At 70.9% G+C, this 111,823-nt stretch carries 108 protein-coding genes and 3 pseudogenes (2 of these 111 cut by a window edge); 46 read left to right on the top strand and 65 right to left on the bottom strand.

The features are described 5' to 3' along the window. Positions 1-1,681, bottom strand: the 5' portion of a protein-coding gene (locus HJD23_RS07705) for a ribonuclease J (RefSeq protein WP_171110302.1). The gene continues 5 nt to the left of window position 1, outside the view; only the first 1,681 of its 1,686 coding nucleotides appear in the window; the start codon lies at positions 1,679-1,681; its stop codon lies off the left edge, out of view. A 176-nt stretch (positions 1,682-1,857) separates the two neighbouring features. Between HJD23_RS07705 and HJD23_RS07700 the strand changes: the two genes are divergently transcribed. After that, the gene (locus HJD23_RS07700) at positions 1,858-2,322 is read left to right on the top strand and encodes a sigma-70 family RNA polymerase sigma factor (RefSeq protein WP_240980658.1); all 465 of its coding nucleotides are present in this window, start codon (positions 1,858-1,860) and stop codon (positions 2,320-2,322) included. Positions 2,323-2,540: 218 nt separating this feature from the next. On the opposite strand, the gene HJD23_RS07695 is transcribed toward HJD23_RS07700, so the two are convergent. From HJD23_RS07695 to HJD23_RS07675, 6 genes and pseudogenes are all read right to left on the bottom strand, one after another. Beyond that, positions 2,541-3,239 (bottom strand): haloacid dehalogenase type II, encoded by a 699-nt coding sequence (locus tag HJD23_RS07695; RefSeq protein ID WP_171110300.1) that lies wholly within the window; start codon positions 3,237-3,239, stop codon positions 2,541-2,543. A gap of 294 nt (positions 3,240-3,533) precedes the next feature. Next, positions 3,534-4,604 (bottom strand): methyltransferase domain-containing protein, encoded by a 1,071-nt coding sequence (locus tag HJD23_RS07690; protein WP_171110299.1) that lies wholly within the window; start codon positions 4,602-4,604, stop codon positions 3,534-3,536. Positions 4,605-4,705: 101 nt separating this feature from the next. After that, positions 4,706-4,925 (bottom strand): annotated as a pseudogene (locus HJD23_RS43595) (hypothetical protein); the annotation flags it as partial. A gap of 88 nt (positions 4,926-5,013) precedes the next feature. Continuing rightward, positions 5,014-5,277 carry a hypothetical protein gene (locus HJD23_RS07685; RefSeq protein WP_171110298.1) on the bottom strand — a complete coding sequence of 88 codons (264 nt, stop codon included), beginning with the start codon at positions 5,275-5,277 and terminating at the stop codon, positions 5,014-5,016. Positions 5,278-5,376: 99 nt separating this feature from the next. Next, positions 5,377-6,099, bottom strand: coding sequence for a Crp/Fnr family transcriptional regulator (locus tag HJD23_RS07680; protein WP_232107583.1), 723 nt, complete (start codon positions 6,097-6,099; stop codon positions 5,377-5,379). Between the two features lie 188 nt (positions 6,100-6,287). Continuing rightward, positions 6,288-6,773, bottom strand: coding sequence for a hypothetical protein (locus HJD23_RS07675; protein WP_171110296.1), 486 nt, complete (start codon positions 6,771-6,773; stop codon positions 6,288-6,290). Between the two features lie 63 nt (positions 6,774-6,836). Here HJD23_RS07675 and HJD23_RS07670 point away from each other — a divergent pair, with 63 nt between their 5' ends. The 8 genes from HJD23_RS07670 to HJD23_RS07635 all read left to right on the top strand — a co-directional run bounded on the left by HJD23_RS07670 (position 6,837) and on the right by HJD23_RS07635 (position 15,980). Continuing rightward, a complete protein-coding gene (locus tag HJD23_RS07670; protein WP_171110295.1) occupies positions 6,837-7,787 on the top strand; it encodes a DUF3179 domain-containing protein in 951 nt (316 codons plus the stop codon). Then, positions 7,784-9,199 (top strand): FAD-dependent oxidoreductase, encoded by a 1,416-nt coding sequence (locus HJD23_RS07665; RefSeq protein ID WP_171110294.1) that lies wholly within the window; start codon positions 7,784-7,786, stop codon positions 9,197-9,199. The genes HJD23_RS07670 and HJD23_RS07665 overlap by 4 nt, the downstream gene beginning before the upstream one ends. Before the next feature lie 110 nt (positions 9,200-9,309). Then, positions 9,310-10,731 carry a radical SAM domain-containing protein gene (locus HJD23_RS07660; protein ID WP_171110293.1) on the top strand — a complete coding sequence of 474 codons (1,422 nt, stop codon included), beginning with the start codon at positions 9,310-9,312 and terminating at the stop codon, positions 10,729-10,731. 48 nt (positions 10,732-10,779) lie between these two features. Further along, complete coding sequence (locus HJD23_RS07655; protein ID WP_171110292.1) at positions 10,780-11,568, top strand: MTAP family purine nucleoside phosphorylase; 789 nt, start codon at positions 10,780-10,782, stop codon at positions 11,566-11,568. Between the two features lie 86 nt (positions 11,569-11,654). Continuing rightward, positions 11,655-12,287, top strand: a complete 633-nt coding sequence (locus HJD23_RS07650) for a TIGR04282 family arsenosugar biosynthesis glycosyltransferase (RefSeq protein WP_171110291.1) — start codon at positions 11,655-11,657, stop codon at positions 12,285-12,287. Further along, positions 12,284-13,033 (top strand): TIGR04283 family arsenosugar biosynthesis glycosyltransferase, encoded by a 750-nt coding sequence (locus HJD23_RS07645; protein ID WP_171110290.1) that lies wholly within the window; start codon positions 12,284-12,286, stop codon positions 13,031-13,033. The genes HJD23_RS07650 and HJD23_RS07645 overlap by 4 nt, the downstream gene beginning before the upstream one ends. A 37-nt stretch (positions 13,034-13,070) precedes the next feature. Continuing rightward, the gene (locus tag HJD23_RS07640) at positions 13,071-14,747 is read left to right on the top strand and encodes a radical SAM protein (protein WP_171110289.1); all 1,677 of its coding nucleotides are present in this window, start codon (positions 13,071-13,073) and stop codon (positions 14,745-14,747) included. A gap of 24 nt (positions 14,748-14,771) precedes the next feature. Then, positions 14,772-15,980: an NAD(P)-binding domain-containing protein gene (locus HJD23_RS07635; RefSeq protein WP_171110288.1), complete on the top strand. Its 1,209-nt coding sequence runs from the start codon at positions 14,772-14,774 to the stop codon at positions 15,978-15,980. Positions 15,981-16,135: 155 nt separating this feature from the next. Here the strand turns inward: HJD23_RS07635 and HJD23_RS07630 are convergent, their stop codons facing one another. Continuing rightward, entirely contained in the window at positions 16,136-16,708 is a 573-nt protein-coding gene (locus HJD23_RS07630; protein WP_197972355.1) for a vitamin K epoxide reductase family protein, read from the bottom strand. Positions 16,709-17,012: 304 nt separating this feature from the next. On the opposite strand from HJD23_RS07630, the gene HJD23_RS07625 reads away from it, so the two are divergent. Next, complete coding sequence (locus HJD23_RS07625; protein WP_180685466.1) at positions 17,013-17,708, top strand: hypothetical protein; 696 nt, start codon at positions 17,013-17,015, stop codon at positions 17,706-17,708. A gap of 105 nt (positions 17,709-17,813) precedes the next feature. Here the strand turns inward: HJD23_RS07625 and HJD23_RS07620 are convergent, their stop codons facing one another. Continuing rightward, positions 17,814-18,134 (bottom strand): alkylmercury lyase, encoded by a 321-nt coding sequence (locus tag HJD23_RS07620; RefSeq protein WP_171110286.1) that lies wholly within the window; start codon positions 18,132-18,134, stop codon positions 17,814-17,816. 416 nt (positions 18,135-18,550) lie between these two features. On the opposite strand from HJD23_RS07620, the gene HJD23_RS07615 reads away from it, so the two are divergent. Further along, on the top strand, positions 18,551-19,246 hold the full coding sequence (locus tag HJD23_RS07615) for a DUF899 family protein (RefSeq protein ID WP_171110285.1): 696 nt from the start codon (positions 18,551-18,553) through the stop codon (positions 19,244-19,246). 71 nt (positions 19,247-19,317) lie between these two features. Here the strand turns inward: HJD23_RS07615 and HJD23_RS07610 are convergent, their stop codons facing one another. Beyond that, positions 19,318-19,467 (bottom strand): hypothetical protein, encoded by a 150-nt coding sequence (locus tag HJD23_RS07610; RefSeq protein WP_171110284.1) that lies wholly within the window; start codon positions 19,465-19,467, stop codon positions 19,318-19,320. Between the two features lie 100 nt (positions 19,468-19,567). On the opposite strand from HJD23_RS07610, the gene HJD23_RS07605 reads away from it, so the two are divergent. From HJD23_RS07605 to HJD23_RS07595, 3 genes and pseudogenes are all read left to right on the top strand, one after another. Further along, positions 19,568-19,975, top strand: a complete 408-nt coding sequence (locus HJD23_RS07605) for a MerR family DNA-binding protein (RefSeq protein ID WP_171110283.1) — start codon at positions 19,568-19,570, stop codon at positions 19,973-19,975. 51 nt (positions 19,976-20,026) lie between these two features. After that, positions 20,027-20,239, top strand: coding sequence for a hypothetical protein (locus HJD23_RS07600; protein WP_171110282.1), 213 nt, complete (start codon positions 20,027-20,029; stop codon positions 20,237-20,239). Positions 20,240-20,257: 18 nt separating this feature from the next. Then, positions 20,258-20,572 (top strand): annotated as a pseudogene (locus tag HJD23_RS07595) (sigma factor); the annotation flags it as partial. Between the two features lie 267 nt (positions 20,573-20,839). On the opposite strand, the gene HJD23_RS07590 reads toward HJD23_RS07595, so the two are convergent. The 5 genes from HJD23_RS07590 to HJD23_RS07570 all read right to left on the bottom strand — a co-directional run bounded on the left by HJD23_RS07590 (position 20,840) and on the right by HJD23_RS07570 (position 24,725). Continuing rightward, on the bottom strand, positions 20,840-21,181 hold the full coding sequence (locus HJD23_RS07590) for a hypothetical protein (RefSeq protein WP_171110281.1): 342 nt from the start codon (positions 21,179-21,181) through the stop codon (positions 20,840-20,842). Further along, the gene (gene ctaD, locus HJD23_RS07585; protein ID WP_171133999.1) at positions 21,178-22,899 is read right to left on the bottom strand and encodes a cytochrome c oxidase subunit I; all 1,722 of its coding nucleotides are present in this window, start codon (positions 22,897-22,899) and stop codon (positions 21,178-21,180) included. Before ctaD ends, HJD23_RS07590 begins: the two co-directional genes overlap by 4 nt. Positions 22,900-23,084: 185 nt before the next feature. Next, a complete protein-coding gene (locus HJD23_RS07580; RefSeq protein ID WP_171112833.1) occupies positions 23,085-23,969 on the bottom strand; it encodes a universal stress protein in 885 nt (294 codons plus the stop codon). A 32-nt stretch (positions 23,970-24,001) separates the two neighbouring features. Further along, positions 24,002-24,211: a hypothetical protein gene (locus tag HJD23_RS07575; protein WP_171112831.1), complete on the bottom strand. Its 210-nt coding sequence runs from the start codon at positions 24,209-24,211 to the stop codon at positions 24,002-24,004. An 82-nt stretch (positions 24,212-24,293) separates the two neighbouring features. After that, positions 24,294-24,725 (bottom strand): DUF2267 domain-containing protein, encoded by a 432-nt coding sequence (locus tag HJD23_RS07570; RefSeq protein ID WP_171112830.1) that lies wholly within the window; start codon positions 24,723-24,725, stop codon positions 24,294-24,296. Positions 24,726-25,084: 359 nt separating this feature from the next. On the opposite strand from HJD23_RS07570, the gene HJD23_RS07565 reads away from it, so the two are divergent. After that, a complete protein-coding gene (locus tag HJD23_RS07565) occupies positions 25,085-26,476 on the top strand; it encodes a nicotinate phosphoribosyltransferase (RefSeq protein WP_171112828.1) in 1,392 nt (463 codons plus the stop codon). A 74-nt stretch (positions 26,477-26,550) separates the two neighbouring features. Here HJD23_RS07565 and HJD23_RS07560 read toward each other — a convergent pair whose 3' ends face one another. The 6 genes from HJD23_RS07560 to HJD23_RS07535 form a co-directional block, all read right to left on the bottom strand. After that, positions 26,551-27,420 (bottom strand): universal stress protein, encoded by an 870-nt coding sequence (locus HJD23_RS07560; protein WP_171112826.1) that lies wholly within the window; start codon positions 27,418-27,420, stop codon positions 26,551-26,553. A gap of 145 nt (positions 27,421-27,565) precedes the next feature. Beyond that, positions 27,566-28,750, bottom strand: coding sequence for a NosD domain-containing protein (locus HJD23_RS07555; RefSeq protein ID WP_171112824.1), 1,185 nt, complete (start codon positions 28,748-28,750; stop codon positions 27,566-27,568). Between the two features lie 28 nt (positions 28,751-28,778). Beyond that, complete coding sequence (locus tag HJD23_RS07550; RefSeq protein ID WP_171112822.1) at positions 28,779-28,964, bottom strand: hypothetical protein; 186 nt, start codon at positions 28,962-28,964, stop codon at positions 28,779-28,781. A gap of 24 nt (positions 28,965-28,988) precedes the next feature. Then, on the bottom strand, positions 28,989-29,894 hold the full coding sequence (locus HJD23_RS07545) for a carbohydrate ABC transporter permease (protein ID WP_171112821.1): 906 nt from the start codon (positions 29,892-29,894) through the stop codon (positions 28,989-28,991). Further along, positions 29,891-30,766, bottom strand: a complete 876-nt coding sequence (locus tag HJD23_RS07540; protein ID WP_171112819.1) for a sugar ABC transporter permease — start codon at positions 30,764-30,766, stop codon at positions 29,891-29,893. Before HJD23_RS07540 ends, HJD23_RS07545 begins: the two co-directional genes overlap by 4 nt. A gap of 8 nt (positions 30,767-30,774) precedes the next feature. Continuing rightward, a complete protein-coding gene (locus tag HJD23_RS07535) occupies positions 30,775-32,115 on the bottom strand; it encodes an extracellular solute-binding protein (RefSeq protein ID WP_171112817.1) in 1,341 nt (446 codons plus the stop codon). Positions 32,116-32,555: 440 nt separating this feature from the next. Between HJD23_RS07535 and HJD23_RS07530 the strand changes: the two genes are divergently transcribed. From HJD23_RS07530 to HJD23_RS07520, 3 genes are all read left to right on the top strand, one after another. Next, positions 32,556-33,560 carry a LacI family DNA-binding transcriptional regulator gene (locus HJD23_RS07530; protein ID WP_171112815.1) on the top strand — a complete coding sequence of 335 codons (1,005 nt, stop codon included), beginning with the start codon at positions 32,556-32,558 and terminating at the stop codon, positions 33,558-33,560. A 91-nt stretch (positions 33,561-33,651) separates the two neighbouring features. Continuing rightward, positions 33,652-35,031 carry a glycoside hydrolase family 172 protein gene (locus HJD23_RS07525; protein WP_171112813.1) on the top strand — a complete coding sequence of 460 codons (1,380 nt, stop codon included), beginning with the start codon at positions 33,652-33,654 and terminating at the stop codon, positions 35,029-35,031. Beyond that, the gene (locus HJD23_RS07520; protein WP_171112811.1) at positions 35,024-36,496 is read left to right on the top strand and encodes a glycoside hydrolase family 32 protein; all 1,473 of its coding nucleotides are present in this window, start codon (positions 35,024-35,026) and stop codon (positions 36,494-36,496) included. The genes HJD23_RS07525 and HJD23_RS07520 overlap by 8 nt, the downstream gene beginning before the upstream one ends. Before the next feature lie 512 nt (positions 36,497-37,008). Here HJD23_RS07520 and HJD23_RS07515 read toward each other — a convergent pair. Beyond that, positions 37,009-37,482: a MarR family transcriptional regulator gene (locus HJD23_RS07515; protein WP_240980657.1), complete on the bottom strand. Its 474-nt coding sequence runs from the start codon at positions 37,480-37,482 to the stop codon at positions 37,009-37,011. Between the two features lie 69 nt (positions 37,483-37,551). Here HJD23_RS07515 and HJD23_RS07510 point away from each other — a divergent pair, with 69 nt between their 5' ends. Then, on the top strand, positions 37,552-38,406 hold the full coding sequence (locus HJD23_RS07510) for an alpha/beta hydrolase (protein WP_171112809.1): 855 nt from the start codon (positions 37,552-37,554) through the stop codon (positions 38,404-38,406). 73 nt (positions 38,407-38,479) lie between these two features. On the opposite strand, the pseudogene HJD23_RS07505 reads toward HJD23_RS07510, so the two are convergent. Then, a pseudogene (locus HJD23_RS07505) lies at positions 38,480-38,638 on the bottom strand (transposase); the annotation flags it as partial. Positions 38,639-38,929: 291 nt separating this feature from the next. Here HJD23_RS07505 and HJD23_RS07500 point away from each other — a divergent pair. Further along, positions 38,930-40,021, top strand: a complete 1,092-nt coding sequence (locus HJD23_RS07500; RefSeq protein WP_171112807.1) for a winged helix DNA-binding domain-containing protein — start codon at positions 38,930-38,932, stop codon at positions 40,019-40,021. A 109-nt stretch (positions 40,022-40,130) separates the two neighbouring features. Here HJD23_RS07500 and HJD23_RS07495 read toward each other — a convergent pair whose 3' ends face one another. Beyond that, on the bottom strand, positions 40,131-40,922 hold the full coding sequence (locus tag HJD23_RS07495; RefSeq protein ID WP_171112805.1) for a serine protease: 792 nt from the start codon (positions 40,920-40,922) through the stop codon (positions 40,131-40,133). A gap of 194 nt (positions 40,923-41,116) precedes the next feature. Further along, positions 41,117-43,933 (bottom strand): LuxR family transcriptional regulator, encoded by a 2,817-nt coding sequence (locus HJD23_RS07490; RefSeq protein WP_171112804.1) that lies wholly within the window; start codon positions 43,931-43,933, stop codon positions 41,117-41,119. A 219-nt stretch (positions 43,934-44,152) separates the two neighbouring features. On the opposite strand from HJD23_RS07490, the gene HJD23_RS07485 reads away from it, so the two are divergent. Beyond that, positions 44,153-45,823, top strand: coding sequence for an AMP-binding protein (locus HJD23_RS07485; protein ID WP_171133998.1), 1,671 nt, complete (start codon positions 44,153-44,155; stop codon positions 45,821-45,823). 32 nt (positions 45,824-45,855) lie between these two features. Here HJD23_RS07485 and HJD23_RS07480 read toward each other — a convergent pair whose 3' ends face one another. Further along, on the bottom strand, positions 45,856-46,503 hold the full coding sequence (locus tag HJD23_RS07480) for a hypothetical protein (protein ID WP_171116957.1): 648 nt from the start codon (positions 46,501-46,503) through the stop codon (positions 45,856-45,858). Positions 46,504-46,669: 166 nt separating this feature from the next. Here HJD23_RS07480 and gcl point away from each other — a divergent pair, with 166 nt between their 5' ends. After that, entirely contained in the window at positions 46,670-48,454 is a 1,785-nt protein-coding gene (gcl, locus tag HJD23_RS07475; protein WP_171116955.1) for a glyoxylate carboligase, read from the top strand. A gap of 101 nt (positions 48,455-48,555) precedes the next feature. On the opposite strand, the gene HJD23_RS07470 is transcribed toward gcl, so the two are convergent. The 19 genes from HJD23_RS07470 to HJD23_RS07380 all read right to left on the bottom strand — a co-directional run bounded on the left by HJD23_RS07470 (position 48,556) and on the right by HJD23_RS07380 (position 67,639). After that, a complete protein-coding gene (locus HJD23_RS07470; protein ID WP_171116953.1) occupies positions 48,556-49,242 on the bottom strand; it encodes a TIGR04222 domain-containing membrane protein in 687 nt (228 codons plus the stop codon). Positions 49,243-49,405: 163 nt separating this feature from the next. Next, entirely contained in the window at positions 49,406-49,654 is a 249-nt protein-coding gene (locus HJD23_RS07465) for a hypothetical protein (protein ID WP_171116951.1), read from the bottom strand. Between the two features lie 386 nt (positions 49,655-50,040). Further along, positions 50,041-51,498, bottom strand: a complete 1,458-nt coding sequence (locus tag HJD23_RS07460; RefSeq protein ID WP_171116948.1) for a catalase — start codon at positions 51,496-51,498, stop codon at positions 50,041-50,043. A gap of 200 nt (positions 51,499-51,698) precedes the next feature. Next, positions 51,699-52,589: a 2-hydroxy-3-oxopropionate reductase gene (locus HJD23_RS07455; protein WP_171116946.1), complete on the bottom strand. Its 891-nt coding sequence runs from the start codon at positions 52,587-52,589 to the stop codon at positions 51,699-51,701. A gap of 25 nt (positions 52,590-52,614) precedes the next feature. Beyond that, complete coding sequence (locus tag HJD23_RS07450) at positions 52,615-53,436, bottom strand: TIM barrel protein (RefSeq protein WP_171116944.1); 822 nt, start codon at positions 53,434-53,436, stop codon at positions 52,615-52,617. Between the two features lie 166 nt (positions 53,437-53,602). Beyond that, positions 53,603-54,370 carry a hypothetical protein gene (locus HJD23_RS07445; RefSeq protein WP_171116942.1) on the bottom strand — a complete coding sequence of 256 codons (768 nt, stop codon included), beginning with the start codon at positions 54,368-54,370 and terminating at the stop codon, positions 53,603-53,605. Positions 54,371-54,394: 24 nt separating this feature from the next. Next, a complete protein-coding gene (locus HJD23_RS07440) occupies positions 54,395-54,946 on the bottom strand; it encodes a hypothetical protein (RefSeq protein ID WP_171116940.1) in 552 nt (183 codons plus the stop codon). Next, positions 54,919-56,199, bottom strand: a complete 1,281-nt coding sequence (locus HJD23_RS07435; RefSeq protein ID WP_171116938.1) for an MlaD family protein — start codon at positions 56,197-56,199, stop codon at positions 54,919-54,921. The genes HJD23_RS07440 and HJD23_RS07435 overlap by 28 nt, the downstream gene beginning before the upstream one ends. Further along, positions 56,196-57,464, bottom strand: coding sequence for an MCE family protein (locus HJD23_RS07430; RefSeq protein ID WP_171116936.1), 1,269 nt, complete (start codon positions 57,462-57,464; stop codon positions 56,196-56,198). Before HJD23_RS07430 ends, HJD23_RS07435 begins: the two co-directional genes overlap by 4 nt. Beyond that, positions 57,461-58,570, bottom strand: coding sequence for an MCE family protein (locus HJD23_RS07425; RefSeq protein WP_171116934.1), 1,110 nt, complete (start codon positions 58,568-58,570; stop codon positions 57,461-57,463). The genes HJD23_RS07430 and HJD23_RS07425 overlap by 4 nt, the downstream gene beginning before the upstream one ends. Beyond that, positions 58,567-59,547, bottom strand: a complete 981-nt coding sequence (locus HJD23_RS07420) for an MCE family protein (protein ID WP_232107776.1) — start codon at positions 59,545-59,547, stop codon at positions 58,567-58,569. The genes HJD23_RS07425 and HJD23_RS07420 overlap by 4 nt, the downstream gene beginning before the upstream one ends. A gap of 128 nt (positions 59,548-59,675) precedes the next feature. Next, positions 59,676-60,713, bottom strand: a complete 1,038-nt coding sequence (locus tag HJD23_RS07415; RefSeq protein ID WP_171116930.1) for an MlaD family protein — start codon at positions 60,711-60,713, stop codon at positions 59,676-59,678. Next, entirely contained in the window at positions 60,710-61,921 is a 1,212-nt protein-coding gene (locus HJD23_RS07410; protein WP_171119061.1) for an MCE family protein, read from the bottom strand. Before HJD23_RS07410 ends, HJD23_RS07415 begins: the two co-directional genes overlap by 4 nt. A gap of 5 nt (positions 61,922-61,926) precedes the next feature. Further along, positions 61,927-62,742, bottom strand: coding sequence for an ABC transporter permease (locus HJD23_RS07405; protein WP_171116928.1), 816 nt, complete (start codon positions 62,740-62,742; stop codon positions 61,927-61,929). Between the two features lie 3 nt (positions 62,743-62,745). Continuing rightward, positions 62,746-63,516, bottom strand: coding sequence for an ABC transporter permease (locus HJD23_RS07400; RefSeq protein WP_171116926.1), 771 nt, complete (start codon positions 63,514-63,516; stop codon positions 62,746-62,748). Further along, positions 63,513-64,427 carry an ABC transporter ATP-binding protein gene (locus HJD23_RS07395; protein ID WP_171116924.1) on the bottom strand — a complete coding sequence of 305 codons (915 nt, stop codon included), beginning with the start codon at positions 64,425-64,427 and terminating at the stop codon, positions 63,513-63,515. The genes HJD23_RS07400 and HJD23_RS07395 overlap by 4 nt, the downstream gene beginning before the upstream one ends. A 151-nt stretch (positions 64,428-64,578) precedes the next feature. Then, positions 64,579-65,637 (bottom strand): sigma-70 family RNA polymerase sigma factor, encoded by a 1,059-nt coding sequence (locus tag HJD23_RS07390; protein WP_171116922.1) that lies wholly within the window; start codon positions 65,635-65,637, stop codon positions 64,579-64,581. Positions 65,638-65,690: 53 nt separating this feature from the next. Continuing rightward, complete coding sequence (locus HJD23_RS07385) at positions 65,691-66,698, bottom strand: lytic transglycosylase domain-containing protein (protein ID WP_171119059.1); 1,008 nt, start codon at positions 66,696-66,698, stop codon at positions 65,691-65,693. 221 nt (positions 66,699-66,919) lie between these two features. Continuing rightward, the gene (locus HJD23_RS07380; RefSeq protein WP_171116920.1) at positions 66,920-67,639 is read right to left on the bottom strand and encodes a hypothetical protein; all 720 of its coding nucleotides are present in this window, start codon (positions 67,637-67,639) and stop codon (positions 66,920-66,922) included. A 280-nt stretch (positions 67,640-67,919) separates the two neighbouring features. On the opposite strand from HJD23_RS07380, the gene HJD23_RS07370 reads away from it, so the two are divergent. Next, complete coding sequence (locus tag HJD23_RS07370) at positions 67,920-68,297, top strand: TetR family transcriptional regulator C-terminal domain-containing protein (RefSeq protein ID WP_197972642.1); 378 nt, start codon at positions 67,920-67,922, stop codon at positions 68,295-68,297. Between the two features lie 132 nt (positions 68,298-68,429). On the opposite strand, the gene HJD23_RS07365 is transcribed toward HJD23_RS07370, so the two are convergent. Beyond that, complete coding sequence (locus HJD23_RS07365) at positions 68,430-69,824, bottom strand: MFS transporter (protein ID WP_171116915.1); 1,395 nt, start codon at positions 69,822-69,824, stop codon at positions 68,430-68,432. Positions 69,825-69,966: 142 nt separating this feature from the next. Here HJD23_RS07365 and HJD23_RS07360 point away from each other — a divergent pair, with 142 nt between their 5' ends. From HJD23_RS07360 to HJD23_RS07325, 8 genes are all read left to right on the top strand, one after another. Next, positions 69,967-70,494, top strand: a complete 528-nt coding sequence (locus HJD23_RS07360; protein WP_171116913.1) for a helix-turn-helix domain-containing protein — start codon at positions 69,967-69,969, stop codon at positions 70,492-70,494. 268 nt (positions 70,495-70,762) lie between these two features. Further along, positions 70,763-71,014 (top strand): thiamine-binding protein, encoded by a 252-nt coding sequence (locus HJD23_RS07355; RefSeq protein ID WP_171116911.1) that lies wholly within the window; start codon positions 70,763-70,765, stop codon positions 71,012-71,014. After that, positions 71,011-71,373 (top strand): helix-turn-helix domain-containing protein, encoded by a 363-nt coding sequence (locus HJD23_RS07350; RefSeq protein ID WP_171116909.1) that lies wholly within the window; start codon positions 71,011-71,013, stop codon positions 71,371-71,373. The genes HJD23_RS07355 and HJD23_RS07350 overlap by 4 nt, the downstream gene beginning before the upstream one ends. 124 nt (positions 71,374-71,497) lie before the next feature. After that, on the top strand, positions 71,498-72,013 hold the full coding sequence (uraD, locus tag HJD23_RS07345; protein WP_171116907.1) for a 2-oxo-4-hydroxy-4-carboxy-5-ureidoimidazoline decarboxylase: 516 nt from the start codon (positions 71,498-71,500) through the stop codon (positions 72,011-72,013). Further along, positions 72,010-72,414 (top strand): hydroxyisourate hydrolase, encoded by a 405-nt coding sequence (gene uraH / locus HJD23_RS07340; protein ID WP_171116904.1) that lies wholly within the window; start codon positions 72,010-72,012, stop codon positions 72,412-72,414. Before uraD ends, uraH begins: the two co-directional genes overlap by 4 nt. A 7-nt stretch (positions 72,415-72,421) precedes the next feature. Then, positions 72,422-73,345, top strand: coding sequence for a factor-independent urate hydroxylase (gene pucL, locus HJD23_RS07335; protein ID WP_171116902.1), 924 nt, complete (start codon positions 72,422-72,424; stop codon positions 73,343-73,345). Positions 73,346-73,476: 131 nt separating this feature from the next. Then, positions 73,477-74,856 (top strand): 8-oxoguanine deaminase, encoded by a 1,380-nt coding sequence (locus HJD23_RS07330; RefSeq protein ID WP_171116900.1) that lies wholly within the window; start codon positions 73,477-73,479, stop codon positions 74,854-74,856. 212 nt (positions 74,857-75,068) lie between these two features. Then, entirely contained in the window at positions 75,069-76,469 is a 1,401-nt protein-coding gene (locus tag HJD23_RS07325; RefSeq protein ID WP_277347771.1) for a nucleobase:cation symporter-2 family protein, read from the top strand. 486 nt (positions 76,470-76,955) lie between these two features. Here the strand turns inward: HJD23_RS07325 and HJD23_RS07320 are convergent, their stop codons facing one another. Then, positions 76,956-78,401, bottom strand: a complete 1,446-nt coding sequence (locus tag HJD23_RS07320) for an MFS transporter (protein WP_171116898.1) — start codon at positions 78,399-78,401, stop codon at positions 76,956-76,958. A gap of 92 nt (positions 78,402-78,493) precedes the next feature. Here HJD23_RS07320 and HJD23_RS07315 point away from each other — a divergent pair, with 92 nt between their 5' ends. After that, positions 78,494-78,895 (top strand): helix-turn-helix domain-containing protein, encoded by a 402-nt coding sequence (locus HJD23_RS07315; RefSeq protein ID WP_171116896.1) that lies wholly within the window; start codon positions 78,494-78,496, stop codon positions 78,893-78,895. Between the two features lie 15 nt (positions 78,896-78,910). On the opposite strand, the gene HJD23_RS07310 is transcribed toward HJD23_RS07315, so the two are convergent. The 4 genes from HJD23_RS07310 to HJD23_RS07295 form a co-directional block, all read right to left on the bottom strand. Then, positions 78,911-79,333 (bottom strand): acyl-CoA thioesterase, encoded by a 423-nt coding sequence (locus HJD23_RS07310; protein WP_171116894.1) that lies wholly within the window; start codon positions 79,331-79,333, stop codon positions 78,911-78,913. A 52-nt stretch (positions 79,334-79,385) separates the two neighbouring features. Then, a complete protein-coding gene (locus tag HJD23_RS07305) occupies positions 79,386-80,003 on the bottom strand; it encodes a hypothetical protein (RefSeq protein WP_171116892.1) in 618 nt (205 codons plus the stop codon). A 233-nt stretch (positions 80,004-80,236) separates the two neighbouring features. After that, on the bottom strand, positions 80,237-80,839 hold the full coding sequence (locus HJD23_RS07300; protein ID WP_171116890.1) for a histidine phosphatase family protein: 603 nt from the start codon (positions 80,837-80,839) through the stop codon (positions 80,237-80,239). Between the two features lie 21 nt (positions 80,840-80,860). After that, positions 80,861-82,069, bottom strand: a complete 1,209-nt coding sequence (locus HJD23_RS07295; RefSeq protein WP_171116888.1) for a pyridoxal phosphate-dependent aminotransferase — start codon at positions 82,067-82,069, stop codon at positions 80,861-80,863. Between the two features lie 81 nt (positions 82,070-82,150). Between HJD23_RS07295 and HJD23_RS07290 the strand changes: the two genes are divergently transcribed. Further along, positions 82,151-82,777, top strand: a complete 627-nt coding sequence (locus HJD23_RS07290) for a helix-turn-helix domain-containing protein (protein ID WP_171116886.1) — start codon at positions 82,151-82,153, stop codon at positions 82,775-82,777. Positions 82,778-82,822: 45 nt separating this feature from the next. Here the strand turns inward: HJD23_RS07290 and HJD23_RS07285 are convergent, their stop codons facing one another. From HJD23_RS07285 to HJD23_RS07275, 3 genes are all read right to left on the bottom strand, one after another. Next, positions 82,823-83,602, bottom strand: coding sequence for a hypothetical protein (locus tag HJD23_RS07285; protein ID WP_171116884.1), 780 nt, complete (start codon positions 83,600-83,602; stop codon positions 82,823-82,825). Then, positions 83,602-84,873 carry a VWA domain-containing protein gene (locus HJD23_RS07280; protein ID WP_171116882.1) on the bottom strand — a complete coding sequence of 424 codons (1,272 nt, stop codon included), beginning with the start codon at positions 84,871-84,873 and terminating at the stop codon, positions 83,602-83,604. Before HJD23_RS07280 ends, HJD23_RS07285 begins: the two co-directional genes overlap by 1 nt. 68 nt (positions 84,874-84,941) lie before the next feature. Continuing rightward, complete coding sequence (locus HJD23_RS07275; protein WP_171116880.1) at positions 84,942-86,435, bottom strand: IucA/IucC family siderophore biosynthesis protein; 1,494 nt, start codon at positions 86,433-86,435, stop codon at positions 84,942-84,944. Between the two features lie 93 nt (positions 86,436-86,528). Here HJD23_RS07275 and HJD23_RS07270 point away from each other — a divergent pair, with 93 nt between their 5' ends. Next, positions 86,529-88,055 carry an IucA/IucC family protein gene (locus HJD23_RS07270; protein ID WP_171116878.1) on the top strand — a complete coding sequence of 509 codons (1,527 nt, stop codon included), beginning with the start codon at positions 86,529-86,531 and terminating at the stop codon, positions 88,053-88,055. Between the two features lie 294 nt (positions 88,056-88,349). Here HJD23_RS07270 and HJD23_RS07265 read toward each other — a convergent pair whose 3' ends face one another. From HJD23_RS07265 to HJD23_RS07245, 5 genes are all read right to left on the bottom strand, one after another. Further along, positions 88,350-88,523, bottom strand: a complete 174-nt coding sequence (locus HJD23_RS07265) for a hypothetical protein (RefSeq protein WP_171116876.1) — start codon at positions 88,521-88,523, stop codon at positions 88,350-88,352. Positions 88,524-88,693: 170 nt separating this feature from the next. Beyond that, entirely contained in the window at positions 88,694-89,335 is a 642-nt protein-coding gene (locus tag HJD23_RS07260; protein WP_171116874.1) for a TetR/AcrR family transcriptional regulator, read from the bottom strand. Positions 89,336-89,397: 62 nt separating this feature from the next. Further along, on the bottom strand, positions 89,398-91,608 hold the full coding sequence (locus HJD23_RS07255) for a xanthine dehydrogenase family protein molybdopterin-binding subunit (protein ID WP_171116872.1): 2,211 nt from the start codon (positions 91,606-91,608) through the stop codon (positions 89,398-89,400). Next, positions 91,605-92,594 carry a xanthine dehydrogenase family protein subunit M gene (locus HJD23_RS07250; RefSeq protein ID WP_171116870.1) on the bottom strand — a complete coding sequence of 330 codons (990 nt, stop codon included), beginning with the start codon at positions 92,592-92,594 and terminating at the stop codon, positions 91,605-91,607. The genes HJD23_RS07255 and HJD23_RS07250 overlap by 4 nt, the downstream gene beginning before the upstream one ends. 3 nt (positions 92,595-92,597) lie before the next feature. After that, the gene (locus HJD23_RS07245) at positions 92,598-93,074 is read right to left on the bottom strand and encodes a (2Fe-2S)-binding protein (RefSeq protein ID WP_171116868.1); all 477 of its coding nucleotides are present in this window, start codon (positions 93,072-93,074) and stop codon (positions 92,598-92,600) included. Between the two features lie 147 nt (positions 93,075-93,221). On the opposite strand from HJD23_RS07245, the gene HJD23_RS07240 reads away from it, so the two are divergent. Continuing rightward, complete coding sequence (locus HJD23_RS07240) at positions 93,222-93,698, top strand: MarR family winged helix-turn-helix transcriptional regulator (RefSeq protein WP_232107568.1); 477 nt, start codon at positions 93,222-93,224, stop codon at positions 93,696-93,698. A 19-nt stretch (positions 93,699-93,717) separates the two neighbouring features. Here the strand turns inward: HJD23_RS07240 and HJD23_RS07235 are convergent, their stop codons facing one another. Next, positions 93,718-94,191: a MarR family winged helix-turn-helix transcriptional regulator gene (locus HJD23_RS07235; protein ID WP_240980656.1), complete on the bottom strand. Its 474-nt coding sequence runs from the start codon at positions 94,189-94,191 to the stop codon at positions 93,718-93,720. A gap of 190 nt (positions 94,192-94,381) precedes the next feature. Here HJD23_RS07235 and HJD23_RS07230 point away from each other — a divergent pair, with 190 nt between their 5' ends. From HJD23_RS07230 to HJD23_RS07215, 4 genes are all read left to right on the top strand, one after another. Beyond that, positions 94,382-95,113, top strand: a complete 732-nt coding sequence (locus HJD23_RS07230) for an alpha/beta fold hydrolase (RefSeq protein WP_171116866.1) — start codon at positions 94,382-94,384, stop codon at positions 95,111-95,113. A gap of 16 nt (positions 95,114-95,129) precedes the next feature. Continuing rightward, a complete protein-coding gene (locus tag HJD23_RS07225; protein WP_240980655.1) occupies positions 95,130-96,341 on the top strand; it encodes an acyl-CoA dehydrogenase family protein in 1,212 nt (403 codons plus the stop codon). Between the two features lie 59 nt (positions 96,342-96,400). Further along, positions 96,401-98,671 (top strand): LLM class flavin-dependent oxidoreductase, encoded by a 2,271-nt coding sequence (locus tag HJD23_RS07220; protein ID WP_171116862.1) that lies wholly within the window; start codon positions 96,401-96,403, stop codon positions 98,669-98,671. Positions 98,672-98,828: 157 nt separating this feature from the next. Continuing rightward, positions 98,829-101,336 carry a SpoIIE family protein phosphatase gene (locus HJD23_RS07215; protein ID WP_171116860.1) on the top strand — a complete coding sequence of 836 codons (2,508 nt, stop codon included), beginning with the start codon at positions 98,829-98,831 and terminating at the stop codon, positions 101,334-101,336. Positions 101,337-101,367: 31 nt separating this feature from the next. Here the strand turns inward: HJD23_RS07215 and HJD23_RS07210 are convergent, their stop codons facing one another. Together HJD23_RS07210 and HJD23_RS07205 are read right to left on the bottom strand one after the other, a co-directional pair. Then, positions 101,368-101,808 (bottom strand): hypothetical protein, encoded by a 441-nt coding sequence (locus HJD23_RS07210; protein ID WP_171116858.1) that lies wholly within the window; start codon positions 101,806-101,808, stop codon positions 101,368-101,370. A gap of 315 nt (positions 101,809-102,123) precedes the next feature. Next, positions 102,124-102,495 (bottom strand): helix-turn-helix domain-containing protein, encoded by a 372-nt coding sequence (locus HJD23_RS07205; protein WP_171116856.1) that lies wholly within the window; start codon positions 102,493-102,495, stop codon positions 102,124-102,126. Positions 102,496-102,618: 123 nt separating this feature from the next. Between HJD23_RS07205 and HJD23_RS07200 the strand changes: the two genes are divergently transcribed. The 4 genes from HJD23_RS07200 (at position 102,619) to HJD23_RS07185 (ending at position 105,795) form a co-directional block, all read left to right on the top strand. Continuing rightward, positions 102,619-103,269 carry an NAD(P)H-dependent oxidoreductase gene (locus tag HJD23_RS07200; RefSeq protein WP_171116854.1) on the top strand — a complete coding sequence of 217 codons (651 nt, stop codon included), beginning with the start codon at positions 102,619-102,621 and terminating at the stop codon, positions 103,267-103,269. A gap of 146 nt (positions 103,270-103,415) precedes the next feature. Then, a complete protein-coding gene (locus HJD23_RS07195) occupies positions 103,416-104,489 on the top strand; it encodes an NAD(+)/NADH kinase (protein WP_171116852.1) in 1,074 nt (357 codons plus the stop codon). 65 nt (positions 104,490-104,554) lie between these two features. Further along, entirely contained in the window at positions 104,555-105,466 is a 912-nt protein-coding gene (locus HJD23_RS07190; RefSeq protein ID WP_171116850.1) for a HipA family kinase, read from the top strand. Between the two features lie 53 nt (positions 105,467-105,519). Further along, positions 105,520-105,795 carry a SelT/SelW/SelH family protein gene (locus tag HJD23_RS07185; protein WP_171116848.1) on the top strand — a complete coding sequence of 92 codons (276 nt, stop codon included), beginning with the start codon at positions 105,520-105,522 and terminating at the stop codon, positions 105,793-105,795. A gap of 16 nt (positions 105,796-105,811) precedes the next feature. Here the strand turns inward: HJD23_RS07185 and aceB are convergent, their stop codons facing one another. Then, positions 105,812-107,437 carry a malate synthase A gene (gene aceB / locus HJD23_RS07180; RefSeq protein ID WP_171116846.1) on the bottom strand — a complete coding sequence of 542 codons (1,626 nt, stop codon included), beginning with the start codon at positions 107,435-107,437 and terminating at the stop codon, positions 105,812-105,814. A gap of 193 nt (positions 107,438-107,630) precedes the next feature. Next, on the bottom strand, positions 107,631-108,233 hold the full coding sequence (locus HJD23_RS07175; RefSeq protein ID WP_171116843.1) for a nucleotidyltransferase family protein: 603 nt from the start codon (positions 108,231-108,233) through the stop codon (positions 107,631-107,633). Positions 108,234-108,428: 195 nt separating this feature from the next. Here HJD23_RS07175 and HJD23_RS07170 point away from each other — a divergent pair, with 195 nt between their 5' ends. Beyond that, on the top strand, positions 108,429-108,743 hold the full coding sequence (locus HJD23_RS07170; protein WP_171119052.1) for a DUF5955 family protein: 315 nt from the start codon (positions 108,429-108,431) through the stop codon (positions 108,741-108,743). A gap of 225 nt (positions 108,744-108,968) precedes the next feature. On the opposite strand, the gene HJD23_RS07165 is transcribed toward HJD23_RS07170, so the two are convergent. Beyond that, positions 108,969-109,763 (bottom strand): IclR family transcriptional regulator, encoded by a 795-nt coding sequence (locus tag HJD23_RS07165; protein ID WP_171116841.1) that lies wholly within the window; start codon positions 109,761-109,763, stop codon positions 108,969-108,971. Positions 109,764-110,047: 284 nt separating this feature from the next. On the opposite strand from HJD23_RS07165, the gene allB reads away from it, so the two are divergent. Beyond that, positions 110,048-111,382: an allantoinase AllB gene (allB, locus tag HJD23_RS07160; protein WP_171116839.1), complete on the top strand. Its 1,335-nt coding sequence runs from the start codon at positions 110,048-110,050 to the stop codon at positions 111,380-111,382. 32 nt (positions 111,383-111,414) lie between these two features. Beyond that, positions 111,415-111,823 carry the start of an allantoicase gene (alc, locus tag HJD23_RS07155; RefSeq protein ID WP_171116838.1) on the top strand. It continues 716 nt past the right edge of the window, so the window shows 409 of its 1,125 coding nt (coding positions 1-409); its start codon is at positions 111,415-111,417; the stop codon falls past the right edge of the window.

The following is a 111,823-nucleotide window of genomic DNA, read 5'->3' as shown; positions in this document are numbered from 1 at the left end:
CGTCGATGATGACGGGGATGATCAGCGGCCTGCGGCGGTGCGTGCGGAACGCCCAGTTGGCCACGGCTCGGGCGATCAGCTGTTCGAGCTGGTGGGCGTCGCCGACGCCTTCCTGCGCGGCGTTGGCCAGCGTCTTCTCGATGACGGGGATGACGGGCTCGAAGGTGGTGTCGTCGTGGACGAAGCCGCGGGCCAGGAAGTCGGGGGGCTCGGCCAGGGCGCCGGTGTCGGCGTCGACGATGGCCACGACCGTGACGACGCCCTCCTCGGCGAGGATGCGGCGGTCCTTGAGAGATCCCTCCGTGGCGCCGCCGACTTCCATGCCCTCCACGTAGACGTTGCCCGCGGGCACCTTGCCGGTGATGGATGCGCGGCCGTCGACGAGGTCGACGACGACGCCGTCCTCGGCGATGACGACGCGGTCGGGGTCGACGCCGGTGCGGATGGCGAGGTCGGCGTTGGCCCGCAGGTGACGGAACTCGCCGTGGACGGGCATGACGTTGCGGGGGCGGACGATGTTGTAGCAGTAGACGAGTTCCCCGGCGCTGGCGTGGCCGGAGACGTGCACCTTGGCGTTGCCCTTGTGGACGACGTTGGCGCCCCACCGGGTCAGTCCGTTGATCACGCGGTAGACGGCGTTCTCGTTGCCGGGGATGAGGGAGCTGGCGAGCAGGACGGTGTCGCCCTCGCCGATGCGGATCATGTGGTCGCGGTTGGCCATCCGCGACAGTGCGGCCATCGGCTCGCCCTGGGACCCCGTGCACACCAGCGTGATCTGATGGGCGGGCAGCTTCTCCAGTTCCCTGGTGGTGACCAGCAGGCCGGGCGGGACCTTGAGGTAGCCCAGGTCGCGGGCGATGCCCATGTTGCGGACCATCGAGCGCCCCACGAAGGCCACCTTGCGGCCGTGCTGGTGGGCGGCGTCGAGGATCTGCTGGATGCGGTGTACGTGGCTGGCGAAGCTGGAGACGATGACCCGGCGTGGTGCGGTGCGCATGACCTGTTCGATCGCGGGGTTCAGTTCGCGTTCGGAGGTGGTGAAGCCGGGGACCTCGGCGTTGGTGGAGTCGGTGAGGAACAGGTCGACGCCCTCCTCGCCGAGGCGGGCGAAGGCGCGCAGGTCGGTGATGCGGTCGTCCAGGGGGAACTGGTCCATCTTGAAATCACCGGTGTGCAGCACCAGCCCGGCCCCGGTACGGATCGCTATCGCAAGGCCGTCCGGGATGGAGTGGTTGACGGCCACGAACTCGCAGTCGAAGGGTCCGAAGCCGCGCCGGTCGCCCTCGCGCACGCGCACCGTGCGGGGGCGGATGCCGTGTTCCTTGAGCTTGGCCTCAATGAAGGCGAGGGTGAGCTTGGAGCCGACGACGGGGATGTCGGACCGCTCCCTGAGCAGGTAGGGAACGCCGCCGATGTGGTCTTCGTGGCCGTGGGTGAGGACGATGGCCACGATGTCGTCGAGGCGGTCCCGGATCGAGGTGAAGTCGGGCAGGATCACATCCACGCCGGGCTGGGTCTCCTCCGGGAACAGCACACCGCAGTCCACGATCAGCAGCTTGCCGGCATGCTCGAAGACGGTCATGTTGCGACCGATTTCGCCCAGGCCGCCCAGGGCGGTGATCCTCAGCCCCCCTGCGGGCAGTGGCGGGGCGGCTTTGAGTTCTGGGTGCGGATGGCTCATACCCTGACGTTACCGGAGAGTCTGCCGAGGTGATCCACTGCCTGCAGTGAGCGGGGAGGGACAGTGAGCGGTGGAGGCGGTCGCCCCGGGACCCCCGCCGTCCTCGGGGCTGTACGGCGATGAGGCCGTCGACGAGGTGGCGCTGCCGCTCGGGTCCGTCGACGTCGAAGGCGGCGGTGATCAGGCAGCCGGGAACGCGGACGCGGGTCTCGTGCTCCTCGGCCAGGCTGCGCGCCTACCGGGCGATCGACCGGTTCGACGGCCGCCACCCGCGCGCCTGGCCGCTGATCATCATGCGGCGGGCGGAGATCAAACGGCACCGCAGGCGCAGGCCCCACCTGCTCGACGACCCCGACACCGACCTCGACCGCCTGTCCTCCGTCGACGCGGCCGAGTCGCCCGAGGAGCTGGTGGTCGGAAAGGGCTTCGACGAGGCGGTCGGCGCCGCGCCGGCCGCCCTGCCCGACAGGCACCGGCAGGTCGTCCGGCTGGTCGACATCGGAGGGCTCAGCTACGCGGAGGCCGCCGCGCTGCTGGACGTGCCGGAGGGGACCGTGATGAGCCGCCTGCACCGCACCCGCAAGGGCATCAGAACCCAGCTGGCGGCAGCCGGGCTCGCGCCCAGGAGGAGCATGCTGTGATCGGGCGCCGGGGCGGGATGGCGTACCACCGCATGAGCTGCGGGGAGGTGGTCCGGCACCTGCAGGCGTGCCTGGACGGCGAGGCCGAAGCGCCCTGGCCCGCCAGGAGACCCCGGACGGAACCACCCTGGCGCGGCTGCGCGCTTTCGGCACGCAGCGCCGCGTCCGGCGGCAACGACGGCAGATACGGCGCTTCGCCTCCCTTCGGGGTACGGCTGTCACGTCCTGCCAGCGGTCAGCACGTCGGCGAGTTCCCGCATGTCCCGTGCGCTGTGGGTCGGCCGGGACATCGTCTGCGGGTAGACGGCCGTGCCCCGCCGCAGCCAGGCGCCGCCCAGCCCCGCCCGCAGTGCGCCGTCGACGTCCCAGGGATGCACGGCGACCAGCAGGGCCTGGTACGGCTGTACTCCGGTGTGCTCGACGGCGTACCGGTACGCGGCCGGGGCCGGCTTCCAGCACCGTGGCCCGCGCACGTCCAGCAGCGCCTCGAAGGACTCCAGGAGCCCCGCCTCGGCCAACAGCCGCTCGGTCAGCGCCGAACTGCCGTTGGTCATCGTCACCAGCCGGAACCCGGCCGCGCTCAACCGCCGTACGCCGTCCGGGACATCGGGGTGCACCTCCACATGGGCGAACCCGTCCAGGACGTGCCGGGCCGCGGCCTCGACCTCCCCGGCCCACCCCGCCACGCCCGGCAGCAGCGCCCGCAGCCCGTCCAGGGCGACGGACGCGAAGTCCGCGTACGCTCCCGCGGCCGTGAGCGCGAACCCGTCGCGCAGCACCCCGGCGAACCAGGTGGGCATCAGATCCGCGGGGGCTCCGACGTCCTCGAAACGGACCCGCAGCGGGCTGAGGTCACTGAGCGTCTCGTTCACGTCGAAGACCAGGACCTGCGGATCCCGGTGACCGTCGTCGGGCATGGTGTCCTCCATATACGCGCGGGTCCGCGGTCGGCCTCGGCCTGGGCCGGTTGACTGATCGGCCGTTCATCCCGCGAGCGGGGGCGGCGTGGCCGGGATGTCCAGGTCGGTGCGGAGACACCGACCTGGTCCGATGACGATACGTGGCGCGCCCTGCGCTCGGTCACCAGCGGATCCCTGCTGATGGCCGGGTCGGCTGCGCCCGGGGGCTCGTCGTGCCCCCGGGACATCTGGCGAGAGGGCGGTGTGGCCTGCGTCGGCCTGAACCGCCGATCACACGCCGGTCCGGCGTGCTCAGCAGCAGGCGGCGCCCGCGTCGGCGGTGCCCTCCGCGTCGGCGGGCGCGCACGGGAACAGGCCGAAGTGGGCGGACTTGTCGCCGGTGACGGTGAAGTGGGGCGCGTAGCGGGTGGCGGAGAGCATGTCGGCGGTGTTGCCGCACACCAGCACCGGCTTGCCGGTGCGGAAGCGGTGGTGGTCGTCGAGGTCGAAGGCATGCGGGTGCTCGGGGACGGTGCCGCGGTAGACGGCGACTTGGCCGTAGTCCTCGCAGCGGTCCTCCAACGGCAGCTTGAAGGCCCGCACGGTGCGGGACGTGAAGGCCGCGAAGCCGATCTTCCGGTCGATGTCCGGGTCGTCGATCGTCACCGGCGAGGCGGTCACCGTGCGGGCGTCCGTGCAGCCGTTGCGCTCCAGAAGGCGGCGGAAGTCCTCGGTGTAGAGGGCTCCGGCAAGGCACTCGCCGACCAGGACCGGGTCGGTCATCAGCGCGGCGGGCAGGCGGCGGTCGGCGAAGATGTCGGAGAAGTACAGCTCGCCGCCCTCCTTGAGAACTCGGAAGATCTCGGCGAGGACGCGCGGCTTGTCCGGCGACAGGTTCACCACACAGTTGGAGACGACCACGTCCACCGATGCGTGCCCGATCCCGGCGGCGGCCAGGTCCTCGATGTAGCCCCGGCGGAACTCCACGTTGGCGTAGCCGAACCGCTGCGCGTGCCAGTCCGTGTGCCGTCGGGCGACGGCCAGCTGCTCGTCGGTCATGTCGACGCCGATCACCCGGCCGGTCGGGCCGACCAACTGCGCCAGCACGTACGCGTCGCGGCCGCTGCCGCAGCCCAGGTCCAGCACAGTGGCCCCCTCCAGGGCCGGAGGGATCGGCGAACCGCAGCCGTAGAAGCGGTCCAGAACCTCCTCGTGCACCCGGCCGAGCGCGGCGGCGATGTGCGGCGGCGGTGCCGCGTTCGTGCAGCACGCCGACGTCTTCAGGTCCGCGGAGGACGCGAGCACCTTGCCGTAGTAATCCTTGACCGCCTCTTCGACGGACGTGCCGGGCGCCCGGGACTCCTCGGATACGTCGACCGTCATCTCTCTCCCTTGGGATGTGAGCCTTGCGCATCGCATCGGCAGCAGATCACCGCCGACGTGCCGTGCGTCGGGAACCCGCTGTGCCGAGGTGAGCATTCCGTTGCTGTGAACCCGGCCGTCATGGCGGCGGTCGCGGCCAGCGCGCGGCCGACGGCGGCGATGGGGGCCCCGCTGGAGCGAAGCCGAGAGCGGGGCGGGGTGGGCGCGTCGTCGCCGAGGACGAGCAGCGAGAGGCAGGCGGGCAGCAGGGCGAAGCCGCAGGGGTTCACCGCGGCGAGCATGCCGGCCGGACAGGGCGAGGGCGAGGGGCAGGTCGGCCATGGTCGTGGGGGCGTCAGCCGACGAGGGCGGCGACCTCGGCTGTTTCGGGTGCCTGGGCCCGGCAGGTGGGGCACCAGGGCGCCCAGAATCACAGCACGGTGGGCTTCCCGGCCAGCGTCGCGCCGTCGAAGGGCTTGCCGTCGATCGTTGTGCCGGTGAAGCGCAGGGCGGCGGGTACCGACGCGCCGTCGGCGTCCGAGGGGCTGTTCGGCGTACCGGGTGCCGTGGCCGTGGGGCCGCTGTCACTGGCCGCTGGACCCGTGGATGCCGTGCTGTCGGTCTCCGTGCCACAGCCGGTCAGGGCGAGCACGGTGGCGGTGAGCAGGGCTGGGGCGATCAGGAGGGCACGCATGCGAGGGCTCCTGGCGGGGGGATGAGAAGTTTTCACGGTAGAGCGGGGGACGGCGGCTTCGACCTGGCCGGGGGCTCGCGGAAGTGTGACGGGGTGCGGCTATCCGGACGCGTCTTCCAGCCGGTCGGGGTCCAGGACGGTGATGCGGCCGCGGGCGAGGCGGATCAGGTGGCGGTCGGCGAGGTCGCGCAGGACCTTGGTGCAGGTTTCGCGGGAGGTGCCGGCGAGGGCGGCGAGCTGTTCGTGGGTGAGGGCGATCTGCGGGTGGCGGGCGCCGGGCCGCAGGGGTCCGGCCGGGGGTTGGGCGGTGGTGAGGGTGATCAGGGTGGTGGCGATGCGCTGGGCGACGGACTTGAAGACGCTGTCGGACAGACGCTGTTCGAGGTCGGCCAGGCGGCGGCCGAGGATCTCGGTGATGCGGGCGGCGATGCGGGCGTCCGCCAGCAGGAAGCGGTGCACGTCGGCGCGGCTCATCACGCACACCACCGCGTCGTCGATGGCTTCGGCGTAGCTGTCGTACATGCGCTGCCCGAGGAGCACCATCTCGCCGAAGATGGTGCCGGGGGAGATGATGGCGGTGGTCAGGGCGCGGCCGTCCGCGGACACCCGGAAGATGCGGACCCGGCCGCGTTTGAGGATGAACAGCACCTCGCAGGGCTGGGCCGGGGTGTACAGCATCTCCCCGGCCGCGTAGGTCTTCATCGGTGCCGCGGCGGCGATGGCCTCCATTTCCGGCTCGGACAGGTCGCAGAAGATGTCGACCTCGGCGAGGCACCAGGTCCTGTCGGCGTCGGCGTCGGCGTCCGGCCCGGCGTCGATCATGCGGCGTGTCTCCTCGCGTCGTCCCGGCGCCCAGGGCGGGGGCGCCGCACCCCATGCCGGGCTGCCCAGCGCGTCGGCGCTCTCGGCCAGACAGTAGGGCACCGGCCCCCCGTCCGGGGCGCTGCCGCGCGGTGCAGCACCCCCATGCGGCGGGTCCGGGCCGTCGGCCCGCGGGGGCGGGATCGGCGTCATTCTCCTGCCGGGCCCGTGCGCTTGCCCGTCATCTGGGCGATGCCGGAGAAGGTCAGGCCGGCCAGCAGCCCGAACACCAGGTGGCCGCCGAGGCTGGAGCTGGTGACGGCGTTCCACTCGAAGACCGGCATGCCCATGTTGGCGGGCATGATCCACAGTGCGCCGAGGAACCACCACACGGCGCCGTACACCAGCCCGAGCACGACGGCGGGCGCCATCTTCTGGGCGAACTGGCCCAGCAGCACGCCGAACCCGATCCCGGCGAAGACGGAGATGCCCAGGTGGATCAGCCACCCGACAAAGGCGTTGGTGGAGCCGAGCAGACCGGCGACCATGGTGATCATCGCGGTGTCCATCATCGGCCGGGAGACCGACATCCAGATGCCGAACCCGATGCCGCCGACCAGACCGGCCGCGGCACCCCACACCGCGTGGACCGGGATGACCGCCGTGCTTGGGGATACCCGAACGGTGGTGGCCATGATCTTCAAGTCCTCTCGCTGCGGGTTCCTGACTGTCACTCCGGACGCTAGGACGGGTGGCATGTGCAGGTATGTGACGGCGCTTACGTACCGGCCGGTAGAGGATGCGGCCGTCGGGGTTGGTCAGAGGGCGAGAACGGGATCCCCTCCGTCGACCGGCCCCGGTTCGTCCCGGCGGGTGACGCGGACTTCCTCACGGACGACGAGCCGGTGTTCGGCCTGGAGCATCGCGGCGAGGTCCGGGCCTACCCGCAGCAGGTGCTGGTGTGGCACGAGATCGTCAACGACATCGTGGGTGATGAGCCGCTGGCCATCACCTACTGCCCGCTCACCGGCACCGTGATCGGATTCTCGGCTCCGCCCGGCACGCCCGAGCTGACGTTCGGCACCATGGGCAAACTCGTCAACTCCAACCTGCTGATGTACGACCGGCAGACCGGCTCGGAGTGGCCCCAGCTGCTCGGCCAGGCGATCAGCGGCCCGCTCAAGGGCACGAGGCTGGACACCGTTCCCTTGGTGTGGACCACGTGGAAGGAGTGGCGCACCGGGCATCCGGACACGCGGGTGCTGTCCACCGACACCGGGGCCCTGCGCAGTTACGGCAGCGATCCTTACGGCTCGTACCCGGACCGCAGTGGCTACTACGCCGAGGGAGGCCCGTTCTTCCCGGTCCTGGCCACCAGCGACCGCTTCCCCGACAAGGACGTGGTGATCGGAGTGCGGGTCGGCCAGGAGCGGCTGGCGATCCACAAGGACGTCGTCCGCACGGCGAAGTCCGTGCACGCCGAGGTCGCGGGCACGCAAGTGGTCGCGCGATGGGACGACCGGCTCGACACCGCCCGGGTCCTCCAGCGCGTCGGCGACCGGTGGGAGCCCGCCGACTTCCTCGACGCCATGCAGAACGCGGCGCGCGGGTTCCCTTGCCGGTGCCGCGGACCGCCCCGCAACCGTCCGGCACATCCGACCGCCGAGGACCGGAGGACCGAGAGAGCTGGAGAGGGCCCCGACCCATGAGCAGCGCATACGACCTGGTGGTCATCGGCGGTGGCAGCGCCGGGCTCACGGCGGCGCGCACCGCCGGGCGGTTCGGGGCCCGGACCCTGCTCGTGGAGCGGGACCGGCTGGGCGGGGACTGCCTGTGGACCGGATGCGTGCCCAGCAAGGCGCTGCTGCACGCGGCGGCCGAGGTGCGGGCGGCGCGCAGCGGTGCCCGGTACGGCCTCGACGCGCCCACCGGATCCGCCGACCTCGCGGCGGTGATGGGGCACGTGAGGCAGGCGATCGCGGCGATCGAGCCGCACGACTCGGTCGCGGCGCTGCGCCCGCTCGGCGTGGAAGTGGCGTACGGCGCGGCCGTCTTCACCGGGCCGCGCACGCTCGCGGTGGGGGAGCGGGAGGTGTCCTTCCGGTACGCGGTGGTCGCGACCGGATCCTCCCCGGCCCTGGTGCCGGTGCCGGGGCCGGCCGAGGCGGCCCCGCTGACCAGCGACACCGTCTGGGAGCTCAGCACACTGCCGGAGCGCCTGGTGGTGCTGGGCGGCGGCCCCATCGGCTGCGAACTCGGGCAGGCGTTCGTACGCCTCGGCGCCAGGGTGACCCTCGTCGAGGCCGTGGACCGGCTCCTGCCGCGCGAGGAGCCGCGCGCCGGGCAGGTGGTGCGGGAGCGGCCGGCGGCGGAGGGCGTCACCGTCCTGACCGGATACCGGGCGGAAAAGGTGGCCGACGACGCGGTGCACGGCCCCGGCGGCCGCCTGCCGTACGACGCACTCCTGGCCGTCACCGGGCGCCGCGCCAACACTGCCGCGCTCGGCCTGGACGCGGCCGGGGTGCAGCTGGACGAGGACGGGCAGGTCACGACCGATGACCGGCTGCGCACCACCAACCGAAGGATCTACGCGGCCGGGGACGTGACCGGGCAATCCGCGTTCACGCACCTGGGTGGAGTGCAGGGGGCGGCCGCCGCCACCGACGCCCTGCTCGGCGTGCGGCGGCGCACCGGCCACGACGCGGTGCCCTGGGTGACGTTCACCGATCCCGAGGTCGCCCGCGTCGGGCTGACGGCCGCCGAAGTCCGTACCCGGTACGACGATCGCCAGGTGCAGGTGCGCACGCTGGAGCACGACCGGGTGGGCCGGGCGGTCGCCGACGGCCGTACCAAGGGCTTCACCGCGCTGGTGCTCGACCCGCGGGGCCGGATCGCCGGCGCCACGGTGGTCGCACCGCGTGCGGGGGAGACGATCGCACACCTGGCGGCCGCGGTCCGGCTGGGCTGGACGCCTTCGCAGTACGCCAGGACGGTCCACCCCTACCCGACGTATGCCGACGGGCCCTGGCTCGCCGCGCTCCTCGACGTCCACCCCAGGCTCGCCCGCAACCGGGGTGTCATCGGCGGCCTGCTGGGGCTGCGCAGGAGGATGCGGCGATGACCCTCCCTCCGGCTGTTGCGCGGGAGCGGACGCCGCCCGGCCTGCGCAGCGGTGGAACCCATACATGCGTCGGCCGCCCTCACCACGCCCGCACGGCAGGAGCAGAACTGATGGGAATCGTCGCGAGACTGCGCGCCCTGGAGCGTGCCACCCGCCCGTACGATCCGGAGTTCGTGGCGGCCATGGAGCGCCGCTGGGCCGAGCTGCCGGACGGCGTGAAGACCCCCGCGCAGATCATCGGACAGCACGGGGTGGGCTGCGAGGGCACCCACGGCGTCTTTCCCAAGTGCGACCTGAAGTGCACCCCCTGCTACCACTCCCGCGACGCCAACGCCGTCCGCGTCGACGGCCCGCACACCCGTCAGCAGGTCGCCGCCCAGATGGGGCTGCTGCGCAGGCTGCGCGGACCGCGCGCCCACACCCAGCTGATCGGCGGCGAGGTGAGCCTGCTGGCGCCCGACGACCACGCCGCGACCTTGCAGATCATGCGGGAGCACGGGCGGGAGCCGATGAGCTTCACCCACGGCGACTTCGACTACGCCTACCTCGAACGGCTGGCCCTCGGCCCGGACGGCAGGAGGCGGTTCACCCGGTTGTCGTTCGCCGCGCACTTCGACAAGTTCATGTACGGGCGGCGCGGCATCGAACGCCCGCCCAGCGAGCAGGCGTTGAACCCCCACCGCAGGCGGTTCGCGCAGATGTTCGTGCGGCTGCGCCGCGAGCACGGGGTCCGCTTCTTCCTCGCCCACAACATGACCGTCACCCCGGGCAACCTGGACGAGGTCGCCGACGTCATCCGCGCCAACCACGCCGCCGGCTACGGCATGTTCTCCTTCCAGCCGGCGGCGTTCGTCGGGGACGAGCGGCGCTGGAAGGAGCAGTACCGGACGGCGACCCCGGACGCGGTGTGGGCCGAGATCGAGCGCGGCGCCGGAACCCGTCTGGACCACAACGTCTTCCACAACGGCGACGTACGCTGCAACCGCACCGCCTACGGCTTCTATGCCGGAGGCCGCTGGTTCCCGTTCCTCGACGGCGACGACCCGCGTGACCTGGCCGTACGCGACGCCTTCTTCCGTTACCTCGGCAAGGTCAACTTCACCGGCACGCCGCCCGCTGTGCTCGCGGCCAGGCTGCTGCGCGTCGTCGCTCGCCACCCCGTCACCCTTGCCGTCGCGCTCACCTGGCTGGGCCGCACGGTCCGCCGTGTGGGCGTCGGCAGGCTGGTGCGCCATGGCTTCCGCGTGCGGCCCGTGACGTTCGTGATGCACATGTTCATGGACGCCGCGGACGTCGCCCCGGCCTGGGAGCTCATGCAGCGCGGTGAGACGAGCGACGACCCGAGGCTGCGCGAGACGCAGGAGCGGCTGGCCGCCTGCCAGTACTCCATGGCCCACCCGGAGAACGGCACCCTGGTACCGGCCTGTGTGCAGCACTCGGTCCTGGACCCGGTGGAGAACGCCGAGTTGCGCACACTGCTGCCGATCGTCGAAGTCCGCACGTCCGCGGGACAGAAGCCGAGGAAGAAGTAAGTCCGCACGTCCGCAGGGAAGAAGCATGGAACAAGGGGAGGAACCCGGATGCGCATCGGCGTGATCACCGGCTCGGGCAGCTACGACTGGCCCCACCTGGAGGATGCCACGACCCGCACCGTCAGCACCGAGTACGGCGGGGTCCAGGTCACCGAGGGGCGCCTCAAAGGGGCTGAGATCGTGCAGCTGTCCCGGCACGGCGTGGGCCATCACCGCCTGTCGCACCAGGTCGACCACAGAGCGAACCTGGCGGCGCTGCGCGCCCTCGCCGTGGACGCGGTGCTCTCGCTCACCGTGTGCGGGGCCGTCGACCCGGCCGCCGCGCCCGGCTCGCTGGTCGTCTTCGACGACCTGTACTTCCCCTCCAACCGACTGCCCGACGGTTCCGCGTGCACCTGGTACGACACCCCGGGGCAGGCGGGCCGCGGCCACTGGATCTTCGACCGCCCGTTCAGCGAGCCGCTGCGCCAGACGCTGATCGCGGCCGCCGCGCAGACCGGGGCGCCGGTCGTCCCGCGCGGTGTGTACGGGCATGTGGACGGGCCGCGCTTCAACTCCCGCGCCGAGATCGCCGCCCTGGCCGCCGCCGGCGTCACGGCCGTGAGCCAGACCGCCGGCCCGGAGGCGGTCCTGGCCGGGGAGGCCGAACTGCCCCTGGCGCTGGTCGGTTTCGTGACCGACTTCGCCAACGGCGTCGCGCCCGAACCCGAGCCGGTCGAGGCACTGCTGGCGCGCATGGCGGCCAGCAAGGACACCTTCGCCCAGCTGGTCGGCCATGCGGTGGCAGGGCTGGAAGCGGTGGCACCCGCCGGGTTCGTCCACCGGTTCGGCTCATGAGCCCGCCACCCGTTCGTCCACCGGTTCCGCTCACGTCGTCCACGGGTTCGGCTCATGAACTGCCATCCGCTTCCGCCGTCGTGGTCATGGCGAAGGCGCCGCGGCCGGGCACGGTCAAGACCCGGCTGCACCCGTTGCTGGGGCCGCAGGGGTGCGCGGCCCTGCAGGCCGAACTCATCCGCCACACCCTGGAGACGGTGTCCGGCTGCGGGCTGCGGACCTACCTGGCCCACACGCCGTACGACGGCCCGGACGACGGGCGTCACCTGGCACCGGCCGGTGTTCGTCTGCTCGTACAGCGCGGTGCGGACATCGGGCAGCGGCTCGCCGCCGCCGTCACCGACGCGTTCGCCGACGGCGCGGGCCCGCTGGTGGTCGTCGGCACCGACGCGCCCACTCTGACCGGGGACCACGTGGCCTCCGCCCACGCCGCCTCGGAGACCCGGGATGTGGTGCTGGGCCCGGCGCTGGACGGCGGCTACTACCTGATCGGCCTGCGCGCCCCCCACACCGGACTGTTCGCCCTCGACCCGGCCCTGTGGAGCGCGGACAAGGTCCTGGCCGCCACCCTCGCGCTCGCCGACGACGCGGGGTTGCGCACCGAACTCGGCACGCCCCTGCGGGACCTGGACACGCCCGAGGACGCGGCCGCTCTACCGGCGGACCCGGCGCTGCCGCCCGGGATCGCGGCTCAGCTCAAACCGACGGAGAACGTATGACACCCCCGACCCTGCCGGTGTCGATCATCGTGCCCGTCCTGAACGAGGAACGCACGATCCGGACGGCACTGGGCCGCCTGTGCCGCGACTTCCCCGACTGCGAACTCGTCGTGGTCGACGGCGGCTCCACCGACGCCACCGTCGAGATCGCCGCCCCGCACGCCACCGTGGTGCACAGCGAGCGGGGCCGGGCGAAGCAGATGAACGCCGGGGCCCGGCACTGCTCGGGCGAGGTGCTGTGGTTCGTCCACGCCGACACCGAGATCGCCCCGGCCGCGCTCACCCAGATCCGTGCCGCGATGTCCGGCCCGGAGGTGGTCGGCGGCGGACTGACCCTGCGCTTCGACCGCCGCAGCCCGGGCCTGAACTACCTGGCGTACACCTCCAACGCCCGCGCCCGCCATCTGCGGCACATCTTCGGCGACCAGGCGATGTTCATCCGCCGCGGCGTCTTCGACGAGCTCGGCGGCTTCCCGGACCTGGCCATCATGGAGGACCTGGAGATGTCCCGCCGCCTTGCCCGCCGCGGCCCCCTGACCGTGCTGCCCGCCACGTCCACTGCGTCCGCGCGCCGCCTGGTCGAGCACGGCGTGTGGCGGATGATCGTCTTCATGCAGTACCTGAAGCTGCTGTACTTCGCGGGCGTCGATCCCGAGCGCATCCGCCGCCGCTACGCCGCCGGCCCGCCCCGGCTCCTGCGGCGCGGACGGAAGGCGGCCGGCCCCCGGAGGGTTTCCAGCCCGTGACCGTCACCGTGTCCGTGCCACCTTGGAGAGATCTGACATGCGGATCGCAGTTTGCGGCGGCCCCTACGGCAACCCCTACGCCCTGCGGGCCTTCGTGGACGACGCCCGCGCCCGCGGCGCCGAACGGCTGTACTGCCTGGGTGACCTCGGCGGCTTCGGCGCCGAGGTCGACGCCCTGTGGCCGATCCTGACCGGCAACGACATCATCTGCGTCGCGGGCAACTACGACGTGGCCATCGCCCGCGGCGACACCGACTGCGGCTGCGGCTACCGCGACCCGAAGGACAACGAGTTCGCCCAGATCGTCTACGACCACACCCTCGCCACCACCGACCGCGCCTTCGCCGCCTGGATGGGCGAGCTGCCCACCGAGCGACGGGAGACGATCGACGGCGTCGACGTGCACATGGTGCACGGCTCCACGCTCGGGCTGAACGACTTCTGGTGGGAGTCCCTGCCCGAGGAGCAGCACCGGCAGCGGATGGCGGCGTCCGGCGCGGACGTCATCCTGTGCACCCACAGCGGCCTGCCCTGGCAGCGGCGGACCGGCGACACGCTCACCGTCAACGTCGGTGTCCTCGGCAAACCCGCCAACGACGGGCAGCGCAACGTCTGGTACGCGCTCCTCGACCTCGACGACGGACACGCGACCGCCGAGCTGGTCCCGCTCGCGTACGACTGGCAGGCCCAGGCCGCGTCCATGCGCGCCGCCGGCCTGCCGGAGGTGTTCGTGGAGACCATCGAGACCGGCTGGTGGACCACCTGCCTGGAGATCCTGCCGCCGCACGAGCGTGCCCGCGGCCGCTACCACCTGTACCGCTCCACCCTCCCCACCGGCTTCCGTCCCGCCGCCGACGGCTGGGCCCCCGACCCGGGTCAGGGCCTGGACGGTGACCGCCCGGTGGTACCGCTGTTCGGCAGCCCGTACTTCCCCTCCCGCCTGTGGCTCTACACCAACTTCCACTGCAATCTGGCCTGCGACTACTGCGCCGTCGCCTCCTCCCCGAAGACCACCCCGCGCACCCTGCCCGCGGACCGGTTCCGCGCCCTGGTCGACGAGGCGGTCAAGGCCGGTTTCACGGAGCTGTACGTCACCGGCGGCGAGCCCTTCCTCCACCCCGGCATCGTCGAGTTGCTCGACCACGCCTCCGCCCAGCTGCCCACCGTCGTCATGACCAACGCCATGCTGCTGCGCGGCCGCCGCGCGGACGGCCTGGCCGGCCTCGCCAACCGCAAGCTCACCGTCCAGACCTCCCTCGACGGCGCCACCCCGCACACCCACGACCTGCACCGCGGCACCGGCTCCTGGCACCGCACCATGGACGGCATCCGCCACCTGATCGACCTCGGCCTGCCGCCCCGCGTCGCGCTCACCGAGACCCCCGAGAACACGCACGAGATCCCGGCCGTCGCCGCCCTCCTCGCCGAACTCGGTCTACCGGGCGACCACTTCGCCGTACGCCCCCTGCTGCGCCGCGGTTTCGCCGACACCGGTGCCGAGATCGGCGAGGACTCCTCCGTCCCGGAGCTGACCGTCACCGCCGACGGCCTGCACTGGCACCCCGCCGGAGCCGACCTCGCCACCAGCCCCGACCTGCATCTCGCCCCCGCCGGCACCCCGTTGGAGCAGGGCAAACAGCTGGTGACCGAGCGCTTCTTCACCGCCCGCCTCGCCGACGGCAGCCTGCCCCGGCCCGTCCACTGCGCGATCTGACGTTCGTCCCGGGAGGACCAGCCCATGCCCACCACCCCGCACGTCGCGATCCTCGGCGCCGGCCCCGTCGGCCTGGACGCCGCTCTCGCCTGCGCCGACGCCGGATGGCCGTTCACCGTCTACGAAACCTCCGATGCCGTGGCCGCGCACCTACGCGCCTGGGGACACGTCCGTCTGTTCACCCCCTGGGAACTGAACGTCTCCCACCGGATGCGCGCCCACCTCGGCGACGTACCGCAGGACGGCGCCTGTCCCACCGGCGCGGAACTCGTCACCCGGCTCCTCCAGCCGGTCGCCGAACTCCCCGCCCTGACCGGTCGCATCCGCTACCGCACCCGCGTCGCCGCGATCGGCCGCACCGGCCTGCTCAAACACGAACAGATCGGCACCACCGCCCGCGCCTTGGCCCCCTTCACCCTGCTCCTCGACACCCCCGACGGCGAGGACACCGCGGCGGCGACCCTGGTCCTGGACTGCACCGGCACCTACGCCCACCCCAACACCCTCGGCGACGGCGGCATCCCCGCCCCCGGCGAACGCGCCCTAAACCACCGCATCACGCGCACCATCCCGGACACCGCCGACCGCGACCGCTGGCGGGGCACCGTCCTGCTCGTCGGCGCCGGAAAGTCCGCCCAGACCGCCGCCCGTGACCTCGCCGCCCTCCCCGGCACCCGACTGGTCTGGGCGGTCCGCAGCGCGGCCCCCGACTGGGGCGCCGTACCCGACGACACCCTGCCCGCACGCCAGGACCTCGTCGACACCTCGCTGGCGCTGGCCGACGGGGCATGCGAGCGCGTCACCGTCCACACCGGCGCCCACGTCCGATCCCTCCACGCGCAGGGCGACCGCATCCGCGTCCGCCTGGCCACCACCACCAGCCTCCGCGAGGTGCTCGCCGACCACGTCGTGTCCCTCACCGGCTACACCGGCGATCACACCCTCCACCGCCAGCTCCAGGTCCACGAGTGCTACGCCACCGGCGCCCCCATGACCCTTTCCGCCGCCCTCCTCGCCGCCTCCGGCGCGAGCACCGACTGCCTGGCACAGCCCGCCCCCGGCATCGACCAACTCCGGACCCCCGAAGCGGACTTCTTCATCCTCGGCGTCAAGTCCTACGGCCGCCTCAACACCTTCCTGCTGCGCACCGGCTACCAGCAGGTCGACCAGATCGTCACCGCGTACACCGCACCGGCGCACGCGCGTGCGGCCGAAGAAGCGGCGGCACCCTGAACGGAGCCCGACCGGGCGACGAGCCCGGGCTGCCCGTACTGCATGATCCTGCGGCGCGGCACCGAGCAGCAGCGCACTCAGCGGCGTCCCGCCACGCCGAACAGTGCCCGCATGGCTTCGAGTTCGCTACAGACGCGGGCCGCTGTCCCGGACTGTCATCGGCCCCGCACAGACCGCCACGCGGCACGCGCTTCTGGCCAGGTGAGCGGCACGGCGGCCAGGTTCAGGGCCGCCGCCAGGGTGCACCACGAGCAGAGACGACGGTGCTTGGTGACCTGCTCGGCGAAGAGAAGAGTGGCTCCGCCCGCGTCTGCCAAAACCTTTCCGGCCTGGAGCAGAGGGATCCAGGGCCGACGGTTCCAGCGGTCGCCGTCGCCCATGCCCACCAGAGCCAACGTCAGTCCGGCGCTGACGATGCCGAGGGCGGCGTCAGGCGTCTTCCCCAGCTCGTAGGCTTCGCCGCTCGCGTCCACCCGGTCCGCGTCGAACGGCGGCAGCGGGATCTCCGGCACGTGGGAGACGGCCCCGAACTGGTACAGCGCCACAACGCCGAAAGCACCGATCCCCGTGGTGGTCAGCAAAGCCAGACGGCGGCGCCGGGCCAGGAAGTCCCCACGGCCCAGTCGCAGATCATCACTGACCCGTTCGGCGTGGCGTGACGCTCCCCGTCCGATCCCGGGGCGGGCGGGGCGTACGTCAGCCGCCCGCAGTCGTCGGTGTGTGCTCACGGTGGCCTCATCCCCATCAATCGGGCCCTCGCGTACATCGTGGCCACGCACCGGTTACCCCGCGGATCAGCTCGAAAACGACCGATTCCGTTACCGGGCGGTTGATCCCGGTGGCGCGCAGGGGCGCGTTCTCCCTGGCTGCGGTGAGGCTGGGCCGACCTTACGATAGGGGCAGCGGCCGTGTTCCCGCTTGGTGCACCTTCCCCTGGCGGCCGGATCCTGGACACCCCTCCCGATCCCGCAACCCCGCTTCACCCTGGCTTCGCAGCCCGCTTGTCACGCGGAACTCGAAGGAGGCAGGCCAATGCCAAGACAGCACCATCGCGTGACCGGGACACTCCTGGCCGCGACGCTCGCCGGCATCCCGCTGCTGCCTGTCACCGCGACGGCGGCGCCCACATCCGACGGCACCGCCGAGATCTTCACCTTCGCCGATCAGGCCGACGGAAGCCTGGACACCCCGGTGGGCACCTCCACGCTGGCCCGCGACAAATCCGGCATCAGCGCCACGTTCCGCACCGGTCAGCTCCGCGCCCACCACGCCTACACCCTGTGGATCGTCGTGTTCAACCGGCCCGAGAACTGTGCGCAGCCGTGCAACGAGGACGACATCTTCGTCGGCGGCGACCCGCGCGGCCCGATGAACACCGCCACGATCAAGGCGGCCGACATCCATGCCGTCTACGGGGGCGGCAAGGTCGCCGACGCCTCCGGCACGACCCGGATCGACACCCACTTGCCAGTGCGGGACGCCTCGCGCGAGGACCTTCTGGCCAAGGTCAACCCGGGGGCGGCCCTGAAGGAGACGCAGGGTGCGGAGGTGCACCTGGTCCTGCGCAGCCACGGGCCCAAGATCTCCGGGCAGGTCGAGGAGCAGCTCGGCTCGTACGCGGGCGGCTGCACCACGTTCCTGCACCCACCGGCCGTCCCCAAGAACGAGGGTGAGTGCGCGGACCTCCAGTTCGCCGTCCATCCCCCGCAAGCGCGCGCAGCCCGCTGACGAGGAAGCCTGGATGATCGACGGCCGCTCGTCGCCGCCACCAAGTCGGGCCGGATGGATCCGACAAAACCGGCGCACCCCCACCCTCGTCCGCACGGCGACGAGTCACCGTCCAGGCTGCTGCGCTCGATGGATTGCCCCCCTGAGCTGTTCGATGCTGGGCGCACCCTCGGCGCGTCCGTCGGCGGCGCGGTAGATCCGGCAGGAGGCGCTGGTGGCGACGCCCGGAGTCGCGAAGGGATCCTGGCCGTCGATGAGCAGGGTCGGGGAGCCGTGCATCCCGCAGCCGGCCGCCTCGACTTCGCTCGTGATCACACGGACCGAGACCGGGGCGGCATCGCGAGCATCCGGGAGGACCCTTTCCAGCCTGCGGAGAAGCAGGGCGAGGTTCGGGCAGTCCGGTACGGCGAGCACGGTCAGCTTCATGGGCTCCCCCTTCGGGCGAGGACCGACCTCGTAACCACGGTAGGCGCCTGGGCCCTGGTGGCACAGTGCACCGCCCGGCCACCGGCGCGTCCCTGGGCAACATGCCCCAGGCACTCAGCCACCTCGCGCTCATCGGCGCCGCCTCGAGGACCGGGCCGGGCGGGCCACGCGGGCCCACGGCGCCGGATCAGCCGCCGTCACTGCCTGCGCCCATCGACGTGACCCCCGCGGCCACCGGCCAGACACGCAACGAGTGCTCCCCGCCTGGGATCAGAAGCGGAAGCCCGGCGAGGCTGCGGGGCCCGCAGGCGGTGCGGGCCGGCGAGTGGTCTGTTGTGGCGACCGATGAGTTCCGGGGTCCGGTGGGGTCTACCTCTGTACACGCGAAAGCTGCGCACGAGCTCTGTGAGGGGACCATGACCACCCACGCACTACCACCCGTCGTCGACGCCGCAACGTGGGAGCACCGGCTCCAGGCGCTGCGTGCCCGGGAGAAGGCCGCGACGCGGGAGCTTGACGCCATCGCCGCCGAGCGTCGTCGCCTGCCGATGGTCGAAATGCCCGACTACACCCTCGAAAGCGAGGAAGGCCCCGTTCGGCTGGCGGACGTCTTCGAAGGCAAGCGGCAATTGATCGTCTACAACCACATGTGGTTCGCGGGCAAGGAATGGCAGTGCCCGGGCTGCACGGGGTTCACCTCGCAGTACACCCGCCTGGAGTTCCTGGACAACTACGATGCGAGATTCGTCATCGTCACCCAGGGCCCGATCGAAGAGGCACTCGCCTACAAGGAGCGCGTCGGCAACCGGATGGCGTGGTACTCGACGGCCAACAGCTCATTCGGGGCCGACGTCGGCGCACCGCCCGACGGAGGGTTCGCGGTCAACGTGTTCCTGCGCGACGGCGACACCGTCTATCGCACCTGGCACACCAACGGTCGGGGTACCGAGCAGCTCAGTCACACCTTCGCGCTGATCGATCTCCTGCCGTACGGACGTCAGGAGGAATGGCAGGACTCGCCCGAGGGCTGGCCCCAGTCGCCCACCTACAGCCGGTGGGCGACGTCCGAAGACATCGCTGCTCTTTACGGCCCGGGCACCGACGGCGGCTGAACGACCCGCATGGGGTGCGGACATCCTCACGGCGCGCAGGGCATCGTAGGGCGCGCTGCGCCGCTGGGCACCTACTCGGTCGTCTTGACCATGGTCTTACCGCAGCAGCACGTCGGGCTCTGTTGTCCCGTGCAGGTCGGCGGGGCGCCCTTGGTCACGGTCAGCTCGCACCCGCAGGCCGCATCCGGGCAGCGGTAGACCTCACCCTCGCGGAACGGCATGGCGATCACCTCACTCGTCGAGTTCCCCTGTACGCCCGCGACGCTAGAACCCGGCCCCAGGGGCAAGGTCAACAATGGGAAGCAGAAGGAGGTTGCGGCCATGGCGCTCTCGGGACTGACGATCGGGCAGGCCGCCCGGGCCGCCGGGGTCACACGCAAGGCGGTGCGGGTGTACGAAGCCAGGGGATTGCTGCCCGCCACCGAACGAAGCACGGCCGGCTACCGGCTCTACACCGGCCGCGATGTCGAACGGCTGATCTTCATCCGGCGGGCCCGCGCCCTGGGCCTGCACCTGGACGGCATTCGTGACGTCCTCGCCGTCCGCGACGGCGGCACCCCGCCGTGCGCCACCGTCCGCGCCCTGCTCGACGCGCGGATCGCCGAGATCGACGCCACCGTCGCCGACCTCCTCGCGCTGCGCAGAACCCTCACCCACACTCGTCAGCGAGCCGACGCGCGGACAGAAGACGAACCGGTCACCGTCTGCAAGCTCATCGAGGGCGCGTAGCCAGACCGGCGGGCGGGCGACGGAACGTCAGCAAACCAACTCAAGGAGGAGATGCAGGAATCCCACCGGCAGCTCAGGGCGATCGAGAGCGACATGGCCTCGTCCGGCGCCTGGGTGTTCTCCGGTCGCCTCATCATCGAGGCCGACGACCTCGACGCCGCGCTCGCCTGGGCGGCGAAGGTCACCGCCGCCATCAACACCCCGATCGAGGTCCGCCCCTTCGCCGCGTTCGCGGACGAGCCCGACTCCGGGCTCGGGGCCTGACCTTGGCGGCAGCCAGGACAGGACGCGGTGCAGGACGCGTTCGCCGTGGCGCTGCACAAGTGGCCGGTCGACGGATTGCCGCCCAACCCGGGCGGGTGGATCACGACGACCGCCCGCAACGCCGCCATCGACCGGCTGCGGCGCGCGTCACGCGAACGAGAGCTCCTCGGCGAGGTGGCGGCACTCCGGCCCGAGTACGACGATCCCGACCTGCCGGAGGAGAGGGAACCCGTGCCGGACGACCGACTGCGCCTGATCTTCACCTGCTGCCATCCGGCCCTGTCCACCGAAGCCCAGGTCGCGCTCACCCTCAAGCTGCTCGGCGGCCTGTCGAGAAAACGTGGCCCGCATCGAGTCGGGCTCGGTGGAGACGTTCCCTGAGGCCCCCTGACCCTTCGGTCCGGCCCGCCGGGCCGCCATCGGTGGAGGCGCGGCTGTCCGGCTCCCCGGGAGCTGCGGCGTGCGGGCCGACGCCGACGGGGCAGGATGAACGGAGCGCGCTGACCATGCGGCGAACAGCACCGCCGCGGACACGAAGAGCGTCGCGTCGGCCGGCCCGTGGCGGCGCCAAAAATCTCACCGTATGGGCGTCCCTCCTGGTCACTGACGCAGCAGTTCCCACGCCGTGAGGATGCAAGATGCCGTGCCGAGGGTGAGTGCGACGGTGCGTCGGCGCAGGTGCTGGTAGCGGGCCTCATACTCGGCGCGCAGTTCGGTGCGCCGGTCGGCGATGCGGCGGATGGCGGCCTTGGCCATGTCCACGCGGGCGCGGGTGTACTCCTCTTCGAGATCGCGTCGCTCGCCGGCGGTGAGCCAGGGCAGCCTGTCGCAGAATGCCGTGGCTTCCCTGCGTGCTTCGGCCAGTTCGGCCTGCCAGTAGAGGTAGCCGTCGAGCCGGCGCAGCCCACCCTGGACTGGATCGTCAGGGGCCGGACGGCTCACCGCAGTTCCTTCCCCGGGCCGCTCACGCTCCCAGCAGGCACGCCTCTGTGCTCGAGTTGGGCGATGTCGGGGTGGTGCAGGTCGAAGGCCGGTGATTCGGAGCGGATCCGCGGCAGGGTGAGGAAGTTGTGCCGCGGCGGCGGGCAGGAGGTGGCCCACTCCAGCGAGCGGCCGTAGCCCCACGGGTCGTCGACGCCGACCGGCTTGCCGTACTTGGCCGTCTTCCAGACGTTGTAGAGGAACGGCAGGATCGACAGACCCAGGAGGAAGGAGGCGGTCGTCGAGACCATGTTCAGGGCGGTGAAGCCGTCGGCGGCGAGGTAGTCGGCGTACCGGCGGGGCATGCCCTCGGCAGCCACCCAGTGCTGGACCAGGAAGGTGCCGTGGAAGCCGATGAACAGCGTCCAGAAGGTGATCTTGCCGAGGCGTTCGTCGAGCATCTTGCCGGTCCACTTCGGCCACCAGTAGTGGAATCCGGCGAACATCGCGAAGACGACGGTGCCGAAGACGACGTAGTGGAAGTGCGCGACGACGAAGTACGAGTCGGAGACGTGGAAGTCCATCGGCGGCGACGCCAGGATGATCCCCGTCAGACCACCGAAAAGGAACGTCACGAGGAATCCGGTGGCCCAGAGCATCGGCGTCTCGAACGACAGCGAGCCCTTCCACATCGTGCCGATCCAGTTGAAGAACTTCACACCGGTCGGCACGGCGATCAGGAACGTCATGAAGGCGAAGAACGGCAGCAGCACACCACCGGTGACGTACATGTGGTGGGCCCACACCGTCACGGACAGACCCGCGATCGCGATGGTCGCGGCGATCAGGCCCGTGTAGCCGAACATCGGCTTGCGGGAGAAGACCGGGATGATCTCACTGATGATGCCGAAGAACGGCAGCGCGATGATGTACACCTCGGGGTGGCCGAAGAACCAGAAGAGGTGCTGCCAGAGCAGCGCTCCGCCGTTGGACGCGTCGAAGATGTGCGCCCCGAACTTGCGGTCCGCCTCCAGTGCGAACAGCGAGGCTGCGAGGACCGGGAAGGCGAGCAGGACCAGCACACTGGTCAGCAGCACGGTCCAGCAGAAGATCGACATCCGGAACATCGTCATGCCGGGCGCCCGCATGCAGATGATCGTGGTGATGAAGTTCACCGCACCGAGGATCGTGCCGAAGCCGGAGAAGGCCAGACCCATGATGACCAGGTCCGAGCCGACTTGGGGCGAGTGCACGCCATCCGAGAGCGGGCTATACATGAACCAGCCGAAGTCCGCGGCGCCGTCCGGGGTGAGGAAGCCGCCCACCGCGATCAGCGAGCCGAAGAGGTACAGCCAGTACGCGAACATGTTCAGCCGCGGGAACGCGACGTCCGGGGCGCCGATCTGCAGCGGCATGATCCAGTTCGTGAAGCCGGCGAACAGTGGCGTCGCGAACATCAGCAGCATGATCAGGCCGTGCATCGTGAACGCCTGGTTGTACTGCTCCATCGACACGATCTGCATGCCCGGACGCGCCAGTTCTGCGCGCATGGCCATGGCCAGGATGCCGCCGAGGCAGAAGAAGCCGAAGGATGTGGTGATGTAGAGCGTGCCGATGGTCTTGTGATCGGTGGTGGTCAGCCACTTCACCACCACATTCCCGGGCCGCCTGCGCCGGACCGGCACCTCGTTCTCATAGGAGTCCTCAGGCGACGTGTTGGGTGGGGTCTCGGCATGCATGGCCACTGCGGTTCCTAGTTGTTCGCGATCTGCGTGCCGCCCCGATTCCCGTCCGGCCAACCGGATCAGCGCACACTTGCACTGCCTTTCTCCCTCACAACGGCCGGCGATCCCATCACCCCACAGGCTCGTGTCACCTGATCGGAGGCATGTCCTGGGCCACATGGGCGATAGGCGACCGTGGGTTACTGGTCGTGCTCGTATGGAACGGTGATGACCGGGCAGTGTGCGTGGTGCAGTACGCCCTGACTGACCGAGCCCAGCAGCATGCCGGTGAAACCGCCGTGCCCGCGCGTGCCCACGACCAGGCCGAGGGCGTCCTCGGACACCTTGGTGAGGACCTGTACCGGGTGGCCTCTCACGACCTCGTGGTGCAGTTCCACCTCCGGATGGGCGGCCGCACGGGCCGCAACCGTCTCCGACAGCAGCCTGTGGCACTCCTGGAGGGCCGCGTCCTCGTCGAGGACGCCGAGCCGCGGAGGGTGCCACACGTGCAGGGCCCGCAGGGCCGCGCCGTGCAGGGCGGCCTCCTCAAGTGCGAAGTCGACGGCGGCAGCGGACTGAGGGCTGCCGTCGAACCCGACGACGAAATGCGGCGGCTGCCGGGTGACGTGCTCCCGCTCCGGTACGACCACCACCGGGCAGGGCGCGTGGGCGATGAGCGGCAGGGCGACGGCGACGGAGGTGAAAAGCTCCTGGACAGCGCTCAGGTGCCAGGAGCCGAGCACGACCTCGGTGGCGTCCTGCGCCTGCTCGCGCAGCACCCAGGCCGGATGCCCCTCCGCCAGCAGGCCGGACACCGTGCCCTGCGGATGGCGGGACTCGACGAAGGCCACCGCCTCCTTCAGCACCCGATCCCCCTTCGCGTGCAGCGCCTCGTTCCACTGCTCCCAGGACGGCCGGCCGCCCGTCGGCCGGTACCCGGGGGTCGGCAGGTTCTGCGCGAGGACCAGCAGCAGGGGCAGGCGCCGTCGGGCCGCCTCGTCGGCGGCCCAGGCCAGCGCCGCGCGTCTGTCCGGATCGGGGTCGACGCCGACCACGATGGGTTTACGTCCTGCTGCATGCGTCATTGCCGACTCCCTGTTCCGACGCGACGCCGCGTCTACAGGCCCTGGGAGAGCAGGAGTTCGTGGGCGAGTCGCGCGCCGCGTTCCGCTTCCTCGGGCGAAACGTCCTTCGACGGGATGTTCTCCAGCCCACGGGCGAGTACCCGGACAGCCTCGGCCAGGGTCGCGACCTGTGCTTCCAGCCGGCTCAACCGGGCCTCCGGCCCGAGCGCGGCATCGGATTCAGGGGGACGGTTCTGCGTCATGTCGTGCTCCCTTACGAGGTGATGACGGGCCGGCCCGTCACCCGGCCGGGCATGCCGGTACCAGCGCGTGCGTGGAGCTCGGTCAGGCAGTCGGCTGGAGGAGGAGTGCGCGGATGTCGTGCGGAAGTTGCTCCAGTGCCGATTCCAGTTGCCCGGGCGAGACGTGTTCGCGTACGACGGCGGTGACCGCGGGAACGATCCGGGGCACGTCCTCGGCGGAGACCTTCGCTTCCTGGACGAAGCGGTTCACGTAGCCTTCGCGGTCGTACTTGATCGGTACGGCGCTGGGGTCCCAGCCGTCGTAGTAGGCGCCCCGCAGCAGCTCGGGGAGCTGTGCGGCGAAATGGGCGGCCACGTCGACGGTGACCCGGTCGCGGAGCGTGTGGAGCCAGGTGCGCAGCACCCGGTGGGCGAGGTGGCGGTCCTCGGTTCCCAGGGCTTCGGACACCGCTTTCAGCCAGATGTTGGCGGTGTGGATGGCGTGCTCGAAGTCGGGTGGATGGGTGGGAGGCATCGGGCTTGCCCTTCCGGTCTTGGCGCCCATGCGCTGGACGGGATGGCCGCGCCTCCGGGCGGGCGGTGTTTCGGCACTGGGGACGGTCGGCTCGGTCAGAAGTGGCGAGGGCGCGGGTTGCACCTGCCCGGTGGATACCGCATGCGCTTCCGCGAGGTGCACGCGGTGGCTTGTTTCCTGCCCTGACCTCCATGCTAGGGCGGTCCGAACGGGTTGGCAGCCGCGCCGCAGCAGCACCCGGTGAGCGGTGTGGGACGCTTCCGCCCGCCGGCGCTTCGCGCGCTTCGACGCATGACATGCGGAAACCCGCAAGGCAGGACATGCGGTACCCGCCGGCGCGCCGAGGAGGTGGTGAGCCGATGTCCGATGCGACGACCACCGATCTGTACGAAGTGACGATGGCCATGTCCTATCTGCGCGAGGGAATGACCGGCCCGGCGACGTTCAGCCTCTTCGTCCGCGACCTGCCTCCTAACCGCGGCTTCCTGGTGGCCGCCGGGCTGGAGTCGGCCCTGGACTACCTGGCGAACCTCCGCGTCGGCCCGGAGGACGTCGACGCCTTCGCTTCCGCGCTGCACCGGCCGCGGCGGGATCTTCAGCCCCTGCTCGGCCTGGAGTTCACGGGTGAGGTGCGGGCGGTGCCGGAGGGGCGAATCGTACTCGCGGGAGAGCCTCTGCTGGAGGTGACCGCGCCTCTTCCGCAGGCGCAACTGCCGGAAACCTACGTGCTGAACCAGCTCAGCCATCAGACGGCGATCGCGTCGAAGGCCGCGCGATGCGCCCTGGCGGCGGCGGGACATCCGGTCGTGGACTTCTCCCTGCGGCGGACCCAGGGCACGCAGGCAGGGTTCCAGGCGGCCCGGCTGGGCGCGCTGGCCGGATTCGCCGGGACCAGCAACGTGGCCGCGGCCACGACCTTGGGCATACCTGCCGTCGGCACGATGGCTCACTCCTTCGTGCAGGCGTTCGCCACGGAGGAAGAGGCGTTCCGTGCCTTCGCACGGTGTCACCCCGGCCCGGTGACCCTGCTGGTGGACACCTACGACACCGAGGCGGGCGTGCGTGTCGCGGCGCGCGTCCTGCGGGACCTCGACCGGGGGCCCGGCTCTGCCGTACGACTGGACAGCGGCGACCTCGGGGCCCTGGCGGCACGGGCCCGCTCCATCCTGGACGGCGCGGGCCTGCCGGACGTACGGATCATCGCCAGTGGCAGTCTCGACGAGTACGCCGTGGACGACCTGGTCCGCTCCGGAGCGCCGATCGACACCTACGCGGTCGGTACTCGCGTCGGGGTCTCCGCCGACGCGCCGTACGTGGACTCCGCCTACAAGCTGGTGGAGTACGACGGCCGACCGGTGATGAAGCTGTCCTCGGCGAAGGTGACGGCGCCCGGCCCGAAGCAGGTGTTCCGCCGCCCGGGCTGCGCCGACGTGATCTGCCTCGCCGACGAGCGGCCACCCGAGGAGGGCAGGCCGTTGCTGGAGACGGTGATGCGGAACGGGCGGCGTACCGGCAAGAGGCCGACGCTGGAGGAGTGCCGGGAGAGACTGGCCGCGGACCTGGCCGAGCTGCCGTCGGCGGCCCGCCGGATCCGAGCCCCCGTAGCGCCCCGTGCGACGACCTCCGAGCGGCTGAGCGCACTCGCCTCCCGGGTCCGGCGCCGCATCGGGGAGAAGCCGTCGGCCCTCGGTGCGCGGTCCCCGGGCCCGGACCAAACCGCGTCCGGATCACATGGGTCCGAACCTGAGTGAGGAACTGGCGATGCCGCACACGGTGGAAGGGAGGCCGCGGTCACAAGGTCGGGTTGGCATGCCCGAGCGGGCCGTCAGGGGATCGGCACGACGGCGACCGGGCAGTGTGCGTGGTGCAGCACCGCGTGCACGACGGAGCCCAGGCGCAGTCCCAGACGTTCGGCAGGAGGATGGCGCGGTACAACGAGCAGGCCGGCGTGGGACGAGGCATCCACGAGGGTGGCGGCCGCCGGGCCGGTGATCACTTCCGTGTCCACGTGGACCTGGGGATACTCCATGATCGGCCGGGCCGCGTGGTTCAGCACTCGTGCGTGCAGGCGCCGCTCCTCGTCCATGTCGATCGGGGGCACCATGACACCTGAGTGGACGATCGGCGTCCAGGCGTGGATCAGGCGCACCGGCACGTTGCGGACAGCCCCCTCGGCCAGGGCGAACCGTACGGCATCGGTATCCCGCTCGTCGCGCACGCCGGCCACGACGGGCCTCCGGGCCGGTCCGCCGACAGGGTCTCGTACCACGACGACCGGACGGGTGGCATGGGCTGCCACTCTTCGGCTGACGGAACCCAGCAGCAGGCCCGCGAAGCCGCCGTGCCCGCGGGTACCGAGCACCACCATGGCGGTGTCCTCGGCCGCGTCCAGGATCGCCGCGGCCGGCGAGCCACGGACCACAGTGGCGTTCACCACCATGCTCGGACGCCGCTGCGTCAAGGCATGTACGGCGCTGTGGAGCATGGTGTCGGCCTCCTGGACGGCTCGATCAGCGGCTTCCGACAGGCCCCCGGTGCCCAGCAGCCTGAGCGCACCGGCATCCACCACGTGCAGGAGCTTCAGATCCCACCCGTGCCGTTCGGCCTCGGCTGCCGCCCAGTCCGCCGCCGACCGAGCCTGCGGTGAGGCATCGACGCCGACCAGCACGACGTCGGCGGTGCGGTTACTGGTCATCGTTGTTCCTTTCCCGACTCCTCCATGCTCGCGCGGATACGTCGGTCGAGACGGAACCGGGGGCTACGCCTTCCGTGACGTCGTCACCCCTGGTCGGGCACCGGGTCTCTGTTGGTGCAGTCCGGTGCCCGCGCCGGCGGCCCGCTCAGGGGGTGGCTACGAGGGAGTGGTTCTCGGTGTACGCCTGCAGTTGTGAGCTCGTGGCGCTGTAGAGGATCTTCGTGTCGGTGGTGGAGGAGTCGAGGACGACCTTGACGCCGAGGTTGGCCTTGATGTTGTTGGTGGCCAGGTAGTTCCGGGCGCCGCCGGCGACGAGGATGATCGTGGGGTCGGCTCCGGAGGGGGTGATGTTGGCGGCCGGGACGGAGAAGGAGAACTGGTTGGCGGTGACGGAGTTGTCGTCGCCGTTGATGTGGACCAGGCCGTAGAGGTCGTCGAAGCGGGTGCTGGTGCCGTCGCCGTACACGCGACGGAAGTGGTTCCCGGAGATCAGGTTCTCCGAGCTGCCGTTCGTCAGGGCGATCATGCTGGGGAAGTTGCTCAGCAGCTTGTTCGCGGAGATGGTGCAGCGGTTGGAGTTGATGAGGGTGATGTTGCAGGCCCACAGGATGGTGTTGCCGGAGATGAGGATGCCCTCGGCGTTCTCCGCGAAGACCGAGTAGCCCGCCCAGGCGCTGATCAGGTAGTTGTTGGTGATCTTCGCGACCTGCGACGCGCCGGTGAGCGAGATCGAGGTGCCGCACTCGGCGACGAAGTTGTTGGTGAAGCTGCACGCGTCCGCGCCCCGGACGACCATGGCCTGGGTGAGGTAGACGAAGCCCATTCCCTCGAAGCGGAACGAGTCGTTGTCCGACTGGACCGAGATGCCGATCTTGTGGTTGCCCTCCACATACGGCTTGGTGGACGCCACGCCGTCGATGCAGAAGTCCTGGAAGACGATGCCGTTGAGCCGGCCGACCTCGGCGGGCGCCCCGGAACGCTGGACGAGGAACGCCTCGTTGTTGCCGTCGGTGTGCTTGACCCGGATGTGGCTGGAGCCGGGCTGAACCTCGATCCACCCGCTGGTGTCTGCCGTGTCGTCGTGGATGGCGCGGGACAGGAAGCCGTGTCCCGAGCCCTTGATCGTCAGGAAGCTGATGTCGATGACGACGCGGGTGAGCAGGTCGTAGTGGCCCGGCGGGATGTAGATGACGGCGCCGGGTCTGGTGTCCTGGGTGGTCTGCTTCGATTTGATGTCGGCGATGATCTCGTTGATCACCTTGCCGATGTCGGTGCGCGCGTCGACGCTGGCTCCCGGCCAGGTGGTGACGTCGTAGACGGTGTTCGCCATGAACTGTCCTTCGGTCGGAGGGTGCTGGTCAGAGAAGGCCGACGATCGCCGTGTACGACGGATGCGGCTTGGGCTTGGGCTTGGCGGATCCGGGGCGTTCCGGCACGGCCGCGTGTGCCGGGGCCGAGGGAAGCGCCAGCGCGGTCAGTGCCGTGAGTGCGGCGCCTCGCAGCAAGGTGCGCCGAGACATGGCGAGTTGACGTTCAGAGTCCATGAAGGCTCCAGGTGAGATGGGGGATCAGCGGACGGCGCCCGCGGTCATGCCCGCGATGACCTGCTTCTGGAAGGCCGCGTAGATCGCCAGCTGCGGCAGCAGGACAAGGGTGGCGGACGCCATCATGGCGCCGTAGTTGACGCTGTAGACGCCCTGGAACTGGGAGACGCCGAGGGAGACGGTGGTCATGGTCGGGTCGTTGATGAGGGTGACCGCGAAGGGGAACTCGTTCCAGACGTAGACGACGTTGAGGATCGCGAGGGTGGCGATGACCGGGCGCATGAGCGGGAAGGTGACCTTCCAGGCCATGCGCCACAGCCCCACCCCGTCCATCACCGCGGCCTGTTCGATCTCTTCGGGGAAGTCCCGCAGGAACCCGGTCAGCAGCAGGATGTTGAAGGGGATCGTCACGGCGATGTACGGCAGGATCAGCGCGAAGTAGGTGCCGAACAGGCCGAAGGCGATGTCGAGCCGGTACACCGGGAACAGCAGGATGTAGACGGGGATGGCGAGGCCGGCCAGGAAGTAGAAGCGCAGGGTGTTCTGCGTACGGCGCTTGCCGCTGCGAAAGACCATGCGGGTGAGCGCGAACGCGGCCATGTAGGAGATGACCAGCCCGACGGTGACCGAGACGACGGCCAGGATCAGGGTGTTCTTGTACATCACCAGCAGGTTCAGGGTCTCCAGGGCCTGCTGGTAGTTGTCCAGGGTCAGGTGCGTCAGCGAGAACGGGTCGTTGAGGATGGTGTCGTTGGTCTGGAACGACAGCAGCACGATCCACAGCAGCGGGAAAAGGATCACGAAGGTGATCAGGTAGGCGACCGCCGAGACGACGATCCTGCCGCGGCCGCGGCGTCGCGGCCTGCTCGGGGTCTCGCTGGGGGCCGCCGGAGACGCGAGCGACGTCTTGACCTCGGTGTCGATGCTCAACGGACTTCTCCCTTACGGCGGTTGCCGAGGAACGTGGCCGCGGAGGCGAGCGCGCCCACCACGAACACCACCACGGCCAGGGCCATGCCGTAGCCGTACTGCTGGGTGGTGAAGGTGATGTGGTACATGTAGCTGACCATGACCTCGGAGAGGTGGACGGGGCCGCCGCCGGTGAGGGCGTAGACGAGCTCGAAGACCTTGAAGACGCCGGTGACGACGAGCGCGGTGACGATGCCGAACGTCTCGCGCATCATCGGGATCTGGATGTGTCGCAGCTGCTGCCACCGGCCGGCGCCGTCGAGGCTGCTGGCCTCCATCACGTCACGCGGCAGCATGCGCAGGCCGGCGTAGAAGATGGTCAGGACGAAGCCGATCTGCTGCCAGAGGTAGACGAGGCCGATCGAGTACGGGCTGAGGGTGGGGCCGCCGATCCACTGCGGGTGTGCGGGCACGCCGATCGCCAGCAGGAAGGCGTTCACCAGGCCGATCTTCGGGTCAAGGATGAAGATCCAGATCAGGCCGACGAGGATCGGCGCGATGATGGCCGGCGCGAAGACGAGCGCCCGCATCGCGCCACTGCCCTTCACCTTGCCGCTGAGCAGGATCGCGAGCAGGAAGCCGAGCGGGATCAGCAGGAACAGGGCGATGCCGAGGATGATCCCGGTGTTGCGCATCGAGGTCCAGAAGGCGTCGTCCTGCGCCATCTGCTGGTAGTTGTCGAGGCCCGCGAAGCCGCCTGCGGAGACACCGTCGAAGTTGGTGAAGCTGTAGTAGAGCGAGTACAGGATCGGATAGATCATGTACACGCTGTAGATGATCAGCGCCGGCGCGACCATCAGGGCGAAGCTCCTGCGCGTGGTGAGCCAGTTCATGGGGACGCCTACTTGATGGTCTTCTGGACGTTCTGCACGGCCTCTTCAGGGCTGAGGCTGCCGCCCATGACCCCGTAGAAGCTGTCGTACATGGCGCTCGCGGTGGCCGCGGAGACCATCAGGTCGGGCTGCGCCTTCGGGCTCTTCCAGCCGGGCTTGGAGGCTTCGGCCAGGACGGCGGCGAAGACGGAGTTCTTGGCGGCGTCGACGTCCGGCTGGTATGTGGTGACCGGCGGCTGGGCGTTGTCGACGAGGATCTTCTGGCCCGCGTCGCTGTAGTAGAAGTGGATGAACTCCTTCACCGCGGCGTACTTCTTCTTGTCGTCCTTGACCTTGGCGCTGACGACGAACGGCGCCGAGGGCACGTTCATGACGAGCTTCTGCTCGCCGACGCCGTCGGAGAAGGTCGGTCCGGCCCAGAAGCCGGTGTCCTTGCCCACGGTGCTCTTCTGGATCTTCGCCGCCTCCCAGACGCCCGCGTCCAGGAAGGCCGCCTTGCCGTCCGTGTAGGAGGCGACGGCCTGGGCGTAGGTCTGGGTGTTCATGTTCGAGGGGAAGGCCCCGGCCTTCGCCAGTTCCTCCACGTGCTTGTACAGGCGCAGGAAGTCGGCGTTGTCGTAGCTCGCCTTGCCGGCCAGGATGTCGGGGTACTTCGCCTCGTAGCCGAAGCGGTTCAGCATGGTCAGGAACGCCCAGACGCTGAACGACGAGTTGTTCGCGCCCTGCGCGATCGGCACCACGCCGGCAGCCTTGAGCTTCTTCACCGCGGCGAGCAGGTCCTCGAATGTCTCCGGGACGGCGATCCCGTGCTCGTCCAGGATGGCCTTGTTGTAGTAGAAGCCCGTGACCAGCGCCTGGTACGGCAGGCCGTACTGCACGCCGTCCTCCTGGAAACCGGCGAGCATGCTCGGGGCGAACTTCGACTTGAGGTCGTTCTCGGCGAGGATCGGGCTCAGATCCAGCAGGTCGCCGCTCTTGACCATGGTCTTGGCGAGCGAGTCGTAGACCCAGAAGATCTCCGGCAGCGTGCCGGACTGCGCGGCGATGGTCATCCGCTGCTCGTGCTGGTCGACCGGCTGGCCCTCCAGCTTGATCTTCATGTCGGGATGCTTCTTGTTGAACTCCTGCACCATCTGCCAGGTCGCCGGGTCCTGGGTCTTGCTGTCCGGGTTGTGCATGGACAGCGTGATCAGGCCGTCCGACGACGATCCATCCGCCGTGTTCACCGCGGAACCGCAGGCCGTGGCGGTGACGAACAGGGCGCTCGCGGTGGCGGTGAGCAGGAGTCGCCGCGAGATGCCCGAGGACCGTCTCGACATCGGGGTCGCGGGCTGAGGAGAGGTCGCCATGGTGCTGATGCCTTCCGGGAACTGGGTGGGGAGGCGGAACCGGCGTGGGGGTGACAGGGCTCCGGGAGAGGTTCGGTAGGGGTGCAGGCCGTCTGTTCCGGCATGGATGTCCCGGTGTGCACGAATGTTCGGCATCGAGGCGGCTCTGCGGTCGTTGACGCAAACGTTTCGATGAAAGGTGGCCTCGCGAGCCCCGATGTGTCAATACCGCGTGACGGAGAAGTTTCTGTGGAGGGCTGATCGGTGCTGGCCACAGCCATTGACGGTCTGCCGTGCGGCGTGCGAAGGTCTGCGCAATCGTTTCGATGCACTTGACGGTGAGTGAAATGAGCGGACGGCGAACCGGCCCACCTCATGGACCGGTGGACCGGATGGCGTTATGCAGTTACGGACTGGATCACGGATCGGGTCCGACGACACGAGGAGGCGGCGAAGCAGCAGTGGCCACGATCTCCGACGTTGCACGGATGGCCGGTGTGTCCATGTCCACCGTGTCGCACGTCATCAACGGCACACGGCCGGTCCGCGACGAGACCCGCACTCGCGTCGAGGAGGCGGTCAGGGCCACGGGCTACCGGCGCGACAGCCTCGCCCGCGCGCTGCGCCGCTCACGTACGGACTCCATCGGGCTGATCCTGACGGACGTGTCCGAGCCGGCCTTCGCGGCGATGGCCCGGGGGGTCGAGCGGGAGGCCATGGGCGCCGGCCTGACCGTGCTGCTGGCCAACTCGGGCGAGGACGCGGCGCTGGAGGCCCGGGCGCTGGAGGTTCTCGCCGAGCGCCGGGTCGACGGCCTGCTCATTGCTCCGGTCGCCCGGTCCCACCGCGAGGCGATCACCGCGGTCATCGACCAGGGCACGCCGGTCGTCCTGATCGACCGCCTCGGCGGGGTCAGGGCCGATCAGGTGGGCGTCGAGAACACCGCACCCATGCGGGAGCTGGTGCTGCACCTGGTGGAACGGCACGGCCACCGGCGGATCGCGCTGGCCGCGGGCGACACCGCGGTGTCCACCATCTCCGAGCGGCGGCGCGGCTACCTCGAAGCACTCGACGAGGCGGGCATCTCGGCCGACGACGCCCTGATCGTCACCGGCAGCGGCCGTGCGGACGACACCCGTGAGCGCATGACCGGTGTCCTGCGTCAGCAGCGGCCGTCCGCGGTGGTCGCCGCCAGCACCGAGACCGCGGTGGGCGTCCTGGCGGCGGCGAAGGGACTGGGCCTGACCACCCCCGACGACTTCGCCTTCGCCGCCTTCGACGCCTTCCCCCACACCGACCTGTTCCGCCCCGGCATCACCGCGGTCGCCCAGCCGGCCCACGAAATCGGTGCCACGGCGATGCAGCTGCTGCTCAGCCGCATCGACGGCACCCTCACGTCCCGCCCCCGCACCATTCGCCTGGAGCCCGAGATCACCTACCGGGAGTCCTGCGGCTGCCCGGCCTGAGCCACATCCACCACAGCAAGGGGGCGGCAGGAGAGGTCCAGTCTCCCGCCGCCCGAGTTCAGCGAACCATCACTGAAGGGGTCAGTTTCCCATGCCCTCGCACGCCCTCGAACACCTCACCCGCCCCACGCGGGCCCGCACCGCCCGTGTCTCCAGCTGGGATCAGCGCGGCCGCAACCAGGACTACTGGACGACCCCCGCCCACTCCAGCCGCGTCCTGGCGGACCTTGAAGGCCCGGGCCGGATCACCCACATCTGGATGACCCAGTTCTGCCGCCGCACCCTCGGCCCCGGCCTGATCGACCCGCTTGAGGCCGACACCGTGGCACCGGTGATGGAGATCCACAACGCGCTCGGCGTCAACTGGGAGGAGCCGGATGCGGACTACTACCGCAAGGTCCTCATCCGCATCACCTGGGACGACGAGGAGGAGCCCGCCGTCCTCGTCCCGCTCGGCGACTTCTTCGGCATCGGCCACTGCATGCCCAACAGCTACCAGTCGGCCCTGTTCACCGTCTCCGCCAAGCCGGAGGAGTCCCTCATCTTCGGCGGCAGCGCGGCCCTGAACTGCTGGGCGCCGATGCCGTTCAACAAGCGCGCCCGCATCGAGCTGGTCAACGAGAACGACCTGCCGATCCAGCAGTACTTCTACATCGACTACGAGCTGTACCCGGACGAACTCCCCGAGGACACCCTCTACTTCCACGCCCGCTGGAACCGCAACAACCCCTGCAACGGCTGGGCCCCGGACATTCAGACCAACAGCCCCGAAGTCAACATCGTCGACGTCACCGGCGAGGACAACTACGTCATCCTGGACACCGAGGGCAAGGGCCACTACGTCGGCTGCAACCTCTCCGTCCACCACCGGCAGGGCAGTTGGTGGGGCGAGGGCAACGACATGATCTGGATCGACGACGACTTTCTGCCCGACGGCTCCACCAGCTGGCCGCCCTCCCTGCACGGCACCGGCACCGAGGACTACTTCAACCACGCCTGGGGGATGCAGAAGAACGCCTACCTCTACCACGGCGCGATCCTCCACGAGGCCGACGTGCCCGGCTACTCGGTCAACTACCGCTTCCACGTGGCCGACCCGGTCCGCTTCGAGAAACGCATCAAGGTCTCGATCGAGCACGGCCACGGCAACCACCTCGCCGACGACTGGGCCTCGACCGCGTACTGGTACCAGACCCTGCCCTCCCCGAAGGCCACGATCCTGCCGCTGGAGCAGCGGCTTCCCGTACGCCCGGCCGGCCGGCCGATGCCGGTGCCTGCCGCGCGTACCGGCGCGGTCGCCGAGGAGATCGCCGTGATGCGGGAGCGGTATCAGGCCCGCTTCGAGCGCCATATGAACAACCTGGCCGAGCGCACCCGGCAGCGGGGCGAACGCTCGCTGCAGGAGTCCGAGGCGAACATCAAGCAAGCCGCGGCCGTCCGCCGCCGTTACGACGAGCGCGGCAATGACTGAGACCGAGACCCGGGCGGCGATGGCACTCGGCACCCACTTCCCGGCGATCCATCTCCGCCCGCCGGCGCACTGGATCAACGATCCCAACGGCCTGGTCTTCCACGACGGCCACTACCACGTCTACTTCCAGTACAACCCGCACAGTGCCCGTCACGCGGACATGCACTGGGGTCACTACCGCAGCCCGGACCTGATCCACTGGGAGCTGCTGCCGGTGGCTCTCGCCCCCACGCCTGGCGGTGACGACAAGGACGGGGTCTGGTCGGGCAGCGCGGTCTCGCACGACGGTCGCCTCACCGCCTTCTACTCCGCCCGCCACAACGACCGTTGGCACCAGCCGGTGACCTCGGCGGTGTCGAGCGACGGCGGGACGACCTTCACGAAACGCGGTCGGCTCCTGATCCCGGAGGCGGCCGAGGGCACAACGATGTTCCGCGATCCGTACGTGTGGAAGGACGGCGACCGCTGGCGCATGCTCGTCGGCGCGGCCCTGGCCGACGGACGCGGCGCGGCACTGGCGTACGCCTCCGACGACCTCGACGACTGGTCGTACGAGGGCGTCTTCCTGGCCCGGCCGCCGCACCCCCTGCGCGATGGCCGCAACACCGAGGAGGGCTGGGAGTGCGCCCAGTACGCCGCCTTCCCCGACGGCACCGGCGCGGTCCTCGCCGGCGCCTGGGACCCGCAGGAGGGGGCGAGCTGCGCGATCTACTGGCCGGGTCGCGAACAGAACGGCGAGTTCCAAGCCGTGGCGACACCCCACCTCCTCGACCACGGCCCCGACTTCTACGCCCCCGCCCTGCTCCGCACCCCCGACGGGCGGTGGCTGATGTGGGCCTGGATCTGGGAGGCACGGGACGAGGAACGCGTCGGCGCCCCCAGCACCTGGACCGACGAGGCCGGCTGGGCCGGAATGCTCTCCCTGCCCCGCGAACTGGCACCGGGTACGGACGGCGAGCTGGTCCAGCGGCCGGCCCGCGAGTTGCTCGCCCTGCGCGGCGAACGACGGATCGCCGCCGCGGGCAAGGCGAGCGCCGAGCAGCCGGCGGACCTCGGCGAAGTGGCCCGGGCCACCGACCTGACTGTGACCCTCGAGCGCGGCGGAAGGCTCCGGCTCCTCACCTCACCGGACGGGATCGAGTACCTCGACATCGTCCACCACCTGGTCACCGGCGAACTGGTCGTCGACCGCGACCACGCCTCCCTCGATCCCCGCGCGAAGGGCGGCAGCTGGCGCATCCCGTCCGAGGGGCCCACCGCGACCCTGCGGATCCTGCTGGACCACTCGGTCGCGGAGATCTTCACCGCGTCCGGCCGCACCCTCACCGTGCGCTTCTACCCGGTCGGCGACGGGCCTTGGCGCGTGCAGATGGGGGCCACGGGCGTCGGCTCCGCCGCGTACACGGTCGGAGCATGGGACCTGACACCGCCAGAACCACACAATGACCGGCGCACCGGCACCTGACACCGACACGGATGCCCCGCCGACGCACGGAAACTTCGGCGGGGCGTTTCGGGTGGGCCCACCGACGTCGGCAACGTCCGTAACCGCCGAAAGACGAGCACCCGTGAGCCGGCGTCAGATCGGCGTCCTGGGAGAGTGCGTCGGGCCGCCGACGCCTTATCGCAGCGCCTTCGCCACGCGGTGGGCCCGCGGGTAGTGCAACACGGGCATTGCGCTCGCGTTGGCCTTGGTCCGGATGAGGATCGGGTCAGCGTCGACGTTGCGGAGTGATGACGATGCCCGGCGCGTCCACCCGTCCGTGCGGCACATTCAAGTTCACCGCCGCCTGAGCCCACGGCCCGGCCGCGGGCCTCGTCGGGACGTGCCCGGTTGTCGGCAGCGAGCGGGCCCCGCCGTGCGATGCAGCGGGTCGGCGCCTGCGGCCGCCGGCACGCTCTACATGCCGAACAGCGGCTGCATTGCCGCCTTGCCCTCGTCGCTCGTCCTCTGCTGTGGCCGGGCGGGGACCCGGGCTACTCCGCGGCGAAGACGGCGTGTGCCGCCGTGAGGAAGCGGCGGATGGTGTTGCGTTCGGCGGGGCTGCACGCGCCCAGCGCGTCAAGCAGCCCCTCTATCATCGGTCGGAAGAAGGACCTGCCCAGTTCCACCGCCGCCGCCGAGACCCTCAGCAGTACCCGGCGGCGGTCATGCTCGTCGCGGACCCGGAAGACGTGACCGAGGCGTTCCAGACGGTCGATGACCGCCGTCGTGCCCGCGGAGTTGAGGCCGAGGCGGGCGCCGAGCAAGCCGACCGTGGCCGGTTCGCCCGCCCGTTGCGCGTCCAGCAGGCAGATCAACGCGCGGACGTCGGTGGGGTGCATGCCGTTGCGTGCCGCGAATTCGGCCTGCCGCAGGCCGAATTCCACCGTGACCGCGCGGAGCAGGTGCACGAGCTCCAAGTCCCGCTCCCGCTGCGGCAGGTCTTCCTGCTTCGAACCGTCCCGCACAGGGCCTCCTTACAGGGCTACAATCTCTCGTTCAGCGAGATTATCGCCGAGTGAGACAAGGGGCCAGACATGCTCTCCCGCTCGTTCCTGGCGGCGTACGATGCCGTCCTCGCCTGCTGGCCGGGGCCCGTCGACTGCCGAGAACTCCCCACCGTCCACGGCGTCACCCGTGTCAACAGCGTCGGCCCCGTCGACGCCGACCGCCCTCCGCTCGTGCTGCTGCCCGGAGGGGGAGCGACCTCCACCGTGTGGGGCGCGGCCGTCGCCGCCGGGCTCGCCGAAGGCCGACGGGTGCACGCGGTCGACCTCGTCGGCGACCCCGGACTCAGCGTGCCCGCGCCGGGCCGGACCATCCGTTCGATCGGTGACCTCGTCGGCTGGCTGGACGCCCTCCTCGACGGGCTGGGCGCAGCCGGTGAGGGCTCGCGTGTGGACCTGCTCGGGCACTCCTACGGCGCCTGGATCGCCGCCCACTATGCCGCGCACGCCCCGCACCGCCTCGACCGCCTGGTGCTCCTGGATCCCACCGCCGTCTTCACCGGCTTCCGCCCCGGCTACCTGCTGCGCGCCCTGCCGATGCTGCTGCGGCCCACCCCTACCCGGATCCGCCGCTTCCTGGAGTGGGAGACGGGCGGAGCGCAAGGCATCGACCCGGACTGGCTGCGGTTGCAGGAGGAGACCGCCCACTTCCCCTCTCAGCGACCCGTCACCGGACCGCGCCCCGATCCGACGCGGCTGCGGGACCTCGATGTCCTCGTGCTGTTCGCCGGGCGCGCACGCTGCCACGACCCGCACCGGGCGGCGGCCGTGGCCGCCCGGGTATTGCCGGACGCGGTGGTCGACGTCCTGGACGGAGACGGGGTGTCGCACCATGCGATGCCCCTTGCTGCCGCCGGACCGATCGCCGCCCGGCTCGCAGTCTGACGGACGGCCAGGCCATGCGTTCCATGACCCCGGGCATGCGACGGCCTAAGGCGTGTCCGCACAGTCATGGGAGTCATAGCCGCAGGCAGGCGAGGGTGACCAGGGCTTGGTAGTGGCGGGCTCGTTTGTCGTAGCGGGTGGCGAGGGCCTTGTTCTGCTTGAGCCGGTTGAAGCAGCGTTCGACGACGTTGCGGCGCCGGTAGGCGGCCCGGTCGAGCCGGCAGCGGCTTTCGCCTCTGCGGATGCGGCCGTTGATCTGGTCGTCGCGAGGTCAACCTCGCCCGGACGCCGACGACGGCAAGCTGACCGGCCGAGGCCAGGGCGTCGCCGCCAGTTGCCGCCGTCGACGGCCGCGCATGGCGCGGGGGTGGAGACGCGGACGCCGTCGTCGTACAGCGCCGCCTCGACCACGCTGACGATCTCCGCGGGCTGCCCGGCCGGCGGATCAGGAGTGGGAGATGAGCCAGGATTCGGAGGGGAATGCGGACACAAGCTGTCCGCGCGCGGCGCTAGCGTGCCGTACATGAACCGGACGACGACCGTGCTCGGGACCCGCGCCCTCAACCGCGCCACCCTCGACCGGCAGCTGCTCCTGCGCCGCGCGCCGCTGTCCGCGAAGGCGGCGGTGGAGCATCTTGTGGGACTGCAGGCCCAGGAGGTCAAGCCGCCGTACTACGCGCTCGCCGCCCGCCTCGACGGCTTCCGACCCGAGGAGCTGTCCGGGCTGCTGGCCGATCGCGAGGCGGTCCGTATCGTCACCCTGCGCTCGACCATCCACCTGCACACCGCCGACGACTCCCTCACCCTGCGGCCGCTGGCGCAGCCCGCCCGCGACCGGGAGATCAGGATCTTCCGCAAGGGCCTCACCGGTGTCGACCTGGAGCGGCTCGCCACAATCGCCCGCGAGCTGGTCGAGGCCGAGCCGCGCACCATGCGGCAGCTGCGCGAGGCCCTGCTCACCGAGTGGCCGGACGCCGACCCGCAGGCCCTCGCCGTGGCCGCCCGCTGCACGCTCCCGCTGGTGCAGGTCACCCCGCGCGGACTGTGGGGCAAGAGCGCCCAGGTCGCCCTCACCACCGCCGAGCACTGGCTGGACCGCCCCGCCGAACCGGCCGCCACCCCGGAGAGCGCCGTACTGCGCTACCTCGGCGCTTTCGGTCCCGCCTCCGTGAAGGACATGCAGACCTGGTCGGGCCTGACCCGGATGCGCCCGGTGTTCGAGCGGCTCCGTCCGCAGCTGGTCACCTTCCGGGACGAGAGCGGCGTCGAGCTTTTCGACCTGCCCGACGCGCCCCGGCCCGACCTGGACACCCCGGCCCCGCCCCGCTTCCTGCCCGAGTTCGACAATCTGCTGCTCTCGCACGCCGACCGCACCCGTGTGGTGCCGCCCGGGCGCCGCGGCCGCACCTGGCAGGCGAACACGTTCTACTGCCCGCTCCTCGTCGACGGCTTCCTGGCCGGCGTCTGGCGGCTGATCGACGGCGCCCTGGTCATCGAGCCGTTCGACAGTCTCACCCGGGCTCAGCGCGAGGAGGTGACCGAGGAGGGGGCGCGCATGCTCCAGGTGTTGCACCAGGGGTCGTACGACATCCGCTTCGGGACCGTGATCCCGTGACCCGTGCCCGACCGGGCGCATGGAGAGGGGGCGCTGCGGGCCGCTCGTGGAGGCCCGCAACGCCCCCCGGCTTACTTACCTGAGGGGTACTCAGGAATCCTTCGGAGTGCTACGAGTTGACCTGCGCGGTCACCAGGCTGGAGAAGGTCGTCAGCCTGGTGTAGACGCCCGGGTAACCGGCCTGCGCGCAGCCCTCGCCCCAGGAAGTGACCCCTGCCAGGACGCCCCCGATGAGCAGGGGACCGCCGCTGTCGCCCTGGCAGGTGTCCACGCCGCCGGAGGTGTATCCGGCGCACACCATGTCGCTCGCCACGAAGTCGGAGCCGTACGAGCCGCGGCAGCTGGAGTCGGACACGGTCGGGACGGTCGCGGTCCGCAGCTGGTTGGAGGAGCTGCCGTTCTGGGAGGTGGTGCCCCAGCCGAGGACGCGGGCCGTGGTGCCGGCCGCGTACACCGAGGTCTCAGAGGAGGAGACGTACTTCGCCGTGGTGTACGGCATCGACGTCGACAGCGTCAGTACGGCCACGTCGTCGCCGCTGGTGACGCTCCTGTAGTTGGGGTGGATCCAGATCTTGCTGACCCGGCTCACCGTGCCGTTGGTGCCGTTGAGGTAGGTACGGCCGCCGACCACGCGCACGCTGCGGGTGGTCTCGCCGACCATGCAGTGCGCGGCGGTCACGACCTTCGTCGGCGAGACCAGGGTGCCGCCGCAGAACTGGTCCTGCGAGGTGTCCGTGATCTGCATCATGAACGGGTACGCGGTCGTGGTGGTCGTCGTACCGCCGACGATGGGCTGCGGGGCGGCGACCGCGGCGGGGGCGGTGAGCAGCGCGGTCGCGGCGGCGGCAGCGGTCGCCGCGACGACGGCGGCGGTCTTTCTGGCACGGGTGAGCCCGAGCATGAGTCTCCTCAAGGGGTTGCCGGTGGGGGGTCGCGCGGGTGGGTGGTGAAGCACGGGGGTCTCGGGACCGACCCCCGTGTGCCCGGCGAGCGGCACGTGACTACGCTAGGGCGGGGCGCGGGTGCGCCCCAATGAGGGAACCCCCTAAGGGAGTTGGGGGAGGGAAAACCCTCGGTCGACTGCCCCCGCCGCGCTTACTTGACGTGCCGCCCCGCCGCCAGTCGGACGATGTCGACCCGCGATCGGATCCCCAGCTTGCGGTAGACCCGGGTGAGCGTCGCCTCGACCGTCTTGACGCTGATGAACAGCCGCCCGGCTATCTCCCGGTTGGTCGCGCCCTCCATGACCAGCGCGGCGACCTGACGCTCCATCGAGGCGAGCCCGTCCAGCGCGGTCGGCGCGGCAGCCGGTACCGCCTGCCGGTCCGGCGCCGCCCCCGCCGCCACGGCCACGTCGACCTGCCGCAGCCAGGGCAGCGCCCGGCACCGCCGCAGCAGCCGCGCCGCCTCGTCGTACGACGTCGGCCCGGACCCCCGCCGGGCCCGCAACCGTGCCAGCTCGAAGGCCGCGCGCGCCTCTTCGAGGCCGTAGCCCAGCTTGCTCAGCCGGTCCTGCACCGACGTCAACTGGCCCACCGCCGCGTCGTGTTCGCCGCCCGCCGCCCGCACCAGCGCCTCCGCCCGGTCGAGCACGGCCAGCACGCTCTCCCGCCCCAGCCGCAGCGCCTGCTCGCGCGTGACGTCGATGACGTCCTGCGCCTCCGCGAACTCGCCGATGCGTACCAGCGCCTCCGCGAGGTCCCCGTGCCAGCGGCCCCGCGCCGGGTCGGTGACACCCAGCCCGTGCTCCAGCTCCCGGACCCGGCGCAGCGACCGGACGGTTCCCTGGGCGTCCCCGGCGACCAGCTGGACGTATCCAAGGGCGGCCAGCGCGCGCGAGACGTAGATCTGGTCGCCGTCCTCCTCGGCGTGCTCCACCGCCTCCTGCGCCAGCGCCAGCGCCTGCTCCACGCTGCCGCCCGAGGCCTCGGCGAGCGAGGTGAGCATCGCGGAGGCCACCTCGCCGATGCCCAGGTCGCGGGCCAGCCGCAGGCTCTCGCGGGCCAGGTCGAGAGCGCGGCCGCAGTGCCCGGAGCGCAGTTCGGTCTCGGCCAGCAGCCGCAGGAAGTGCACCTCGCTCTCGACCATCCCGCGCCGCCGCACCTCGCGCAGCAGCGCGGTGACCGTGTTGCGCGCCTCCGGCAGCTGGTCGCTCATCAGCAGCCAGCGGAAACGCGTCGAGCCCGCCCCGTTGTGGTGACACGCCACCTGCGGGTCCTGCGGCTCCTTCAGCGCCCGCTTGATGGTCGCGGGCGCGTCCGGGTGCCCCATCAGGGTCTCGGCCTGCGCCTGGAAGGCGAGCGCCAGCAACTCGGTACGCCGGTCCCCGGCCCGCGCCGCCAGGTCCGCGGCGTGCGCGGCCTCCTCGCGGCCCTCGGCGAAGTCGCCCTCGACGACCAGCGCCCGCCAGGCCAGCTGGTAGTGCACCAGGGCGAGCAGCCGCGGGTCGTCGCCCGCGTCGGCCAGCGCCTGCGGGAAGACGGCGTCGACCTCCCCGAGGGCCTGCCCCGCCGCCTCGATCACCACCATCCAGGCCCGCACCCGCTCCGCCGGAACCGTGGCCCGCGTCAGCACCTCACGCGCGATGTCCCGGGCCAGGTCCACCTCACCTGCGGTGATCGCGTCCTCGGCCGCCTGCAACCGCCGCTCGTCCGGCCCCGGCACACTGTCGGCCGGCGCGTGCCGCGCCGCGAGCAGCCCGAGGGAGGCGGCCACCGAGGGCGCCCCCCGGTCCCGGGCCAGCATGGCCGCCCCGGCGAGCCGCGCCGCCACCTCCGGATCCGTCCCCGTCGTCGCCAGCGCCAGATGCCGGGCCCGCTCGATCGGATCGGAGGCCGCCGTGGACAGCGCCGCGTGCGCGGCCCGCCGCTGGTGCGCGGGCGCCTCCGCGTACAGCGCGGCCGAGACCAGCGGATGCGCGAAGCGTACGGCGGGACCCTCCGGCTCCGTGGCCAGCAGCCCGAGTTCGGCCGCCCGGGCGGTCTCGGCCTCGGCGTTCTCCCGGCCGGCCGCGTGCAGCAGGGACAGCGTGGGCCGGGCGCCAGCGCTCGCCACGAGGAGGGTGTGCCGGGCCTCGGCGGAGAGCATCTCCAGCCGGCTGAGGACGAGCGCCCGCAGCGAGGTCGGCACCGGCAGCGGCTCGCCCGGGCGCGGCGGGGTCGGGTTCTCGGCGAGGGCACGGCCCAGCTCCAGCGCGAACAGCGGATTGCCGCCGCTGGTGCGGTGGATGTCCCGGACCGTGGACCGCGGCAGGCCGGTGTAGCCGCGATGGTCGAGCAGCGCGGAGACCTGGGCGCGGGACAGCGGGCCCAGCCGGACGGCGAGGGTGTCCGGAGGAGACGTGCGCAGATGACGGTCGTACTCCTGGCCGTCCGTGCGCACCGCGCACAGCATCTTCACGGGGGTGTCGCCGAGGCGGCGGGCGGCAAAGCCGAGCAGTTCGGAGCTGGCCGAGTCCAGCCACTGCACATCGTCCGCGACGACGAGCACCGGCCCCTCGGCGGCGAGCGCGCGCAGCGCGGACAGCACGGCGAGGCGCAGCGCGAGGCCGTCGCGCTGGAGGGTGGACTCGCCGCGGCCGGTGAGCGCCGACTCCAGCGCGGTGCGCTGGGCGGCGGGCAGCTTGTCGGACACCTTGTCCAGCACCAGACCGAGCAGGTCGGCCAGGGCCAGGAACGGCAGATGCGATTCGGACTCCGTCGCCGAGCAGCGCAACACGGTCCGGGCCGCCTCGGCGTAATCCGCGGCCAATGCCCGCAGCACAGTCGACTTTCCTATTCCGGCGGGCCCGTGCAGCAGCACACTGCCCCCGCGACCGAGCTGCTCACGGGCCGCCGTGAACGGTTCCTCCCGGCCGATGACCAGGTCGGGGCGGCTTCTGGCAGGCTCCTTGAAGTCCCGTCGCACGGTCACCGCTCCCTCCGTGTGTCGTGTCCGGGCCAAATTCTAGGCAACAACTCATTGAAATCCGGAGTGCCGAGATGGTGAGGGAAATAACAACAGGGGCGCATGGGCAAATTCAGACGACCGGCAGGTGAATGGTCTGCCCGTACCGGGGGCCGCCTATGCGTGCGCACACACCCCCGTTCGCGGGTAGTGACACCTGCGTCGGTTCGGCACCCAGGAGGACAGATGACGACGGCGACGGAGGAGTTCCGCAGGGCACGGGACTTCCTGCTGGAGCACCGCGAGGACTACGACACCGCATGCACCGGCTTCCGCTGGCCGCGCCCGGAGTACTTCAACTGGGCGCTGGACTGGTTCGACGTCATGGCGGAGGGCAACGACCGTACGGCCCTGCACATCGTCGAGGAGGACGGCAGCGAGCTGAAGATCTCCTTCGCCGCCCTGGCCGAGCGATCGGCGCGGGCCGCCAACTGGCTGCGCGCCCAGGGGGTACGGGCCGGGGACCGGATCCTGGTGATGCTGGGCAACCAGGCCGAGCTGTGGGAGACGGCCCTGGCGGCGATGAAACTGGGCGCGGTCGTCATCCCGGCGACGCCGCTGCTCGGCCCGGCCGACCTGCGGGACCGGGTGGCGCGCGGGCACGTCCGGCACGTGCTCGTGCGCGCCGAGGACGGCGGCAAGTTCGCCGAGGTGCCGGGGGACTACACGCGCATCGCGGTCGGCGGGGCACCGGAGGGCTGGCTGCGGTACGAGGACGCGTACGCGGCCCCCGCCGACTTCACACCGGACGGCCCGACCAGGCCGGACGACCCGCTGATGCTCTACTTCACGTCGGGGACGACGGCCCGCCCCAAGCTGGTCGAGCACACGCACACCTCGTATCCGATCGGGCACCTGGCGACGATGTACTGGATCGGGCTCAAGCCCGGTGACGTGCACCTGAACATCTCCTCACCGGGCTGGGCCAAGCACGCCTGGTCCAACCTCTTCGCCCCGTGGAACGCCGGGGCCACCGTCTTCATCCACAACTACGCCCGCTTCGACGCGACCCGGCTGATGACCGAGATGGACCGGGCCGGGGTGACCACGTTCTGCGCCCCGCCCACCGTGTGGCGGATGCTGATCCAGGCGGACCTGACCCAGCTGCGCACCCCGCCCCGGGAGGCGGTGGCCGCCGGGGAGCCGCTCAACCCCGAGGTCATCGAGCAGGTACGGCGGGCGTGGGGCGTGACCATCCGGGACGGCTTCGGGCAGACGGAGACCGCGGTGCAGGTCTCCAACAGCCCGGGCCAGCCCCTGAAGACGGGCTCCATGGGCCGTCCCAGCCCCGGGTTCCGGGTGGTGCTGCTGGACCCGCAGACGGGCGCGCCGGGTGCGGACGAGGGCGAGATCGCGGTGGACCTGTCGCAGTCGCCGGTCGGCGTGATGGCCGGGTACCACGGGGATGCGGACCGCACGGCGGAGGCGATGGCGGGCGGTTTCTACCGCACCGGCGACATCGGATCGCGTGACACGGACGGCTACCTCACCTACGTCGGCCGCGCCGACGACGTCTTCAAGGCCTCCGACTACAAGATCTCCCCGTTCGAGCTGGAAAGCGCCCTGCTGGAGCACGAGGCGGTCGCGGAAGCGGCCGTGGTACCGGCACCGGACGCGCTGCGCCTGGCGGTACCGAAGGCGTACGTCGTCCTGGCCGAGGGCTGGGAGCCCGGCCCCGACACGGCAAAGGTGCTGTTCGAGCACTCCCGCGAGGCCCTCGCGCCGTACAAGCGCATCCGCCGACTGGAGTTCGGAGACCTCCCGAAGACCGTCTCCGGCAAGATCCGCCGCATCGAGCTGCGTGAGGCCACGGCAGCGGGGTCCGCGCACGAGTACCGCGAGGAGGACTTCCGCTGAGGGACCAGCACGCGTGGACCGCCGACGTGCCCTCAGGCGAGGGTGGCGTGCAGGGCGTCGGCGGGCTGGTTCACCGGGCGCGGGGTGCCGGTGGGGTCGTCCACGACGAACAGCGGAACGCCGAGGGCGTCGGCGCGGGCGCGGGCCTCGGTGGCGTACCCGGCCAGTGAGAAGTACACGCAGCGCGCCGATTCCGACATGGCCGTCAGCCACAGGCACTCCACGTCCCGCAGGGTGGCCGGGCGCGCGGACGGGTCGACCTGGGCGACCAGGCCGCGGGCGGCGAGCCCTATCCCGGACGGGGGCCGCTGGTCGGCGCGGCGCAGGTCGCGGTGGCCGAGGCGGTGGAGGTAGAGGGCGGCGGCCGTGACCGCGTCGAGGGCGGTGCGCACGGCGACCGGTTGCCGGTGGCCGGAGCCGGGTCTCGCCACCGGGATGCTCAGCATCGTCCCGCAGGGGCAGCCCAGCTCCGGGCGCGGCCACTGGTTGCGCCGGCCGCAGGACGCGCAGCGCACGGCGACCCATTCCTCGTCCCAGTTGCGATGCGTGACGGCCTGCGGCGCGGCCTGCCGGTCCAGCGGCGGACCGGCGGGGGCGCCGCAGGCGCAGGGGTACGACGGGGCGGTGTAGAGGTGCTCGCGCCGACAGGCCGGGCAGCGCACGGGCAGGCTCTCGGGCATGGCCACATCGTGCTCCTCCCGCCCCCTGCCTGTCCGTCCCTTGACGGCATTTGGCACCCGCGCTTACATTGCTTCCAGATCGTAGAAGTTACTTTCCGCTATACGGAAGTGCTCACCGGCGGGGCGCGACGGGAGTACGCACCGACAGCCGAAGCAGGAGTACTCAATGGCTCGTATGACCGCTGCCCGCGCGGCAGTCGAGATCCTCAAGCGCGAGGGCGTCACGGACGCGTTCGGTGTGCCGGGCGCGGCGATCAACCCGTTCTACGCGGCACTCAAGGCGTCCGGCGGCATCAGCCACACCCTCGCCCGCCATGTCGAGGGCGCCTCGCACATGGCCGAGGGCTACACCCGCACCCACCCCGGCAACATCGGCGTGTGCATCGGCACCTCCGGACCGGCCGGCACCGACATGATCACCGGCCTGTACTCCGCGACCGGCGACTCCATCCCGATCCTGTGCATCACCGGCCAGGCCCCGACCGCGGTGATCCACAAGGAGGACTTCCAGGCCGTCGACATCGCCTCGATCGCCAAGCCGGTCACGAAAATGGCGGTGACCGTGCTGGAGGCCGCGCAGGTCCCCGGCGTCTTCCAGCAGGCGTTCCACCTGATGCGCTCCGGCCGCCCCGGTCCCGTCCTGATCGACCTGCCGATCGACGTCCAGCTCACCGAGATCGAGTTCGACCCGGAGACGTACGAGCCGCTGCCGGTCTACAAGCCGGCCGCCACCCGCGCCCAGATCGAGAAGGCGATCGGGATGCTGAACGCCTCCGAGCGCCCGCTGATCGTGGCCGGTGGCGGCATCATCAACGCCGACGCCGCAGAACTGCTCGTGGAATTCGCGGAACTGACGGGCACTCCGGTCGTGCCGACCCTGATGGGCTGGGGTGCCATCCCCGACGACCACGAGCTGAACGCCGGCATGGTCGGCCTGCAGACCTCGCACCGCTACGGCAACGCGACCTTCCTGGAGTCCGACTTCGTCCTCGGCATCGGCAACCGCTGGGCCAACCGCCACACCGGCAAGCTCGACGTCTACACCGCCGGCCGGACGTTCGTGCACGTCGACATCGAGCCGACCCAGATCGGCAAGATCTTCGCGCCCGACTACGGCATCGCCTCCGACGCCAAGGCCGCGCTGGAGCTGTTCGTCGAGGTGGCCCGGGAGCTGAAGGCGGCCGGCAAGCTGCCCGACCGCTCCGGCTGGGCCGCGTCCGCGCAGGAGAAGAAGGCGACGCTCCAGCGCCGTACCCACTTCGACAACATCCCGATCAAGCCGCAGCGCGTCTACGAGGAGATGAACAAGGCCTTCGGCCCCGAGACGCGCTACGTCACCACCATCGGCCTCTCGCAGATCGCCGGCGCCCAGATGCTGCACGTCTACCGCCCGCGCCACTGGATCAACTGCGGCCAGGCGGGCCCCCTCGGCTGGACCATCCCGGCCGCGCTCGGCGTCGCCAAGGCCGACCCGGAGGCGTCCGTGGTCGCGCTCTCCGGCGACTACGACTTCCAGTTCATGATCGAGGAACTGGCGGTCGGCGCGCAGCACCGGATCCCGTACGTCCACGTCCTGGTGAACAACTCCTACCTGGGCCTGATCCGGCAGGCGCAGCGGGCGTTCGAGATCGACTTCCAGGTCAACCTGGAGTTCGAGAACCTCAACTCGCCCGAGCTCGGCGTCTACGGCGTCGACCACGTCAAGGTCGCCGAGGGCCTCGGCTGCAAGGCGATCCGGGTGACCGACCCGGGCGAGCTGGGCGCGGCCTTCGAGCAGGCCAAGAAGCTCGCCGCCGAGTTCCGGGTGCCGGTGGTCGTCGAGGCGATCCTGGAGCGGATCACCAACATCTCCATGTCCGGCACCAACGACATCAGCAACGTGGTGGAGTTCGAGGAGCTCGCGACGGAGCCCGGGCACGCGCCGACGTCCATCAGGACGCTGAAGGTCTGAGGCGGCATACGGCAGTTGGGCGGCTCACCCGAGGGGTGGGCCGCCCTTCGCCGTGCCCGGTTCTGTAGCTCTGTAGCTCTGTAGCTCTGTAGCTCTGTCGCTCAGTCGCCGCCACCGCCACCACCACCTCCCCCGCCGCACCCGTACCCGCCGCCTCCGTAGTGGTACCCGCCGGACGTGCCGTCGCCGTGCTGCCCGGTCTCTTCCTCACCGCCGAAGGTCCGGCGCAAGTCGTTGCCCCGGCGGAACGGGAAGCGCCCCTCGTCCGCGAGGGCGCCGCGGCCGGTGAGCCCGGAGGCGCGGGTGAAGTGCGGTACGAGCGCCATCAGGGCCCGGTCGCCGTGGAGCGCGACCGCGTACAGCAACTGCTCGTCGGTCAGGCCGTCCGAGCTGGTGGGGAGCGGGTGCCGGGCGCGCAGGGCGGCGAGGTGACGGCGTGCCGTGCGGGTCGGGCCGGGCAGCGCCGGGCGCAGCAGCCCGGCCGCGATGAGCTTGCGGCGCATCCGGGCGAGGGCGAGACGGACGGCCGAGCGGCTGGGCAACTCCCGTATGCCGGCGGGCCGGTAGAGGCCGACGCGTACCGCCTTCTCCAGCGGGTGGTCGGGTGCGGGGAAGGCAGCTGCCCTCCGCAGCGTCCCCGGCTTCCCGGCCTCGACCAGGCCCCGCAGATGCAGACCGAGCACGGCGACCCTGACGGCGGCCCTGGGGCCACCCCGCAGAAAGCCGATCTCGTGCGGCTCCAGCTGCCCCGTAGCCGTCGCTTCGTCCCTCGTCGTTTTGTCGCTCATCACCGTCACCCCCGTCACCTGGGGCCCGCCGCCCCCGTGCCGGCGGGCCCGGTGTGTGAGGGGTATGTGCCCGCGTCGGGGGGCGCTCGAAGCATGCCGGGGCGGTTTCAGAGGTGGATTTGAGGGAGCCGTACCCGGCGTACGCCCTCTGGCGTGCGCGGGGTCATCCGGTGCCGGGCTGCTCGTGGTGTTCCGACAGCCCGGGCCAGTCGTCCGGTCCGCCGCCCTGCCACTGGATGAGGTCGCTCTCCTCGACCTCGATCGTGTCCAGGTCGGCCAGCCGCAGAATCTCGACGACATCGTCCAGATGCGTGGCGATACCGAGCGTCTCGTCCCCGGCGGTGACCCTGCGGGAGCCGTCGAGGGCCGGGGGGTGCACTACGACATGCGGGTGGTCCGTTGGTTGCGCCATGCCTTCAGGGTGCTGCGGCGATGACGCATCCGCACCTCAGCCGGGAGGGCATGGCGAAGGGCGCCGGGAGATGGGGTCTTCCCGGCGCCCTGGTCGTTGTGGCCGTCCGGCGGTGCGAGGCTGGGCGCGTCAGGACATTCGCGCCGCCGGACGGAGTCGAACGTGGCTGGGACCGCGGCGGCCAGCGACGGCTCCGGGTTCCTTCCCTCAGGTCGAAGAAGGAGCCTCGGGACCTTCACCACCGCACTGGCTCGCACGCCGCCGCGGTCCTCGCCTCGCCCGCCGTACCACCGGGCGACCACCCCTCATCCGGGTCGCCGGTGGCATGGCGGGCTGTGCGTCCGGAGTCCTGACCTCCCGTCAGAGTCCGGACGCGGCCCGTGGGTTCAGTCCTCGCGCAGGGCGCGGACCGCGTCCTCCACGCGCTTGCCGTACTCGGGGTCGGCGGCGTGGAAGTGGGCCAGGTTCTTCTCGATCACGTCGTCGCGGGAGACCTGGGAGAGGCTCCCGGCGATGTTCGCGATCAGGCGGGACTTCTCCTCGGCGGACATCAGCCGGTACAGCTCGCCCGCCTGGAAGAAGTCGTCGTCCTTGGTGTGGAGGGGGGCCGAGTGCGTGCCCGTGTGGCCGGAGACCGCCAGCGGGGCCGACAGGGGGCGGCCGGTCTCGGCCGGGCCGTCGTAGGAGTTCGGCTCGTAGTTCTTGGCCTGCCTGCCCTGGGAGTTGGTGGCCATGAAGCCGTCCCGGCCGTAGTTGTTCACCACCGTCGCCTTCGGGGCGTTGACCGCCAGCTGCGTGTGGTTGACGCCCAGGCGGTAGCGGTGCGCGTCCGCGTAGGCGAACAGGCGGCCCTGGAGCATCTTGTCGGGGGAGGGGCCGATGCCCGGCACGAAGTTGTTCGGGGAGAACGCGGCCTGCTCGACCTCGGCGAAGACGTTGTCCGGGTTGCGGTCCAGGACGAGGCGGCCCACGCGCCGCAGCGGGTAGTCCTTGTGCGGCCAGACCTTCGTCAGGTCGAACGGGTTGAAGCGGTACTCCGCCGCCTCGGCCGCCGGCATGATCTGGACGTAGAGGGTCCAGGACGGGTTGACGCCCCGCTCGATGGCCTGAAGCAGGTCCGTCTGGTGCGAGTTGGGGTCCTTGCCCGCGATCTCGGCGGCCTGCTCGCTGCTCAGGCAGCGCATGCCCTGGTTGGTCTTGAAGTGGTACTTGACGAAGAAGGCCTCGCCGTCGGCGTTCGTCCACTGGTAGGTGTGCGAGCCGTAGCCGTTCATGTGGCGGTACGACGCCGGGATGCCGCGGTCGCCCATCAGCCAGGTCACCTGGTGCGTGGCCTCGGGGGCGTGCGCCCAGAAGTCCCAGACGTTGTCCGGCTCCTGGCGGCCGGTGAACGGGTCGCGCTTCTGCGAGTGGATGAAGTCCGGGAACTTGATCGGGTCCTTGATGAAGAACACCGGCGTGTTGTTCCCGACGAGGTCGTAGTTGCCCTCTTCGGTGTAGAACTTGACCGCGAAGCCGCGCGGGTCGCGCACCGCGTCCGCACCGCCCAGGCTGTCGGCCACGGTCGAGAAGCGCAGGAACACCTCGGTGCGCTTGCCGACGGTGTTCAGGAAGTCGGCGTACGTGAAGCCGGTGACGTCGTCGGTCACCTCGAAGTAGCCGTACGCGCCGGAGCCGCGGGCGTGCACCACGCGCTCCGGGATGCGCTCGCGGTTGAAGCGCGCCAGCTTCTCCAGCAGATGCTGGTCCTGGAGCAGGAGCGGACCGCCGACACCGGCGGAGGCGGAGTTCTGGTTGTCGGCGACCGGGGCGCCGGACTCGGTGGTGAGCACGCGCTTCGACATGGTGACCTTCCGTACGAGGGGCAGCGGAAAACCAATTCCACTTCGTGGAGCATCCGCTTTGTGGAGCCTAGGTTCGGGGCGATCGCGACGTCAACAGTTTGTTGAAATCGAGGGGGGCGAGTGTGGTTCCGGGCGGCGCCACCGCCTGGGCGCGACAGGACAGGTGTCAGCGGCGGCGCCGCCCGGAAGTCTCGAAGGGGTCAGACCCGGGCGCCCGACAGGCGCTCCACGGACCGCAGCAGGGCCGAGTGGTCCAGGCCCCCGTCGCCCTGCGTGCGCAGGGAGGCCACCAGCTGGGCGACCACGGCGCCGACCGGCAGTGCCGCGCCGACGTTGCGGGCCGCGTCGGTGACGATGCCCATGTCCTTGTGGTGCAGGTCGATCCGGAAGCCCGGCTTGAAGTCCCGGTTCAGGAAGTTGTCCTTCTTGCGGGTCAGCACGGTCGAGCCCGCGAGGCCGCCGTTGAGGACGTCGAGGGCCGCCTTCAGGTCCACGCCGGACTTCTCCAGGAAGACCACGGCCTCGGCGCACGCCTGGATGTTCACGGCGACGATCAGCTGGTTGGCGGCCTTCACGGTCTGACCGGAGCCGTGCGGACCGCACAGCACGATGGTCCTGCCCAGCGCCTCGAAGATCGGCTTCGCCTGGTCGAAGTCGGCCTGCGCGCCGCCGACCATGATGGACAGCACGGCCTCGATGGCGCCGGCCTCACCGCCGGACACCGGCGCGTCCAGCACCCGGATGCCCTTGTCGCGGGCGGCGGCGGCCAGGTCGACGGAGGTCTGCGGCGTGATCGAGGACATGTCGATCAGCAGCGCGCCCGACCTCGCGTTCTCCAGGATGCCGTCCGGGCCGTACGCGATGGCCTCGACCTGCGGCGACGCGGGCACCATCGTGATGATCACGTCGGCGTCCCGGACGGCCTCGGCGATGGAGGAGGCGGCGGTGCCGCCCGCGGCGGCCAGCCGGTCCAGCTTCTCCTGCTCCAGGGTGTAGCCGGTGACCTCGTAGCCCGCCTTGATCAGGTTCTCGGACATGGGGGAGCCCATGATGCCGAGGCCGATCCAGGAGATCTTGGGAAGGGTGCTCATGTTGGGGGTGCCTTTCGGTGCGGGGTCAGCGGGACAGCCAGTCGAAGGCCTCGGCGCTCGGGCGGTCGCCCGGCTTGTACTCGAGGCCGACCCAGCCGTCGTAACCCGCCTTCTTCAGCTGGTCGAGGAGGTCTTCGAGGGGCAGCGAGCCCGTGCCGGGCGCTCCGCGTCCCGGGTTGTCGGCGATCTGCACGTGGCCGGTCTTCGCCGCGTACTGCTCGATCACCTGCGGCAGGTCCTCGCCGTTCATCGACAGGTGGTAGAGGTCCATCAGGAACCGCGCGTTGCCGAGGCCGGTCGCCTGGTTGACCTTGTCGACGATGCCGATCGCGGCCGGTGCCGACACCAGCGGGTACAGCGGCGACTCGGGCTTGTTGAGGGCCTCGATCAGCAGGATCGCGCCGATCCGGTCGGCGGCGCGGGCCGCGAGGACCAGGTTGTCCAGCGCGAGCGCGTCCTGCTCGGCCGGGTCGACGCCCTCGACGCGGTTGCCGTAGAGCGCGTTGAGCGCCTTGCAGCCGAGGGAGGCGGCGAAGCCGGCGGCCACGTCGATGTTCGCGCGGAACCGCTCCGACTCCTCGCCGGGAACCGACAGGGCGCCGCGGTCCGGGCCGGGGAGCTGTCCGGCGTAGAAGTTCAGGCCGGTGAGCTGGACGCCCGCGTCCTCGATCGCCTGCTTCAGGGCGTCGAGCTCGGACCGCTCGGGGGTGGGGGAGTCGACCCAGGGCCACCACAGCTCGACCGCGGTGAAGCCGGCCGCGGCGGCCGCGGCCGGGCGCTCCAGGAGCGGGAGTTCCGTGAAGAGGATCGACAGGTTGACGTTGAAGCGCTGGTCTGCGAATCCCATCGGGGGTCGGCGCTCCCTTCCTGCTCTGCGCTGCGCGTTATTCCGTATTGCGGAAGTTGCTTTCTGCTTAATGGAAGACTGCCCGGGGTGGGTGAGGGCTGTCAAGAGCGGCCGACAAAAAAGCGCCCCCGCGCGCGTGGCGCGGGGGCGCTGGGGAGACGGTGGCTCAGAGCGCGTCGACGGCGCTCACCTTCCAGCCCTCGGACGTGCGGGTCATCGTCATCCGCACCCGGTTCAGGTCCACGCGGGATCCGGTGACCTGGGTGCTCGTGGTGACCTGGTTGACGAAGAGCAGCACCACGGCGTTGTCCGCCGAGGCCGACACGACGGAGGCCGCCGGGGCGCCTCCGTCGGCAGGCTCGGCGACCGTCGCCTTCACCACGCCGTCGTACTTCTTCGCCGTGGGCCCGACCACGGCCTGGGTGGTCTTCTGGTACTCGTCGCGGAACTTCCCCGTGAGATGGGCGCGCGCCGCGGCGAAGTCCCGGTCCAGGTGGCGGTAGTCGTACGACAGCACGACGGGCGCCGCCTTCCGCGCGGCCGCGAGCGCCTCCGCCCGCGCCTCGCCGGCCCGTACGCCGTCCCGGTAGTGGGTCGCGAGTACGGCGGCGGCGACCAGGCTCGCCACCAGCAGGACGGACAGGAGCGCGGCCCGCAGTCCTCGCCGGGAGCGCCGCACGTCCTTCCCCCGCGGGGTGTCCTCCGCGAAGTCCTCGGGCGACGGCTCCGGCGGGTCGTCCCAGCCGTCCGGCGGCTCGATGACAACCGTGCGCCCGGCCGCCGGCGCCTTTGCCGCAGGGCCCCGCTCCGCGCGCTCGGCCACGGCGGTGGCAGGGCTGCGCTCCGCCCGCTTGGCCGCGGCGCGGGCCGCCGCCGTCATCGTGCGGCGGGCCGGGGTTGCGGAGCCGCGTCCTCGGGTGGTGGGTTTCGCCACGGTCTTCCTCCTCACTGGATCGGGTCAGCCCACGAACTCGACGTCGGAGGTCAGCCAGCGGCCGTCCTCATGGACCAGGTCGAGTTGCAGCCGGTAGGTGCGCGCCTCCCCCTTGGGCACGGCGGTGTTGGTCACCTTGCTGTCGGCCACCACGAGCACGCGGGCCGAGCGCTCGTCGGAGCGGACGATGCCCGCGTCGAGGACCTGCCCCTCGGACACGGACTTGTTCTGCGCGACCAGCTCGGTCAGCTGCTCGGTCTGCGCGGCGAACTCCTTCTTGAAGTCACCGGTCGCGCCCTTGAGCACGTTGGCGCTGTCCCGGTCGTAACGCCGGTAGTCGAGCGAGGTGAAGTTCAGCGCCGACTGGCGGGCCGCCGCCAGGATGTCCTGGCGGCGCTGCTCCGCCTCGCGCTGCTCGTAGAGCCTGAAGCTCAGCCAGAGCGCCGACGCGGTGCTGAGGACGGTCGCCATGACGAGCCCCACCGACACGGCCCTTGAGCGTCCGGCCCGGGTGAGCAGACTCCGGAGCGCCTGGAACACCTTCCCGCTCATGCCATTGGTCCGACGAGCAGCCATTGCCACGACTCCTTTCCGAAGACGGTCTGCTGGCCGCCCGTCGAGCCGATCTCGACGGGCGTTCCGTCCGGGCCGGTGAAGCCGCCGGTCTCCGGGTCGTACGGCGTCACGTACGCCGCCCGGTCGGCGCCCCCGGCGCCGGACGACGCGCCGGGGGCGTTCTGCGCGCCGCGCACCGAGGTGGCGCTGCCGCGCGGGGCCGTGCAGCGCGCGTCGGTGTTCGGCTCGCGTGTGCTGGTGTCGGCCGGGTCGCGCTGGGCGGTGCCGCCGTAGCCCTGGGTGCAGGCGGGCGGGTGGTCGGCGTTCGTCACCAGTCCGAAGTGGGTGGTGCCGTCGCCGGGTACGACCGTGTAGCTACCCGCGACCACCACCGGGAAGGTGACCAGGGCCTGCTCCACGCCCGGCAGCCGGGCGAGCGTGACCTGTCCGCCGCTGATCAGGTTGGCCAGCAGCACCGACAGCCGCGGCTCGATCGACTTCAGCAGCGAGTTGAGCTCGACGGCGGCCGGTTTCGCGTTGCCGATGAGTTTGCGCAGGTCCCCGTCGCTCGACTTCAACTCCGCGGTGAGCAGCGCCAGATCACGCGAGAACGCCTTGATGGACGAGCCCTGGTCGGTCTGTGTCTTCAGCACCTTCCGGGAGTCCTCGATCAGCGCGATCGTCTCGGGCAGCGACTCGGACGCCGACTCGACGAGCGCGTTGCCCGAGTCGACGAGCCTGCTCAAGTGCGGGCCGGTACCGGCGAAGGCCTCGCCCAACTCGTCGACGGTGACCCGCAGATCGTCCTTGCCGACCGAATTGACCAGCCGGTCGAGGCTGAGGACGAGATCCGTGGTCGGCAGCGGAACGCGCGTGCTGCCACGCGGGATCGTGCTGCCGTCCAGCAGGTACGGCCCACCGGACCCGCGCGGCTGGAGGTCGACGTACTGCTCGCCCACCGCCGAACGGTTGGCCACCACGGCGAGGGTGTCCGCCGGGATGCGTGGCGCCCCGTCCTCGATGTCCAGCGCGACCGAGACCCCACCGGCACCGGTCAGCCGCAGCGCCCCGACCCGGCCCACCGGCACCCCGCGGTAGGTGACCTCGGCGCCGGTGAAGATGCCCCCGGAGGCGGCGAAGTCGGCCCGCACGGTGTAGCCGCGGCCGAGCACGCTGTCCACGAGCCCGGTGTACTCGGCGCCGACGTACGACACACCGACGGCGGTGACGGTGGCGAAGGCGACCAGCTGGGCCTTGACCGTACGTGTGATCACGGCTGTATCCCCTTCAGCAGCAGTTCCGCGAGCGCCAGGTCGATGCCCGGCGGCAGGTCCTGGCCGGTGCCGTAGGCGGCCGTGCACACCGGCGGGCACAGCAGGTCTCCGGACGGGGCCGAGGGGGCGGCCGGCGCCTCGGGAACCCCGGGCGTGGGCGTCGGCACGCCCGGCAGGTCCGGGACACCGGGGACATCCGGCACGTCGGGCAGATCCGGAAGGCCGGGTGCCTCGGGAGTGCCGCCCCCGTCCCCGTCGCCGTCCTCCGGTTCGTCCGTGAGGTTGCCGTAGAGGCTCGCGAAATCGAGGTCCGCGGTGACGCTCAGGTTCACGTAGTCGCCCTTGATGGCGTCCACCGCATTGCGCGGGAAGGGGTAAGTGGTCAGCAGCTCAAGGGAGTTGGGAAGGTCGTCGCCGGCCTTGTTCAGCTGCTTCAGGATCGGGCGCAGCTGCTTGAGGTTGGCGATGGTGTCGTCCCGGGAGGCCTTGATCACCTTCGTGCCGGTGGTGCCGAGCTTCGACAGGGCGGTGAGCATCCTCGTCAGATCGCGCCGCTGGTCGGCGAGCACCTTCAGCGCGGGCGGCATCGTGTCGACGGCCGTGGCGATCGTCCTCTTCTCCTTCCCGAGCCGCCCCGCGAGCCGGTCGACGGCCTCGATCGCGCGGACGATGTCCCGGCGCTGCTCGTCCAGGCCGCCGAGGAACGTGTCCAGTTCCCCGAGCAGGGACTTGACCCGGTTCTCGCGCCCTTCCAGGGCCTTGTTCAGCTCCACGGTGATCGTCTTGAGCTGGGCCACCCCACCGCCGTTGAGCAGCGCGGACAGGGCGGACAGCACCTCCTCGATCTCCGGGTTGCGGCCGCTGCGGCTGAGCGGGACGCGGTCGCCGTCGCGCAGCCGGCCCACAGGCGCCGTGCCGGGCGGGGCGGACAGGGCGACGTACTTCTCGCCGAGCATGCTGGTCTGCCTCAGCTCGGCGACCGCGTTGGCGGGCAGCTTCACCGAGTCGGCGACCCGCAGCCGTACGCGCGCGTGCCAGCCGTCCAGCTCGACCTTCTCGACCGCGCCCACGGTCACGTTGTTGACCTTCACCGCCGACTGCGGGACCAGATCGAGAACGTCGCGGAACTCGACGGTGACGCGGTACGCCCGGCCGTCCGCGGCGGCGCCGCCGGGCAGGTCGACGTCGTACCAGCCGTTGAACTCGCAGCCGGACAGCAGCAGCGAACCGGCCGCCACCCACGCGCATCTGCGCAGCCCGCTCATGCGGCGCCCTCCAGGATGCCGCCGAGCGTCCGGTCGACCGTGCCCGTGCCCGGCACGGCGGGCGCGGTCGGCACCTCGGGCAGCGAGTCGAAGAGCTTCTCCAGCTCCGCGCAGTCGGCCCGCTCGCCGGTGGTGCGCAGCACGGAACACAGCAGGGCGGCCGGATCCTGCGGGTGCTGCGGATTGTTGCGGGTGTCGAGGGTGCCGGAGGAGGCGTTGTAGGCGTTCTGGAGGTTCGACAGACCCGTGGGCGCGACCTCCAGCAGCTCCTCCAGCGCCGCCCGTTGGGCGACGAGGACCTTGGTCACCTTGCTGAGGCCCTTCACGTTCGAGGTCAGCGACTTCTTGTTGTTCTTCACGAACGCGGACACGTCACCGAGGGCGGCGCCGAGGTTGCGCAGCGCCGCCGCGAGGTCCTTGCGCTCCCCGGCGAGCTGCTCCGCCACCTGGGCGAGGCTGGTGTTGAACGACCGCACGCTCCTGTCGTCCGCCGCCAGCGCCGCCGTGAACACCTGCAGGTTCTGCACGGTCCCGAACAGGTCACCTCGCCCGTCGGACAGCGTGGTGACCGCCTCCGAGAGGTCCTTCACCATCTGGTGGATGTTCTCGCCCTGACCGTCGAGGTTCTGCGCGCTCACCCCGAGCAGCCGGGACAGCGAGCCGTCCTGGTTGGCGCCCTCGGGGCCGAGTGCCTCGGCCGTGGTGTGCAGGCTGTCGAAGATCCGGTCCAGCTCGACCGGCACGGCCGTGCGCGACTCGGGGATGACGGCACCGTCCCGGAGCACCGGACCCTCGCGGTACACCGGCAGCAGCTGCACGTAACGGTCGCTGACCACTGAGGAGTTGATGATCGCGGCCTGCGCGTCGGCGGGAATCCTGCGCGCCGCGTCGTACTCCAGCTCCACCCGCACCCGGCCGCCCTCCGGGGTGATGGCCTTGACCTCGCCGACGCGGACGCCGAGGACCCGGACGTCCGAGCCGGGATAGATACCGACCGTGCGCGGGAAGTAGGCGGTGACCCGCACCCTCTCGGGGCGCGGCCACAGGACGAAGGCGAGACCGGCGACCAGGGCCAGTACGACGAGCAGCGCCAGACGTTTCCTCATCGCGAGCCTCCCGTGCCCGGTGCCACCGGGGCGGCGACCAGGTTCTGGACGTAGGAGTCGAACCAGCGGCCGTTGCCGAGGGTGTTGGTGAAGACCCGGACGTAGGGCGCGAGCAGCTCGACGCTGCGGTCCAGGCTCGACTGGTTGCGCTCCAGCATCTCCACCACCTGGTTCAGGCCCTTCAGCGCGGGCCCGATCTCCTTCTCGTTGTCCTGAACCAGGCCGGACAGCTCGACGCCGAGCGCCGCGGAGGTCGTCAGCAGCTTGTGGATGGCCTCGCGCCGCCTGCTGATCTCCTTGAACAGCTTGTCGCCGTCCTTGACCAGGGCCGTGAAGTCCGAGGAGCGCTCGGCCAGGACGCCGGTGACGCCGTTGGCATGGTCGAGGAGTTCGCGCAGCGCCTTGTCGCGGGAGGCGACCGTCCGGGAGATCCTCGACAGGCCCTTGATGGACGCCCGTACCTCGGCGGGGGAGTCCTGGAACGTGGTGGAGATGGTGTCCAGGGCCGCCGCCAGCCGTTCGGTGTCGACCTCCTCCGTCGTGGTCGTCAGATCGCTGAACGCCTGCACGACGTCGTACGCCGGGACGGTCCGCTTCAGCGGGATCTCACTGCCGGGCGCCAACTGCCCGGCACCCTTGGGATGCAGGGCCAGGTACTTGGCGCCGAGGATCGTCTTCACCCGGATCGAGGCGCCGGTCGCGGTGCCGAACTCGGGATCGCCCTTGATCTTGAAGGTGACCTTGACGTGGTCGCCGTCCAGGTCGACCTCCTGCACCTTGCCGACCTTGACCCCGGCGATCCGCACCTCGTCACCGGGCTTGAGCCCGCCCGCCTCCGCGAAGGCGGCGCTGTACGTCTCGCCGTCGCCGATCACCGGCAATGAGTCGGCGTTGAACGCGGCCACGGTGAGCAGCGCGAGGGTGGTGAGGCCGACGGCGCCGATCGTGACGGGGTTGCGCTCACGGAAGGGGGTCAGGCGCGGTCGGCGAAGGCGCGGTCGGCGTCCGATCCGCGGGAGGCGGAGACGCGGCAGCTTCGGCCACTCGACGCGCACCTTGACCAGCGGCTCCGGGCGAGCCCTGCGCTTGTGTCGCAGCGGGATCCTCATGCTGCGCACCTCGCCCTCGCCACCTGCAGCTGAGGCGTGATCACCTCACGGGTCTTCGGCAGCACGATCCGGCCGTCGAAGTCGCAGAGGTAGAAGTTGAACCACGAGCCGTAGGACGCCGTCCCCGTCAGCTCGCTCAGCTTGTTCGGCAGCCGCTTCAGCACGCCCTCCACGGTCTTCTCGTTCCTGTTCAGCGTTCCGGTGAGCTCGGTCAGCTCGGCGATGTCGTCCTTCAGCGGCGGACGGGCGTCCGCGAGCAGGCCCGACGTGGCCTCCGTCAGGTCGCCGATGCTCACCAGCGACTCGCCGATCGGCTTGCGGTCGGCGGACAGCCCCGAGATCACCCGGCGCAGCTGCTTGAGCAGCCCGGAGAACCGGGCGCCGCGCTCGTCGAGCGTCTCCAGCACGGTGTTGAGGTTGTCGATCACGGAGCCGATCAGCTGGTCGCGGTCGGCGAGTGTGGTGGTGAGCGACGCCGTGTGCGCGAGCAGGCTGTTGACCGTGCCGCCCTCGCCCTGGAGCGTCTTGATGATCTCGGTGGCCAGCTGGTTGACGTCGTTCGGGCTGAGCGCGGCGAACAGCGGCTTGAAGCCGTTCAGCAGCGCGTTGAGGTCCAGCGCGGGCTGCGTCCGCGCCAGCGGGATCGTGCCCCCGGGCCGCAGTCGGGTGCCGTCGCCCGCGCCCTCGGTCAGGGCGACGTACCGCTGCCCGACGAGGTTGCGGTAGCGGATCACGGCGCCGGTGCTGGTGAGCAGCGGACGGTCCTCGGTGACGGTGAAGGTGACCTCCGCGCGCGTCCGGTCCTTGATCCGGATGCCCTCGACCTCGCCGACCCGCACCCCGGCCACCCGGATGTCGTCGCCCTCCTCCAGGCCGGTGACGTCGCTGAACACCGCCCGGTACGTGTGCCGGGGAGTGAAGGAGATGTTGACGATGGTGGCGGCGAGCAGGGCCGTCGCCAGGATCGTCACCAGCGCGAACAGGCTGAACTTGATCAGCGGCGCGGCGGTCGTGCGCGCTCCGGTGGTGCTCATACGACGCTCACCGCCGTTCCCCGCGCCATCGGCCCGAACAGCAGCGTCGCCACCGGCGGCACCTCGTCGGCGGGCACGCCCAGCACGGGCGCGACGAGCGAGCCGACGGCGCGCTGCTCGGCCCGGGTGCCGGACACCTCCGACGTACCGTCGTTCAGCTTGGTGTGCGGCGCGGGCACGCGCGGATTGGGCAGGCTCCGGCAGTTCGGGCCGGACCGCTCGCCGTAGTACGGCTCCTCGCCGGGCTCGTACGCCGGCCGCTGCCGTACGACCTCCAGGGTGATCCGCATCTTCCCGCCCCGGAACGCCTGCTCCGAGGCCTTCTCCTGCCGGACCAGGCCCTCCAGGAGGCAGGGGTACTCCGGCGAGTAGCGGGCGAACAGCTCCAGCGTGGGCCGGGAGACCCGGCCCAGGGTGATCAGCCGGTCGCCGGTCGCGGCGAGGAAACCGTCCGCCGTGCGGGCGGTGGTCGTGGTCGAGGTGAGCGCTGCGGCCAACTGTTCCTTCTTCTCCACCAGCGTGCGGCTGGTCGTGACGGTGTTGCGGAGGATCCGCATCAGGTCGGGCGCCGCGTCGCCGTACACTTCGGCGACGTCCGCGAACCGTGCGATGTCCTCCTTCAGGGACGGCAGATGCGGGTTGAGCCTGCGCAGATACGCCTCCACGCGCGTGAGGTTGTCGCCGATCCGGTCGCCGCGCCCTTCGAGGGCCGTGGCGAACGCGGACAGCGTGGCGTTGAGTTCGCCGGGCTTCACGGTCCGCAGCAGGGGCAGCAGGTCGTTCATCAGCTGCTGCAGCTCGATGCCGACGCGGGTGCGGTCCTGGGTGATCACGTCCCCGGCGCGGATCGGCCGCGCGGAGGAACCGGCGGGCACGACCAGGTCGACGTACTTCTCGCCGAACAGGGTCTTGGGCAGCAGCCGCGCGTGCACATCGGCCGGGATGTACGGCACATGCTCCGGCTTGAGCGCGATGTCCAGCGTGGCCTTGGTCCCGTCCGCGCGCACCCCGCGCACCTCGCCGACCAGCAGCCCGCGCAGCTTGACGTCGGCGCGCCGGTCGAGCTGGTTGCCCAGGCTGTCGGCCTCCAGCGTGATCCGCACGACCGGCGTGAACGCCTGCCGGTAGACGGCGACGGACAGGGACAGCAGCAGGGCGAGGACGGCGACGAAGACGACGCCGTACAACCGAAGTCTCAGCACTCGCACCCGGCTCACCCCGCTATCCGTACGGTCGTGCTGGCGCCCCAGATCGCGAGCGACAGGAAGAAGTCGAGGACGTTGATCGCCACGATCGAGGTGCGCACGCCCCGGCCCACCGCGACACCGACGCCCGCGGGCCCGCCGCTCGCGTAGTAGCCGTAGAAGCAGTGCACGAGGATGATCACCACGGCGAAGACCAGCACCTTGCCGAAGGACCAGAGCACGTCGACCGGTGGCAGGTACTGCTGGAAGTAGTGGTCGTAGGTGCCCGCCGACTGCCCGTAGTAGCCGGTCGTGATCGTGCGGGCGGCGAGGTACGACGACAGCAGCCCGACCACGTACAGCGGGATCACGGCGACGAACCCGGCGATCATCCGGGTGGTCACCAGGAACGGCAGCGAGGGCACGCCCATGACCTCCAGGGCGTCGGTCTCCTCGCTGATCCGCATCGCGCCGAGCTGCGCGGTGAACCCGGCGCCGACCGTCGCTGACAGCGCGAGCCCGGCCACCAGCGGGGCGATCTCCCGGGTGTTGAAGTACGCCGACAGGAACGCCACGAAGTTGGACGTGCCGAGCTGGTTGAGTGCGGCGTATCCCTGGAGGCCCACCTCCGTGCCGGTGAAGAACGACAGGAAGGCGATCACGCCGACCGTGCCGCCGACCACGGCGAGCGCGCCCCGGCCGAAACTGACCTCGGCGAGCAGGCGCAGGATCTCCTTCTTGTAGCGGCGCAGGGTGCGGCCGGTCCAGGCCAGCGAGCGCCCGTAGAAGGAGAGCTGGGCGCCCAGGTCCTCAAGGGACTTCAGTGGGCGGTCGAGAAGTCTCATCGCTCAGCCCTTCTGCGGGACGACCTGGAAGTACACCGCGGTCATCACGAAGTTGGTCACGAACAGCAACATGAAGGTGATCACCACCGACTGGTTCACCGCGTCGCCCACGCCCTTAGGGCCGCCCTTCGCGGTGAGTCCCTTGTAGGAGGCGACGATCGCGGCGATCGCGCCGAAGACGAGCGCCTTGATCTCGGCCGCCCACAGGTCGGAGAGCTGGGCGAGGGTCGTGAAGGAGGCCAGATACGCGCCGGGTGTGCCGTCCTGGAGGACCACGTTGAAGAAGTAGCCGCCCGCCACGCCGACCACCGACACCAGGCCGTTGAGCAGCACCGCCACCAGCATCGAGGCCAGCACGCGCGGCACGACCAGCCGGTGGATGGGATCGATGCCCAGCACCTGCATGGCGTCGATCTCCTCGCGGATCTTCCGCGCCCCGAGGTCCGCGCAGATCGCCGTACCGCCCGCGCCCGCGATCAGCAGCGCGGTCACGATCGGCGAGGCCTCGCGCAACACCGCGAGGACGGAGGCCGCGCCCGAGAACGACTGCGCGCCGAGCTGCCGGGTGAGGCTGCCGATCTGCAGGGCGATGACCGCGCCGAAGGGAATGGAGACCAGGGCGGTCGGCAGGATGGTCACGCTCGCGATGAACCACGCCTGCTGGATGAACTCCCGCACCTGGAACGGCCTTTTGGGGACGGTCCGTACGACGTCCAGGGCCATCGCGAACAGACTGCCGGAGTGGCGCAGCGCGCCGACGGGGTTGAGGCTCATGCGCGGGCCACCTCCTCCTCCCGCTCGGCGATGGCCTGCCAGCGGGGCGGTCTGCTGATGCCGGGGCTGGGCAGCAGCCGGGGGGTCAGGTGCTGGGGATCGGTGGTGTCGCCGATCTCGGCCAGTTCCTGCTCGACCTGGGCGGCGTCCTTCTCCTCCGCCATGCCGATCGGCCCCTGCATCCGGCCGTTCAGGAACTGCCGTACGACCGGTTCGTCGCTGGTCAGGAGCTGGTCGCGAGGGCCGAACATCACCAGCTCGCGGCGGAACAGCAGCCCGATGTTGTCCGGGACCTGGCGGGCCGAGGCGATGTCGTGCGTGACGATCAGGAAGGTCGCGTCGATCTGGGCGTTGAGGTCGACGATGAGCTGGTTGAGGTAGGCGACGCGGACCGGGTCGAGGCCGGAGTCGGGTTCGTCGAAGAGGATGATCTCCGGGTCGAGGACGAGGGCTCGGGCCAGCCCGGCGCGCTTGCGCATCCCGCCGGAGATCTCGCCGGGCAGCTTCTCCTCGGCTCCGATCAGACCGACCATGTCCATCTTCTCCAGCACGATCCGCCGGATCTCGCTCTCCTGCTTGCGGGTGTGCTCGCGCAGCGGGAAGGCGATGTTGTCGTACAGGTTCATCGAGCCGAACAGCGCGCCGTCCTGGAACAGCACGCCGAACAGCTTCCGCACCTCGTACAGGTCGTGCTCACGCAGCTTGGTGATGTCACGGCCCTGGATCGTGATGGAGCCGCGCTCCGGCTTCAGCAGCCCGACGAGCGTCTTGAGGAACACCGACTTGCCCGTGCCGGAGGGGCCGAGCATGACCGAGACCTCCCCGGCGGGCAGCGTCAGCGAGACGTCCTGCCAGATGACCTGGTGACCGAAGGACTTGGTCAGCCCTTCCACACAGATCTCGACACCCATCCGGTTCACCCTTCAGCCGTGGAGCAGCTTCGACATCTGCTCTACGGGGAGGGGCGGGGGGTCCGTCGCGGCGAAGCGAAAGTTTTTTTGCGGACCGGTCGGCCGGGGGTGCGGACCGGTGGGGCGGGGGTGCGGACCGGTGGGGCGGGGGTTACGGCAGGGGACTCACGGGTGCTTCGAGACCGTCCGTCGGATTCGGCTGGTCCGGAACCTCCGGGAGGGCGGGACGGTCCTGTGGGAGGTCACGCACGTCGGGGGTCGCGGGGACGCCGGGCAGCACCGGTACGTCGGGCACGCCGGTCACCTCGGGCACCTCAGGTACCGCGGGCACCTCGGGAGCGGGTACTTCCGGTGCCGCGGAGACCACCGGCAGGGACGGTACCGACAGCGGCAGCAGCGGCCGGTCGGCCGGGGTTTCCCTCACCGCCGCCTCCGGCGCGGCCGGAGCGGGCGCGTCCGGCAGCGCACGCCCCTCCGGAGCCGTACCCGGGCCCTCGGCGGACGGTCGCTGCCACGCCTCCGGCGACGGGGAGACCGACGTCCCGGGTGCCGCGCCCTGCCCGTCACCGTCGTAGGCGTACGGCAGCACGAATCCGGCCACCGCCAGCGTCGCCGCCGTGGACGCCAGGGCGACGGCCTGCGCCTGCGAGGCGCCGCGCGGCCTGCCCCGGCCGCACAGGAACAGGGCGAGGCCGAGCGTGCCGGCCAGCGAGTTGCGCAGCGTCCGGCGGGCCCGGGCCAGCAGCGACTCCACCGTCCGGTAGCTCAGGCCCATCCGCACGGCGACCTGACCGACGTCCAGGTCCTCGGACTTCAGCCGGAGCGCCTCCGCCTGGCGCGCGGGCAGCTCCCCGCTGCGCACGGCCAGCCACTTGGCCTCGGCCCGGTCGCACACCGCCTCGTCGACCGGCACCGGACCGGGCGCGATCAGCGTCGGGCTGGTGCGCACCTCCGCCTCCCGGTTGACCTGCCGGTACCGGTCGACGCACAGCCGGATCGTCACCGTGGTCAGCCAGGCGGCGAGCCGCTCGTCGTCCAGGTCGGGGCGCTCGGCCGCGCGCAGCATCGCCTCGTGCACGGCGTCCTCGGCGTCCTCCAGGGACATCGACCTGCGGCGGGCCACCTTGAGCAGATGCTCGCGGTGGCTCCACATGCGTTCCCACCGGTCGTGGGCCGCCTGTATCTCCGCAGGCATGTCCGTCGTCGCCATGAGGGCCCCTTTGCGCTCATCCGCCGGCCACGTGCGCCCGGCGGAGGGCGACATTACCCTCCGGTAGCCACGCTTGTGGAGGGGGTGGCGCCCATCGGGTCGCCTGCGGGCAGCAGATCGCCGCCGGGCAGGTCGGCCCCGGTGTCGGGCAGGGGGAGCGGGGGCGGCGGCGCGGGCCGGGTGGACGGGCGGCCGGTGGGGGTCGGCCGCGGTGCCGTCGGGGACGGGGAGGAGGACCGGGACGGGGCGGGGGACGGCGTACCGGATCCACCGCCGGTCGGACGGGTACGCGGGGTGGGCGACGGCTCTCGCGGCACCGGCCCGGAGTCCTCGCGCTCCGGACCGAGGCCCTCCGCCGTCCCGGCGTCCGGAACGACCCGGTGGCCCTCCAGGAAGTACGCGAACCATGCCCGGACCGTCCGCAGATACGCCCTGGAGTGGTTGTAGCCGAGGATCGCCGCGTCCAGGTCGCCGGGCGCGGACAGGTTCCGGCCGCCCGCGCACAGGTAGCGCCCGGCGGCGAGCGCCGCGTCGAAGACGTTGTGCGGGTCGGCCCGCCCGTCGCCGTTGCCGTCCGCGCCCCACACCGCCCAGGTCGACGGGATGAACTGCATCGGGCCGACCGCACGGTCGTACACCGTGTCCCCGTCGAGGGAACCGCCGTCGCTGTCCCGGATGAGGGCGAAACCGTTGCCGTCCAGCCGTGGGCCGAGGATCGGCGCCGGCGTCGTGCCGTCCGCGGCCACCCGCCCGCCGCGCGCCTGACCGGACTCCACCTGGCCGATGGCGGCCAGCAACTGCCACCGCAGCCGGCAGCCGGGCACGGAGCGCGCGAGCCGTTCCTCGGCCTGCCGGTAGGCGGTGAACACGCTCACCGGCAGCGCGCCGCCCACCGGCGACAGCGCGACCCCCCGCGCTCGCAGCGGCGGGAGTTCCATGCGGTACGGGGTGTCCCCGGACACGCTCGGGCCGCGCCCGGCGTCCCGTTCCGGCCCGGCGGGCGCGGCGGCCCGCGCCGACGGGGTGGCCCCCGGCGCCTGCGACGCGGTCAGCGCGGCCATCGCCGCCACCGCGAGCGCCGTCCCCTTGGCGCCTGTGATCCTGTGCCGTCCTGACACGGTGCAGCCCCTCCCTGTGCAGTCACTGCATTCGACTGCTCTACGGGGAGGGGCCGCCGGTCCGTCGCAGCAGAACACGGTCCCGCCGCCCCGACGCATCAAAGCGGATCAAGCCCAACCCGTTGCGACACGGCCGCGCGGACACGCCTCGACGGTTGTCGACGTCAGTCGAACTTGACGTCGTCGATGTCGATGGTGACGAGTTCGATGTCGCGCAACACCACACCGTCTTCCCCCAACGGGTAGACACGTCGCTTGGTGGGAACCATGATCCCGCCGAACTCCGCGTAGTCGAAGGCGTAGTGAGCGGCCGGGCCGGCGTTGATGACCTCTGCGGTGTAGTCGTGCCTGCGAAGCAACCCGGTCTGGTCGAAGTAGAAGACCTGCTCCCGGCTGTGCGTGGCGATGTCGTCCGGGAAAGTGACTTTGAGTCGGCTCCACATCTCGCCATCCTCTGCCACGGGAGGCAGTTCCTCGGTCTGGAAACCGGGGGAGACGAAGGTGAAGGGGGACGTCAGATACGTCCACATTGCGTAACCGGCGAAGTAGGCGACATGCAGGTCGTCCCAAGGGGTTTCCAGAGTGTGACCTGCGAACGCATCTCGGGGCGCCAGACGCTCGGCCCGCACTTCGCCATGGTCACTTTCCACGGCGACCCGCTCGGCGGTGAAGGACGTACGCAGGCCTGCTGAGGTGAAGGGGTAGTGACTCGCGTGCTGCCGACGAAGGTCGACTCGGACGGCAGCGCGGTCGAATACGCCCTCCTGGCCCTTGGCCGCCCACAGTGCCCCTCCGGAGCGGAAGTCGACGGTGGCCGACTCGTACTGCTCATAGCGGTCCAGGCCGCCGTGCGCCCTGATGACATGGGCCGTGAGATCACTCATGACAGGTCCTCCTGCTGGTGCGTATTGCCGCCGGTGGCGGGTCTCGGATGGTCGATCCCGTCGATCCCGTCGATCCCGTCGATCCCTCACTTTGATAATGACCGGTCGTCTTAATTGGGTTGAATGTGACCGCTCGTCTTGAGGGTGCCAACTTGTACGGGAGGAGGCCCAGCTGTGCCGAGAGCCAGTCTGCGTGAGAACCTCATCGCTGCTGCGGTTCAGCAGTTCCACGCCCGCGGATACGCGGCAACGGGCGTGAAGGACATCACCGACGCCGCCGGTGCTCCGAAGGGCTCTTTCTACAACCACTTCAAGAGCAAGGAAGCCCTGGACCGTTACGGCGCCACTCGGCGGAAGCGTCCGAGCCGAATTCAACCGGGGCTGCCTCGTGGGCGACCTTGCCGTCGAGGTCGCCGATCACAGTGATGCTGTGCGTGCGACAGTGCGAGACGGTTTCCAGGAGTGGACCGACGCACTCGCCTGTGCCATTGCCGATGCCCAGCAGGCGGGTGAGGTGGCGAAGGCGCTGGAGGCATCAACTCTGGCGCGCTTTGTGCTGAGCGCGTGGGAGGGTGCGCTGATCGCCGCCCGAGCCGACCGCTCGGCTCGGGCGTTCGAGGCGTTCTTCACGATTGTCTTCGGCGTGCTGCTGCGTTGAGTTGCAGGCCGGCTGACGAGAGGCTCGTACGCCGGCCCCCCGCCCGCGCTGTGAGCCCCTGGGGTGTGGTCGGTCTGCTGTACGGGGCCCGGCTCTGCTGCTGCGGCCGGCATGTCCGGCATGTGACGGCTCTTATGCACGCTCCCGCAGCACCATCACCGCCACGGCCGCCACCACCGACAGCCCAGCCGCGATCAGCAGCGCGACGTTCGCTCCGTCGCCCAGGCCGCCGCCCGAGGACGTGACGATGGCGATCGTGAGCGCGACGCCGGCACAGGAGCCGATGTAGCGGAGCGTCTGCTGGGCACCTGAGCCCATCGCTGCCCGGGCGGCAGGCACTGACTCCACCGACAGCAGGGGCAGTGCGGCGTTGAGCAGGCCGCTGCCGATGCCGCTGATGAGCAAGCCGGGGAGCAGGCGGTGCCAGGAGCCCGCGTTGAGCGCGCCGAGCATCGTCAGGACGCCGGCTGCGTTCAGGACGAACCCCAGGGCCAGTTGGTGGCGCGGCGGCATCCGTCCCGCCAGGCGCTTCGCCTGCAGGGCCACGCTGAAGGACAAGCCCGACCAGAGCAGGAACAGCCACGCCGTTTCGATGGCCGATAGGCCGAGCGTCTGCTGGAAGAGCACGGGAAGGTAGCTGAAGAGGCCGATCACCGCGATGCCCGTGAACAGGCCGCCGGCGGAAGACGCAAGGAAGCCGGGGCGGCGCAGGAGGCCCAGGTCGATCATCGGGGTTCGCGTTCGGCGTTCCAGCAGCACGAACAGGCCCATGAGCAGGACGGCCGCCAGGAACAGCAGGCCCACCTGAGCGCGCAGCCAGCCGTCACGGCCCAGGGTCAGAGCGGCGGTCAGGGAGACCAGGGCGAGCCCGAAGGTCAGCGCGCCCAGGATGTCGGGGCGTCCACCTCTCGGGGAGCGGGACTCGGACAACATCCGCGCCGACAGGGCCGCCACAGCCAGCGTCGCTGCGCCGAGGACGCCGTACGCCACCCGCCAGCTCGGCAGTGCGGCCGCCACCAGGGGGCCCACCGCGATGCCGCCGCTGACGAAAGCGCCCCAGACACCTGTCGCGTGCAGTCGGCCGCGTGGGCTCGGGAAGGCGTGCACCAGCAGGCCCAGGCTGCTCGCGAGGATCGCCGCGCTCGCCGCGCCCTGCGCGATACGGGCCAGTGTGAACAGCCAGGTGGACGAGGCCAGCGCCCCCAAGGCCGTGGTGATGCCGAGAGTGAGTGTTCCGGCGAGGAAGACCCGACGACGGCCGTAGTCGTCGGCGAGGCTGCCGACGACCAGGAGGAGGGCGGCCAGGCCCAGCGGCGTGCCGTTGATCAGCCAGGCCTGCGCCGAGAGCGGGGTGTGCAGGGCGGCCGCGGTTTCGCGGAGCGTGACCACCGGCGCGGTGTACGTCATCAGCGTCACGGCCGTGGCCGCGCTGGTCAGGACGAGGGTGGCACGGGGGTGCGAGGAAGCTTCGGCGCGCGCCCTCACGTCGGTTGTGGCTGTCTTGGCTGCCGTGCCCAGACGATGCATGGGCTGTCCTTCCGAAGCCTTGATGTGTCGGTTCGGTAGTTGAACCGAGCTGGTCCGGCCAGAGTAGCGCCTTAGGTTCTCTCACTGAACCGAGTGCCGCCGGTGAGTTCGGTCACTGAACCAACCGGCTACAGTGGATGCCATGGCACTGGGCAAGGACTACGTGACACAGGAGTGCTCCATCGCACGTGCGCTCGAGGTCATCGGCGAGCGGTGGACACTGCTCGTCGTCCGTGACGCGCTGTACGGCGTCCGGCGCTACAACGACTTCCTCGTCCACCTCGGCATCCCGCGCGCGGTTCTCTCCGCTCGGCTCCAGATGCTGACGGCGCAGGGGCTCCTCGAAAAGCGGCGATACCAGCAGTCGCCACCGCGGGACGAGTACGTGATCACTGAGCGCGGCATTGCGCTGTGGCCCACCCTGCGCTCACTCGCACTGTGGGGCCGCGAGCACTTCACCGAGAACCAACTGCGCGTCTTCCGGCACATCGACTGCGGCACCGAGCTTGGGCCGTACGGCGAGTGCCGCGCCTGCGCAGCCGTCGTACCCGTCGAGGACGTCATCATGGAACCGGGACCCGGGCTCAACCTGGACCCGCCGGATCCGGTCAGCCGGGCGCTGCTCAAGCCGAAGAGGCTGCTGCAGCCCATCGAGACGGGCCTGGCTTGACCGGTGCCTGGGACGGTGCTTGAGACGACCGGCTGTTGGGCCATGGCGCTGCGCGGGCGGCTTGGCCTCCTGTAAGGCGGAGGGATGCCCTGGTCGGTTAGGGTCGCCTCGTGGCGGACGAAGCGGCTCCGTCCCAGTGAAATCGATTGGCCTGGGGTGCATCGCGGCTGTGCAGCAGTCGACTGATGCGTCCCCGTTGTGCCCTGATGCGCCCTCGCGGTGGGTGATGTGGGTAAAAGTGCAGTCAACGGCGGGCTCTGGGGGCACAGTGCGACTGAAAGTGGAATTCACGACGGAACCCTTCGATCTCGACGAGGCACCCGCGCACGCGCTGGTGGCCCGCGAGGTCATCGAGGCCGCCGAGCTGGACGCCGTGGACGTCGGCCCCTTCGGCAACACCGCCGAGGGCACGGCCGACGCGGTGCTGACCGCCGTGGACGCCCTGCTCCGCAGGACGCTCCAGGCCGGTGCCACCCGGGTCTCGCTCCAGGTCAACGTGGTAGGGGAGGGCGATAAGTGACCGGCAACGAGTCCTTCATCGCCGCGGTGAAGCCGCTGGTCGACGCCATGGGCGGCACGATCATCCCGCCGGACGAGGCGCGCGCCGACGATGTCGTGCTGGCCTGGGAGGGCGCCGACGTGGTCGCCGTACGGCTGCCGCAGCTCGCCGACTCCCTCGACCACATCCTCGCGGCCATGGAGCGCAAGCAGGGCAAGCCGCTGTCCGAGCTGGACCGCAAGTCCAAGCAGGAGGTGGTGCGCATACTGGAGGCGCGGGGCGCCTTCTCGGTACGGCACGGCGTGGAGACGGTGGCGAGCGCGCTCGGCGTCAGCCGGTTCACCGTCTACAACTACCTCAACCGCGAGAAGAACGTCTGAGGCGGGTCGCTCCAGTTCCGTTACCGCGAATTTTCAACAAAGTGTTGACGTCTCGTTGCCGCAGGGCGTTAGCTATCGGCACGCCCGTTCAGCACGAAGGCCCTTCGCGGCCACGGAGGCTCCCGTGACGTCGAATTCCACGCCCCCGGGCCTGGCCCGGTTCAACGCCCTGGAGGAGCACGCGGCCCACGCCGCTCTCCACGAGGCGTGCGCTTCCACGGCCTGGGCGAACCGGCTGCTCGCCGCCCGCCCCTACGCCACCCCCGAGGACCTCTACGCCGCCAGTGACGCCGCGATGGCCGCGCTGACCGGCGAGGACCTCGAAGAGGCGATGGCCGGGCACCCGCCGATCGGCCGCCCCAAGCCGGGCGACCCGACCTCGGCCCGGGAGCAGCGCGGCATGGCCGGCGCCTCCGAGGAGCTGAAGGCGGAGATGCTGGAACTGAACCTCGCCTACCAGGAGAAGTTCGGCCATGTCTTCCTGATCTGCGCCACCGGCCGCACCGGCGAGCAGATGCGCGACGCGGTCAAGGAGCGGATCGGGAACTCGCCGCAGCAGGAGCGGGAGATCGTCCGCACCGAGCTGGGCAGGATCAACCGCATCCGCCTGGCCAACCTCGTACAGGAAGATCAGACATGAGCACCAGCACCACCGCCTCCGTGTCCACCCACATCCTGGACACCAGCGTCGGCCGCCCCGCCGAGGGCGTCGCCGTCCACCTCTCCGCCCGCTCGGGGCGTGACGCGGACTGGCAGGCGCTCGGCGGGTCCGCGACCGACGCGGACGGCCGGTGCAAGGACCTCCCGGCGCTGCCGGAGGGCACCACCCACGTACGGCTCGACTTCGCGGTCGAGGCGTACTTCGAGAAGTTCGCGAAGAAGCAAGCCGATGCGCAGCAGGACGCCCCCGCGAATCGGGACAGCGGACCCGGTGTGTTCTTCCCGGAGGTGGCGATCACGTTCGCCGTCGTGCCGGGCGAGCACTACCACGTACCGCTGCTGCTCAACCCGTTCGGCTACTCCGTTTACCGAGGGAGCTAGCAGACACATGCCCACGATCCTGGGACAGAACCAGTACGGCAAGGCCGAGAACCGAGTCGTAAAGATCACGCGGGACGGCGCCACCCACCACATCAAGGACCTGAACGTATCCGTGGCCCTGAGCGGCGACATGGACGAGGTCCACTACTCCGGCTCCAACGCCAACGTGCTGCCGACCGACACCACCAAGAACACGGTGTACGCGTTCGCGAAGGAGTACGGCATCGAGTCCGCCGAGCAGTTCGGCATCCACCTCGCCCGCCACTTCGTCACCTCGCAGGAGCCGATCCACCGGGCCCGGATCCGTATCGAGGAGTACGCCTGGGAGCGGATCGAGACCTCCGACGCCAACTCCAGGTTCATCGGCGCGGACGAGGTCAAGCACTCGTTCGTCCGCAAGGGCCAGGAGACCCGGCTGACCCAGATCACCTACGACGGCGAGTCGTGGGAGGTCATCTCCGGCCTCAAGGACCTCGTCGTGATGAACTCGACGAACTCCGAGTTCTGGGGCTACGTCAAGGATAAGTACACGACCCTCCCGGAGGCCTACGACCGCATCCTGGCCACCCAGGTCGCCGGCCGCTGGCGCTTCCACTGGAGCGACGACGAGCAGAGGATGCCCAACTGGGAGAAGTCCTACGAGCAGGTGAAGAAGCACATGCTCCAGGCCTTCGCCGAGACGTACTCGCTGTCGCTGCAGCAGACGCTGTACCAGATGGGCGCACGCATCATCAACAACCGCAGCGAGATCGACGAGGTCCGCTTCTCCCTCCCGAACAAGCACCACTTCCTGGTGGACCTGGAGCCGTTCGGGCTGAAGAACGACAACGAGGTGTACTTCGCCGCCGACCGCCCCTACGGCCTGATCGAGGCCACCATCCTCAGGGACGGCTGCGAGGCGAGGATCCCGGTGGACCTCACCAACCTCTGATCCACCCCCACTTTCGGCACCCGCGGCCGGCGGAGACGCAGGCTCGAAGGCTCCCCGGCCGCGGCACTCAAAACTCCTAGGGTCCTGCCGTGCCCTCTCCACCAAAGTCCACTGAGCGAAAAGGACGAATCATGGCAGCAGCCCGGCGCATCGTCATCGAGAACTGTGCGATCGCGACCGTCGACGCCGACGACACCGAGTACGCCTCCGGGTACGTCGTCGTCGCCGGCAACCGCATCGAGGCGGTCGGCTCGGGCAAGGCACCCGAGGGCCTGGAGAACGTCGTCCGCCGTATCGACGCCTCCGGCCACCTGGTGACCCCCGGCCTGGTCAACACCCACCACCACTTCTACCAGTGGATCACCCGGGGCATGGCCACGGACCACAACCTGTTCAACTGGCTCGTCGCCCTGTACCCGGTCTGGGCACGCATCGACGAGCAGATGACGTACGCGGCCGCGCAGGGGTCGCTCGCGATGATGGCCCGCGGTGGCGTCACCACGGCGATGGACCACCACTACGTCTTCCCGCACGGCTCCGGCGACCTGTCCGGCTCCATCATCCGCGCCGCCCGCGAGACGGGCGTCCGCTTCACCCTCGCCCGGGGCTCCATGGACCGCAGCGAGAAGGACGGCGGGCTGCCGCCGGACTTCGCCGTCGAGACCCTCGACGGCGCGCTCGCCGCGACCGAGGAGACCGTCAAGCAGCACCACGACGCCTCCTTCGACGCCATGACCCAGGTAGCCGTCGCGCCCTGCTCCCCGTTCTCCGTCTCCACCGAACTCCTCCGTGAGGGCGCCGAGCTGGCCCGCCGGCTCGGGGTGCGGCTGCACACCCACGGCTCGGAGACGGTGGAGGAGGAGAAGTTCTGCCACGAGCTGTTCGGGATGGGCCCGACCGACTACTTCGAGTCCACCGGCTGGCTCGGCGAGGACGTGTGGATGGCGCACTGCGTCCACATGAACGACTCCGACATCGCCGCCTTCGCCCGTACGAAGACCGGTGTCGCCCACTGTCCTTCGTCCAACGCCCGGCTCGCGGCCGGTATCGCCCGCGTCCCCGACATGCTCGCCGCCGGCGTCCCGGTCGGCCTCGGTGTCGACGGCACCGCGTCGAACGAGTCCGGCGAACTCCACACCGAGCTGCGCAACGCCCTGCTCATCAACCGCCTCGGCGCCCACCGCGAGGCCGCCCTCAACGCCCGTCAGGCGCTGCGGCTCGGCACGTACGGCGGCGCCCAGGTGCTCGGCCGCGCCGACCAGATCGGCTCCCTGGAGCCCGGCAAGCTGGCCGACCTGGTGCTGTGGAAGCTGGACACCCTCGCCCACGCCTCCATCGCCGACCCGGTGACCGCGCTGGTCTTCGGCGCGGCGGCCCCGGTCACGCTGTCCCTGGTCAACGGTGAGGCGGTCGTCGAGAACGGCCGGCTGCTGCACGTCGACGAGGACGCGATCGCCCGCTCCACGCGGGACGAGGCACGGCGGCTGGCACGGATCGCCGCCCAGGGCTGAATCCGGTGAAGACTCCGGCCGGGAGGGACGGCTCCCGGCCGGAGCCGTGGACCCGAGCGGGGTCCATGGCGGCCGTCTCCGGGGCGCGCGCATGGACGTGTGCGCCCCGGAACGGTTCCCGTCCCCTCTTCAACGGTCCCGCACGACCGCGCATCACCTCCTTGAAACCCACGTCAGAGCCGACGTGCTGTTAACCGACCGGAGGAGCCGCCGTGGCCGCTCAGCCCGATGCCGCACCGCCCACCGCCCCCGAGCAGCGAGCTGTCCACCCCGTCGACGAGAAACTCCCCGCCCTCAAAATGGCGACGACCGGCCTGCAACATGTCGCCGCCATGTACGCGGGCGTCGTCGCCCCACCCCTGATCGTCGGCGCGGCCATCGGCCTGACCGGCACCGAACTGACCTTCCTCACCGGCGCCTGCCTGTTCACCGCGGGCCTCGCCACCTTCCTCCAGACCCTCGGCGTCTGGAAGATCGGCGCCCGGCTGCCGTTCGTCAACGGCGTCACCTTCGCCGGTGTCGCCCCCATGACCGCGATCGTCGCCTCCACCGACGACAAGTCCGACGCGCTGCCGATCATCTTCGGCGCAGTGATCGTCGCAGGTCTGCTGGGCTTCATGGCGGCCCCCTTCTTCAGCAAGATGGTCCGCTTCTTCCCGCCGGTCGTCACCGGCACGGTGATCACCCTCATCGGCGTCTCGCTGCTGCCGGTGGCCTTCGGCTGGGCGCAGGGCGCGAGCCCCTCGGCGGACGACTACGGCTCGGGCACCAACCTGGGCCTGGCCGCCCTGACCCTGCTGCTGGTCCTCCTCCTGCGCCGCTTCACCCGGGGCTTCGTCAAGCAGATCGCCGTACTGCTCGGCCTGGTCGCGGGCACGCTGGTGGCGATACCCCTGGGCGTCACGGACTTCAGCCCGGTCACGGAGGCGGCCGTCGTCGGCTTCCCGACGCCCTTCCACTTCGGCGCCCCGCAGTTCCAGCTCGCCGCGATCATCTCGCTGTGCGTGGTGATGGTGGTGTCGATGACCGAGTCGACGGCGGACATGCTGGCGCTGGGCGAGATCGTCGACCGCCCCGCCGACGAGAAGACCATCGCCGCGGGCCTGCGCGCCGACACCCTCGGCTCGGCGATCAGCCCCCTGTTCAACGGCTTCATGTGCAGCGCCTTCGCCCAGAACATCGGCCTGGTCGCGATGACGAAGATCCGCAGCCGCTACGTCGTCGCCGTCGGCGGCGGCTTCCTGGTCCTCATGGGCCTGTGCCCCATGGCCGCCTCGCTCATCGCCGTCGTACCGCGCCCGGTGCTCGGCGGTGCGGGCGTGGTCCTGTTCGGCTCGGTCGCCGCGAGCGGCATCCAGACCCTGGTCCGGGCCGGCCTCGACAAGGACAACAACGTCCTGATCGTGGCCGTCTCGCTCGCCGTCGGCATCATCCCGATCACGGCCCCGGAGTTCTACCACTCCTTCCCGGAGACCGCCCGGATCGTGCTCGACTCGGGCATCTCCACGGGGTGTGTGGCGGCGGTCCTGCTGAACCTGGTCTTCAACCACCTGGGCCGGGGCCGTGAGGCCGATGAGGTCACGGCGCCGATGGAGCCGGTCGCCACGCCATGAGGTTGGCGAACAGCTCCGCCTGCTCGACGGCGTCGTCCAGCGCATGGTGCGTGTGACGGCGCCGCGACAGCAGCTCACGCGGCATCGTGCCCTTGGCCACCGCCCGCAGCGGCAGCCCGGCCCGGAGTGGCCGAAGGGACTCGACCTGGTGAAACGGATCAGGTACCAGTACAGAAAGGTCCAGTCGTACGACGCCGGATAGCCGCACATCACCGGCTGCGCACCCGCGGCGACCTCCCGCACCCAGTCGGTGAACTCGGCGAGGGCGACCGCGGGTTCGGCTCCTTCGTGCCCGAGGCGCTCCCGGTCGAGCCCACTGACCGAGAGCGCCTCGGGCACGAACTCCTCGCTGATCGGGCATCGAGTACGGCCCGGGAATCGGGCCGTCGGCCTCGATGTCCACGGAGATGTAGAGGCTGGGTTTGATGCGTCGTGAGGCCATGGGGCCGCAGCATCGCAGGTCAAAGCCGGGCCCCGCACCAGAATTCAGGGCCGTGACCGGCCCGTCCTCAGGGCGGCCGCCGCCAGCGCCAGTGCCCCCACCGCGATCACCGTCGCCACCCGGAACGCCAGCTGGTAGCCCTCCGCCGTGGCCGCCACCGGCTCCGTGCCTCCGGCGAGCAGCCCGTCGGTGTGGCTCGCCGCGAGGGTGGACAACACCGCCAGGCCCAGGGAACCACCCACCACCTGCGTGGTGTTGAAGAGCCCGGACGCCAGGCCCGCGTCCTCCTCGCGGGCGCCCGACATGGCGAGCCCGGTCAGTGCGGGCATCGCGGCCGCGAAACCGGCGGCGAGCAGGAGGAGCGGCGGGAGTACGTCGGTGACGTACGAGCCGTCGACGGGGGCCCGGCCGAGCAGGGCCATGCCGGCGGTGATCAGCACGAGCCCGGCCAGCAGGACCCGGTACGCGCCGAACCTGCCGATCGTGCGGGCCGACAGCCCCAGCATCAGCAGGCCGATCGCGATCGGCGCCGGGAGGAAGGCCGTGCCGGTGGTCAGCTCGTCGTAGCCGAGGACGCGTTGCAGGTAGAGCGCGCCGATGAACTGGAAGCCGTACATCGTTGCGATCATCAGGATCTGCACGGCGTTCGCGCCGGACAGCAGGCGGGAGCGGAAGAGGCGCAGCCGCAGCAGCGGGCGTTCGGTGCGGGCCTGGCGGACGAGGAACGCCGTGAACAGGGCGGCGGTGAACCCCGCCAGCAGGAGCGTGGCGGTCGGGCCGAGGTCGCCCACGCCGATGATGACGTAGACCAGGAGCATCAGCGCGCCGGTGACGAGCGCCGCCCCCGGGTAGTCCGCGCCCTTGCCGAGCCCGGCGCCCCGCTCCGGCGCGAGGACGCGCACGGCCGCCAGCCAGGCGACGACACCGATCGGCAGGTTGATCAGGAAGATCCAGTGCCAGCCCAGGGCCTGCGTCAGTGCCCCGCCGAGAAAGGTGCCGAGCGCCCCGCCCGCCGCGCCGACCGCGCTGAACACCGCGACGGCACGGGCCTGTTCACGCGGCTCCGGGAAGAGGGCGACCAGCATGCCGAGCACCACGGCCGAGGTCATCGCCCCGCCCACGCCCTGCAGGGCACGCGCCGCGATCAGCATGCCCTGGCTCGTGGCCACCCCGCACAGCACGGACGCCACGGTGAACACCGCGAGCCCCGTCGTGAACATCCGCTTGCGGCCCACCAGGTCGCCCAACCGCCCGGCCAGCAGGAGCAGTCCGCCGAAAGGGATCAGATAGGCGTTGACGACCCAGGCGAGCCCCGGGCCGCTGAAGCCCAAGTCACGCTGGATGGCGGGCATCGCCACAGTGACGATATTGCCGTCCAGAATCGTCATCAGCGTCCCCGCGCACAGGACGACGAGGGCCGCCCAACGGGAGTACGTTCGCTCCAAGGGGCGCTTGACGGCTTCCGCCGCGGTCTCGGTCAGGGACGACATGGCCGCGTCTCCTCCGCAATCTCCATAGGTGCACGACTTGTAACGGGGAACATCGTGGGTGACCATGGAGGTCGGCGTAAGGAGGCACTTCGATGTCCCGAGGGAACACCGGTGTTACCGTCCAGGTCGTGAACGCGCACGCGTGCCCGGTCCGGGAAGTTCTTGACAGGGTGGCCGGAAAATGGGCGGTCCAGATCCTGGTCGCCGCCGCGCACGGACCCATCCGCTTCACGGAGTTGGAGCGCAGCATCGAGGGGATCAGCCGCCGCATGCTGACCCTCACCCTGCGCAATCTGGAGCGGGACGGGCTCGTCGTGCGGACCGTGCATCCCACGGTGCCGCCGAAGGTGGAGTACGAACTCACCCCGGTAGCCCGTGAGTTGCACGAGACCCTGCAACGGTTGACGGACTGGGCCGAGCGCAACCGGGTGTACATCGCCGAGGCGCGGGCGGCGTACGACGAGGAGCACCAGGCGGAACTGGCCGGCGCGTAGGGCGGACTGGGTTCGCTACAGCCCGAACGGGCTCGGGTCGGTCGCCAGCTTCTTGAAGTACGCCTGCGGATCGGCGAGCAGCCTGCGCTCCTTCAGGTCCAGCAACCCGCCGACACCGACCAGCTCGGCCGCGACCGTGCCGTCGGCCTTGCGGATCGTCTGCCGGATCTTGAACGTCTTGCCCTCGCCCCACTCGAAGGCGCACGTGACGTCGACCTCGTCGCCCGCCAGCAGTTCCCGCAGGTAGCGGATGTTCGTCTCCAGGGCCACGGGTCCCACGCCCGTGGCCACCAGGCCGGCCTGCGTGATCCCCGCCGCCTGGAGCAGCGACCAGCGCGCGTGCTCGGCGTAGTTGAGATAGACCGCCTGGTTGAGGTGGCCCTGCACATCGGTCTCGTACCCGCGGACCGTCACCCGGACGGAGAACGGTTCGGTCATCGCTTCCCCCTGTCGTGGTCGGCGCAGTGCGCCATCGATCTTGGCATGCTCATCATGCCCTCCGCGGAGACGCCAGCAGATACCGCCTCCGCGTCCGCGGCTCGGTGTGCTCGCCGACTTGCCAGCCCGCCCGCTCCAGCGTGGCCGCGCAGGCCCGCAGCGCCCCGGCGTCCGGTTCGTACACGGCGACGGCCTCCGGCTGCGGGGTCGCCCGCACCCGGTAGCCCGCGGAGTCCTGACCTGCCGGGCGGTGCCCGGCGGCCTCCAGCGCCAGCGCGGCGGCCTGCACCAGATGCGTCCGCTCCCAGCCGCACGGCCGGTCCGTGACACCGTCGGGATTCGTCATCCGGCGCAGCTCCAGCAGGCCCTGCCAGGCGCTGTGCACCTCACGGACGCGGGACGGACCGGCGTCCGGCGCGGCCTCCTCGCCGCCGACGCGCGCGGCGAACACCCCGGGGTTCGCGACAGGCTCCGGCGCGGGCGCCTCCGCTTCCCGTATGCGATGCCCGGCGGGTGTCAGAAAGTGATCGTGCGGCGGCCGCGGATGCCGGAACGCCAGCCCGCGCTTCACCAGCCCCGCGAGCTGCGCATCCGTCCCCCTGAGCCGCCCGGTCACCGGATCGGCGGCGTCGATGACACGCCGCTGGGCGGCGGTCGGCGGTCGTGTCACGGCGTACTCCCTCCAGGCGCTGGGCAGTGTCCCCACCGCTTCGAAGGTTAGGGCCTGTCGTTTGGATCATGTCGGCGTCGCGGGGCCTGGCACGCGCATCTGCCGCGTTGTCGTCGGTTGCCGACGCTCCGCGTCGCCGCCCTCCTCCGCCTTGCAGCTGCACGCACCAGACCCCGCTCGGGTCGGCCGAAGGGTGCCGTCTCTCTCAGCCGACCTGATCCAAACGACAGGCCCTACGACCCGGGTCTGACATTCCACCCCGCGATCACCGGCCGCCCATGCTCCGTGCCCAGCCTGCACACCGCTCCCGTCGCCAGCTGGAACAGGGCGCCGTCCCCCGGTGGCAGCCCGAGCCGTCGGGCGGTCAGCACCCGCAGGAAGTGCCCGTGCGACACCAGCACCACCACGCCCTCGGTGTTGGCGAGGGCGGCGTCCACCTTGCCGAGCATCCGGTCGGCCCGCGCCCCGACCTGCTCCACGCTCTCCCCGGGATGCTCCGGCGGCCCGGGGACCACCCCGTCCGTGAACAGGAACCAGCCGGGCCGCTCCCGCTGGATCTCGACGGTGGTGATCCCCTCGTAGCCCCCGTAGTCCCACTCCCGCAGATCCGCGTCCACCCGCACCGCGCCGTGCAGTCCGATGAGCTCGGCCGTCTCCCGCGCCCGCTGCAACGGACTGACGAAGCAGGCCCCGATCCGGTGCGACCGGATCAGCGGCACCAGCCCGCGCGCCTCCTCGCGGCCGTGCTCGGTCAGCGGGACGTCCGTCAGTCCGGTGTGCCGCCCGGACCGCGACCATTCGGTCTCTCCGTGCCGCACCAGCAAAAGATCACCCATGCGGCACACGGTATGTGGCCGCTACTGCCGGTACCCGCTGAGGAACCGCCCGATCCGCCCGATCGCCGCCTCCAGATCATCCGCGTGCGGCAACGTCAGGATCCGGAAGTGGTCCGGCGTCGGCCAGTTGAAGCCCGTGCCCTGCACCACCTGGATCTTCTCCCGCAGCAGCAGGTCCAGGACGAACTTTTCGTCGTCGTGGATCCTGTGCACCTTGGGATCGAGCCGCGGGAACGCGTACAGCGCGCCCTTCGGCTTCACGCACGACACGCCGGGGATCTCGTTGAGCTTCTCCCACGCCACATCGCGCTGTTCGTGCAGCCTGCCGCCCGGCGCGGTCAGCTCGTGGATGGACTGCCGGCCGCCGAGCGCCGCCTGAATGGCGTACTGCGCGGGCGCGTTGGAGCACAGCCGCATGGAGGCCAGCATGGTCAGGCCCTCCAGATAGTCCTTCGCGTGCTGCTTCGGGCCCGTCACCACCAGCCAGCCGGAACGGAAGCCCGCCACCCGGTACGTCTTCGACAGGCCGCAGAAGGTCAGGACCACCAGGTCGGGCGCGAGCGCCGCCGTCGAGTGGTGCACGGCGTCGTCGTACAGGATCTGGTCGTAGATCTCGTCGGCGAACACCATCAGGCCGTGGCGGCGGGCCAGGTCGAGGATGCCCTCGATGATCTCCTTCGGGTAGACCGCGCCGGTGGGGTTGTTCGGGTTGATGATCACGACCGCCTTGGTGCGGTCCGTGATCTTCGACGCCATGTCGTCCAGGTCGGGATACCAGTCGGCCTGCTCGTCGCACAGGTAGTGCACCGCCTTGCCGCCCGCGAGCGTGGTCACCGCCGTCCACAGCGGGAAGTCGGGGGCGGGGATGAGGACCTCGTCGCCGTCCTCCAGCAGCGCCTGTACGGCCATGGAGACCAGCTCGGAGACGCCGTTGCCGAGGAACACGTCGTCGACGCCGACCTCCAGGCCGAGCGTCTGATAGCGCTGGGCCACCGCGCGGCGGGCGGAGAGGATGCCGCGCGAGTCGGTGTAGCCGTGCGCCTGCGGCAGCATCCGGATCATGTCCTGGAGGATCTCCTCCGGCGCCTCGAAGCCGAAGAGGGCGGGGTTGCCGGTGTTGAGGCGCAGCACGCTGTGGCCCGCCTCCTCCAGCGCGTTGGCGTGCTCTATCACCGGGCCGCGGATCTCGTAACAGACCTCGCTCAGCTTGCTCGACTGCCGGAACTCCATGCGCCCCTCCGGTAACTGGTGTTGCTTGGTTTTACCAAGTTCGAGCTTGGAAAGTCCAACGACATGTCTAGACTGCGTCGCATGTCACCTCGTCGAAGCTACGACCAGTACTGCTCCACCGCCCGCGCGCTCGATGTCGTCGGCGACCGCTGGACCCTGCTGATCGTCCGCGAACTCCTCGCCGGCGCGCGCCGTTACACGGACCTGCACGCGGACCTGCCGGGCGTCAGCACGGACGTACTGGCGTCCCGGCTGAAGGACATGGAGCGCGACGGGCTGACGACCAGGCGCCGGCTGCCGCCGCCCGGTGCGGCGTACGTCTACGAACTCACCCCGCGCGGCCGGGAGTTGCTGCCGGTGCTGCAGGCGCTCGGCGCCTGGGGGCAGGCCGAGCTCGGCGAGCGACGGGCCACGGACGCGGTCCGCGCCCACTGGTTCGCGCTGCCCTTGCTGCGGGCGCTGGAGGGGGAGGGGCTCGTCGAAGTGCGCCTGGAGGAAGGCGACTTCCACCTGTACGCCGGTGCGGAGGAGGGGCCCGTGTACGGCGACGGGCCCGCGCCGGGCGAACCCGACGCCGTGCTGGTTCTCGACACCGCCACGTGTGCGGCGGTCGGCCGTGGCGAGGTGAGCGTGATCGACGCGGTACGGGACGGGCGCATCACGGTGACCGGTGACGGCACGGTGGCCAAGGCGTTGCGGGAGGCGTAACGGAACGGCAGAAGGCCCGCACTGGGCGGGCCTTCTGATACGGCATCAAGGTCGGCTCGGTCGCCCCGACCCCCGCGTCAGCGCATACCCCCCGACCCCGCCCAGCGCCGCCAGCGCGCCGCCCACCGCGGTCCACACCCACCGGTCGGACCACCAGCCGGAGGTCCAGCCGTCCTCGGGTTCGATGCTCGACAGGACGGCGGAATCCTCCTGTTCCTTCTCGGACTTGACGGCCACGCCCGGCACCAGCGGCTCGGCCAGCGCCCCGTCCACCGCCGCCGCGCCGCCGATCTCCTTGGCCTCCACCCGCACCTCGGCGCTCACCGGCAGCCCCAGGTCGGACGTCGGCAGGCCCACCGCGGTGAGGCGGATGTAGTACGTGCCCGGCAGCGGGTCGTTGGCCCACGGCTCCGACCAGGCACGGACCGTGCGCAGCGTGCAGGCCAGCTCCACGGAGGCCGCGCCCTGGGCGGCGGTCCGCGTCTGGGATCCGTACTGGCAGGCCTGGCGGCGCCGCAGACCGTCGTACACGTCGATCTGCCAGGTCTGGGCGGCGTGTGCGTCCGGCAGTTTCACCCTCGCCTTGACGGTGGGACGCTGACCGGCGTCCGCGGGGAACGACCAGTACAGGTAGTCACCGGCGGAGCCGTCCGCCGTGGCCGTCTGCCCCTGGTCGAACTCGGCCGCCGTACGGAACGACGTGCCCGCCTCGGTCGGGGCCGCGCTGTCCTCCGACGGGCTCGGCGACGGGGAGTCGGCCACAGCCGGGGAAACGGCCCAGCCCAGCGCCAGCAGCGCCACGCCCAAAGCCCTCACGATACGCATCAGTTGGTCCTCCAGACCGCGACCCGCCAGCGTGACAGCCAGCCCCACAGCAGACCGGCGACAAAGCCGGTCAGGACGAGCGCGCCGAGCAGCCACCAGCCGCGCCCGAGGCCGAAGGCGGCCACATCGCTCGACGGCGAGGGCCCGTCGACGACGTCGATCGTCAGCTCCAGCGGCAGCCCGGGCGTGCTCTTCACGCCGGAGGCCGCCGAGAAGGAGTGGGTGACCTGGAGACACACGGTCTCGGCCGCGGGCTTGTCGGCGTCCACATCGTCGCGCTCGGCCTTCGGGTGGCGCAGCCCCGTGGAGATGACATCCGTACGGCCGTTGCCCGCCGCCTCGCCCCGTACGATCTCGCGGCCCTTCACCGTGACCGCCCGCAGCAGCACGCCGTAGGCCGGATTGACGTCCCGGTCCGCCGACACGCTCACGGAGGCGCGCAGTTCCTGGCCGGGCAGCACGTCCACCCGGTACCAGCGCTGCTGCCCGAACTCCTCGCGGTCGGTGTACAGCCCGGACTTCAGCGTCGGCGCCTGCGCGCACCGCTCCGCGCCCTCGGTGGCCACCGGCGTCACCACCGGATCGGCCGCCCGTTCCACCAACTGGTTGACGCGGTCGGTGAGTTCGTCGGTGTGCTGCACCGAGGTGTACGTGCCGCCGGTCGCCTCGGCGATACAGCTGAGCTGCTGCCGCATCTTGGTGTTGGGTACCAGGCCGAGCGTGTCGATGGTGAGACCGATGCCCTTGGCGGCGATCTCGCGGGCCACCTCGCACGGGTCGAGCGGGGCGCAGGTGTCCTCGCCGTCGCTGATCAGCACGATCCGCTTGGAGCCGGTGCCGCCGTCGAGGTCGTCGGCGGCCTTGAGCAGCGCCGGGCCGATCGGGGTCCAGCCGGTCGGCGCCAGCGTGGCGACCGCCGCCTTGGCCTCGGTGCGGTCCAGCGGGCCGACCGGGTAGAGCTGCGCGGTGTCCTCGCAGCCCGTCTTCCGGTCGTCGCCGGGGTAGTTGGCGCCGAGGGTGCGGATGCCGAGCTGCACGTCCTCGGGCGTGGCGTCCAGCACCTCGTTGAACGCCTGCTTCGCCGCCGCCATCCGCGACTGGCCGTCGATGTCCCGCGCCCGCATCGAACCGCTGACGTCCAGTACGAGATTGACCTTGGGCGCGGCAGCCGTGGTCTCGTCGGCGAGCGCCGTCGACGGGAGGGCGATCCCGGCCGCCAGCGCGGCGAACAGGGCACATGCCCCTGCCGCCAGCCGTTGTCTTGTGATCATCGGCGGATCTTATTGATCAGAGGTGCCGGGGTCCAATACGGAAGATCGTCCAGCTCGCAAACAGCCGGTCACAGCAGCGGATTGGGCAGCTCCGTCCACAGATCGCCGACCGTCCCCGGCGACAGCCGCATCAGCGTCAGCGCCTTCGTGGGCAGCGGCTCTTCGCACAGCGCGGCGAGGTCGGGAGTGCGCGGCAGGTCTCGTACGGCCGTCTCCAGCGCCGTCCGCAGGGCCGCCCGCGACCCGGCGGTCCCCGCCAGCGCGCCCGCCACCAGCGACCCGAACAGCTTGCGCCGCAGCGTCGGCACGTCGTCCGTGAGGATCCGGGCGGGCAGCTCCGGGACCGGGATGCCGTGCCGGGCCAGCCGGGCCGGGCTGACCCGGATGTCGGCCAGGTCGCGGTAGACCAGCCGTACCGGGGCGCCGGTCGCGGACAGCACGACGAGGAGGTTCTGGCCGTGTGCCTCCAGCGCCACGCCCAGCTCCAGCAGCCGCAGTCCGACGGCAAGAGCGAGCCGGGCGAACTCGCCCAACCACTCCGCGGAACCGGGCAGTTCGGTGGTCGCCAGCGCGGCCACCGGCAGCACCCGCTCACCGGGACCCCCGTACTCCTGCGGCGACTCCCGCAGCACGGCCGCCAGGTCCGGCGACCCGTCCGTGACCGCGCCGAGGGTGCGTGTGACGTGCAGCAGGCCGTCGGTGCGCGCCGCCGGCTCCACCGCGAACGCCGACAGGGCCATGGACGCGGCGACCGACGGCACCGAGATGTCCCGCACGGACGACGTCAGACGTGCGCTGAGCGCCGTTTTGACGTGTACTCCGCCGTCCAGGGCGAGGGTGCGCAGGGACATCAGCGGGTGCCCGGTGAGCCGCTCCTCGCACGGCCGTTTCAGCACGTGCGCGGCCTGCCACGGATGCACCGGGATCAGCACCCGCCGCCCGTCCCGCAGCTGTTCCGGCCACGCACCCGTCACCAGGCACGTCTCCGCCGGGACCGGCACCAGCCCGAGCCCCACCAGCGGGCGGTGCTCGGGCGCGTGGGCGAGCTGCTCGGCGACCGAGAAACCGGGCCGCGAGCGGCAGTTGGGGTGGTACGGATGCCCGTCCACCACCCGCTGCTCCCACTCCCAGTCGCTTTCCGGCCACTCTTCCGGGTGAGGCGGCTGTCCGGCCCTTGAGAGGGCGAGTGAGGCGACACTGTGGTCGAGTTCGGCGGCGAGGTCCGCGCCGTGCGGTACGGCGAGGTCCGTCATCAGCCGTGCCGGACGGTCCTGCGGCACGTCGTCGAGCCGTACGGCGGTGACGTAGGCGGCGGTCGCGTACGGGTCCGGCGCGGGCCCGTGCAGCCGGCGGCCGTCACGCAGGCGCAGGGTGACGCCGTCCCCGCCGGCGTCGCGGCTTTCGACCCAGGGGAGCGGCTCATGGGTGAGCGCACGCCACAGGCGCGTCAGTACGGCCGCCCGGGCGGCGGGCAGTTCGGCCGCGTACCGCGCGGCGAGGTCCGGGCGGACGACGGACAGTTCGTCGGCGACCTCGGCCTCGGCGGTGAGGGGACGGGGCACGGGCGGGCTCCTCGGGGCGAGTCGGGGCGGGACGGGCGCGACCGGCGGTCACGGCGGGGCGTGACGACAGCGATACTGATCGTCTCCGCACCAATGAACCGTAGGGAACGAGTGGAACGCGTGGACCTCAGCCCCCCAGCCGTCGACGCGGCAGTCCGTGCCGACGTCGCCGATCTGGCCGACGCGTACGCGGCCGCCCCGCTGCTCAACTGTCTGCTGCGCGAGGTGGCGCACCCGCTGCCCGGCCGGGAGGGGGTCTACCGGCTGCCCGGCGGTGACCGGCTGCTGCGGGTGCGCGGCGGCCGGCGGCCCACCGCACCCGAGGTCTCCACACCGCACGGCTGGCACCGCCTGGACCACACCGAACTCGTCAAGCTCGTCACCGAGGAACTGCGCCGCCACACCGGCCTGTCCAACCACGAACTGCCCGCCGAGATGCTCGACAGCCGGGAGGCCGTCGCCGCGCTCCTCGACGCACGCGCGCGTGCCACCCCGCCCGACGACCCCTATCTGCGCTCCGAGCAGTCCCTGATCACCGGCCACCCCCACCACCCCGCACCCAAGGCGCGCGGCGGCGGCCCGGTCGCCGGCTGGCTGCCCTACGCCCCCGAGGCGCACGCCCGCTTCCCCCTCGTGCTGCTCGGGGTGCGCGAGGACACCGTCGTGGAGGAGGGCGACACCTCGGCGCTCGACACCTTCGGCCAGCCCCCGCCCGGCTACCGGCTGCTGCCCGCCCACCCCTGGCAGCTCGACCTGACCGCCCGCGACCTCGCCCCCGCCTTCGCCGACGGCCGGCTGATCCGGCTGGGCACCACCGCATCCCCGGTCTGGCCCACGGCCGCGATCCGTACGGTGTACGCCCCGGGGCGCGACCTCTTCCTCAAGTTCAGCCTCGATGTGCGCATCACCAACGACGTACGACGGCTGTGGCGGCACGACCTGCTCAAACTGCGCCGCACCGACGCCGCCGTGACCAGGGCCTTCGCGGGCGGTACGGCGGCCTGGCTGACCGACCGGGGCTATCGCACCGCCGACTTCGCCTTCGAGGAACTCGCCGTCCTGGTCCGCGACGGGGTACGCGGTCACGTCCAGCCCGGCGCGACCCCGTTCCTCGCCGCCGGGCTGGTGGAGGGCTTCGCGGGCAGCCCGCTGGACGGTCCGGTGGACCCGGCGTGCTGGTGGGAGACGTATCTGCGCCAGGTGGTGCCCCCGGTCCTCGCGGCCTTCGCCGACCACGGCGTCGTACTCGAAGCGCATCTGCAGAACTCGCTGGTCGCCTGTGACGCCGACGGGACACCGGTGCAGGCGCTGTTCCGGGACGCCGAGGGGGTGAAGCTGCTGCCGGACGTGTCGCGGGCGGCCGGGTGGGAGCGGCTGGTGTACTGCCTGGTCGTCAACCACCTGGCCGAGCTGGCCGGGGCCCTCGCCGAACGGCACGCCGGGCTGGACCCCTGGCCCGCCGTCCGCCGCGAACTGGCCCGGCACGACCTGCCCGAGATCGCCGCCCTGCTCACCGCGCCCACGCTCCCCGCCAAGACCAACCTGCTGCTGCGCTGGACGGGCGCCGACGGCGCCGACGCCCGCTACCGGCCGCTGCCCAATCCGCTGGCCGGCGGGTGACCGCCGATCATCCGTCCGGGCGCCTGACTTGCCCTGGCCGGTGAGCTGCACGACGTGGCGGCGGACGGCGTCGGCGAAAGATGTGTCCACGACGACGGGCAAGAGCGCACCGGTGCTCTCGGTCAGCGCGTTCAGGGCCAGACTGCCCTGGGCAGCCGTCCACTCTTGCCGCCGCGCGCGACAGGGAAGGGGGCGGTGTCCATCGCGCACTCCCCATCGTCGCGTGTGGACACCGCCCCACGGCCGCCGCCCGCGCCGCTCTGCGGGTGCGGCCCGCTTTCTCAGGCCTGCGTGTCAGTCACTCCCCGTCAGCTCGGCTGCCCGTATGCGGCGGTGTCTGCCGCTGCCGGGCAGTCCCAGGAGGACGGGGTGCTCGGGGGCGCGTCGGCCGCGGTGGCGGCCGCCTCCGGGGGCATCCGTCGTGGGGTGCAGCTGCTGGATGGCCAGGAAAATGGTGGTCTTGAGCATGGGAACTCCGGGAACACTGTTCGGCCGATGCGGCCGGTGCCATACCGGTAGCCGTGCTTGCGGCGTCCGCTCAGCCGGCTCCGTTGCGTTGCATTGAACGTAACATATGATTGAAGCCGTTCAATGATTTCGCGGGTGTGACGGTTGCCTCGTTCCGAGCGCCCCGGGCCTCAGCCGGCCGTCGTCTGCGGGGCGCGACGGTAGACGCCGTACCAGTAACCGTTCGCCAGTTCGCGGGCGACGGCCGCATCGTCGCTGCCGTCGCCGTCGGCCACCTGCTGAGCGATGACCTGGCCGCCTCCCCGGACGATGATTCTGGCGGTCAGTTCGGGGTCGATGTCCGCGGGCGTCCGGCCGGCCCGCTGTTCCTCATTCAGCACGGCCACGACGTGGTCGACGAAGCGGTCCTGGTCGGCGGTCCAGGCCTCCCGGACCGCCGGGTCGTACGCGGCCACCTCGTTGATCGCCGACAGCAGCGCCGCGTGCTCGCGGTAGTGGCGCAGGATCAGCTCGTAGGTGCGGGCCAGGCCGTCGAGCCCGCCGCCCGGACGGCAGGGCCACCAGGAAGCGGCGATGGCATGGCTCTCCGTCTTGAGCGAGCCGCTCAGCCGGAGCAGCAGGTCGACCTTGTCGCGGAAGTACAGATAGAACGTGGAGCGCGAGATTCCGGCGGCGCCCGCGATCTGCTCGACGCTGAGCTCGGTGTAGGTGACACCGTCGCGCAGCAGCTCATCGATCACGGACAGGATCCGCTTCTCGAGAGCGGACCTCCGGTCGGCCGCGCTGGAGCGTCGTCGAGTGGTGGAAGCCATGGGCTCATCCTAGGTAACCGGCCTGGTGGGGCCGAGTGCCCGGCGCGGGCCCATGGCGTCCGTCAGAGCATGAGCTGGTCGATGGTGATCGGCAGGGAGCGGATGCGGCGCCCCGTGGCGTGGTGGACGGCGTTCGCGACGGCCGCCGCCACACCGACCAGCCCGATCTCCCCGACTCCCTTCGTCCCGACGGGGGTTGCCCGGTCCGGGCCGCCGACGAAGATCACCTCCATGTCGGGGACGTCGGCGTTGACCGGCACCAGGTAGTCCCCGAAGGTGGCGTTGGCGATGCGTCCGGTCCCGGCGTCGGTGGCGGTCTCCTCGAACATCGCCTGGCCGATGCCGCCCACCGTGCCGCCGACGATCTGGCTGGTGGCGGTCTTCTCGTTGAGGATGCGCCCGCCGTCGATCGCCGACACCACGCGGGCCACCCGCAGCAGCCCCAGGTCGGGATCGACACGGACCTCGACGAACTTCGCCCCGAAGGCACCGGCCGTGGCCATCCCCGCCTCGTCGGGCTGGGGCGGTGTGCTGCGGCCGTCGGCGCTCAGCTCCTCCAGGCCGTGACGGGTCAGGATGTCCGTGTACGACTCACCCCGGTCCGGGTCCCCGATGCGGTGCATCCGCCCTTGGGAGACGGAGACGTCGTCGAGCGCCGCTCCCCGCAGCGGTGAGTCCGGGTCGTCCCTCACCACGTCGAGGAACTCCTGCACGAGGCGGCGGCAGGCGGCGTGGACGGCGTTGGCCAGGGCACTGGTCAGACCGGAACCTCCTGCCTGCGGGGCGTAGGGCATGTCCGAGTCGCCGAGGTCGAAGTGGACTCGGGAGACGTCCAGGCCCAGCAGTTCGGCCGACAGCTGCGTGATGATCGTGTACGTGCCCGTGCCGATGTCGGTGGCGGCGCTGCGCACATCGGCCGACCCGTCGCGGTGGAGGGACGCACGGGCCTGGCACGGCACCTGGTAGTGCGGGTAGGACACCCCGGCCAGTCCGTAGCCGATCAGCCAGCGGCCGTCGCGCATCGACCCCGGCCGAGGATCGCGGCGCGACCAGCCGAACCGCTCGGCGCCCTGCAGATAGCACTCCCGCAGTGCCTTGCTGGACCAGGGCAGCCCGAGCAGCGGGTGCTCCTCCGCGTAGTTCCGCAGGCGCAGTTCGAGCGGATCGATGCCGAGTTCATGGGCCAGCTCGTCGATCGCGGACTCCAGGGCGAAGTTGCCCTGCCCCTCGGCGGGCGCCCGCATGGAGCCGGGGCACGGGATGTTCAGCCGCACCTGGCGGTCCCGCGTCCGGACGTTCGGGCAGGCGTAGGAGACGGCCGAGCAGGCCGACACGGGCTCGTAGTCGTCGTCCTCCATGGCCACGGGGGAGACGCCCTCGTGCTCGATGGCGGTCAGCTCTCCGGTACGGGTCGCCCCGATCCTGATCTGCTGGACGCTGTACGGCCGATGACCGACGGCGGTGAACATCTCCGGCCGGGTGAGCACGAGCTTGACCGGCTTGCCCACCTCGCGGGCGGCGAGCACGGTGAGGATCACATGGGGCCACACGCGCAGCCCGGCACCGAAGCCGCCGCCGACGTAGGGGGCGAGGACCCGGATGTTGCTCTCGGGGACCTTGAAGACCGCGGCCAGCGTGGTGCGGACGTTGTGGGGCCACTGGGTGGAGTCGTGGACGGTGAGCGAGTCGCCGTTCCAGGCGGCGACCGTGGACATCAGGCCGAGCGGGTTGTTGGTGTTGTCCGGAGTGGTGTAGCTGCCGCCGACGACCACGTCCGCGGCGGCGAACCCGGCGTCGATGTCGCCCCGGTCGGAGTCCAGCCCCCAGGGGTTGGTGACCACCGCGGCCCGCGGGTCGTGGAGGTCGAGGAGCGGCTCGGCGGGCTCGTAGTCGACGCGCACCAGCGCCGCGGCGTGCCGGGCCTGTTCCGGGGTGGCGGCCACCACGACGGCGAGGTGCTGCCCGTAGTGGAGGATCCGGTCACCCTGGAGCGGGGCGGGCGGGGACGGGCCCAGCAGTGTCATCGGCCCGCGCTCCAGCTGCGGCGCGGTCAGATGGGTGATGACGGCCAGTACGCCGGGCGCGGTCTCCGCCGCGGAGGTGTCGATGGCACGGACGCGCCCCGCGGCGATGGTGCTGTGCACCAGGCAGGCGTGCACCATGCCGGGGAGGCCGAAGTCGTTGGGGTAGGGCGCCCTGCCCGTGGTCTTCATGGGCGCGTCTACGCGGTCCAGGCCGGGACCGACGGCCCGGGCGGCTTCGAGCGTGGTCATTGCTCGGCTCCTGACACGGTTTCGAGGGTGCGGATGAGCGTGCGCTGGGCCAGCTCGATCTTGAACGCGGTGCCGGGCAGCGGACGGGCTCCCACGAGGGCGGCCCGGGCGGCGGCCAGAAACGTCTCCGCGTTCGCGGGCGCGTCCCGCAGTACGTCCTCGGCGTCCCAGGCCCGCCAGGGCACGGTGCCCACTCCGCCGAGCCCCACCCGCGCCTCCCGGATGACGCCGTCCTCCTGCACCAGCGCCACACCGGCCGAGACCAGCGCGAACTCGTACGACACCCGGTCGCGGACCTTGATGTAGTGCGAACGCGCCTGACGCGGCAGCAGCGGGATCTCGACCGCGGTGATCAACTCGCCGTGCTGGAGCACGTTCTCGATGTGCGGGGTGTCACCCGGCGGGAGATAGAACCGCGTCAGCGGCACGGCACGGGGACCGTTCACGCCCTGGAGGTGGACGACGGCGTCGAGGGCGGTCAGCGGCACGGCGACGTCCGAGGCGTGCAGCGCGATGCAGTGGTCGCTGGTGCCGAGGATGGCGTGCATGCGGTGCACCCCGGTGATGGCGGCACACCCGGATCCGGGGCTGCGCTTGTTGCAGGCGGGCACGGTCGGGTCCCGGAAGTAGCGGCACCGGGCGCGTTGCAGCAGATTGCCGCCGATGGTGGCCATGTTGCGCAGCTGCGTCGAGGCCCCGAGCAGCAGCGCTTCCCGTACGAACGGCAGCCGCTCCGCCACCAGCGGATCGGCGGCGAGCTCCTCCATGGTCGTCAGCGCCCCGACGTGCACCGCCGACTCGGTGTGCGTGATGCCGCCGAGCGGAAGCCCGGTGATGTCGACGAGCCGCTGCGGATGCAGCACGCCGTCCTTCATCAGGTCCAACTGCGTGGTGCCGCCCGCGAGATAGGACGTGCCGGGATCCTCGCTGACCACGGCCACGGCCTGGTCGGAATCGGCGGCCCGCAGATATTCGAAGGGATCCACGGGTCACACCCCCGCCACCACGTCGCGAATCGCGGCGCGGATGTTGGGATAGGCGCCGCAGCGGCAGATGTTGCCGCTCATGAACTCGCGAATGTCCTCGTCGGAGTTCGCGCGTCCTTCCGCGATGAGGCAGACCGCCGACATGATCTGCCCCGGGGTGCAGTAACCGCACTGGAACGCGTCATGCCGCGCGAACGCCGCCTGCACGCGGTGCAGTTCACCGTTCGTCGACAGCGCTTCGATGGTGGTGATCTCGCGCCCTTCGTACTGGGCGGCCAGCCCCAGGCACGCCACTACGCGCTTTCCGTCGACCATCACCGTGCAGGCTCCGCAGGCCCCCTGGTCGCAGCCCTTCTTCGAGCCGGTCAGTCCGAGGTGGTCGCGCAGCGCGTCGAGCAGGGTGACGCGGGCGTCGAGTCGGAGGTGGTGTTCGGTGCCGTTCACGGTGAGGGTGACGTCCACCTGCGGTACGTGGTCCATGGCAGCAACTCGCTTCCAGCCGACACTTGGGGTCGAGTTTATGGCCAGTGACTGACATATGCGATTTAAGTGGAATAGCGGATAAATGATCCATGCGGCTCAAGGGTTTCATCGTCGTGATGATTATCTCCTTGGTAGTGTGGGGGCATGAGCATGAATGAATCCGTGGCTGATGTGACCGGGAGTGATCCTCTGAACCGGCTCGGATTCCTGCTGGCCCGCAACGGCGCCATCGCGAACAGCCGCGTTCACCAGGCCTTCGAGGCCTGCGGGCTGGCGGCCCGCCAGGGTGCGGCGCTGATGCTGGTGGGCAGGACCGGATTCATGAGTCAGCAGGCCCTGGCGACGGCCCTTGAGGTGGACCCCAGTGTCATGGTCGGCATTCTGAACGACCTGGAGACGGCCCACCTCGTGGAGCGCCGTCGCGACCCCTCCGACCGCCGCCGCCACATCGTGGCCATCACGGAGGAGGGGCGCAGCCTGCTGGCCAAGGCCCAGGACGCCGTGGCCGAGGTCGAGCGGGGACTCTTCGCCGACCTCTCCCCGGAGGAGGTCGCGACGCTCCGCGATCTGCTGGCCCGCGTCCGCAGCACGCCCGGGGATCCGGCCTGCGCCGAGGAGTGATCGGCGACCCCTGAGGTTGCTACTCGGTGCAGGAAGGCTCGTCCGGAGGCGTCTCGATCCTGAGGAGCAGGCGGCGCAGCGTGGCGATCTCTTCCGGGGAGAGGCGGCCGAACAGTTCCTGCTCCACCTCGGTGACGGCCTGATGGGTCTTGGCCAGGAGGCAGTTGCCCTCATCGGTGATGGCGACGATGTGCCGGCGGCGGTCGGACCGGTCGCGCCTGCGCTCCACGAGCCCAGCTGATTCCAGCTCGTTGAGGATCCCGACCATGACGCTCGCGTCGACATCGAGCGCCGCGGCGAGTGCCTGCTGGCCCATGGATCCGGACTTGCCCAGCAGGATCAGCGTCGTGCCCTGCCGTGGGGTCAGCCGACAGCCTTCCAGGGCGTGGCGGATGCGGTTGTCCGCCACGGCGCCATGCCGGGCCAGGAGGAATCCGAGCCGGTCCAGCAGGTCGGTCTCTGCCTCATCGATCGGGCGCGTGTCCACAGTCACACGGTGATGCTAGCAAGCGGGTAATCATCGAGCCATATCCATCATTGACATCCAAGCACTATTTTCCTCGACGCTCGGAAAGCGATGGACATCACGTTGGACACCATGTCCAACGCAACTTACGCTCGATCCCGCCGGGCCCCCTGGAAGGTGTCCGGCGTGACCGACCGACCACCGAGAAGGACATCTCGTGACTGCAGATGGGGTCCCCCGTCCGACACTGCTCCTGGTGCACGGGGCCTGGCACGGCTCATGGTGCTGGAGCTCGCTGACAAAGGTTCTGGATGCCCGCGGGTGGCGGACCCGAACGGTCGACCTGCCCAGCGCGGGGCACGACGCCGGACTCCAGGACGACGCGCGGGCGGTGCTGGACGAACTGCGCCGCATCGACGGCCCGGCTGTGGTCGTCGCCCACTCCTACGGCGGCATCCCGGTCACGCAGGCCGTGGCGCAGGCCGGAAACGTCGCCCACGTCGTCTATGTGGCGGCCTATCAGCTCGACGCCGGTGAGAGTCTCCTCGGCTTCCACGGCGCGCCCGTACCGTCCGAGCCGCACGGCTTCCAGGCCGTACGGGACAACCCTGTCGCATTGTTCTACGGAGACGTTCCCGGCCCCGAGGCCGAGGCGGCGGCCGCGCGGCTGGTGCCGCAGAGCACCAGGTCCTTCAGCGACAGCCTCACCCAGGCGGGCTGGCGCGCCGTGCCCTCGACGTACGTCATCTGCGAACACGACCGGGCGCTGCCGCCCAGGCACCAGGAAGAACTGGCCGCCCGGTCCGGAGCGGTCCACCGGATCGCGAGCGGCCACTCGCCGTTCCTGTCGATGCCCGCGCAACTGGCCGCCCTCATCACGGAGATCGCGGATGCCCCCGACGACGGGGCGGACGGCTTCCGGCAACCCACCGCACAGCGCAATGAGTAGTCACAAGGAGTACGTCGTGAGCATCACCGATCGTGTGGGTGAGACGAGTGTGCCGTCCATCGAGAGGGCCAGGGAAGAACTCGTGAAACGGGCCGCCGGATTGCGGCCGTTGCTGCGGGAGTGCGCGGCGCGCGGGGATGCCGAGCGGGTCGTGCCGCAGGAGGTCGTCGACGCGCTGACGGAGGCCGGGGTGTTCCGGTTGCTGACGCCTCGGCGGTTCGGTGGCTATGAGACGGACCTGCGGACGCTCACGGAGGTGTCGGAGGCGCTGGGGGAGGCGGACGGCTCGGCGGCCTGGGTCGGGATGATCATCTCGGTGACGAACTGGCTGGCGTGTCTGTTCCCGGACCAGGCGCAGGAGGACGTGTTCGGCGCGGATCCGGATGCGCGGGTCACGGGGGTGGCGGCGCCGACGGGTTCCGGGGAGCGGGTGCCGGGCGGCTGGCGGGTGACGGGCCGCTGGTCGTACAACTCCGGTGCCCCGTACGCGACATGGGCGGCGGTCGGTGCGCTGCTGAAGGAAGCGGACGGCTCGGTGCGGGACCAGGCGCTGATGCTGATCCCGGCCTCCGAACTCGCCGTCGAGGACACCTGGCACATGGCGGGCATGCGGGGGACCGCCGGCAACACCCTGGTCGGCCGGGACGTGTTCGTTCCCGAGCACCGGGTGCTGTCGGTGCCGGCCGCGGCGGAGGGGGCGTACCCGCGCTCGGACCGGGACGAGGCGCTGTACGGTGCGGCGTTCGGGCCGATGCTGCTGCTGTGTCTGGCCGGGCCGCTGCTCGGGCTGGGCAAGGCGGCGCTGGACACCGTGGTGGAGGCCGCGGGAACGAAGCCGCTGGCGTTCACGGTGCACGGACGGCAGGCCGACTCGATCGGCGTCCAGACCCAGATCGCGCAGGCCGCGCTGCAGTTGGAGACTGCCCGGCTGCTCACCTACCAGGCGGTCGACGAGGTCGACCGCGGCGTGGTGGGACCGCTGGCCTACGCCACGCGCGCGCACATCCGGGCCCGGACCGGCTACGCGGCCCAGCAAGTGGTCGAGGCGATCAACACGCTGCTGAACGCGCACGGCTCGGCCGCGTTCGCCGACGACAGCCCGCTGCAGCGGATCTGGCGCGACGCCAACACCGCGGCCCGCCACGCAGGCCTTGTCCCCGCCGTCGGCCTGGAGGTCTACGGCAAGTCCCTCCTCGGCATCCACGACCGTGTCAGCCACATGGTCTGAGCCAACACCCGCACGCGCGCCGTGCGACGGCAGTCGCGAAGCATCCGAGGGAGTACCCCATGCCCGACCATGGCCATGAGCTGCTGTTCGGCACCTTCATCACCCCGACCGCACACGACCCGGCGCGGGCCGTGGCCCTGGCGGAGCTCACGGAGGCGGCCGGCCTCGACGTGGCGACCTTCCAGGACCACCCCTACAACTCCGGGTTTCTCGACACGTACACCCTGTTGACCTGGGTCGCGGCCAGAACCAGCCGCATCCGTGTCTCGGCGAACGTCACGAACCTGCCGTTGCGGCCACCGGCGATGCTCGGCCGGGTCACGGCGAGTCTCGACCTCCTGTCCGGAGGCCGGTTCGAACTGGGGCTCGGCGCGGGCGCCTTCCCCGACGCCGCCCACCGCATGGGCGGCCGGCGCATGACGCAGGGGCAGCGCATCGAGGCCCTCGACGAGGCGATCGACATCATCCGTGGCGTCTGGGACGACCGCGCACCCGGGCCACTTCGCCACGAGGGCGAGCACTACTCGGTTCCCGCGATGAAGCGTGGCCCGCGTCCCGCGCACGACATCGGCGTATGGCTGGGTGCGTACCAGCCGCGGATGCTGCGCCTCACGGGACGCAAGGCGGACGGTTGGCTGCCGACGCTCGAGTACCTCCGGTCTCCCGGGATGGCGGAAGCGAACAAGGTCATCGACGATGCCGCCCTCGCGGCGGGGCGGGACCCCGGCGACATCCGGCGCCTGCTCAACATCCTCACGGTGGGCTTCTCCTCCTCCCGGCGCGGCTTCCTCCAGGGGCCACCGCACCAGTGGGTGGAGCAGCTGCTCCCTCTTGTGCTGGACCACGGTTTCTCGGCGTTCTTCATCGGCCAGGACGACCCGCGCGTGATCCGCACCTTCGGTGAAGAGGTGGCCCCGGGTCTCCGTGAGGCGGTCGCCCGCGAGCGGGCAACGGCCGGCACGAGCAGCCCGCCGCAACGGTCGGCGATCGCGCTCAGCAAACGGCAGGACACGATCGACTACGACGCCATCCCCGAGCGACTCGCGAAGAAGGTCGTGGAGCCGGGCGACCCGGCCTACGACGCCGTACGCCACACCTACATCCGCACCGGCTCGCCCGCGCTGGTCATCCAGTGCGAGGACGCCGACGACGTGGTGGCGGCCCTCGCCTACGCACGCGGCCGACGCGTCGACATATCGGTGCGCAGCGGAGGCCACGGCATCAGCGGCCGGTCGACCAACGAGGGCGGCATCGTCATCGACCTGTCGAAGATGCACGCCGTCGAGGTGATCGACCGCGCCGCCCGGCGTATCCGGGTCGAGCCCGGAGCGCGCTGGGGACACGTCGCCCGTGCGCTCGCGCCGCACGGTCTCGCCATGAGTTCGGGGGACTACGGCGACGTCGGCGTCGGCGGACTGGCCACAGCGGGCGGACTCGGCTACCTGGCACGCAAGTACGGGCTCACCATCGACCACATCACGGCCGCCGAGATCGTCGTCGCCGACGGCCGCAGGCTGCGCGTCGACGCCGATCACCACCCCGGCCTGTTCTGGGCGATCCGTGGCGCGGGCGGCAACTTCGGCATCGTGACGGCCTTCGAGTTCGAGGCGTACGAGGTGAGCGACGTCGTCCACGCGACCATCACCGTGGACGCGACCGACACGGCGGACTTCCTCGTCGAGTGGGGTCAGCTCGTCGAAGCCGCCCCGCGTGCGGTGACCAGCTTCCTGTCGCTGTTCCCCGCCCGCCGGGGCGGACCGGTGACCGGGCAGATCACGCTCGTGTACGCAGGCGACGACGTCGAGGCCGCACAGCACGCCCTCACCCCCTTCCTGGGCGCCGGCCCCGTCCTCGGCCAACGGGCACAGCTCGTCCCGTACCACGCGATCGTCGCGCCGCCCGGCAACGAGCATCGCGGCCAGGGCATCGAGGACACGCGCAGCGGGCTGCTCGACCACCTGACGCGGCAGGCCGCCGAGGTCATCGAGACGATGATGAGATCGGGCGACATCCTGATCACGCAGTTCCGCTCCATGGGCGGCGCGGTGCACGACATCCCGGCCGACGCCATGGCCTGGTCGCACCGGACCCAGAACTTCTCCGTCCTCGCCGCGTCGGCTCCGAGCCATGTCGCCCGGATGAACGCCCACTGGGCCCGGCTGTATCCACACCTGAACGGCATGTACCTGAGCTTCGAGACGGACACCGACCCGGCCCGGCTGCTCGACGCCTTCCCCGAACCGGCCCTGACCCGGCTGAGCCGGCTCAAGGCGGAATGGGACCCGGACGACGTCTTCAACCGCAACTTCGACATCCCCCCGGCCAGGTAGCCGGTCGGGCGGAACGCCGAGCTCGTGCTCACTGTCCGTGAAGGTCTGTGTGAATCCCGGGGCCCTGGGCTGCCCAAGCCGCTCCGGTGTCGCGCCTGCGGGCCCTGCAGCAGACTGGACGCGGGCAAGCCTCCGTGGCGAGTGAGAGCTGATCGTTATGTCTGCGACGCACAGCACCGGCAGCGGTCGCCCGGTTCACGGCCCCGTGACCCGGGAGCGGATTCACGTCCTGGTCGATCGGCAGGGCCGGTTGGTGCGATGGAGCCCGGCGGCCGAGAGACTGCTCGGCTATCCGGAGGATGCCGTACAGGGGCGTTCCGCACTGGGCCTGCTGGCCGGGCCGGCTGCCGATGGGCGTTCGCCCGTCTCCGGTGAGGACTTCGCCGTCGCGCTGCGGCACCGCGACGGTGGCCTGGTGAGGTGCCGGCTGGCCGTCCGGCCCCAGCGCGCGGGTGACGCGGGCACGGGTTGGGAGGTGCTGCTCGCACCCGCCGAGGAGGACGGGACGGCGGAAGCCGAGAGGGCGCTTCTGGAGACGCTCTTCACCCTCTCTCCCATGGGCCTGTTCCTCCTCGACCCCCAGCTGCGCCTGCTTCGGTTCAACCCCGCGGCCGAGGGCATGCAGGGCACCTCGGTCGCGGAGGCTGTCGGCAGGCGCCCGACGGAGGTGTGGCCCGGCCTCGCCGTGCAGACGGTGGAGCGGGCAATGAAAGAGGTGCTCGCCACCGGGCGGCCGGCGATCGGCGTCGAGAAGCGGGTACGACCCCCGGGCGATCCACACCACGACCACGTCTACTCCGCTTCCCTTTTCCGCCTTCAGGACGCTCAGGGCCGGATCCTCGGCGTCGCGGACGCCACGGTCGATGTCACCGAGCGCCACCTTGCCCACGAGCGGCTGACCGTGCTGGCCCAGGCCAGCACCCGGATCGGCGCCACGCTCGACGCGCTGGACACAGCCCGGGGCCTGGCGGAGGTCTCGGTGCCGGTACCGGCCGACAGCGTCGCGGTCGAGGTGCTGGCAGGGGTGCTCGCGGGCGAGGAGCTGGAGGCCGGGCCCGTACGACCCGGCACCGTGCTGCGCCGGGCGGCGTGCCACTCCCGGGACGACGAGCCCTCCGGGACGGCGGCGGGCCACGACGGCCCGCTCTCTGCGGCGGCGTCCGGCGAGGCCCTCGCCGATCTCGAGCCGCGGCTGGTCGACCCGCTGTGCTCCCTGGGACAAGAGATTCTGCGGTGTATGAGAACGCCCGCGGGAGCCGGTGAAGACGCAGACGCCGGGAAAGACGCAGATGCCGGGAAAGGAAAGAACGCAGATGCCCGGCAAGAGGTGCACTCGCTGATCGTTGCGCCGTTGGTCGCACAGGACCGCGCCCTCGGGCTCGCGACGTTCTGCCGCTGGGGCGAACGCAGGCCCTTCGGGCCCGACGACCTGACCCTCGTCGCACAACTCGCCCGGCGCACGGCCGAGAGCCTGGACAACGCCCGCCGGCACCTGCGCGAGCACAACTCCCTGGCCGCCCTGCAGCACATCCTGCGCCCGGGCGGACTTCCGCCACAGCAGGCGCTGGAGGTGGCGCACGCACACGTATCCGCGGGTTCCGGCGGCGACTGGGTCGACGCCCTCCCGCTCTCCGGGGCCCGGCTGGCACTCGTTGCCGGCCGTGTGCGGGGTCGCGGCATACAGTCCGCCGCCGCCGCGGGACGGCTCCGCGCCGCCGTGCACACGCTGTCCGACCTGGACCTGGAGCCGGATGAACTGCTCGCCCGGCTCGACGACATAGTGCGCGGGCCAGGCAGGGCGAACGGCTTCGCCGGAAGCGGGGACCGTCCGTCGCCGGCACGGGACACCGAGAGGTCCGCCCACGGGCAGCTGTGCGGCGCCACCTGCCTCTATCTGATCTACGATCCCGTGTCCCGGCGCTGCTCGGTCTCCACCGCCGGTCATCCCTGGCCCGTGGTGGTGCATCCGGACGGCACCGTGCGCAGGGTGCTGGCTCCGGTCGCCGACGCGCTGTGCTGCCCGGGCGGGCCGTTCGGCAGGGAGGACTTCGACGTCCCCGAGCACTCGACACTCGTCCTGTACACCCCCGGGCTTCTCCAGCCGGAACGACCGGCACCAGGGGAGGAGCGGGAACAGGAGCCGGACGATGCGGGCCGGGATCGCCTGACCGCCCTGCTCACGCATGCTCCGGACTCCGTGCAGGCGACGTGCAGAACACTGACGGACGCACTCGTCCCGCCCGTGCCCCGCGACGATGCCGCCGTTCTGGTCGCCCGCACCCATGCGCTGGACCGGTCCCACGTCGCTTCGTGGGACCTCCCCAGCGATCCGGCCATGGTCTCCACGGCCCGTTCCCTCGCCACCCGGCAGCTCGCCGCCTGGGACATGAGTGAAGCGGCGTTCGTCACCGAACTGATCGTCAGCGAGCTGGTCACCAACGCGATCCGGTACGGCGAGCCGCCCGTGACGCTCCGGCTCATCCGCAGCCACGTCCTGACGTGCGAGGTGTCCGACGGCAGCAGCACGGCTCCGCGGCTGCGGCACGCCCGCACCACCGACGAGGGCGGTCGTGGACTCCTCCTCGTCGCGCGGTCCTCCGACCGGTGGGGGACCCGCTACACGGAGGACGGAAAGATCGTCTGGGTCGAGCAGAGCACGGACTGAGCGGTCCTCGGCCGGGCGGCCGGGACGTCGTTCAGCCCTTGTGGCCGTCGTGCTGGTCGGCGTACCGGAGCTGGTCGAAGTACCAGTCGTCGACGTCGTGCAGACGGTCCGTCACCATGATGACGACCCACCTGCCGTCCACCCAGCGCACGAGGCGGTGGCCGTCATAGCGGTAGTGGTGACGGCGGTCGGGGCTGTAGTACCAGTAGCCGCGGTCGTCCTTCTGCTGGTGCCAGCGCCGCTGCCCGTTGCGGTCGTGACGCCTTCCGTCCCTGTCGTGACGCTCGCCGTACCGGACCGCCACGTGATGGTCCGCGGTGCGCCGCTCCGTGACGCCGACGCCGGTGTCCTGCCGATCCCGTGAGGTGGAAAGCGGCTCCGCGGACGCCGAGCCCGCGGTACCGACCAGGGCGATACCGGCCAGCGCCACCGAAACGGTGGAGGTGGCGACGCGTCGAATCAGCTTGCTCATGTTCGTGTCTCCTTGCTGCGCCCGCCTTTGGGCGCGGAACGACGGATCGGCCGTGTGGGCGGGTCCGTCCATGAGCGCGGTGTCTCCTGAACCTGCGCGGAGTCGTTGCGCACCGGTGCTGATCACCGTTCGCGGCTCCACGCCATCGCGCTGAATTAAAAGTAGCAAATAGTTTGTGAGCGTCAATTATTTTCGAGGCGTGATGGTTGTCTCATCTATGGGATCGATGCTTCCGGGGCATGCCTGAGCTCGGGTCGGCTCGGGTGCCGCTGCGGGATTCGGGTTACGCGGGATGGCGGCCGCAGTGCGGGCTGGTCACTTATGCGTCGACGCCGCGGCGGGCCGGGTCGCCGGGAGGTGCTTCTTGGCCCACTCGCCGAGCTCCTGAAGCGCGGGTTCCAGTGCGGCCCCCGCCTCGGTCAGCCGGTAGGAGACCCGCAGGGGCGGCCCCTCGTCGACCTGCCGTACGACGAGCCCTGCCGTGCCGAGTTCGCTCAGCCGGTCGGAGAGCATGCGCTCACTGATGCCGGGAATCGCCCTGCGGAGATCCGCGAAGTGTGCGGGCTGCGTCACCAGTACGGACACGATCGGGCCGGTCCAGCGCTTGCCCAGCAACTGGAAAACCCGGGTGATGCCTTCGTCCACCCGCTTGCACGCCCCTGCGTCGTGGCTCTGCACGTCCGTCATGTCCTCAGGGTACTACCCTGCCGTTTGGGGGTGAAAAAAAGTAAGCTCCCGTGTTATCAATAGCTGCGTACGAGAACTCAGCCCCTGGGGAATCCCTTGGGCACCGCTCTACTGGAGAAACACATGGCCACCCTGCTGCACATCGACTCGTCGGTCTTCCCGGGTGAGGCGTCCTCGTCCCGCGCCGTGACGGACGCCTTCCGCAAGACCTGGCAGGAGCAGCACCCCGACGGCACGGTGATCTACCGTGACCTCGCCGCGAACCCCGTCCCGCACATCACCGCCCACGCCCACACCGCCGGCTTCGCCGATCCGGACACCCACACCGCCGAGCAGGCCGCTGCCTTCGCGGCGCGCGTCAAGCTGATCGAGGAGGTGGAGCAGGCGGACGCCCTGCTGATCGGCGCGCCGATGTACAACTACACGATCCCGTCCACGCTCAAGGCGTGGCTGGACAACGTGATCCTCTTCGGCCGCACCGTGGGCGAGAACCCCTCCGCGAAGGGCACCCCGGTCACCGTCGTCGCCAGCCGTGGCGGCTCCTACGCGCCGGGCACTCCGAAGGAGCCCTTCGAGTACGTGCAGAACTACCTGCGGGCCATCCTCAGCGACAGCCTCGCCCTGGACCTGGACTTCATCGTCCCGGAGCTCACCATGGCCCCGCACAACCCGGCGATGACCCAGTTGATCCCGCTCTTCGAAGCCTCCCGCGACCGCGCCTTCGAGGAGGCGACCTACAAGGCCAAGCAGCTCGCCGAACGCCTGGCCGCCTGACCCGACCGGCAGCACAACGACCGAACCGGCGCCTCCGCCTCATCGAGGGGGCGCCGGTTCGGCGTCGTCCCGCCCGACGAAGACGCGGAGCCGCACCGATGGGGCGATCCTGTGGGTGGGGCGAGCGAGCTGTCCTGGAGGCAGAGATGAGAGTGAGCCGACTCGGCCTGGTCGTGCACGGTGGACGCCCGGAGGCTCTGGAGGCGGCCCGCGTGGTCCGTTCGTGGTCCACGGAGCACGCCGTGCGGTGCACGGACATCGACGTATGGCAGGACGGCGGGCGGCGCAGCGCCCGCGAGGAAGTCGAGGCCGCGGGCGACCCCGAACTCATCGTCACCCTGGGCGGCGACGGCACCTTCCTGCGCGGTGCCCGGCTGGCCGCCGTGAACGATGCCCTGCTCCTCGGGGTGAACGTGGGGCGGGTGGGATTTCTGACCGAGGTGCCGGCTTCCGACGTGGGTACGGCACTGGACGCGGTGCGTGACGACCGGCTCGGGATCGACAGCCGCATGCTGCTCGCCCTGCGGGCCTCGCGCCGCCTGGAGGTGCCGGCGGGCATGGAGGCATGGGTGCGGTACGGCCGCGGGCCGCTGCTGCCGCCTCCCCAGGTGCGCCCGGACTGCGCGGTCGACGACGAGTGGGGCACCCCGCTGGACGTCACGGCGCTCAACGATGTCGTCCTCGAGAAGCTGGCCAGGGACCGGCAGGTGTCGGTCGGCGTCTACGTCTCCGGCAGACTCCTGGCCTCCTACTCCGCCGACGCCCTGCTGGTGGCCACCCCGACCGGCTCGACCGCCTACAGCTTCGCCGCGGGCGGACCCGTCGTCTCACCGCGGGTCGATGCCCTGGTCTTCACGCCGGTGGCCCCGCACATGGCGTTCGACCGCTCGGTCGTCACGGCCCCCGACGAACCCGTCGGACTGCGGATCCTCGAACGGTCGGGGCCGGCCGCGGTGAGTATCGACGGCCAGCTGCGGGGCGTGCTGGACTCGGGGGACTGGATCGGCGTGTACGCCGCCCCGCAACGGCTCCGGGCCGTACGGCTGGGGCCCATGGACTTCTACGGCCGCCTGCGTGAGCGGATGAACCTGACCGACGCCCCGGCCGCGGTCGCCGACGGATCCCCCGCGCCCCTGTGGTCGGTGACGACCCCGCCGCCCGGAGACCTCGCCCACCTGGCACTGCTGACGGTCCAGGACGGCTCGTCACCTCTTCTGTGACCGGCAGGACGGGCGGTTACCATTTTCACTTCATGCCGGAGGCCCGGCGGCAAGGAGTGCACCGTATGAGGGACGTCACCGCGACCCGCTACATCGAGCCCCTGCGCTCCGGCGGCTCCGTCCCCGGTGTCGTCGAGGCCGACGACCTCGGCACGTACGTCGTCAAGTTCACCGGCTCCGCGCAGGGCCGCAAGGCGCTGGTCGCCGAGGTGATCGTCGGGGAACTGGCGCGGGCGCTGGGGCTGCGCTTCCCGGAGCTGGTCCTGGTGCACTTCGACCCGGCGATCGCCGGGCACGAGGAGCACCAGGAGGTACGTGACCTGCACACGTCCAGCGTCGGCGTCAATCTGGGCATGGACTATCTGCCGGGCGCACGGGACTTCACACCGGAGGTCGCGAAGACCTTCCGGGTCGATCCGCTGGAGGCCGGCCGGATCGTCTGGCTCGACGCGCTGACCGTGAACGTCGACCGTACGGTGCACAGCTCGAACCTGATGATCTGGCCGACGCTCGGCATCGCGCCGCCCCGGCTCTGGCTGATCGACCACGGCGCGGCCCTGGTCTTCCACCACCGCTGGGACCTGTCGGCGCCCGAGAAGGCGTACGACTTCCGCCACCACGCCCTCGGCCACTACGCGCCCGACGTACGGGCCGCGAACGCCGAGCTGGCGCCCAAGGTGACCGAGGAGCTGCTGCGCGAGATCGTGTCGGAGGTACCGGACGCCTGGCTGCTCGGCGAGCTGGACTTCGCCACGCCCGCGGAGGTCAGGGAGGCGTACGTCGGCTACCTGCACGCGCGCGTGCGGGCGTCCGACGTTTGGCTGCCGACTGATTTCCCCACCCGGGAGGAGATCGCCGCCGAGGAGGCCCTGCGCGCGGCGAGGACACAGCGAGGCAGGCCGAATTGGCTCAAGCAGGTCCCCGACCTGCACGGCAAACCGGCCGCGGAACAGGATTGGTCGGTGCATCCGGGATGACGTCCGGGATCCAGCCGGTAGGGGAGAACCAGCCTGTGGGGGAGGACCAGCCCGTGGGGGAGGACCAGCGCGTCCAGATCGAGTACTGCACACAGTGCCGGTGGCTGCCGCGAGCGGCCTGGCTGGCGCAGGAGCTGCTGACGACGTTCGAGGCCGAACTGACCGAGCTGTCCCTCAAACCCGGCACGGGCGGTGTCTTCGTTGTGCGCGTGAACGACGAGGTGGTGTGGGACCGGCGGGAACAGGGCTTCCCGGAGCCGACGGCGGTCAAGCGGCTCGTACGCGACCGAGTGGCCCCGGGGAAGTCCCTGGGCCACTCGGACGAGTGAGCCGTTCTCAAGCGCCTCAGCCCTTGAGTTGCTCGTACGCCGGCAGCGTCAGGAAGTCGGCGTAGTCCTCGTCGAGGGAGACCTTCAGCAGCAGGTCGTGGGCCTGCTGCCAGTTGCCGGCCGCGAAGGCCTCCTCGCCGATCTCGGCGCGGATGGCCGCCAGCTCCTCGGCGGCGACCTTGCGGGCCAGCTCGGCGGTGACCTGCTCGCCGTTGTCGAGGACCACGCCCGCGTTGATCCACTGCCAGATCTGCGAGCGGGAGATCTCGGCGGTGGCCGCGTCCTCCATCAGGTTGAAGATCGCCACCGCGCCGAGGCCGCGCAGCCAGGCCTCGATGTAGCGGATGCCGACCTGCACGGCGTTCACCAGACCGGCGTAGGTCGGCTTGGCGTCGAGGGAGTCGACGGCGATCAGGTCCTCCGCCTTGACCTCGACGTCCTCGCGCAGCCGGTCCTTCTGGTTGGGCTTGTCGCCGAGCACCCTGTCGAAGGACTCCATGGCGATCGGCACCAGGTCGGGGTGGGCGACCCAGGAGCCGTCGAAGCCGTCGTTCGCCTCACGGTCCTTGTCGGCCCGGACCTTCTCGAAGGCGACCTTGTTGACCTCGGGGTCCTTGCGGGACGGGATGAACGCCGCCATGCCGCCGATCGCGTGCGCGCCGCGCTTGTGGCAGGTGCGGACCAGCAACTCCGTGTACGCGCGCATGAACGGGGCCGTCATCGTCACCGCGTTGCGGTCCGGGAGCACGAACTTCGGGCCGCCGTCGCGGAAGTTCTTCACGATGGAGAAGAGGTAGTCCCAGCGGCCCGCGTTCAACCCGGAGGCGTGGTCGCGGAGTTCGTAGAGGATCTCCTCCATCTCGTACGCCGCCGTGATCGTCTCGATCAGGACGGTGGCGCGGATGGTGCCCTGCGGGATGCCGACGTAGTCCTGCGCGAAGACGAACACCTCGTTCCAGAGGCGGGCCTCCAGGTGCGACTCCGTCTTCGGCAGGTAGAAGTACGGGCCCTTGCCGAGGTCCAGCAGACGCTGGGCGTTGTGGAAGAAGTACAGGCCGAAGTCGACGAGGGCGCCCGGGACCTGGGTGCCGTTCGCGTCGACGAGGTGACGCTCGTTCAGGTGCCAGCCGCGCGGGCGCATGACGACGGTCGCCAGCTCCTCGTCGGCCTTGAGCGCGTACGACTTGCCGGACCCGGGGTCGGTGAAGTCGATGTTCCGGGTGTAGGCGTCGATCAGGTTGAGCTGGCCGAGGAGGACGTTCTCCCAGGTGGGGGCGGAGGCGTCCTCGAAGTCCGCGAGCCAGACCTTCGCGCCCGAGTTGAGGGCGTTGATGGTCATCTTGCGGTCGGTGGGGCCGGTGATCTCGACCCGGCGGTCGTTCAGCGCGGCCGGGGCGGGCGCCACGCGCCAGGTGGGGTCCTCGCGGATCTGTGCGGTCTCCGGGAGGAAGTCGAGGGCGGAGGTGCGGGCGATCTCGGCGCGGCGTTCCGCGCGGCGGGCGAGGAGTTCGTCACGCCGGGGCGTGAACCGGCGGTGCAGCTCGGCCACGAAGGCGAGCGCCGCGTCGGTGAGGACCTCCTCCTGCCGGGGCAGGGGCTCGGCGTCGACGATGGCCAGCGGAGACGGCGCTGGTGCGGACATGAGCTGTCACTTCCTTCAGCGGTGGCACCGGTGGCACCGGGTGCCAGGAGGCGCGAATGGGGCGTATCGCACCCGCTGTGCGGTCGGGTGCTTCTGGTCAGTGGATATTAGTTTTCTCATCGTGGAACTTCAATGGTTTGTTGACGTCGAGATTCTCTGAGTCGAGGCAAGGTGGCGCTGGGTGCCACCCCGTTCACTCAAGGTGCTTCAGGTCGGCCGCCGTGTCGATGTCGTACGGCCGCGCCACGTCACCGCACTCCACGAGACGGATCCCGGACGCGTGCTCGTTCAGGTACGCGCGTGCCCCTCGGTCGCCGGTCGCAGTCGCCGCGATGTCCGCCCAGTGCGCGGCGCCGAAGAGCACGGGATGGCCGCGTACGCCGTCGTAGGCGGCCGAGACCAGCGAGGACTCGTCCGTGTAGGCGGCCAGGACGCGGGCGACCGCTTCCGGTCCGATCCCGGGCTGGTCGACGAGCGACACCAGCGCGGCCCGCGCTCCCGTCCCGGCGAACGAGTTCAGCCCGGCACGCAACGAGGAGCCCATGCCCTGCTCCCACTCCGGGTTCTCCACCAGCACACAACCGGACAGTTCCGCCCGCTCCCGTACGACGTCGGCGCGCGCCCCCAGGACCACGTGCACGCGGGCGCATCCGCCCGCGCGCAGTACCGCGACCGCGTGTTCGATCAGCGGGCGGCCCCGGTGTTCGAGCAGTGCCTTGGGCCGGCCGCCGAGCCGGCGTCCCCCGCCCGCGGCGAGCAACAGGGCGGCGACCGGGCGTTCGTTCTGATCCGTCATGGGTCCTGCATACCTGACCCCGCACCGGCCGGATGGTGTCCATGGACTGAATTTCGGTCCCCGCGGTGGCGGATCCGCACCCGGTGGCGTTTACTGGCCCGCGTCCCCCGGCGCACGACCGGCATCACGGGGGCGCATGGGGAGCAGGGCGTGACTGTGCACAACGGCGTGCCGGGCCTGCCCGGAGGGGGAGCTGTGTTGCGGAGCTTGGGGCAGAGGCCAGTGACCGGCAGCGACGAGGACCCGAGGGTGGCGGAACTGCGGACCGCCGTGTCCCGGCTGCGCCGTGAACTCGCCGCGCATCCCGTGGAGTTCCCCGACCGTGCCGTCGCCGAGGACGAACTCGCGGCGCTCGCCGCGATGACCGCCGACGGCACGCCCGAGGTTCCACGACTGCGCCGGTCCCTGCTGCTGATCGCCGGGGCGATCGGGTCGGTGAGCGCGCTGTCGCGGGGGCTGTCGGAGGTGCGGTACGCGGTGGAGCTGTTCGGGGAGCCGCCGCGGAGCTGAGGCCGCTCAGAACGGGGCCGGTCGGCTGAAGCCGCTTTGGCCGAGGCCCCTCAGTCAAGGTCCCTCAGATGCGGCCGGTCGGCTGGAGCCCTCTCAGCTGAAAGCCCTCAGGCCCGGTCGGTCGGCTGAAGCCCCCTCACCTGAGGCCTCTCAGCTGAGGCCCCTCAGGTGCCGGTCGGCCGAAGCCCCCCACGAGTGACCATCAGCCGAAGCCCCTCATGACCGTCAGGCGCCCGAGCTGGCCAGTGCCTCCGACAGCTCCGTCGCCACCTGCTGGAGCACCGGCACGATCCGGTCCGTCGCCGCCTCCGTCACCCGGCCCGCCGGGCCCGAGATGGAGATCGCGGCGGCGGTGGGGGAGTCCGGCACCGACACCGCCAGGCAGCGGACGCCGATCTCCTGCTCGTTGTCGTCGAGGGCGTAGCCGAGCCGGCGCACGTCGTCGAGCGCCGCGAGGAAGCCCTCCGGCGTGGTGATCGTCTTCTCCGTCGCGGCGGGCATGCCGGTGCGGGCCAGCAGGGAACGCACCTCCTCGTCCGGGAAGCCGGCGAGCAGCGCCTTGCCCACGCCCGTGGAGTGCGGCAGGACGCGCCGGCCAACCTCGGTGAACATGCGCATCGAGTGCTTGGACGGCACCTGGGCGACGTAAACGATTTCGTCCCCGTCGAGCAGCGCCATGTTGGCCGTCTCGCCGGTCTCCTCGACCAGCCGGGCCAGGTAGGGGCGGGCCCAGGTGCCGAGCAGGCGGGAGGCGGACTCGCCGAGCCGGATCAGGCGGGGGCCGAGCGCGTAGCGCCGGTTGGGCTGCTGGCGGACGTACCCGCACGCGACCAGGGTGCGCATCAGCCGGTGGATGGTCGGCAGCGGCAGCCCACTGGTCGCGGAAAGCTCGCTCAGGCCGACCTCGCCGCCCGCGTCCGCCATCCGCTCCAGCAGGTCGAAGGCGCGCTCGAGGGACTGGACGCCGCCGCCGTTGGCGGACTTGGCGGAGTCGGTGGTGCTGGCGCTGGACGTCGGCACGGCGCGTTCCTTTCGAGGCTGACTGAAGGGCAGAAGCCTACCCGGCAGCCGGTTGACTCCCCGCTTGTGCGTAGCTACGTTCTGCTTGCTGGAATTGTAATTCCGCTTTGTGGAAACGTCCAGAGCGGGCGCCGTAGGTGCACTGTGGAGAAGTGTGCCCCTTGACGGTACGCGGGCGGGAGTGAAGACTCCTTCAACAGAACGTTGAATTCCGTTACACGGAAGTAAATCCCCGTTTCCCGGAGGTCACGGGAGCCGGGACGGCGGCTAGGAGAGGGGTCCGGGTGTCCGACGCTGAACTGGTGCTGCGCTCGACGCGCGTCATCACGCCCGAGGGGACGCGCCCCGCGTCCGTCGCGGTCGCCGACGGGAAGATCACCGCCGTACTGCCGTACGACGCCCCGGTCGAGGCCGTCCGGGTGGAGGACGTCGGCGACGACGTGCTGCTGCCCGGCCTCGTCGACACCCACGTACACGTCAACGACCCCGGCCGCACCGAGTGGGAGGGTTTCTGGACCGCCACGCGCGCCGCGGCGGCCGGCGGCATCACCACCCTCGTCGACATGCCGCTCAACTCTCTCCCGCCGACCACGACGGTCGACCACCTGCGCACCAAGCAGGAGGTGGCCCGGGCCAAGGCGCACATCGACGTCGGCTTCTGGGGCGGCGCGCTGCCCGACAACGGCAAGGACCTGCGCCCGCTGCACGACGCCGGGGTGTTCGGCTTCAAGGCGTTCCTGTCGCCGTCCGGCGTGGACGAGTTCCCGCACCTCGACCAGGAGCAGCTCGCCGGGTCCATGGCCGAGATCGCCTCCTTCGGCGGCCTGCTGATCGTGCACGCCGAAGACCCGCACCACCTGGCCGCCGCCCCGCAGCAGGGCGGCCCCAAGTACGCCCACTTCCTCGCCAGCCGTCCGCGCGACGCCGAGGACACCGCGATCGCCCACCTGATCGCACAGGCGAAACGCCTCCACGCGCGCGTGCACGTACTCCACCTGTCCTCCAGCGACGCGCTGCCGCTGATCGCCGCCGCCCGCGCGGAGGGTGTGCGTGTCACCGTCGAGACGTGCCCGCACTACCTCACCCTGACCGCCGAGGAAGTCCCGGACGGCGCCAGTGAGTTCAAGTGCTGCCCGCCCATCCGCGAGGCCGCCAACCAGGACCTGCTGTGGCAGGCGCTGGCCGACGGCACCATCGACTGTGTGGTCACCGACCACTCCCCGTCGACCGCCGACCTCAAGACGAACGACTTCGCCACCGCCTGGGGCGGCATCTCCGGCCTCCAGTTGAGCCTGCCGGCCGTCTGGACCGAGGCCCGCAAGCGCGGCCACACCCTGGAGGACGTCGTCCGCTGGATGTCCACGCGGACGGCCGAGCTCGTGGGGCTCGCCCAGAAGGGCGCCATCGAGGCCGGCCGGGACGCCGACTTCGCCGTCCTCGCGCCCGACGAGACCTTCACCGTGGACCCGGCCGCCCTCCAGCACCGCAACCGCGTCACGGCGTACGCCGGGCGCACCCTCAGCGGCGTCGTGAAGTCCACCTGGCTGCGCGGGCAGCGCATCGTGGCGGACGGCGAGTTCACCGACCCGAAGGGGCGACTGCTCACCCGTACCCCCTGAATCCCGACGTCTGAAAGGCAGACCTGATCACCGTGACGGCGATACCGAGTTTCACCGGCGACGCGAGCCCCTACGGAGGCGGCGACCCGTACGCGGACTACCGCACCGCCGACTTCCCCTTCACCCAGTACGCCAACCTCGCCGACCGCCGGCTCGGCGCCGGAGTCATCGCCGCCAACGACGAGTTCTTCGCCCAGCGCGAGAACCTGCTGGTGCCCGAGCGCGCCGAGTTCGACCCCGAGCACTTCGGGCACAAGGGCAAGATCATGGACGGCTGGGAGACGCGGCGCCGCCGGGGCGCGTCCGCCGAGCATCCCTGGCCGACCGCCGAGGACCACGACTGGGCGCTGGTCCGCCTCGGCGCGCCCGGCGTGATCCGCGGGATCGTGGTCGACACCGCCCACTTCCGCGGCAACTACCCGCAGTCCGTGTCCATCGAGG

This window comes from Streptomyces sp. Z423-1, from assembly GCF_013009255.1.
GTDB lineage: Bacteria > Actinomycetota > Actinomycetes > Streptomycetales > Streptomycetaceae > Streptomyces > Streptomyces gossypiisoli.
The sequence above is the reverse complement of the archived record's forward strand: the minus strand, read 5'-3'. Positions and strand labels throughout refer to the sequence as shown.

What these genes read in the sequence shown, in the direction of transcription:
- HJD23_RS07695 (WP_171110300.1), bottom strand. Translation starts at nt 3,239, where the DNA reads ATGCCCGACGACGGTCACCGGGATCCGCAGGTCCTGGTCTTCGACGTG.
- HJD23_RS07690 (WP_171110299.1), bottom strand. Translation starts at nt 4,604, where the DNA reads ATGACGGTCGACGTATCCGAGGAGTCCCGGGCGCCCGGCACGTCCGTC.
- HJD23_RS07685 (WP_171110298.1), bottom strand. Translation starts at nt 5,277, where the DNA reads ATGCGTGCCCTCCTGATCGCCCCAGCCCTGCTCACCGCCACCGTGCTC.
- HJD23_RS07680 (WP_232107583.1), bottom strand. Translation starts at nt 6,099, where the DNA reads ATGATCGACGCCGGGCCGGACGCCGACGCCGACGCCGACAGGACCTGG.
- HJD23_RS07675 (WP_171110296.1), bottom strand. Translation starts at nt 6,773, where the DNA reads ATGGCCACCACCGTTCGGGTATCCCCAAGCACGGCGGTCATCCCGGTC.
- HJD23_RS07665 (WP_171110294.1), top strand. Translation starts at nt 7,784, where the DNA reads ATGAGCAGCGCATACGACCTGGTGGTCATCGGCGGTGGCAGCGCCGGG.
- HJD23_RS07660 (WP_171110293.1), top strand. Translation starts at nt 9,310, where the DNA reads ATGGGAATCGTCGCGAGACTGCGCGCCCTGGAGCGTGCCACCCGCCCG.
- HJD23_RS07655 (WP_171110292.1), top strand. Translation starts at nt 10,780, where the DNA reads ATGCGCATCGGCGTGATCACCGGCTCGGGCAGCTACGACTGGCCCCAC.
- HJD23_RS07650 (WP_171110291.1), top strand. Translation starts at nt 11,655, where the DNA reads ATGGCGAAGGCGCCGCGGCCGGGCACGGTCAAGACCCGGCTGCACCCG.
- HJD23_RS07645 (WP_171110290.1), top strand. Translation starts at nt 12,284, where the DNA reads ATGACACCCCCGACCCTGCCGGTGTCGATCATCGTGCCCGTCCTGAAC.
- HJD23_RS07640 (WP_171110289.1), top strand. Translation starts at nt 13,071, where the DNA reads ATGCGGATCGCAGTTTGCGGCGGCCCCTACGGCAACCCCTACGCCCTG.
- HJD23_RS07635 (WP_171110288.1), top strand. Translation starts at nt 14,772, where the DNA reads ATGCCCACCACCCCGCACGTCGCGATCCTCGGCGCCGGCCCCGTCGGC.
- HJD23_RS07625 (WP_180685466.1), top strand. Translation starts at nt 17,013, where the DNA reads ATGCCAAGACAGCACCATCGCGTGACCGGGACACTCCTGGCCGCGACG.
- HJD23_RS07620 (WP_171110286.1), bottom strand. Translation starts at nt 18,134, where the DNA reads ATGAAGCTGACCGTGCTCGCCGTACCGGACTGCCCGAACCTCGCCCTG.
- HJD23_RS07615 (WP_171110285.1), top strand. Translation starts at nt 18,551, where the DNA reads ATGACCACCCACGCACTACCACCCGTCGTCGACGCCGCAACGTGGGAG.
- HJD23_RS07610 (WP_171110284.1), bottom strand. Translation starts at nt 19,467, where the DNA reads ATGCCGTTCCGCGAGGGTGAGGTCTACCGCTGCCCGGATGCGGCCTGC.
- HJD23_RS07605 (WP_171110283.1), top strand. Translation starts at nt 19,568, where the DNA reads ATGGCGCTCTCGGGACTGACGATCGGGCAGGCCGCCCGGGCCGCCGGG.
- HJD23_RS07600 (WP_171110282.1), top strand. Translation starts at nt 20,027, where the DNA reads ATGCAGGAATCCCACCGGCAGCTCAGGGCGATCGAGAGCGACATGGCC.
- ctaD (WP_171133999.1), bottom strand. Translation starts at nt 22,899, where the DNA reads ATGCATGCCGAGACCCCACCCAACACGTCGCCTGAGGACTCCTATGAG.
- HJD23_RS07580 (WP_171112833.1), bottom strand. Translation starts at nt 23,969, where the DNA reads ATGACGCATGCAGCAGGACGTAAACCCATCGTGGTCGGCGTCGACCCC.
- HJD23_RS07575 (WP_171112831.1), bottom strand. Translation starts at nt 24,211, where the DNA reads ATGACGCAGAACCGTCCCCCTGAATCCGATGCCGCGCTCGGGCCGGAG.
- HJD23_RS07570 (WP_171112830.1), bottom strand. Translation starts at nt 24,725, where the DNA reads ATGCCTCCCACCCATCCACCCGACTTCGAGCACGCCATCCACACCGCC.
- HJD23_RS07565 (WP_171112828.1), top strand. Translation starts at nt 25,085, where the DNA reads ATGTCCGATGCGACGACCACCGATCTGTACGAAGTGACGATGGCCATG.
- HJD23_RS07560 (WP_171112826.1), bottom strand. Translation starts at nt 27,420, where the DNA reads ATGACCAGTAACCGCACCGCCGACGTCGTGCTGGTCGGCGTCGATGCC.
- HJD23_RS07555 (WP_171112824.1), bottom strand. Translation starts at nt 28,750, where the DNA reads ATGGCGAACACCGTCTACGACGTCACCACCTGGCCGGGAGCCAGCGTC.
- HJD23_RS07550 (WP_171112822.1), bottom strand. Translation starts at nt 28,964, where the DNA reads ATGGACTCTGAACGTCAACTCGCCATGTCTCGGCGCACCTTGCTGCGA.
- HJD23_RS07540 (WP_171112819.1), bottom strand. Translation starts at nt 30,766, where the DNA reads ATGAACTGGCTCACCACGCGCAGGAGCTTCGCCCTGATGGTCGCGCCG.
- HJD23_RS07535 (WP_171112817.1), bottom strand. Translation starts at nt 32,115, where the DNA reads ATGGCGACCTCTCCTCAGCCCGCGACCCCGATGTCGAGACGGTCCTCG.
- HJD23_RS07525 (WP_171112813.1), top strand. Translation starts at nt 33,652, where the DNA reads ATGCCCTCGCACGCCCTCGAACACCTCACCCGCCCCACGCGGGCCCGC.
- HJD23_RS07520 (WP_171112811.1), top strand. Translation starts at nt 35,024, where the DNA reads ATGACTGAGACCGAGACCCGGGCGGCGATGGCACTCGGCACCCACTTC.
- HJD23_RS07510 (WP_171112809.1), top strand. Translation starts at nt 37,552, where the DNA reads ATGCTCTCCCGCTCGTTCCTGGCGGCGTACGATGCCGTCCTCGCCTGC.
- HJD23_RS07500 (WP_171112807.1), top strand. Translation starts at nt 38,930, where the DNA reads ATGAACCGGACGACGACCGTGCTCGGGACCCGCGCCCTCAACCGCGCC.
- HJD23_RS07495 (WP_171112805.1), bottom strand. Translation starts at nt 40,922, where the DNA reads ATGCTCGGGCTCACCCGTGCCAGAAAGACCGCCGCCGTCGTCGCGGCG.
- HJD23_RS07485 (WP_171133998.1), top strand. Translation starts at nt 44,153, where the DNA reads ATGACGACGGCGACGGAGGAGTTCCGCAGGGCACGGGACTTCCTGCTG.
- HJD23_RS07480 (WP_171116957.1), bottom strand. Translation starts at nt 46,503, where the DNA reads ATGCCCGAGAGCCTGCCCGTGCGCTGCCCGGCCTGTCGGCGCGAGCAC.
- gcl (WP_171116955.1), top strand. Translation starts at nt 46,670, where the DNA reads ATGGCTCGTATGACCGCTGCCCGCGCGGCAGTCGAGATCCTCAAGCGC.
- HJD23_RS07470 (WP_171116953.1), bottom strand. Translation starts at nt 49,242, where the DNA reads ATGAGCGACAAAACGACGAGGGACGAAGCGACGGCTACGGGGCAGCTG.
- HJD23_RS07465 (WP_171116951.1), bottom strand. Translation starts at nt 49,654, where the DNA reads ATGGCGCAACCAACGGACCACCCGCATGTCGTAGTGCACCCCCCGGCC.
- HJD23_RS07460 (WP_171116948.1), bottom strand. Translation starts at nt 51,498, where the DNA reads ATGTCGAAGCGCGTGCTCACCACCGAGTCCGGCGCCCCGGTCGCCGAC.
- HJD23_RS07455 (WP_171116946.1), bottom strand. Translation starts at nt 52,589, where the DNA reads ATGAGCACCCTTCCCAAGATCTCCTGGATCGGCCTCGGCATCATGGGC.
- HJD23_RS07450 (WP_171116944.1), bottom strand. Translation starts at nt 53,436, where the DNA reads ATGGGATTCGCAGACCAGCGCTTCAACGTCAACCTGTCGATCCTCTTC.
- HJD23_RS07440 (WP_171116940.1), bottom strand. Translation starts at nt 54,946, where the DNA reads ATGGCTGCTCGTCGGACCAATGGCATGAGCGGGAAGGTGTTCCAGGCG.
- HJD23_RS07430 (WP_171116936.1), bottom strand. Translation starts at nt 57,464, where the DNA reads ATGAGCGGGCTGCGCAGATGCGCGTGGGTGGCGGCCGGTTCGCTGCTG.
- HJD23_RS07425 (WP_171116934.1), bottom strand. Translation starts at nt 58,570, where the DNA reads ATGAGGAAACGTCTGGCGCTGCTCGTCGTACTGGCCCTGGTCGCCGGT.
- HJD23_RS07415 (WP_171116930.1), bottom strand. Translation starts at nt 60,713, where the DNA reads ATGAGCACCACCGGAGCGCGCACGACCGCCGCGCCGCTGATCAAGTTC.
- HJD23_RS07405 (WP_171116928.1), bottom strand. Translation starts at nt 62,742, where the DNA reads ATGAGACTTCTCGACCGCCCACTGAAGTCCCTTGAGGACCTGGGCGCC.
- HJD23_RS07400 (WP_171116926.1), bottom strand. Translation starts at nt 63,516, where the DNA reads ATGAGCCTCAACCCCGTCGGCGCGCTGCGCCACTCCGGCAGTCTGTTC.
- HJD23_RS07395 (WP_171116924.1), bottom strand. Translation starts at nt 64,427, where the DNA reads ATGGGTGTCGAGATCTGTGTGGAAGGGCTGACCAAGTCCTTCGGTCAC.
- HJD23_RS07390 (WP_171116922.1), bottom strand. Translation starts at nt 65,637, where the DNA reads ATGGCGACGACGGACATGCCTGCGGAGATACAGGCGGCCCACGACCGG.
- HJD23_RS07385 (WP_171119059.1), bottom strand. Translation starts at nt 66,698, where the DNA reads ATGGCCGCGCTGACCGCGTCGCAGGCGCCGGGGGCCACCCCGTCGGCG.
- HJD23_RS07380 (WP_171116920.1), bottom strand. Translation starts at nt 67,639, where the DNA reads ATGAGTGATCTCACGGCCCATGTCATCAGGGCGCACGGCGGCCTGGAC.
- HJD23_RS07365 (WP_171116915.1), bottom strand. Translation starts at nt 69,824, where the DNA reads ATGCATCGTCTGGGCACGGCAGCCAAGACAGCCACAACCGACGTGAGG.
- HJD23_RS07360 (WP_171116913.1), top strand. Translation starts at nt 69,967, where the DNA reads ATGGCACTGGGCAAGGACTACGTGACACAGGAGTGCTCCATCGCACGT.
- uraH (WP_171116904.1), top strand. Translation starts at nt 72,010, where the DNA reads ATGAGCACCAGCACCACCGCCTCCGTGTCCACCCACATCCTGGACACC.
- pucL (WP_171116902.1), top strand. Translation starts at nt 72,422, where the DNA reads ATGCCCACGATCCTGGGACAGAACCAGTACGGCAAGGCCGAGAACCGA.
- HJD23_RS07330 (WP_171116900.1), top strand. Translation starts at nt 73,477, where the DNA reads ATGGCAGCAGCCCGGCGCATCGTCATCGAGAACTGTGCGATCGCGACC.
- HJD23_RS07320 (WP_171116898.1), bottom strand. Translation starts at nt 78,401, where the DNA reads ATGTCGTCCCTGACCGAGACCGCGGCGGAAGCCGTCAAGCGCCCCTTG.
- HJD23_RS07315 (WP_171116896.1), top strand. Translation starts at nt 78,494, where the DNA reads ATGTCCCGAGGGAACACCGGTGTTACCGTCCAGGTCGTGAACGCGCAC.
- HJD23_RS07310 (WP_171116894.1), bottom strand. Translation starts at nt 79,333, where the DNA reads ATGACCGAACCGTTCTCCGTCCGGGTGACGGTCCGCGGGTACGAGACC.
- HJD23_RS07300 (WP_171116890.1), bottom strand. Translation starts at nt 80,839, where the DNA reads ATGGGTGATCTTTTGCTGGTGCGGCACGGAGAGACCGAATGGTCGCGG.
- HJD23_RS07295 (WP_171116888.1), bottom strand. Translation starts at nt 82,069, where the DNA reads ATGGAGTTCCGGCAGTCGAGCAAGCTGAGCGAGGTCTGTTACGAGATC.
- HJD23_RS07290 (WP_171116886.1), top strand. Translation starts at nt 82,151, where the DNA reads ATGTCACCTCGTCGAAGCTACGACCAGTACTGCTCCACCGCCCGCGCG.
- HJD23_RS07285 (WP_171116884.1), bottom strand. Translation starts at nt 83,602, where the DNA reads ATGCGTATCGTGAGGGCTTTGGGCGTGGCGCTGCTGGCGCTGGGCTGG.
- HJD23_RS07280 (WP_171116882.1), bottom strand. Translation starts at nt 84,873, where the DNA reads ATGATCACAAGACAACGGCTGGCGGCAGGGGCATGTGCCCTGTTCGCC.
- HJD23_RS07270 (WP_171116878.1), top strand. Translation starts at nt 86,529, where the DNA reads ATGAACCGTAGGGAACGAGTGGAACGCGTGGACCTCAGCCCCCCAGCC.
- HJD23_RS07265 (WP_171116876.1), bottom strand. Translation starts at nt 88,523, where the DNA reads ATGCTCAAGACCACCATTTTCCTGGCCATCCAGCAGCTGCACCCCACG.
- HJD23_RS07260 (WP_171116874.1), bottom strand. Translation starts at nt 89,335, where the DNA reads ATGGCTTCCACCACTCGACGACGCTCCAGCGCGGCCGACCGGAGGTCC.
- HJD23_RS07255 (WP_171116872.1), bottom strand. Translation starts at nt 91,608, where the DNA reads ATGACCACGCTCGAAGCCGCCCGGGCCGTCGGTCCCGGCCTGGACCGC.
- HJD23_RS07245 (WP_171116868.1), bottom strand. Translation starts at nt 93,074, where the DNA reads ATGGACCACGTACCGCAGGTGGACGTCACCCTCACCGTGAACGGCACC.
- HJD23_RS07240 (WP_232107568.1), top strand. Translation starts at nt 93,222, where the DNA reads ATGAGCATGAATGAATCCGTGGCTGATGTGACCGGGAGTGATCCTCTG.
- HJD23_RS07220 (WP_171116862.1), top strand. Translation starts at nt 96,401, where the DNA reads ATGCCCGACCATGGCCATGAGCTGCTGTTCGGCACCTTCATCACCCCG.
- HJD23_RS07215 (WP_171116860.1), top strand. Translation starts at nt 98,829, where the DNA reads ATGTCTGCGACGCACAGCACCGGCAGCGGTCGCCCGGTTCACGGCCCC.
- HJD23_RS07210 (WP_171116858.1), bottom strand. Translation starts at nt 101,808, where the DNA reads ATGAGCAAGCTGATTCGACGCGTCGCCACCTCCACCGTTTCGGTGGCG.
- HJD23_RS07205 (WP_171116856.1), bottom strand. Translation starts at nt 102,495, where the DNA reads ATGACGGACGTGCAGAGCCACGACGCAGGGGCGTGCAAGCGGGTGGAC.
- HJD23_RS07200 (WP_171116854.1), top strand. Translation starts at nt 102,619, where the DNA reads ATGGCCACCCTGCTGCACATCGACTCGTCGGTCTTCCCGGGTGAGGCG.
- HJD23_RS07195 (WP_171116852.1), top strand. Translation starts at nt 103,416, where the DNA reads ATGAGAGTGAGCCGACTCGGCCTGGTCGTGCACGGTGGACGCCCGGAG.
- HJD23_RS07190 (WP_171116850.1), top strand. Translation starts at nt 104,555, where the DNA reads ATGAGGGACGTCACCGCGACCCGCTACATCGAGCCCCTGCGCTCCGGC.
- aceB (WP_171116846.1), bottom strand. Translation starts at nt 107,437, where the DNA reads ATGTCCGCACCAGCGCCGTCTCCGCTGGCCATCGTCGACGCCGAGCCC.
- HJD23_RS07175 (WP_171116843.1), bottom strand. Translation starts at nt 108,233, where the DNA reads ATGACGGATCAGAACGAACGCCCGGTCGCCGCCCTGTTGCTCGCCGCG.